Source organism: Pyxidicoccus sp. MSG2 (genome assembly GCF_026626705.1).
Lineage (GTDB): Bacteria > Myxococcota > Myxococcia > Myxococcales > Myxococcaceae > Myxococcus.
On the sequence record NZ_JAPNKC010000001.1, the window covers coordinates 8465450 to 8580792 of the forward strand.

Annotated in this window: 82 protein-coding genes and 1 pseudogene (2 of these 83 running past the window's edge); 37 read left to right on the plus strand and 46 right to left on the minus strand. The window is 70.7% G+C overall.

Annotation, left to right across the window (positions count from 1 at the left end; genetic code table 11):
* Positions 1-1329: the 5' portion of a glycogen/starch/alpha-glucan phosphorylase gene (locus OV427_RS33095; RefSeq protein ID WP_267863519.1), read on the minus strand. Its footprint begins 1176 nt before the window's first position; the window shows 1329 of its 2505 coding nt (coding positions 1-1329); it begins with the start codon at positions 1327-1329; its stop codon lies off the left edge, out of view.
* A 150-nt stretch (positions 1330-1479) separates the two neighbouring features.
* On the opposite strand from OV427_RS33095, the gene OV427_RS33100 reads away from it, so the two are divergent.
* Positions 1480-2067, plus strand: coding sequence for a TIGR02265 family protein (locus OV427_RS33100; protein ID WP_267860206.1), 588 nt, complete (start codon positions 1480-1482; stop codon positions 2065-2067).
* A 27-nt stretch (positions 2068-2094) separates the two neighbouring features.
* On the opposite strand, the gene OV427_RS33105 is transcribed toward OV427_RS33100, so the two are convergent.
* From OV427_RS33105 to OV427_RS33135, 7 genes are all read right to left on the minus strand, one after another.
* Positions 2095-3162, minus strand: a complete 1068-nt coding sequence (locus OV427_RS33105; protein WP_267860207.1) for a class I SAM-dependent methyltransferase — start codon at positions 3160-3162, stop codon at positions 2095-2097.
* A gap of 15 nt (positions 3163-3177) precedes the next feature.
* Entirely contained in the window at positions 3178-4374 is a 1197-nt protein-coding gene (locus OV427_RS33110; protein WP_267860208.1) for a M23 family metallopeptidase, read from the minus strand.
* Positions 4375-4536: 162 nt separating this feature from the next.
* Positions 4537-6030, minus strand: coding sequence for a SpoVR family protein (locus OV427_RS33115; RefSeq protein ID WP_267860209.1), 1494 nt, complete (start codon positions 6028-6030; stop codon positions 4537-4539).
* Positions 6031-6062: 32 nt separating this feature from the next.
* Positions 6063-7172, minus strand: coding sequence for a DUF444 family protein (locus OV427_RS33120; protein ID WP_267860210.1), 1110 nt, complete (start codon positions 7170-7172; stop codon positions 6063-6065).
* A 25-nt stretch (positions 7173-7197) separates the two neighbouring features.
* Positions 7198-9261, minus strand: a complete 2064-nt coding sequence (locus OV427_RS33125; RefSeq protein ID WP_267860211.1) for a PrkA family serine protein kinase — start codon at positions 9259-9261, stop codon at positions 7198-7200.
* Positions 9262-9600: 339 nt separating this feature from the next.
* Entirely contained in the window at positions 9601-10398 is a 798-nt protein-coding gene (locus tag OV427_RS33130; RefSeq protein WP_267860212.1) for an ABC transporter permease, read from the minus strand.
* Positions 10395-11165, minus strand: a complete 771-nt coding sequence (locus tag OV427_RS33135; RefSeq protein ID WP_267860213.1) for an ABC transporter ATP-binding protein — start codon at positions 11163-11165, stop codon at positions 10395-10397. Before OV427_RS33135 ends, OV427_RS33130 begins: the two co-directional genes overlap by 4 nt.
* A 592-nt stretch (positions 11166-11757) precedes the next feature.
* Between OV427_RS33135 and OV427_RS33140 the strand changes: the two genes are divergently transcribed.
* Positions 11758-12237, plus strand: coding sequence for a hypothetical protein (locus OV427_RS33140; protein WP_267860214.1), 480 nt, complete (start codon positions 11758-11760; stop codon positions 12235-12237).
* Between the two features lie 193 nt (positions 12238-12430).
* Positions 12431-14014: an ArnT family glycosyltransferase gene (locus tag OV427_RS33145; protein ID WP_267860215.1), complete on the plus strand. Its 1584-nt coding sequence runs from the start codon at positions 12431-12433 to the stop codon at positions 14012-14014.
* A 13-nt stretch (positions 14015-14027) separates the two neighbouring features.
* Here the strand turns inward: OV427_RS33145 and ruvX are convergent, their stop codons facing one another.
* Positions 14028-14486 (minus strand): Holliday junction resolvase RuvX, encoded by a 459-nt coding sequence (ruvX, locus tag OV427_RS33150; RefSeq protein WP_267860216.1) that lies wholly within the window; start codon positions 14484-14486, stop codon positions 14028-14030.
* 191 nt (positions 14487-14677) lie between these two features.
* Between ruvX and OV427_RS33155 the strand changes: the two genes are divergently transcribed.
* Together OV427_RS33155 and OV427_RS33160 are read left to right on the plus strand one after the other, a co-directional pair.
* Positions 14678-16141 carry a hypothetical protein gene (locus tag OV427_RS33155; protein ID WP_267860217.1) on the plus strand — a complete coding sequence of 488 codons (1464 nt, stop codon included), beginning with the start codon at positions 14678-14680 and terminating at the stop codon, positions 16139-16141.
* A gap of 6 nt (positions 16142-16147) precedes the next feature.
* Positions 16148-16669 carry a tetratricopeptide repeat protein gene (locus OV427_RS33160; RefSeq protein ID WP_267860218.1) on the plus strand — a complete coding sequence of 174 codons (522 nt, stop codon included), beginning with the start codon at positions 16148-16150 and terminating at the stop codon, positions 16667-16669.
* A gap of 135 nt (positions 16670-16804) precedes the next feature.
* On the opposite strand, the gene OV427_RS33165 is transcribed toward OV427_RS33160, so the two are convergent.
* The 4 genes from OV427_RS33165 to OV427_RS33180 form a co-directional block, all read right to left on the minus strand.
* Entirely contained in the window at positions 16805-18004 is a 1200-nt protein-coding gene (locus OV427_RS33165) for a M48 family metalloprotease (RefSeq protein WP_267860219.1), read from the minus strand.
* A gap of 55 nt (positions 18005-18059) precedes the next feature.
* Positions 18060-19202 carry a tetratricopeptide repeat protein gene (locus OV427_RS33170; protein ID WP_267860220.1) on the minus strand — a complete coding sequence of 381 codons (1143 nt, stop codon included), beginning with the start codon at positions 19200-19202 and terminating at the stop codon, positions 18060-18062.
* Positions 19203-19414: 212 nt separating this feature from the next.
* A complete protein-coding gene (locus tag OV427_RS33175) occupies positions 19415-20530 on the minus strand; it encodes an ArsA family ATPase (protein WP_267860221.1) in 1116 nt (371 codons plus the stop codon).
* Positions 20527-21441 (minus strand): ArsA family ATPase, encoded by a 915-nt coding sequence (locus tag OV427_RS33180; protein ID WP_267860222.1) that lies wholly within the window; start codon positions 21439-21441, stop codon positions 20527-20529. The genes OV427_RS33175 and OV427_RS33180 overlap by 4 nt, the downstream gene beginning before the upstream one ends.
* A 165-nt stretch (positions 21442-21606) precedes the next feature.
* On the opposite strand from OV427_RS33180, the gene OV427_RS33185 reads away from it, so the two are divergent.
* Together OV427_RS33185 and OV427_RS33190 are read left to right on the plus strand one after the other, a co-directional pair.
* Positions 21607-21915, plus strand: coding sequence for a hypothetical protein (locus OV427_RS33185; protein ID WP_163995415.1), 309 nt, complete (start codon positions 21607-21609; stop codon positions 21913-21915).
* 12 nt (positions 21916-21927) lie between these two features.
* Positions 21928-22731: a ParA family protein gene (locus OV427_RS33190; RefSeq protein WP_267860223.1), complete on the plus strand. Its 804-nt coding sequence runs from the start codon at positions 21928-21930 to the stop codon at positions 22729-22731.
* A gap of 37 nt (positions 22732-22768) precedes the next feature.
* On the opposite strand, the gene OV427_RS33195 is transcribed toward OV427_RS33190, so the two are convergent.
* Positions 22769-23431, minus strand: coding sequence for a polyhydroxyalkanoate synthesis regulator DNA-binding domain-containing protein (locus OV427_RS33195; protein ID WP_267860224.1), 663 nt, complete (start codon positions 23429-23431; stop codon positions 22769-22771).
* Between the two features lie 166 nt (positions 23432-23597).
* Here OV427_RS33195 and OV427_RS33200 point away from each other — a divergent pair, with 166 nt between their 5' ends.
* Positions 23598-26087 carry a zinc-ribbon domain-containing protein gene (locus OV427_RS33200; RefSeq protein ID WP_267860225.1) on the plus strand — a complete coding sequence of 830 codons (2490 nt, stop codon included), beginning with the start codon at positions 23598-23600 and terminating at the stop codon, positions 26085-26087.
* 6 nt (positions 26088-26093) lie between these two features.
* Entirely contained in the window at positions 26094-26900 is an 807-nt protein-coding gene (locus OV427_RS33205; RefSeq protein WP_267860226.1) for a hypothetical protein, read from the plus strand.
* Positions 26901-26944: 44 nt separating this feature from the next.
* Here the strand turns inward: OV427_RS33205 and OV427_RS33210 are convergent, their stop codons facing one another.
* Positions 26945-27295 (minus strand): twin-arginine translocase TatA/TatE family subunit, encoded by a 351-nt coding sequence (locus tag OV427_RS33210; RefSeq protein ID WP_267860227.1) that lies wholly within the window; start codon positions 27293-27295, stop codon positions 26945-26947.
* Here OV427_RS33210 and OV427_RS33215 point away from each other — a divergent pair.
* Positions 27294-28019, plus strand: coding sequence for a glycerophosphodiester phosphodiesterase (locus OV427_RS33215; RefSeq protein WP_267860228.1), 726 nt, complete (start codon positions 27294-27296; stop codon positions 28017-28019). The two genes, OV427_RS33210 and OV427_RS33215, sit on opposite strands and share 2 nt — an antisense overlap.
* A 6-nt stretch (positions 28020-28025) precedes the next feature.
* Here OV427_RS33215 and OV427_RS33220 read toward each other — a convergent pair whose 3' ends face one another.
* From OV427_RS33220 to OV427_RS33230, 3 genes are all read right to left on the minus strand, one after another.
* Entirely contained in the window at positions 28026-28925 is a 900-nt protein-coding gene (locus tag OV427_RS33220; protein ID WP_267860229.1) for a hypothetical protein, read from the minus strand.
* Between the two features lie 146 nt (positions 28926-29071).
* Positions 29072-32317, minus strand: coding sequence for an MXAN_5808 family serine peptidase (locus tag OV427_RS33225; protein WP_267860230.1), 3246 nt, complete (start codon positions 32315-32317; stop codon positions 29072-29074).
* A gap of 213 nt (positions 32318-32530) precedes the next feature.
* Positions 32531-33346, minus strand: coding sequence for an EI24 domain-containing protein (locus tag OV427_RS33230; RefSeq protein ID WP_267860231.1), 816 nt, complete (start codon positions 33344-33346; stop codon positions 32531-32533).
* A gap of 59 nt (positions 33347-33405) precedes the next feature.
* On the opposite strand from OV427_RS33230, the gene OV427_RS33235 reads away from it, so the two are divergent.
* Positions 33406-34743, plus strand: coding sequence for a glutamate--cysteine ligase (locus OV427_RS33235; protein ID WP_267860232.1), 1338 nt, complete (start codon positions 33406-33408; stop codon positions 34741-34743).
* A 6-nt stretch (positions 34744-34749) separates the two neighbouring features.
* On the opposite strand, the gene OV427_RS33240 is transcribed toward OV427_RS33235, so the two are convergent.
* From OV427_RS33240 to OV427_RS33330, 19 genes are all read right to left on the minus strand, one after another.
* Entirely contained in the window at positions 34750-35367 is a 618-nt protein-coding gene (locus OV427_RS33240; RefSeq protein ID WP_267860233.1) for an outer membrane beta-barrel protein, read from the minus strand.
* 113 nt (positions 35368-35480) lie between these two features.
* Entirely contained in the window at positions 35481-38063 is a 2583-nt protein-coding gene (locus tag OV427_RS33245; protein ID WP_267860234.1) for a TIGR02266 family protein, read from the minus strand.
* Positions 38060-38725, minus strand: coding sequence for a hypothetical protein (locus tag OV427_RS33250; protein ID WP_267860235.1), 666 nt, complete (start codon positions 38723-38725; stop codon positions 38060-38062). Before OV427_RS33250 ends, OV427_RS33245 begins: the two co-directional genes overlap by 4 nt.
* Positions 38722-41415 (minus strand): alanine--tRNA ligase, encoded by a 2694-nt coding sequence (gene alaS / locus OV427_RS33255; protein WP_267860236.1) that lies wholly within the window; start codon positions 41413-41415, stop codon positions 38722-38724. The genes OV427_RS33250 and alaS overlap by 4 nt, the downstream gene beginning before the upstream one ends.
* 182 nt (positions 41416-41597) lie before the next feature.
* Complete coding sequence (locus tag OV427_RS33260; RefSeq protein ID WP_267860237.1) at positions 41598-45062, minus strand: hypothetical protein; 3465 nt, start codon at positions 45060-45062, stop codon at positions 41598-41600.
* Positions 45056-45595 carry a DUF1318 domain-containing protein gene (locus OV427_RS33265; protein WP_267860238.1) on the minus strand — a complete coding sequence of 180 codons (540 nt, stop codon included), beginning with the start codon at positions 45593-45595 and terminating at the stop codon, positions 45056-45058. Before OV427_RS33265 ends, OV427_RS33260 begins: the two co-directional genes overlap by 7 nt.
* Complete coding sequence (locus OV427_RS33270) at positions 45592-49278, minus strand: hypothetical protein (protein WP_267860239.1); 3687 nt, start codon at positions 49276-49278, stop codon at positions 45592-45594. The genes OV427_RS33265 and OV427_RS33270 overlap by 4 nt, the downstream gene beginning before the upstream one ends.
* 95 nt (positions 49279-49373) lie before the next feature.
* The gene (locus OV427_RS33275) at positions 49374-49805 is read right to left on the minus strand and encodes a serine O-acetyltransferase (protein ID WP_267860240.1); all 432 of its coding nucleotides are present in this window, start codon (positions 49803-49805) and stop codon (positions 49374-49376) included.
* Positions 49787-51019 (minus strand): GNAT family N-acetyltransferase, encoded by a 1233-nt coding sequence (locus OV427_RS33280; RefSeq protein WP_267860241.1) that lies wholly within the window; start codon positions 51017-51019, stop codon positions 49787-49789. Before OV427_RS33280 ends, OV427_RS33275 begins: the two co-directional genes overlap by 19 nt.
* 36 nt (positions 51020-51055) lie before the next feature.
* Positions 51056-55651: a hypothetical protein gene (locus tag OV427_RS33285; protein WP_267860242.1), complete on the minus strand. Its 4596-nt coding sequence runs from the start codon at positions 55649-55651 to the stop codon at positions 51056-51058.
* Positions 55652-55724: 73 nt separating this feature from the next.
* Positions 55725-60749: a hypothetical protein gene (locus OV427_RS33290; RefSeq protein ID WP_267860243.1), complete on the minus strand. Its 5025-nt coding sequence runs from the start codon at positions 60747-60749 to the stop codon at positions 55725-55727.
* Between the two features lie 6 nt (positions 60750-60755).
* Positions 60756-61859 (minus strand): hypothetical protein, encoded by a 1104-nt coding sequence (locus OV427_RS33295; RefSeq protein ID WP_267860244.1) that lies wholly within the window; start codon positions 61857-61859, stop codon positions 60756-60758.
* Positions 61856-64492, minus strand: coding sequence for a hypothetical protein (locus OV427_RS33300; protein WP_267860245.1), 2637 nt, complete (start codon positions 64490-64492; stop codon positions 61856-61858). Before OV427_RS33300 ends, OV427_RS33295 begins: the two co-directional genes overlap by 4 nt.
* Positions 64489-67695: a poly-gamma-glutamate biosynthesis protein PgsC/CapC gene (locus tag OV427_RS33305; protein ID WP_267860246.1), complete on the minus strand. Its 3207-nt coding sequence runs from the start codon at positions 67693-67695 to the stop codon at positions 64489-64491. The genes OV427_RS33300 and OV427_RS33305 overlap by 4 nt, the downstream gene beginning before the upstream one ends.
* Positions 67696-67919: 224 nt before the next feature.
* Positions 67920-69176 (minus strand): hypothetical protein, encoded by a 1257-nt coding sequence (locus tag OV427_RS33310; RefSeq protein ID WP_267860247.1) that lies wholly within the window; start codon positions 69174-69176, stop codon positions 67920-67922.
* A gap of 108 nt (positions 69177-69284) precedes the next feature.
* Positions 69285-70607 carry a DcaP family trimeric outer membrane transporter gene (locus OV427_RS33315; protein ID WP_267860248.1) on the minus strand — a complete coding sequence of 441 codons (1323 nt, stop codon included), beginning with the start codon at positions 70605-70607 and terminating at the stop codon, positions 69285-69287.
* Positions 70608-70704: 97 nt separating this feature from the next.
* Positions 70705-71511: a hypothetical protein gene (locus OV427_RS33320; RefSeq protein WP_267860249.1), complete on the minus strand. Its 807-nt coding sequence runs from the start codon at positions 71509-71511 to the stop codon at positions 70705-70707.
* Positions 71508-72269: a hypothetical protein gene (locus tag OV427_RS33325; RefSeq protein WP_267860250.1), complete on the minus strand. Its 762-nt coding sequence runs from the start codon at positions 72267-72269 to the stop codon at positions 71508-71510. The genes OV427_RS33320 and OV427_RS33325 overlap by 4 nt, the downstream gene beginning before the upstream one ends.
* 143 nt (positions 72270-72412) lie before the next feature.
* Positions 72413-74191: a S53 family peptidase gene (locus OV427_RS33330; protein ID WP_267860251.1), complete on the minus strand. Its 1779-nt coding sequence runs from the start codon at positions 74189-74191 to the stop codon at positions 72413-72415.
* 174 nt (positions 74192-74365) lie between these two features.
* On the opposite strand from OV427_RS33330, the gene OV427_RS33335 reads away from it, so the two are divergent.
* Both OV427_RS33335 and OV427_RS33340 read left to right on the plus strand, forming a co-directional pair.
* Positions 74366-75115, plus strand: coding sequence for a HEAT repeat domain-containing protein (locus OV427_RS33335; protein WP_267860252.1), 750 nt, complete (start codon positions 74366-74368; stop codon positions 75113-75115).
* The gene (locus tag OV427_RS33340; RefSeq protein ID WP_267860253.1) at positions 75112-75849 is read left to right on the plus strand and encodes a signal protein; all 738 of its coding nucleotides are present in this window, start codon (positions 75112-75114) and stop codon (positions 75847-75849) included. Before OV427_RS33335 ends, OV427_RS33340 begins: the two co-directional genes overlap by 4 nt.
* Positions 75850-75884: 35 nt before the next feature.
* Here the strand turns inward: OV427_RS33340 and OV427_RS33345 are convergent, their stop codons facing one another.
* The 6 genes from OV427_RS33345 to trmB all read right to left on the minus strand — a co-directional run bounded on the left by OV427_RS33345 (position 75885) and on the right by trmB (position 82907).
* A complete protein-coding gene (locus OV427_RS33345) occupies positions 75885-78845 on the minus strand; it encodes a helicase C-terminal domain-containing protein (RefSeq protein WP_267860254.1) in 2961 nt (986 codons plus the stop codon).
* A gap of 57 nt (positions 78846-78902) precedes the next feature.
* Complete coding sequence (locus OV427_RS33350) at positions 78903-79334, minus strand: cupredoxin domain-containing protein (RefSeq protein ID WP_267860255.1); 432 nt, start codon at positions 79332-79334, stop codon at positions 78903-78905.
* 48 nt (positions 79335-79382) lie between these two features.
* Positions 79383-80252 carry a hypothetical protein gene (locus OV427_RS33355; protein ID WP_267860256.1) on the minus strand — a complete coding sequence of 290 codons (870 nt, stop codon included), beginning with the start codon at positions 80250-80252 and terminating at the stop codon, positions 79383-79385.
* Positions 80253-80661: 409 nt separating this feature from the next.
* The gene (locus OV427_RS33360) at positions 80662-81078 is read right to left on the minus strand and encodes a hypothetical protein (RefSeq protein WP_267860257.1); all 417 of its coding nucleotides are present in this window, start codon (positions 81076-81078) and stop codon (positions 80662-80664) included.
* A 56-nt stretch (positions 81079-81134) separates the two neighbouring features.
* Complete coding sequence (locus OV427_RS33365; protein WP_267860258.1) at positions 81135-82178, minus strand: diguanylate cyclase; 1044 nt, start codon at positions 82176-82178, stop codon at positions 81135-81137.
* A gap of 108 nt (positions 82179-82286) precedes the next feature.
* Positions 82287-82907 carry a tRNA (guanine(46)-N(7))-methyltransferase TrmB gene (trmB, locus tag OV427_RS33370; RefSeq protein ID WP_267860259.1) on the minus strand — a complete coding sequence of 207 codons (621 nt, stop codon included), beginning with the start codon at positions 82905-82907 and terminating at the stop codon, positions 82287-82289.
* 92 nt (positions 82908-82999) lie between these two features.
* Between trmB and OV427_RS33375 the strand changes: the two genes are divergently transcribed.
* The 6 genes and pseudogenes from OV427_RS33375 (at position 83000) to OV427_RS33400 (ending at position 91325) form a co-directional block, all read left to right on the plus strand.
* Complete coding sequence (locus tag OV427_RS33375; protein ID WP_267860260.1) at positions 83000-83926, plus strand: bifunctional riboflavin kinase/FAD synthetase; 927 nt, start codon at positions 83000-83002, stop codon at positions 83924-83926.
* A 209-nt stretch (positions 83927-84135) separates the two neighbouring features.
* A pseudogene (gene pilB, locus OV427_RS33380) lies at positions 84136-85835 on the plus strand (type IV-A pilus assembly ATPase PilB).
* Between the two features lie 39 nt (positions 85836-85874).
* Positions 85875-86987, plus strand: a complete 1113-nt coding sequence (locus OV427_RS33385) for a type IV pilus twitching motility protein PilT (RefSeq protein ID WP_267860261.1) — start codon at positions 85875-85877, stop codon at positions 86985-86987.
* Between the two features lie 57 nt (positions 86988-87044).
* The gene (locus tag OV427_RS33390; RefSeq protein WP_267860262.1) at positions 87045-88301 is read left to right on the plus strand and encodes a type II secretion system F family protein; all 1257 of its coding nucleotides are present in this window, start codon (positions 87045-87047) and stop codon (positions 88299-88301) included.
* 25 nt (positions 88302-88326) lie between these two features.
* Positions 88327-89895 carry a two-component system sensor histidine kinase NtrB gene (locus OV427_RS33395; RefSeq protein ID WP_267860263.1) on the plus strand — a complete coding sequence of 523 codons (1569 nt, stop codon included), beginning with the start codon at positions 88327-88329 and terminating at the stop codon, positions 89893-89895.
* A gap of 26 nt (positions 89896-89921) precedes the next feature.
* Complete coding sequence (locus OV427_RS33400; protein ID WP_267860264.1) at positions 89922-91325, plus strand: sigma-54-dependent transcriptional regulator; 1404 nt, start codon at positions 89922-89924, stop codon at positions 91323-91325.
* Positions 91326-91377: 52 nt separating this feature from the next.
* Here the strand turns inward: OV427_RS33400 and OV427_RS33405 are convergent, their stop codons facing one another.
* Genes OV427_RS33405 through OV427_RS33415 form a run of 3 tightly spaced genes read right to left on the minus strand, consistent with a single transcriptional unit; the run spans position 91378 to position 95425 of the window.
* On the minus strand, positions 91378-93291 hold the full coding sequence (locus OV427_RS33405; RefSeq protein WP_267860265.1) for a sulfatase: 1914 nt from the start codon (positions 93289-93291) through the stop codon (positions 91378-91380).
* Entirely contained in the window at positions 93282-94796 is a 1515-nt protein-coding gene (locus OV427_RS33410) for a fused MFS/spermidine synthase (protein ID WP_267860266.1), read from the minus strand. The genes OV427_RS33405 and OV427_RS33410 overlap by 10 nt, the downstream gene beginning before the upstream one ends.
* Positions 94793-95425, minus strand: a complete 633-nt coding sequence (locus OV427_RS33415) for a fused MFS/spermidine synthase (RefSeq protein ID WP_267860267.1) — start codon at positions 95423-95425, stop codon at positions 94793-94795. Before OV427_RS33415 ends, OV427_RS33410 begins: the two co-directional genes overlap by 4 nt.
* A 387-nt stretch (positions 95426-95812) precedes the next feature.
* On the opposite strand from OV427_RS33415, the gene pilA reads away from it, so the two are divergent.
* The 18 genes from pilA to OV427_RS33505 form a co-directional block, all read left to right on the plus strand.
* Positions 95813-96454 carry a type IV pilin protein PilA gene (gene pilA / locus OV427_RS33420; protein WP_267860268.1) on the plus strand — a complete coding sequence of 214 codons (642 nt, stop codon included), beginning with the start codon at positions 95813-95815 and terminating at the stop codon, positions 96452-96454.
* A gap of 84 nt (positions 96455-96538) precedes the next feature.
* Positions 96539-97456 (plus strand): ABC transporter, encoded by a 918-nt coding sequence (locus tag OV427_RS33425; RefSeq protein ID WP_267860269.1) that lies wholly within the window; start codon positions 96539-96541, stop codon positions 97454-97456.
* The gene (locus OV427_RS33430) at positions 97453-98460 is read left to right on the plus strand and encodes an ABC transporter ATP-binding protein (RefSeq protein WP_267860270.1); all 1008 of its coding nucleotides are present in this window, start codon (positions 97453-97455) and stop codon (positions 98458-98460) included. Before OV427_RS33425 ends, OV427_RS33430 begins: the two co-directional genes overlap by 4 nt.
* Positions 98460-99227: an ABC transporter permease gene (locus OV427_RS33435; RefSeq protein WP_267860271.1), complete on the plus strand. Its 768-nt coding sequence runs from the start codon at positions 98460-98462 to the stop codon at positions 99225-99227. The genes OV427_RS33430 and OV427_RS33435 overlap by 1 nt, the downstream gene beginning before the upstream one ends.
* Before the next feature lie 26 nt (positions 99228-99253).
* The gene (locus OV427_RS33440) at positions 99254-100288 is read left to right on the plus strand and encodes a prepilin peptidase (RefSeq protein WP_267860272.1); all 1035 of its coding nucleotides are present in this window, start codon (positions 99254-99256) and stop codon (positions 100286-100288) included.
* The gene (locus OV427_RS33445; RefSeq protein WP_267860273.1) at positions 100285-101406 is read left to right on the plus strand and encodes a sensor histidine kinase; all 1122 of its coding nucleotides are present in this window, start codon (positions 100285-100287) and stop codon (positions 101404-101406) included. The genes OV427_RS33440 and OV427_RS33445 overlap by 4 nt, the downstream gene beginning before the upstream one ends.
* Before the next feature lie 75 nt (positions 101407-101481).
* Positions 101482-102921: a sigma-54-dependent transcriptional regulator gene (locus OV427_RS33450; protein WP_267860274.1), complete on the plus strand. Its 1440-nt coding sequence runs from the start codon at positions 101482-101484 to the stop codon at positions 102919-102921.
* Between the two features lie 218 nt (positions 102922-103139).
* The gene (pilM, locus tag OV427_RS33455; protein ID WP_205519632.1) at positions 103140-104222 is read left to right on the plus strand and encodes a type IV pilus assembly protein PilM; all 1083 of its coding nucleotides are present in this window, start codon (positions 103140-103142) and stop codon (positions 104220-104222) included.
* A gap of 28 nt (positions 104223-104250) precedes the next feature.
* On the plus strand, positions 104251-104934 hold the full coding sequence (locus OV427_RS33460; protein ID WP_267860275.1) for a PilN domain-containing protein: 684 nt from the start codon (positions 104251-104253) through the stop codon (positions 104932-104934).
* A gap of 10 nt (positions 104935-104944) precedes the next feature.
* Positions 104945-105544 (plus strand): type 4a pilus biogenesis protein PilO, encoded by a 600-nt coding sequence (locus OV427_RS33465; RefSeq protein ID WP_267860276.1) that lies wholly within the window; start codon positions 104945-104947, stop codon positions 105542-105544.
* Positions 105545-105587: 43 nt separating this feature from the next.
* The gene (locus OV427_RS33470) at positions 105588-106151 is read left to right on the plus strand and encodes a pilus assembly protein PilP (protein ID WP_267860277.1); all 564 of its coding nucleotides are present in this window, start codon (positions 105588-105590) and stop codon (positions 106149-106151) included.
* A gap of 57 nt (positions 106152-106208) precedes the next feature.
* Positions 106209-109022 (plus strand): type IV pilus secretin PilQ, encoded by a 2814-nt coding sequence (pilQ, locus tag OV427_RS33475; RefSeq protein WP_267860278.1) that lies wholly within the window; start codon positions 106209-106211, stop codon positions 109020-109022.
* 36 nt (positions 109023-109058) lie between these two features.
* Positions 109059-109742: a hypothetical protein gene (locus OV427_RS33480; RefSeq protein ID WP_267860279.1), complete on the plus strand. Its 684-nt coding sequence runs from the start codon at positions 109059-109061 to the stop codon at positions 109740-109742.
* Positions 109743-109790: 48 nt separating this feature from the next.
* On the plus strand, positions 109791-110153 hold the full coding sequence (locus OV427_RS33485; RefSeq protein WP_163995358.1) for a roadblock/LC7 domain-containing protein: 363 nt from the start codon (positions 109791-109793) through the stop codon (positions 110151-110153).
* A 136-nt stretch (positions 110154-110289) separates the two neighbouring features.
* A complete protein-coding gene (efp, locus tag OV427_RS33490; RefSeq protein ID WP_163995357.1) occupies positions 110290-110868 on the plus strand; it encodes an elongation factor P in 579 nt (192 codons plus the stop codon).
* Positions 110869-110900: 32 nt separating this feature from the next.
* Positions 110901-111485, plus strand: a complete 585-nt coding sequence (accB, locus tag OV427_RS33495; RefSeq protein WP_267860280.1) for an acetyl-CoA carboxylase biotin carboxyl carrier protein — start codon at positions 110901-110903, stop codon at positions 111483-111485.
* A gap of 77 nt (positions 111486-111562) precedes the next feature.
* Complete coding sequence (gene accC, locus OV427_RS33500; RefSeq protein WP_267860281.1) at positions 111563-112948, plus strand: acetyl-CoA carboxylase biotin carboxylase subunit; 1386 nt, start codon at positions 111563-111565, stop codon at positions 112946-112948.
* Between the two features lie 189 nt (positions 112949-113137).
* Positions 113138-115343, plus strand: partial view of a tetratricopeptide repeat protein gene (locus tag OV427_RS33505; protein ID WP_267860282.1) — the 5' portion only. Its footprint extends 926 nt past the window's final position; 2206 of the gene's 3132 nt are visible here — the first part of the coding sequence; the start codon lies at positions 113138-113140; its stop codon lies beyond the right edge, outside the window.

Below are 115343 nucleotides of genomic sequence, written 5' to 3' on the forward strand. Positions count from 1 at the left end.
GGCCATGCGGATCTTCTTCTCCGGGCCCTCCTCCACCAGGCTCATCCGCCGCATCTTCTCCACGTCGTACGGGTAGCGGATCTGCACCTGGCGCAGGAAGCGCTGGTTGATTTCGTAGATGATTTCCAGGTGGCGCGGCAGCAGCCGCTCGAAGAGCGTGGCCGGCCACCGCTCCATCGCCTCGGCCAGCAGCGTGTGGTTGGTGTAGCCGAACACCGCCTGCGTAATCCCCCACGCCTCGTCCCAGAGCAGCCGCTTCTCGTCCACCAGCACGCGCATCAGCTCCGCCACGCCGATGGCCGGGTGCGTGTCATTGAGCTGGATGGCCGCCTTGCTGGGGAAGTCCTTGAAGTCCGTGTGGTTCTTCAGGTAGCGCCGGACGATGTCGGCGATGGAGCAGGCGACGAAGAAGTACTGCTGCTTGAGGCGCAGCTCCTTGCCGGCCTGGAAGGCGTCGTTGGGGTAGAGGACCTTGGAGATGACCTCCGAGTCGTTCTTCTCCACCACCGAGCGCTCGTAGTCGCCCGCGTTGAACAAGAGCAGGTCGAACTCTTCCGAGGCGCGCGCCTGCCACAGGCGCAGCGTGTTGACGGTGTTGTTGTGGTAGCCGGCGATGGGCGTGTCATAGGGGACACCCACCACCGTCTTGCCACCCACCCAGCGGGCGACGGGGCGGCCGTCCGGGCCCTGGTGGTGCTCCACGCGTCCGAAGAAGCGCACCGGCACCGCCTTCTCCGGCCGGACGATTTCCCACGGGTTGCCGAACTTGAGCCACTCGTCGGCGCGCTCCACCTGGTAGCCGTCGACGATGTCCTGCGTGAAGATGCCGAACTCGTAGCGGATGCCGTACCCCATGCCGGGGTAGGAGAGCGTGGCCAGCGAGTCCAGGAAGCACGCGGCGAGGCGCCCCAGGCCGCCGTTGCCCAGGCCGGCGTCGGGCTCCATCTCCAGCAGGTTGGTGAGGTCCACCCCTACCTCGCGCATGCACTCGGCGGCGGCGTCGTGCATGCCCAGGCTCAGCAGGTTGTTGCCCAGCGCTCGACCCAGCAGGTACTCGGCGGACAGGTAGTACGCCCGCTTCACGTCCTGCTCGTAGTAGGTGCGCGCCGTCTTCACCCACCGGTCCGCGAGCCTGTCCCGAACCGCGAGTGATAGCGCCATGAAGCGGTCATGCGCGGTGGAGGTCTCGTAGTTCTTGCCACGCGAGTAGCGGACGTGGTCCAGGAAGGAACGGCGCATGCTGGCCGCGTCGTCGCCGGTGCGGCCGCTGTCATCGTTCGTTCCCGCCGGTGCGGCGCGGGGCTGCGTGACAGGGGTCTGCGTCTTCATGGATTCGTCGGCCATCGGGTAGGGAGTCCTCCGGAAGACCTTCATTTATCTCGATTGGAGCCATGGGCTCCACTGCCGTCTCGCGACTCTGGTACAAGACGCCTGCAAGGTCAGCGGGCCTGCACTCCTCAGCATGGAGACCCCTCCTCGATGCCCAGCGACAAGAGTGAACTTGCCCAGCGGATCGCGCTGACGCGCCCCGACCACACCGTGCGGGGCTTCATCTTCAACTCCATCCTCATCCTCGTCTCACAGCGGGCGGGCAGCGAGGCCGTGGCCCGGCTGGCGGAGCTGGTGAAGATGAAGAGGCCCATCGACTTCTTCTCCTACCCGGCGGCGGACTTCCTCCAGCTGCTCTACGCCGCGGTGGACGTGCTGGAGCCGTACTACGACTCGGTGGATGACGCCTTTCGCGCCTGCGGGGCGGCCACCGTCAGCGGCTTCTTCGAGTCGCACGTGGGCAACACGCTGGCCAAGCTGGTGGGCCGGGGAGACCCGAAGCGCGCCTTCGCCAGCACGCCCACCGTGTACCGGACGCTGGTCAGCTATGGCTCCCATGACTGCGAGCCCATGGACGGCCGGCGGGTGAAGATTGTCTTTCGTGGGGACATGCAGCCCATGCTGTTCCACGAGGGCAGCCTGAGGGCCGCGCTGATGGCGGTGGGCGGCGGTGCGCAGAGCGCGGTGGAGGGCACCGCGTGCGCGCTGGACCACTCGGAGTTCCTGGTGCGGTGGTAGTCGTCCCGGCGGGCGCCGGCGGACGTTTCAGCCCCGCCGCCCGGCCCAGAAGAGGTTGGTGTCCGAGGCGTCGCTCGTCAGCTCGAGCGTGCCGAGGCGCCGCTCCGGGCGGCCCTCGCATAACGCCTGGAACTCCTGCCGTTCGCGGTGCAGCACGCGCCAGTCCCCCACGTACTCCATGAAGGCCTGCCACGGGTTGGGGTCGTGGAGGTTGGTCAGCAGCACCCGCCCGCCCGGCGCCACCAGGGGCGCGAGGAGGTCCAGGAAGCGCTCGGCGACGGGGGCCTTGAGGTAGTCCAGCAGTCCGGCCACCACGAGCACGTCGTGCCCCTCGGGGTGGCGGAGCTGCTCCAGCACGTCCTTCTGTTTCAGCAGTTGGTAGGTGGACAGTTGGACGAAGTCCACCGTGGGCGGGGGCGGCGCCGAGCGCCGGGTGAGCACCTGGAACTGGCGGCGGCAGTGCTCCAGCGGCGCCGGGTCGAAGTCGCAGAGGGTGAAGTGGCCCGAGGCCCCGGCGGTGGCGTACTCGCGCAGCGTGTGCTCCGGCCCGCAGGCGAAGGACAGCACGCGCAGCGGGCGGCCCAGCTCCTGCGCGTGCTGGCGCAGGTGTCCGAGCACCCAGGGCGGACGGGCGCGGTGCGCGCGGGCGGGGCCGCACTGGAGCGCGTAGCGCGATAGCAGGCGGGCGAAGGTGGAGACGCCCTCGTCCTGCTCGTTGAAGATCATCTCCACCATCAGGTAGTCCCCGGGGTAGCCCAGGGGCTTGTCCGCGGAGCGGCGGATGAAGGGGCACTGGAGGAAGAAGGGCTGCACGCGCGCGCGGTGGTGCTCCAGCGCGGCCTCCCGCTCCTCGTCGGACATGCCGGCGTCCAGCGCCGTCAGGCGCGCGTAGGCCGCGTCCAGGCGGGAGGTGAGCACCGGGAGGATGCGCCGCAGGGCCTCCGCCTGCTCGTGCTGGAGGGCGCGGCGCTGCTCCGGGTCCCTGGGGAAGCGCGACAGCCGGTCCGGCAGGCCGTGCGACAGCTCCTCGCTCAGGCCGAGCAGCTCGGTGTGGAGCTGCTCCGACAGCGCGATGAACTCAGCGACGGAGGACATACGCCTCCTACGGGGCTATGGCTGCGTGGGTGCGGCGGGAGCGCTGGCGGCCTGACCGGCCACCGCGGCCACGGACACGGCCTCCATCTGCGCGGTCAGCTCATGCGCCTTCGCCAGGAAGTCCGGCAGCAGCGTCTTGGGCAGCGGATCCGCGCGGGGGAACACCTGGTTGAGCGGGTTGGTGTACGCGCCGTTGCGCTTGAGGCCGAAGTGCAGGTGCGGCCCGGTGGAGCGGCCGGTGTTGCCGGAGTACGCAATCACCTGCTTCTGGCGGATGCGCGCGCCGGCGCGGATGCCGTCGCCGAAGCGCGACAGGTGCATGTACTGCGTCTCGAAGCCGTTGGCGTGGCGGATGACCACCATGTTGCCGGCGGCGCCCGCGTTGCCCGCCTGCGTCACCGTGCCGTCCGCCACCGCCCACACCGGGGTGCCAATGGGCGTGCCGTAGTCCACGCCGTTGTGCGCCTTCATGTACTGGAGCACCGGGTGGAAGCGGCTGCCGAACCTGCTGGTGACGTGGGCGTACTTGAGGGGCGTCTTGAGGAAGGTCTTCTTCGCGCTCGCGCCCTCCTCGTTGAAGTAGTTGGGCTGCCCGTCCGGCAGCAGGTAGCGGAACACCTTCTTGTCGCCGACGAGGCCGCCCGCGTAGGTGGCCGCCAGCACCTCGCCGTAGCGCAGCACGCGGCCCTTGGAGACGAACTTCTCCACCAGCGCGCGCGCCCGGTCGCCCTTGCGCACGTCACGGTAGAAGTCGATGTCCCAGGCGAACACGTCCGCCAGCACCATGCCGATGGCCGGGTCCTCACCCGCTTCCACCGCCGCCTCGTACAGCGAGGAGTTGATGTCCAGCGTGACGACGGACACCTGCTTCTCCACCTCGATGGCGCGCTTGCTGCCCACGTACTTCTCGCCGTCGCGGCGCACCTGCCACTCGTCCACCAGGCTCTGGCGGTAGTCGAAGAAGTCCAGCTCCCCGGCGCGGATGACGAGCCGGAACTGGTCGCCCACGCGGGACTTGCGGAAGTCGAACACGCCCTCCAGCGCGGAGATGACGGCCGTCACCTGCGCGTCCGGGAGCTGCGCGTCGTGCAGCGCCTGGGCGAGCGTCTGGCGCGGCTCGATGCGGCGATTCTTGATGACGTACCGGGTGCTGGCTTCCGAAGCAGAGGCCACCAGCAGGGCGAGCAGACAGAGCAGGGGGGCGATTCGCATGGGGGGCGGGGGCCGAGTGTAGTGGACACCCGCGCCCGCGCCCAACTGCCGTCCCGAGAATTCCCGCGCTCGCCTGCCGGGCAGCCCGGGAACCCGGCAGGTAGGGGTGCCCGGAGGTGCTCGATATGAAATTTCTACCGGGAGGCTGAACCGCCCGGAGGGTTAGAGCTCCACCTTCTTCTCCGAGTGCGTGGTGCCGTCGAAGCGCAGCATCATCCCCTTGTTGTCGTAGCGGGTGATGATGTTGACGGGGCGGCGCCAGAGGGACTGGAGGTTGCGGAGCGTCTCGCGGGCGTAGTCGCCCTTGAGGTCCTGCCCGTCGTGCTTGTGCGCGAGCAGCATCTCGCCACGGTTCTCGTGGTTGCCGTCCACCACCTCGATGATGGGCTGGCCGAAGTTGGTGAGGCCCTGGAGGAGCTTGCTCTTCACCTTGCGGAACTCGCGGTCCATGATTTCCCACGAGTTGCGCTTGTCATTGAAGCCATACACGAAGAGCTTCTGCTCCATCGCGAACTCGGCCGTGAGGAACGTGTCGATGAAGGTGATGTCGTTGTAGTGCTTGCGGACCTCGAAAATCTTCTCGCGGCCGGCGCCCAGCTTCTTGTCCCAGGAGCGGCGCGCGCGGAGGTCATCGCACTCGTCCCACTCCTTGCCGAAGCGGCCCTTGTTCCACCGGTCCTCGATGTCCCGCCACAGCTCGATGCCGAGCTTGTACGGGTTGATGGCCCCGGGCCGCGTCCCCATGGTGCCCGAGTGGTGGTCCGCGTAGTCGATGATTTCGTCGTCCCTGAGGGCCCGCCGCGTCATGATGGTGGAGTGCCAGTAGCTGGCCCACCCCTCGTTCATGATCTTCGTCTGTCCCTGGGGCGCGAAGTAGTAGGCCTCGTCGCGCAGGATCGCGAGGATGTCCGACTCCCACGGCTCCAGCGGCGCGTGCTCCAGGAGGAACAGCAGCACGTCTCGCTGCGGGCGCTCGGGGAACCGCTTCGCGCGCAGCTTCTCGTCCTCCACGCGCTTGCGCTGCGAGTCGAGGAACTCGGAGGGGTTGATGAAGCCGCGCATGTACTCGCGGTCCACCTTGAAGCCCTCCACGCGCTCGTTGGACTTGAGCTCGTCCTCGGCCTTCTTCGGGTCCGGGTTGCGGCGGATGTGGGGCGCGTGCTGGTCGATGAGGTTTTCGAGGCTCAGCGTCCGGTCGATGAAGTCCTCGACCTTCTCCACGCCAATCTTGTCCACCCACCTGCGCACCCGGGTGGCGTGGTTGGCCATGTCATCAATCATCCGGCGGTTGGTGTGCCGGAAGGAGAAGTTGTTCTTGAAGAAGTCGCAGTGTCCGTAGACGTGGGCCATGACGAGCTTCTGGTCCACCTCCGGGTTGCTCTCCATCAAGTAGGCGTAGCAGGGGTCATTGTTGATGACGAGCTCGTAGATCTTGCTCAGCCCGTACTCGTACCCCTTGGCCAGCTGCTCGTACTCCATGCCCCAGCGCCAGTGCGGGTAGCGCGTGGGGAAGCCGCCGTAGGCGGCCACCATGTTCATCTCGTCGTAGGACACCATCTCGAAGATGGTGTCGAAGAAGTCGAGGCCGAACTCCTTGGCGTAGCCGTGGATTTCGTCCCTGAGCGCGGCGAGGCGGGGTGTCAGGCTCTTGGGCATGGGGCAATCGCTCCGGTGGCTGTGAGTCCGCGTCAGCGGCCCTTGCCGAGGAAGTCCTTGATGGACGCGTAGATGGCGTCCTTGTCCGCAATCTCGCTCAGCGCGACGTTGGGCGTGTCCCCCACCGCCTCGCGCAAATCCTTGATGAACTGGCCGCTGCCGTAGGGCGACTCCACCTGGCCGTAGGCGAACTGGTTGACGTTGGGCAGCACGTCGTTGCGCAGCATGTCGATGCACTGGCGCGTGTCGTCCGCGCTCCAGTTGTCACCGTCGCTGAAGTGGAACGGGTAGATGTTCCACGCGCTCTTCGGGTAGTCCGCGAGGATGATGTCGCGGCAGAGCTTGTACGCGCTGGAAATCATCGTCCCGCCGGACTCGCGGGTGTGGAAGAAGGTGTCGCGGTCCACCTCGCGGGCCACGGCGTCGTGGATGATGTAGCGCGACTCCAGGCCCTTGTACTGGTGGCGCAGCCACGTATCGAGCCAGAAGCTCTCGATGCGGACGATCTCCTTCTGCTCGTCGCCCATGGAGCCGGACACGTCCATCATGTAGATGATGACCGCGTTGGTCTCCGGCAGGTTCTGCAGCTTGTAGCTGCGGTAGCGCCGGTCCTCGCGCATGGGGATGATGATGGGCCGGTGCGGGTCATACGTCCCCGCGGCAATCTGACGCCGCAGGGCCTGTTTGTAGGTGCGCTTGAAGTGGCGCAGCGACTCCGGGCCGGTGGTGTTGATGCCGGTGTAGCGGATCTTCTGCGTGACGATCTTCTCGTTCTGCCGCCGCTCGATGTTGGGCAGCTGCAGCTCCTCACCCAGAATCTGGGCGAGCTCGTCGAGGGTGACGTCCACCTCGAGGGCGTGGTCGCCCTCGCCTTGTCCTGCCTGCTGGCCCTCCCCGGGCTCCACCGCCCCGGGGCCGAGCTGTTGACCCACCTCTCCATCTCCCTGCCCGACACCGCCCTGCTCCTTGTGGCCGTACTTGAAGCGGGGGATGTCGATGAACGGAATGGGGATGGAGATGGCGTCCTTCCCCTTCTTCCCCAGCATCTCGCCCTTCTGCACGTACTTGCGCAGGTTGGCCTTTATCTTGCCGCGGACGATCTGTTTGAAGCGGGAGTGGTCCTGGTGGATCTTCAAGGTCACGACGGCTCGCCTCTCTCCTGGGGTGTTACTCCTTCGCGTCGCCTCGGGCGAAGATGCTGGCCACGAAGTTGAGGACGTCCGTGGAGCAGATCTCGCAGTAGCCGTAGTTCTTCATCATCCGGTCCTTCACCAGGTCGATCTTCTCCTGGGTCTCCTTGTCCACGACGGAGGAGACGAGGTTCTTGAGCTTGATGCTGTCCTTCTGGTCCTCGAACAGCTTCAGCTCCAGTGACTTGTGGAGCCGCTCATTGGTCCGGTAGTTGAAGGTCTTCCCTTCGACGGCCAGCGCGCCGATGTAGTTCATGATTTCGCGGCGGAAGTCGTCCTTGCGGCTGTCGGGGATGTCGATCTTCTCCTCGATGGAGCGCATGAGGCGCTCATCGGGCTCCTCGTACAGGCCGGTGTACTTGTTCTTCACCTTCTCCTTCTGGGTGTAGGCCTTGATGTTGTCGATGTAGTTGCCGCACAGCTTGCTGATGGCGTCTTCGTCCGCGGAGATGGCGCGTTGGACCTCGTTCTTGACGATGTCCTCGTACTCCTGCTTCACGGAGGTGAGCAGCTCCTTCATGCGCTTGCGGGCGTCCTCGCTGTTGATGAGCGAGTGCGTCTTGAGGCCGGCCTCCAGCTCGTTGAGGACCATGAAGGGGTTGATGCAGCCCTCGCCCTTGTCGCTGACCAGGGCGTTGGAGATCTTGTCCTGGATGTAGCGGGCGGAGATGCCCTCCAGGCCCTCGCGGTTGCTCTCCTTGCGCAGCTCCTTGATGTTGTCTTCGGTGAAGTTGGGGAGCGTCTTGCCGTTGTAGAGCTTGAGCTTCTGCAGGAGCGAGAGGTTGTGCTTCTTGGGCTCCTCCAGGCGCGTGAGGACGGCCCACATGGCGGCCATCTCCAGCGTGTGCGGAGCGATGTGCTTGCCCTTGATGGCCCGGGAGTTGAAGTCCTTCTCGTAGATCTTCACCTCTTCGGACAGCTTGGTGATGTACGGGATGTCAATCTTCACCGTACGGTCTCGCAAGGCCTCCATGAACTCGTTGTTCTCGAGCTTCTTGTACTCGGGCTCGTTGGTGTGGCCGAGGATGACCTCGTCGATGTCCGTCTGCGGGAACTTCTTCGGCTTGATCTTGTGCTCCTGCGACGCGCCGAGCAGGTCGTAGAGGAAGGCGACGTCGAGCTTCAGGACCTCGACGAACTCGATGATGCCGCGGTTGGCGATGTTGAACTCGCCGTCGAAGTTGAAGGCGCGCGGGTCGGAGTCGGAGCCGTACTCGGCGATCTTCCGGTAGTTGATGTCACCGGTGAGCTCGGTGGAGTCCTGGTTCTTCTCGTCCTTGGGCTGGAACGTGCCGATGCCGACGCGGTCCTTCTCGCTGAAGACGAGGCGGTTGACGCGGATGTGGCCCATGACCTTGGCGAAGTCGCCCTGGTAATGCGTCATCAGGTCCTTGAAGACGAAGCGGCAGGCGGGGCACAGCTCGGAGCCGTCGGGGATGGTGTAGCCGCTCTCCGGCGGGGAAATCTCTGCGTAGATTTTCGGGCGCCACTCACGAGGGATGAGGTTGAGCGGCTCCTCGTTCATCGGGCACTTCATCTTCTCCTTCACCGTGGTGCCGTCGGGCAGCTTGCGGTCGGTGGTCCAGGAGAAGGTGTAGGCGGCGCCGTCCGGCGTCTTGGAGTAGTCCTCCATGCCCTTCTTGAGGAGGCGGGCGATGGTGGACTTGGACGAGCCGACGGGGCCGTGGAGGAGGATGACGCGCTTCTCGGTGCCGTAGCCCTGGGCGGCGGACTTGAAGACGTTGACGAGCTTCATGAGCGGGACGTCGAGGCCGAAGATGGCGTCGCGGCCGCCGAACTTCTCGTCGCTGAAGAAGTGGTAGCGGATGAGCTTCTTCTTGTTGTCGATGTACTCCGTCTTCCCGTGGCTGAGGATCATGTCGTAGATCCTCTGGAAGGCGGTGCGGGTGACCTTGGGGTTCTTGCGGACGATTTCGAGGTAGTCCTCGAACGAGCCGTCCCAGGTGAGCTCAGCGTAGGTCTTCGCGTCCTGGAGCGCGGCGATTCTGGAGACCCACGAAACCTTCTCAGCGTCCTTCATGTCTCTCCCTCGGTGCCGCCCCGGGGCGCGGATGAGCCGCGCCGACAGGGGGCCATAGTGGTGAACCTGGAGGGCTGGACTGCCATTCCACAACCACCCCGCCGAGGTCCCAGGCACAAACAGCCCTGCTGCCCCTTCGGGACCCCGCCGCGGAGTGGGACCGCGCGTTACGCTCGTGTCGGGGATGGACGCCCTGAAGGCGCACCCCCTCCACGGGGTGAAAAGGCACTTTGATTATAAGGTGCCTCGCCCACGGGGGTAGGGTGCCCCCCTTCGCGCGGGGGGTATTGAACGCCCGGGCAGTGGATTTCCGTGCGCCCGCCGAGGCCGGACTGTTACCTAGCTGTGGGGCAGCGTGCCCGTACGTTCCACATGTCGTCGTGCGGCTTGCACCGCCCAGGCGGCGAGCGGCCAGAGTACCGCGCTGAAGGCCAGCAGGGCGCCCCAGGTGGGTAGGAGGCGCTCCATGCCGGCGCCCTCCAGTGCCGCGGCGCGCAGGCCATGCAGGGCATGCGTGGCGGGCAGCAGCCGGGCGGCCATGCGCAGCGCGTCGGGCAGCACGTCCACCGGATAGAGCACACCGGCGAACAGATAGCTGAGCATGTCGAGCGCGTAGGCGAACGGGTCTCCGCGCTTGAAGACGAGCACGAAGGCGGCGGACAGCAGGCCGAGCGCGCTGAAGGCGAGCACGCTCAACACCAGCGTCACGCCGAAGGTCAGTGGGTGGACGGAGAGGCGGGCGCCGAAGAGGAGCGAGCCGGCGACGAGCAGGCCGCACGCGCGCACGAGCGAGCCGGCGACGGTGCCGGCCGTCATCAGCGCGACGACGTGGAAGGTGGAGAGGGGTGCGGCGAGCAGGGGCTCCAGCGAGCCGTCGTTCTGCGCGGCGCGCACCGCGTTGCCGAAGCCGCGCTGCAGGCTGCGCAGCAGGGTGGCGGTGGCCAGGCCGACGAGCGCGAAGGAGTAGTAGTCCGCGCCGTAGCGGCCGCGCACGGCGGGGGACTCTCCCACGGTGCGGGCGAGGAAGTAGAAGAGCGTCAGGGTGAAGAGTCCGCCTGCCGCCAGGAGCAGCCCGTTGAGCCGGTAGGCGGTGGCGATTTCGAAGTCCCGCCGGAGGAAGGCGAGCAGGCGCCTCATGCGTCCTCCGGGGTGGCGGACGCGAAGATGCTTTCCGCGGCGGGCAACACGTCCGCGAAGGTGCCCGAGGCGGCGATGCGCCCTGCGTCGAGCAGGAGGACGCGATGGGCCACGGCCTGCACTTCCGCGAGGTCGTGGCTGGCGAAGAGGACGGCGGCGCCGCGCGAGGCCGCGTCCGTCAGCACGCGGTTGCGCACGCGGCGGGCCGCGCCGGGGTCCAGCGAGCGAGTCACCTCGTCGAGCAGCAGCACGCGCGGGCGGTGGAGCAGGGTGCGCATCAGCACCACGCGCGCCTTCTCTCCGCTGGAGAGGGTGCGCGTCTCGCGGTCCAGGAGGCGGCGGGCCTCCAGCGTGTGGGCGAGCTCGTCGATGCGGGCGTCCACCTCGCGGTGGGGGACGTCGTAGAGCGCGGCGTAGAAGCGCAGGTTCTGCCGGGAGGTGAGGCGCGGCGCGAGCCCCCGGTCATCGCTGAGCGCGGCGCCCACGTGACGGCGGACCTCGGGCCTGTCCTTCACCACGTCGCGCGAGGCCACCCGCGCGGTGCCCGCGTCCGGGAGCAGCAGGCCGCAGAGGATGCGCAGCAGTGTGGACTTGCCGGCGCCGTTGGGGCCGATGAGCGCGACGACCTCCCCGGCGTCCACGTGGAAGGAGACGCCGCGCAGGGCCGGTCGGGAGGGCGCCGCGCGGCCGCGCAGGCGCGCCCAGAGGCCGGGCGGCGGGTACGTCTTCTCCAGGGCAGCGACTTCGACCTCCGGCATTGGGGGCATTGGAGCCGAAATCCCGCACGGTGTCTCCCGTGCTGGACGGCTCGGATGCGCGGGTGCCCTCGGGAGGACGGTGAGCATGGGGCGTGCAATGGGCCCGGGCGTCACCCAACCCAGGGAGTCGAGTCGTGTCCGCCTTGCTTGCCGTGTCATGTCTGCTGGGCTCGTTGCTGCAGAGCCTTCCACCCGTGGCCGCCGAGGAGGTGGTGGCCATGGCGTTGCTCGACGAGGGCACGGAGCCACGCAGGGCGCTGGCCCTGGTGCATCGGCCGGGGTGGGCGCAGCGGGCGCGGTTGTCGATGGCGTCGGAGGTAGAGACCGCGTCGGGCGGGGAGCTGCGCACGGAGTATGGGCCCGAGGTGGTGGTGCCCCTCCGGCTCTCGCTGCCGGCGGCGGGGCTGGTGGAAGGGGGTGTCCGATTCAGGAGGAGCCCGGGCCGCCTGGAGCCACCAGACCCGTGGGCCACCGAGGGCGTGGCCCGGTATCGGCTGCGCGTGGGGCGCCCGGAGGTGCGCGCCGCGGACGAGGACGGGGTGGAGCACGCCTTGCGACTGGCGGAGGCGCTCCGGGGCCTGAGCGGGCGGAAGGGGAGGTGGTGCTGGCTTCGACGGGGGCGCTCGTCGAGGCACGGATGGACCTGCGAGGAGGCACGTCGCCAAGGCTGGCCGCGCTGCTGGGGGAGGGGATGTCCTCGGACTGGCTCGCGACGCCGCAATTCCCGGATGAGCCGGTAGGGCCCGGTGCGCGCTGGACGGTGGCCCGGGCGCATGGACCCGGGGTGCTGTCCGTCATCACCTACGAATTGGTGGACCTGCGCGGCCCGCACGGGCGGCTCCGGTTCCAGCTCCACTCGAGACGGGCGGGCGGCGCGCGGGAGCCGGTGGCGGAGGGGGAGCTGCGCTTCGACCTGCGCCGGCCCCTGCCCGAGCGGATGGAGGCCCTCTTCACCTCCCGTGCGACGCCGGGCCTACGGGAGGGGCGGAGGCTGGAGGTCGTGCGGCGCACCCGGGTGACACTGGAGGCGGGCGGGCTGCAGCCGCTGGCGCAGCAGGTGCGGGTCGCGGTGCCTCCGTGAGAGGGCACGGCACTGGCCCGGGCCAGGGGCGCGAAGGGCCGTCCCCTGGAAATCGATGGTTGCGGCTCCAGGGAAAGCAGGGTGCTGGGAGAGCGGAGCTTCGCGGAGGGTGAAGACGGGGAAGCCCTGCGAGCAGGGGAGCAGGGGCCTCTGGCTTGGCTTTGGCCCCTGCCTGCGTATCCTGCCGCGCGAAATGGCGACCGCCCCCTCCCCCCTGTCCGCTCCGCCGTCCCACACGCCGAATCTCTCGGCGGTGCCCGCCCCCGTGCCCGAGCCGAGCAACCGGCTCCTCATCGGGCTGATGCTGGTGGCGGCGCTGGTGCCGCGCCTGCTGGTGTTCGCCGTCAACGAGAACCTCTACGGCGACGCCGTCGTGCGCACGGAACTGGCGGAGCGCTGGTTGAGCGCCCCGCACGTGATTACCGCGTACGGCGACGGGGCCTACCAGTTCGGCCCGCTGCACATGTACCTGGTGGGCGCGGCGCTGTCGGTGATGGACCGCGAGGTGGCGGGCCGCGCGGTGAGCCTGCTGTTCGGCGTGCTGTCGGTGATTCCGATGTTCGCGCTGACACGGCGGCTCTTCGGCTGGCGCGCGGGCGTGGTGGCCGGGCTGGCCTTCTCCGCCTGGGGCATGCACATGCAGTTCGCCACCACCGCGGGCAGCGAGGCGGTGTCGCTCTTCTTCATGCTCGCCACCTTCGCCCTGTACGCGGAGGGCGTGGATGAGAATCGCTTCGCGCCGCTGTTCCAGGCGGCGCTGATGCTCAACCTCGCCTGTGCGCTGCGCTACGACGCGTGGATGTACATCCCGCTGCTGACGCTCGCGCTGTGCTTCAGCAGCGAGGACAAGGTGGCTGCGGTGACGCGGGCGGTGGGCTTCGGGCTGGTGTGCCTGCCGTTCCCCCTGCTGTGGATGCAGGGCAACGAGCTGATGCACGGGGACCCGTTCTTCCCGGTGAAGGCGGTGGAGGAGTTCCATCGCAGCTGGGTGCTGTCCTCGGCGGGCTCGGGCGCGGCCATCGGCTGGCGCCTGCAGCAGCTCGGGTTCTGGCCCGGGATTGCCTTGCTCACCCTGTCCCCTGGCGTGGCGCTGCTGGGCATGTGGGGCATGGTGAAGGCGTGGCGTGCGCGCCCGGACACGCGCTGGCTGGTGGCGGCGGCGGTGGTGCCGGCGGCGTACTTCACCTTCCGCGCGGTGGTGCTGCTGACCTTCGTGCCGCTGGGTCGCTTCACGGTGACGCAGGTGGCGGTGGTGCCCGTGTTCGTGGCGTTCGGCTTCGCCGCGCTGGTGGGCAGCCGTGGCGCCGGCGTGCGCAAGGCGCTGGCGGGCGTGACGGCGGTGCTCGCCGTGGCCGTGCCGGTGGCCATGGGCCTCTATACCTTCCGTGCGGAAGGCCGCCTCCAGGACTCGATGCGGCCGGTGAGCCCCACCTCCACCAACCCGGTGGCGGTGATGAAGGTGGCGGACTTCGTGAAGGCGGAGGTGGCCAGCAAGGGCGGGGCGGTGGCCCTCGACGACGACCCCAGCTACATGGACCTGCAGCTGGCCTTCTTCTCCGGGCTGCCCGAGGAGCGGCTGGCGCGCGTGCGCTGGGACACCTTCCGCAAGCGTCTGCAGGAGGCCCGGCCGGAGGTGCTCATCCGCTTCGACCAGGGCACGCTGTTGAAAGACCCCGGCGTGAAGCTGGAGGGCCGCTCCCTGGTGCTGGACGGCGTCGCCTACGAGGAGCAGGACGGCTTCTCGGCGCCGCTGCACGTGTACCGGCGCCGCCCGTAGTCCGCGCGGCGGCTCACGACTCCGAGTCGTAGTCGTCGTCCGCGTGGTAGCCGGAGTCGGGCGGGCGGTGGGCGTCCAGCCATCCCTGGAGGATGAACTGGGCGGCCACCTGGTCGATGACCTCGCGGCGGCGCGCACGGCTGACGTCCGCCTCCAGCAGGGTGCGCGTGGCGGCGACGGTGGACAGCCGCTCGTCCCAGAGCTCGACGGGGACGCCCAGCGCGGTGCCCAGCGTGTCCGCGAATTTGCGGGAGGCCTCCGCGCGGGGGCCCTCGCTGCCATCCATGTTCAACGGCAGGCCGAGCACCACCCGGCTCACCTCGTGCTCCTTCGCGAGGGTGGCGAGGGCGGCGAGGTCCGCCTTGAGTGAGGTGCGCCGCACGGTGGTGACGCCCTGGGCCGTCAGGCCCAGTCCGTCCGAGACGGCCACTCCAATGGTTTTGGTGCCCAGGTCCAGGCCCATGGTCCGCATGGCGGCGGGACTCTAGCCCCAATCCCCCGCCGTGGACCGCCCCGTCCGCGTGCGGGGACGCGCCCGCGGACGGTGACCGGGCCAACCCGTGGATTTCGCTGGAGGAAGGGCGGGATGGCGGGCGGCACCGGCGCTGCAAACAGGACGGTGACTGCGCGGCGTCCATCCAACCCCGCCGCGCCAGAGGGCTCATGCTCGACTTCCTCAAAGGTGCGGCCAACCTGCTGGCCGACCCCATGTCCGCCGTGGTGGACCTCGCGGGCAACGCGCTGGGACTGCCACCGCTCATCACCAACTCCATCAAGGCCGCCGCGGGGGTTGCGACAGGCAACGTCATGATGGTGGCCAGTGGCGCCATGGGCGTGGCGAAGGAGCTGTCCCAGAACCCTGCCGCGAAGACGGAGTACCGCCCGCCCTCGGGCGGGGACTCCAAGGTGGGGGAGGGCTATGCGTCCTCCTCGCCCGTGCTGCCCTCGGGCAAGAGCCCGCTGGACCCGAAGATGCTCGACTACGCGGACTCGCTGCGGGTGCTGGAGGCGAACTTCGAGCAGCTCGACTACCTGGATGGGAAGAAGAACGGCTCGCTGTCGAAGAAGGACCTGGAGCGCATCTCCAGCGACGCGAGCCTGTCGCCGCAGCTGCGCAACGCGGCCCGCTTCATGCTGGAGAACAAGGCGCTGTTCGAGCGGCTCGATAACGGGAACAAGCTGCTCAACATCGGTGTGATGGGCCTGCTGACCAATGACCGCTTCAACCTCAAGGACCTGAGCAGCGAGCTCAAGCGGGTGGAAGGTGAGTTCTCCCGGTACGGCCGCCCCGAGCGCCCGGGCAGTGGTACGCCCGGCAGCGGTGGTGTTCCCGGTAGTGGTGGTGTTCCCGGCACCGGGACGCCCACGCCGACGCCGGGCACCGGCAGGACGCCCTCGTGTGACAGTCCTTCGCCCACTCCTTCGACCCAGGGCTCTTCGGGGACCGCGCTGGACCCGGACTTCGCCGAGTACCGCGACGCGCTGTCGGTGCTGAACGCGAACTGGGACACGTTCGACGCGGCGGTGGGGACGAAGGACAACGTGCTGACGCGCGACAACCTGGCTGCCATCCTGAACAGCCCGGCGGCCTCGTCGACGCTGAAGCGGGCCGCGCAGTTCTTCAAGGACCACCCCGAGTACTACGACCGGCTGGAGATGGCGAATGGCGTGGGCGGGCGCGACGGAATCGTGGGGCGGCCGGACGTGACGGCGGCGCTGCGGCAGGCGGGCTCGGTGCAGGGCTCCTCGGGAACGCAGCCCTCCACGGGCGGAAGCAAGCCGGTGGGCAGCGGTGGCTCGAGCGTGAAGAGCATCCTCGACAATCCGAACATGAGCGTGGAGGACAAGATTCAAGCCATCCTCATGTCCATCGCGGAGAACACGGACGACGAGCTCCTCGGCGTGCTGAACGACATGGCGGACCAGCGCGACCAGCGGGCCACGCTCGGCACCAGCGACGCGGACAAGCAGAAGGCCGCGAAGATCGACAGCAGCATGCAGGAGCTGGAGCTGCGCCTTCAGAAGCTGATGGAGAAGCGCAAGGCCATGTTCGAGCTGATGAGCAACATGTCCTCGAAGTTCCACGAGATGGCGAAGACGGCCATCTCCAACCTGCGGAGCGCGTGAGCCGCCATGGGACGCGTCATCAAACACGAGGGAGCAACGGCCATGCGGATGGAGAGCGGAGCGGTGCAGCGGCTGAAGGCGTTTGCCCGCGGAGAGTCGACGTGGGCGGAGGTGGAGGGGATGACCTTCGAGGAGGCGAAGGCCATCGCGCAGGTGGGCTGTGACCTGGCGGCCGCCGGCCGGCTGGAGGAGGCGCGCATCCTCTTCGAGGGGCTGGTGGAGGGAAACCCCAAGGACACGGCGGCGCGGGCGGCGCTGGGCACCGTGTACCAGAAGCTGGGACGGCTGGAGGAGGCCATCGCCGAGTACAGCGCCGCGCTGGCGAGGGAGCCGGGCAACCCGGTGGCCCTGGCGAACCGCGGCGAGCTCTACCTGCGCAAGGGAGACCGGCAGGGATTCACGGACCTGGCCAACGCGGTGGATGCGGACCCGCACGGGGAGACGGCGGCGGGGCGCCGGGCGCGGGCGCTGGTGAAGGCCATCGCCCTGGTGGCGGTGGAGAAACTGAAGGAGGACTCGCAGCCGTAGGCGGGTGTGACGAGGGGCCGCCGGGACGTCGGGGAGCGGACCGGCGGCGGCTGTCGGCGGGTGGGCTCGCGAGGGGTGAGGGCGGGAGTCGCGGGGAGTCCACCTGCCGGCCGCTTTTTCGAGGGAAGCGCGGCGCTACTGTGTTGGCGGCGGGAGGGCGGCGAGCCGCTCGCCGATGGGCGGGTGGCTCATGCCCTTGAGGATGACCCAGCGGGGCGGCTCGGGGTCCATCTTGTTCACCCGGGCGGCCTTCACGAGCATGCGGCGGAAGGACTCCGCGTCACCGGTGAGGCGCAGGGCGTAGCGGTCCGCCTCGCGCTCACGCTCGCGCGAGAAGGCGGCCGAGATGGGGTTGCCCAGCAGGATGACGACGATGACGAGCAGCGAGATGAGCGGCAGGGTGCGGATGTCCGCGAAGCGGGTGGTGCCGAACCAGCCCCGGCGGGCGGAAAGCCGCAGGAGGCGGTCAATGGCGAAGAGCAGGCCAATCAGCGCGCACGAGGCGGTGATGCGGCCGGGCCACTTCGGCTCCTGGACATGGCCGGCCTCGTGGGCCACGGCGGCGAGGACCTCGTCCTCGGAGAGCTCCTTGAGGATGACGTCGTTGAGGACGATGGCGCGCGTGGGGCCCTGGCCGGCGAAGTACGCCTGGACGCGGCGCGAGGCGACCGAGGTCTCCGCCACCAGCACGTCGGAGAAGGGGATGTCGGCCCGCGCCATCAGCGCCGTCATGTGCTCACGCAGGGGGCCGGCGGGCAGCGGCTTCTGCTTGAAGTAGAGGAGGTCCCGGTACGGGTCCAGGGCCGACGACACGAGCATGAGCAGGGCCACGGGCACGCCCAGCACCAGCCACCAGTACCGCACGCGACGGGCGAGCCCATACATGCCGATGACGAGCGCGGCGAGGCAGAACGCCACCAGCAGGTTTCCCTTGAGCAGGTCCCACGCATAGGTGCCCGGCGTGTAGTTGGACAGGCCGTGGCGGTGCTCGAGCGTGTACGTGAACCAGACGTCCACCGGCAGGTAGACGAGCTTGACGAACAGGTCGATGAAGAGCGCGAAGAGCACCGCGGTGCCCCATCCGGCCTCCCCCCAGAGCCGGTCCATGGCGCGAAAGAAGGCACGGCTGACGGGGGCCGTGCGCAGCACGCCGAGCCGGCGCTCCAGCCCGGCGGTGGTCGAGGTGGCCGCGCGATACAGGGGCTGGACGAACACCCCGAGCAGCAGCGCCTGCAAGGCCAGACGCGCGAAGGGGTCCACCGCGGCCCGGATGTAGTGGGGCAGGTGGTACGCGTGAATCTCCGCGAGCTGCTCGGCGGTGAAGAGGGGCTCCATGGGGGGGCCCCAGGCTACGCCGCGCGGGCCCCGGCTGCCCAGCCGGGGCCGGGGCTCACGAGTGCGGCTCGGCGTCCGCGCCGGACGGCGTGGACGTGGAGTCGGGCTCGGCTTCCGCGTCCGCCAGCAGCAGGGCCTTCACCTTGGCGAGGCTCTCGCGGGTGCGGTCCACGAAGGCGCTCTGCGAGCCGATGCGCTCGGCCGTCTCCAGGGTGCGCTCGTAGATGTTGATGGACTTGGTGAGCAGCACGCGAATCTTCTTTCGCAGCTCCTGGCGGTAGACCTGGGCCTCGCTGGCGTCGAGCTCGGCCGGCGCGGGCGAGTTCACCATGTGCTCGTAGAGATTCTCGTAGAGGGCGCCAATCTGCGCGCCCGCGGCGGTGGCCCAGTAGCCGTTGCCCACGCGGATGGAGCGCAGGTAGTGGCCCTGCGCGGAGAGCAGCAGCTCCGCCTTGTAGTTGAGGTCCTCGGCGAGCTTGTCGCTGCCGCGGGTGGCGTCCAGCTTCACGTCGTCGTAGTGCAGCCGGTAGATTTCCCCGATGAAGAAGTGCGCCTGCGCGGGGAAGTAGTCGTCCACCTCGTCCTTGTCGGCCAGGCCGTCGTAGGTGGAGAGCGACTTGCGCAGCGTCTTCTCCGCCTCTTCGGAGCGGCCGGCCTCCAGCTGGCAGACGCCCTGCTGCACCTGGGCCTCCAGCCGGCGGTTGAGGGGGAGGTCCTGCCGCTCGGCGATGACGCCCAGCAGGGCGACGGCGTCGTCGAAGCGCTCCAGGTGGTACTGCGTCTCCGCCACGCGGAAGGCGGCGTCGAGCGCGTCGCCCGTGCCCTTCGCGGGGTCCGACAGCTCGGAGAAGCGGTGCCCGGCCTCCTCCCACTCCTTGAGGCGCTGGTGGGCGAGGCCCGCGTTGTAGAGGGCCGCGCGGCGGTGCTTGCTGTCCGGGTGGAAGTCCGCGAGCCGGCCGAAGTAGCGCGCCGCCTGCTTGAAGTCATTGGCCGCGAAGGCCGAGGTGCCGCCCGCGAAGAGCTCCTCGTCGTTGAGCTTGTCCAGCTCCAGGTCCGCCGTCACCGTCACCGCGTCGAACTGGAGCTCCTGCCTGGGCGGAGTCCCCTGCCCGTCGGCCCGTGCCGCCGAGCCCGTCGTCCGGCACCCGGACACCGCCAGCCCCAGCGCCGCGAGCCACCACCACCGATTGACCGACATGTGCGCCCGCTCTCTGCCAATCACGAAGTGCGTCCTCCTGGACCGGATGACCGGCCCTACTCCCCGACATCGCGGAGGCCCGGAGAGTTCCCAACCACGACGGTGGGCGCGCCCAGCTTAATGCGCCCTTGCCGCCCGCGCCTCCCCGGCCGCCTGCCCTCCGGACGGGAAGGGCACCGCGGACGACACGGGCTCCGGGAAGGCGGCTTCCGTCAGGAAACCGACTCGTCGCCCAGCAGGTAGCGACTGGTGCGCCACAGGGCGGTGATGTCGTGCACGTCCAGCTCGAAGCGGGGCACCTGGATGATGGGGACGCCCGGGCAGGCGGCCTCGAGCTGGGAGATGCCCTCCCGGTCCTGCTCGGCCAGTACCTGGAGCTCGCGCAGCGTCTCCTCCACCTTGGCGCGGCGGGTGGGCGTCAGCGTGGCCGCGTCCTCCCACAGCGCCTCCGGGGGCATGGGGTGCACGCGGTTGACCACCAGCGCCACCACGCCCATCCGGTGCTGCTTCAGCAGCGTGTGGAAGTGGATGGCCTCGTCCATGCGCTCGGGGTGGGGGCTCGTCACCAGCACGAAGCCGGTGCTCGGGTCCTCCAGCAACTCCCTCACACCGCGGGCCCTCTCACGGAAGCCCTCGTTCATGGAGGAGATGGCGAGCATGAAGTTGGACAGCTCCTGCAGCATCTCCGTGCCGGTGAACTTCGCCAGGGCCCGCATGACGTAGCCGCTGCGGTTGAACAGCGACATGCCCAGCCTGCCCGCCTTCAGCGCGGGGGCGAGCAGCCACTTCGCCGCCTCGTTGTCCAGGAAGTCCAACACCCGGTTGGGCGCGTCCAGGAAGTCCAGCGCGTGCGCGGTGGGGGGCGTGTCCAGGACGATGAGCTCGTGGGAGTTGCGGCGGCGCAGCTCCCACAGCTTCTCCATGGAGATGTACTCCTGGCTGCCCGCCAGGGCCGTGGAGAGCGACTGGTAGAAGCGGTTGGAGAGGATGCGCTCGCGCTGGTCCGGCGGGGCGACGCGGGCAATCAGGTCGTCCCACGTCTGCTTCATGTCCAGCATCATCGCGTAGAGCGGCGCGCGGGCATGGATGCCCAGGGGCTCCAGCGCGGTGGCGGGCACCTGCGTCTCGGTGTTGCCCAGCCCGGTGAGGCCCAGCGAGTTGGCCAGCCGCTTCGCCGGGTCGATGGTGCACACCAGGCTGGTGCGCCCATCCACCGCGGCGCGCAGGGCCAGCGCGGCCGCCGCCGTCGTCTTGCCCACGCCTCCCGAACCCACGCAGATGAGGACGCGCTTGCCCGCGAGCGCGGACGCCAGGGCCGTCGTGCTCACGTCTCCCCCGTCACCATCGGTTCGAGATGCCCCATGACCTGTTCAATCGCGTCTCTGCCGAATTCGGGTGTGAAGAGCCGGGGCACCGTGAAGAGCGGAGCGTGCAGGTTGCGCTCCAGCTTCGTCCCCGCCAGCACCGCCTGCGCCGCGCGGTCATGGTGGGCCTTGGCCGCCGCGTGCAGCTCCGGGTGGCCGAGCAGCGCCTCCAGGTCCGCCTCCGTGAAGCGCTCCGGGAAGGCCTGGTTGAGCACCGCCGCGTGCGTGCGGATGTTCACCTTGTCACGCAGCGCCGCGTGCAGCTCCAGCGCCTCGTTCACCGGCATCTCCTCCGGCAGCGCCACCAGCACCATCGCCGTCACCGCCGGGTCCACGAGCAAGTCGCGCATCTTCTGCGCCTCGCGGGACATGGGCCCCGGGGGCACCGTCTGCAGCAGCACCTGCGGCACGCTGAGGAAGGAGATGGCATGCCCGGTGGCCGGCGCGTCCATGACGATGGTGTCGAAGCGCGGGCGGCCGTCCGGCCCCTTCTCCTGCAGGTGGAACATGATCTTCCCCAGCAGCACGAGCTCCTGCAGGGATGGGATGAAGCGCAGGAAGTAGCGCACCAGCCGGTTCTCGAAGACGGTTTTGTAGAGGGCCTCGAAGCGCAGCACCATGAGGCCGTACTCGCGCATGGCCTCCTGGGGGCGCACGTCCACCGCCCAGAGGTTGTCCACCAGCAGCGTGACTTCCGGGCCGGCCGCCGGGCGCTCGAGGAAGCGGCTGACGCGCTCCTGCGTGTTCACCTCGCACACCAGCGTCTTGCGCCCCGCGCGCGCGGAGGCCAGGGCGAGGGCCGCGGCAATGGTGCTCTTGCCGACTCCGCCCTTGCCGGAGACGATCCACAGACGCTTGTCGAGTAGTCCGGCCATAAAAGAGAGCGGCGAACCGTAGGAATCGTGTCTCCAGGAGTCAACGCGTTTGGCCGCGTTCTGTTGCGCTGCTTGACACGTCGCGTTGGCAACTCGCAGAGTGCGGCGTCTTTTTCCTGACTTCCTGAAGGCCGTTCAGGCCTCGCGCGCGAGGACGCGCTTTCCATGCTCAAGAACAACCCGGTGATGAAGAAGCTGGTGGAGACGGGCGAGGAGCGGATTGGCAAGCTGGCGCAGCAGCTGCTGTCGAACGAGAAGTTCGTGGCGACGGTGCAGACGCTGGTGGCCCGCTCGCTGGCGGCGAAGGGCACGCTCGACAGCACGCTGCGCACGGCGCTGTCTGCCATGAACCTGCCGTCCACGGCGGACCTGGAGCAGCTGCGCTCGAAGGTGGACGACCTGGAGCGGATGCTGGCCTCGGTCGAGGGCAAGGTGGACACGCTGGTGGCGGCGAAGTCCTCCTCGAAGAAGTAGTCCGCTCCCGCCATGCGGCGCATCGCCTTCATCAACGAGAAGGGCGGCACCTGCAAGACGACGCTGGCGGTGAACACCGCCGCGTGGCTCGCGCGGGAGCAGGGCCTGCGCGTGCTGCTGGTGGACCTGGACACGCAGGGCCACGCGGGCAAGGTGCTGGGCGTGGACGTGCGCACGCTGCCGCGCAACGTCTTCCATCTGCTGACGGACGAGGCGGTGCGGCTCGAGGACGTGGTGCGGCGCTCGGCGGTGGAAGGCCTGGACGTGCTGCCCGCGTACAAGGAGATGGCGGACTTCCCGGTGGTGGTGGCGGGTGACGCGCGTCGGGCGCACCGGCTGGCGGACCGGCTGCGCGCCGCGGAGGACGCGGGCTACGACGCCATCGTCTTCGACGCGCCGCCGTCCATGGGGCTCACCACGCGCAACATCCTCGTGGCCTCCACGGAGGTGGTGGTGCCGGTGGCGCTGACGTACCTGGCGCTGGACGGCTGCGCGGAGGTGGCGGACACGGTGCGGCAGGTGGGCGAGGCGGAAGGGCGGCCGGAGCTGCGCGTCACCAAGGTGGTGCCCACGCTGTACCGGAAGACGGCGCTGGCCACGGCGATTCTGGAGCGGCTGAAGGCCTACTTCCCGGACGCGCTGGCGGCCACGCCGCTGGGCTATGACGTCAAGGTGGACGAGGCCCAGAGCCACGGGAAGACCATCTGGGAGTACGCGCCGAAGAGCCGGGGGGCCCGCATGCTGGCGGCCATCGCAGCCGAGCTCCACGGCGGGCCCGCCCCCCGGAAGAAGGGGCGGACGCCGAAGGTGGCGTAGGGCGCGGCCGCGAAGGCGACTCGCGCCGCTCGGGCGGCTACTGCTTCTTCTGCTGCTCGACCTGCTCGAGCTTCTTCTCCAGCTCCTCCAGACGCTGGGTGAGCGACGCCATGTCGCGGCCCAGGGCGGGGAGGTTGCCGGTGAGGTTCTCCACGACGTGCTTCACGCGCTCGTCGATCTTCCGCTGCCAGTCCTCGAAGGCGCGCTGGCTGGCCTTGAGCAGGTCGGCCGGGTTGAGGCCGGCGGCGGCGCCCGCGGTGTCCGGGGTGGCGGCGCTGGCGGCGGGCTCCTCGGCGGCGGGGGCGTCCGTCTTGCCGGTGGACTCGTCGCGGCGCAGGAGCTTGTCGAGGCGGGACTCGGCCTCCTCACGGATGGAGGCCACGCGGGGGGTGACCTCCTTCTGGATGAAGCCGGAGATGGACTCGCCGGGGTGGCGGATGATCTCCCGCAGCACCGACAGCGGCATCTGGTTCTTCTTCTTCTCCTCCTCGAAGATGATCTGCGCGAGCGTGACCGAGGTCAGGTCCTCCTTGGTACGATTGTCGACAATCCGTACCTCGGTGCCCTCCTTGATCATCGCGGCGATCTCATCCAGGGTGACGTACCGGCTCTCCACGGTGTCGTAGAGCTTCCGGTTCGTGTACCGCTTGATGATCTTGGGCTCCTTGCTCGGAGCGCCTGCTTGCTCGGCCTCGCTCATGTGTCTCTCCGCCCCTTTTGGGCTCGACTCCAAGCCACGTGCCCCGCCTGAGTCTCGCAGGGGCGAACCTCGTAGCAGAGGGGTTGATAGCGAGCAAGCAACGAGAACCCGGCTCGCCGTGTCCGCCTACTGCCCCTATACTCGCGCTCCCAGCCGGGCCTGCTGAATGATCGTCAAGTGCGAGCGGTGCCAGACGCGGTTCAAGATCCCCGATGAGAAGGTGACGGACAAGGGGGTCAAGGTCCGCTGTACCAAGTGTCAGAACACCTTCCGGGTGACCCGTGAGACCGCCACGGGCGGAACGGGTGCGCCGCCCGTGCCCCCTCCGACGGGGCAGGCGGACCCATTTGCGGAGTTCGGGGTCGCTCCTGACCCCCAGCATGTGGAGATAACGAAGCCGGGGTTCTTCGCGCAGGGCGTGGAGGCCACCCGGGGCCCGCCCGCCCGCCCGCCCGCGATGCCGTGGAACAGCGTGGATGGGGACATCGACACGGAGGCCGGCGTCTTCCAGGAGCCGACCCGTATCGGCCCCATGCCGCTGCCCCCGACCGCCCGTCCTACGGCGACTCCGTTCGACTTCTCCGAGCCCGAAGGGCAGGGGATGGCCGTGCCGCTGCCCGCCCCCGCGGGAGGACCGGGCCTGTCGGGCCGGCCGGCGACGGGGCTGTATGGGAGCGCGGTACCTCCGTCGGAGGCACTGCCGTACCTGTCGGATGGGGCCGTGCCGCTGCCCGGTGCGACGTCCGGGGCCGTGCCGCTGCCGGGCGTGGCCGGGGCGAGGAGCGCGCCGCCGCCTCCTCCTGGCCCGGGGCCGGGGCGTGTGGCGCCCGCCGCTGCCGCGGGTGGCTCCCCGGGCGCGGCCGTGCCTGCTCCGGTGACCATGTTCGGCTCGCCGAAGGGGGCCGCCCAGGCGCCCATGGCCGCTCGTGGGGGGCCAGGGGGCGCTGCTCCCGGTCCGGGGAGCCGGCCGCCTCCGGCGCCTGGAGCTCCTCCGGCGGCGCTTGGGCCTCCGGCGTCTGGCGCTCCTCCGGCGAATGCACGCAGGGGCACCGCACCCGCTCCGGGCGCCGCCGTGCCGCCGCCTCCCTTCCCTCTGGGGGGCGATGACCCGTTCGCGGACCTGCTCGGGGCTCCTGGCGATTCCGCTCCGCCCGTGCCCGCCGGGGCGTTCGACCTGTTGCCGGCCCCCAAGGCTCCGGCAGCCCCCGTCTCGACGGGCGCGTTCGGCCTGTCGCCTTCGCCCAGGGCTCCCGCGACGGCGGTTCCCGCCGCGGCTCCGAACCCGCTGCCTTCGCCCACGGCACCCTCCGCCGACGCGCTTCGTCGGGCCGCGGCCCCTCCGACCTCGGAGCCCACGGGAGCGGTGGCGCTGGGGCCGGTGCGCCCGGCTGCGAAGGGGGCTCCTCCTCCCGCCGCCTCCTTCCCGGGTGAGGACCCGTTCGGTTCCATCGACATCGATGACGCCACCGTCACCGATGTGCGGCCCTCTGCTCTTGCCCCCCTGCCGGCTCCGGCTGGCGAGGACCCGTTCGGTTCCATCGACGTCGATGACGTCACCGTCACCGCCGCGTACCCGGCGTCCGTGACTGCGCCCTCGGGCGAGGACCCGTTCGCGTCCATCGGCCTCGCTGGCTCCCAGGGGGCGCCTCCCGCCGCGTCGCCCGCGAGTGCCGCCGCTCCCGCCCCCGTGGCCGCGCAGCCGGGTAGGGCTCCTGCTCCGCCCCCACGGCCCGCCTCCAGCGCCAGCGACCTGTTCGACCTTTCCTCGGACGTGGACCCGTTCGGCGAGCACGCCGGCATGCAGCCCACCGACACCGGCCGCGCCGCGCTGCTCGGGGCGCCGCCTCCGCATGCTGACGGCCTGGAGGACCTCGCCTCCCTGTCCGAGTCCGGCGGGGGCTCGCTGCTGGGGGACGTGCCCCCGATGGCGGAGGCCCAGGAGTTCACCGTCACCCTCGGCAAGGTCGGTGCCCCTGGCACGGGCGCCGTCGAGGTGCTCGACGTGGGCACCCTGCCGTCCGCGCCCGCCGTCACCGTCGCCCGGCCCACCGCCCGGCCCGAGGACGTGGGCATTCCCCAGAGCCGGCCTCCGAGCCGCGCCCGCAAGGCCACTGCGCTGGTCGCCAACCTCGTCGTGGCCGCCGTGTTGGTCGTGGCCTTCGCCGCCGTGGGCGGCGTCTACCTGCGCGAGGGCCGCGTGGACCTGTCCGTGCTCTCCCCGGACCGCCTGCGCACGCTCGTCGTCCCCGCGCCCCGGCCGCTCGTGGCGCTGGATGTGACGAACGCCCTCTACGAGACGCGGTCTGGCCGGCCGCTCTTCTTCGTCCGGGGCGAGGCGGAGAACCGCACTGGCGCCGCCACCCGCGTCCGCGTGCGCGCCGCGCTGTATGACGGCAACCAGCGCGTGCGCTCCGCGGAGGCGCTCGCCGGCGCGGTGCCCACGCCCGAGGAACTCCACGCCGTGGGCAACTCGGAGGCGGCCACGGCGCTGAGCCAGCGCATGGACGCGGCGGCCACCCCCGTGGCGCCCGGCGCGAAGGTGCCCTTCCTCGTCATGTTCCAGGAGTACCCGACGGACCTCGGCAGCTTCAGGCTGGAGGTGACGCTGGAGCCGGTGCCGCCCGCGACGGCGGAGGCCGGTGGCCGCACGGAGTAGGTCACGATGAGCACGCTGGACGAGGCCCGCACCGTCGCCCGCTTCCTCCACGCCCTGAGCGGCGGCGCCGGGGTGCGCCGCAAGGCCGCCGCGCGCGAGCTGGCCCGGCGGGATCCGCTCGACGCCAACGAGCTGGTCGGCGAGCTCATCACCCTGGCTCGGGGAGGCTGGGCGCCCGCCTCCTGCGTCCTGTCCGACTTCATGGCCGCGCTGGCGCAGGAGGCCGAGCACATCCCCCACGTGGAGGCGCTGCGCCGGCTCGCGCACGTGCAGTCGCTCGACACGGTGGCGGACCTGTTCGCCCAGGGCCCCGCGAAGAAGGAGATGGACGCGGATGCCGCCGCTCGCGCGGACGCCACCGCCTTCTCCCAGTCGCTGGGCCACCTCAAGCAGCAGGCGCGCCTCACGAGGGATCCGGACACGCTCTCCCGCCTGGCCACCGTCAGCGACCCGTCCGTCCTGCGCAACGTGCTCATCAACCCGCGCCTCACCGAGGACCTGGTGGTGCGCATCGCCGCCCGCCGCCCGGCCCGTCCCGAGCCGCTCATCGAAATCTGGAAGTCACCGCGCTGGTCCGTGCGTCATGACGTGCGCCGGGCGCTCGTCTTCAACCCGTACCTGCCGCCGGAGATTGGCGCGAAAATCGTCCCGCTCCTGAGCAGCACGGACCTGCGCGAGGTCGTCTCGAGCACCACCCTGCACCCGGCCCTGCGGGAGCAGGCCCGCCGGCTGCTCACCAGCGCAGGAGACGAGCGTCAGGTGCCCGACAGCCCGGCCCCGGTGCGGCGCACCGGGCCTCACGGACTGGACTGAGCGTCAGGCCTGGCGGCGGCGCGGGAGACGGGACGGAGCCCGGCCTAGCGGCGGCGCGGCTGGTTCGGGTCGCTGAACTCGGCGTCCGTGCTGCCCCGGCGCGACGAGGTGAGCGACTTCGAGTTCGCGTCGACCAGGTCCTCGCCCTTGGAGGCCTTCTTGAACGAGTAGACGAACTTGCCCACGGCGTTGCCGAGCTGACCCATGCGGGCGGCCGAGAAGACCACCAACAGGATGAAGCCGAGGACGATGATTTCTCCGAGGCCGAGGCCCAGCATGGTGCGGGCACAGTGCAGCAAAGGGGCGGGGGAGGCAAGCCGCGCGTCCACCTCCGGACGCGCCCGCCCGCACCGTTGCTGCGCGGCGGGCCCGGACGTCGCAGACTGGCGGCCCATGCTCCTGCTTGCCCACCGCGGTGCCAGCGCCGATGCCCCGGAGAACACCCTCGACGCCTTCGCCGAGGCCGCCCGTCAGGGCGCCGACGGCGTGGAACTGGACGCCATGGTGTGCGGCTCCGGCGAGGTGGTCGTCTGCCACGACGAGCACCTGGACCGGCTCGCACGCCTGCCCTGGGAGGTGCGCGTCACGCCATGGTGGAAGCTCCAGCGCGCCGACGTGGGCTCGCCGCTGGGCTTCGCCCCCGCCCGCATCCCCCTGCTGGAGGAGGTGCTCGACGCGCTGCCCGCCCACTTCCTCGTCAACATCGAGCTGAAGTGCGAGCGCTTCGACGACGACGGCCTCGCGAAGAAGGTGGCCGACCTGGTCCGCCGACGCGGGCTGGCCGAGCGCGTGGTCATCTCCAGCTTCAACCCGCTGTGCCTCTTCCGCCTCGCCGCCGTCGCGCCCGAGCTGCGCCGGGGCTTCCTCATCGACCCGGACAAGCCCTGGGCCGTGCAGGCGTACGGGGTGAGCCCGCTGGTGTCCTCACACTCGGTCCACCCCTTCCACGAGGCGTGCACCCACGAGCGCGTGGCCGCGTGGCGCAATGCCGGCCTGCGCGTGGCCGCATGGACGGTGGATGACCCCGCGCGCGCCGCCTCGCTGGAGCGGATGGGCGTCAGCTACCTCATCACCAACCGCCCCGGCGCCGTGCGCGAGGCCCTCAGGGCCGCCGCGTAGGAGGGCTCAGAAGTCGAAGCCGAGCGTGGTGTTGAAGGCGAACACCGCCGGCACGCCGACGGTCTCCGAGGAGTCCGGATCCGGAGTGACGCTGCCCGTGCGCGTCAGCGACAGCTCCGCGCCCAGTTGCAGCACGCCGCCGATGAACCGCACGCCGCCGTACAGGCGCTGGTTCACGTTGTCGCCAAAGGAGACCTTCTTGTACTCGGCCGTGTCCTCCAGCGCCGCGCGCGAGTCGTTCGCCGTCGAGTCGTCGAAGGAGCGGCTCGGGTTGAAGTCGAGGAGGCTGGAGGTGGCCCCCACGAAGCCCAGGTCCAGACCGCCGTAGGGCGTCAGCGTCACCATGCCGCCCAGGGGGAACTGCTTGCCCACGCCGAAGTCCAGGCCCATCACCGTCAGGCTCAAGTCCCGCGCGCCGAACAGGTGCGTCACGTGCCCGCGCACGCTGAGGTCCGGCAGCCAGGTGAAGCCCTCGTTGACGGCCCACTTCAACTCGCCCGTGCCCACCACCTGCCGGCTCTTCTCAATCCAGCCTACGCGCCCACCCAGCTCCAGCGAGAAGGGCAGGCCCTTGCGCACGTGGAACGAGGGGATGAGCACCGTGGAGGGCTGCGCGGTCTCCGTGGGGATGAGGATGCTGTCCGGCAGCGACACCACGGACAGCTCGGCGTTGATGGCCCAGGCCGAGTGGCCCGTCGTCTCCGGCGGCATCAGGTTGACGGAGGTGATGGCCGCGCCCATGACGCGCGCGAAGGCCTGGAAGTCCGCGTTGGCGGACACCTTGAAGTTCAGCTCGTCCCGGTCCGGGTTGCCGAACTGGTAGACCTGCAGGTCGTTGTCGTCCGCGTACGCCGTCGCCCCTGAAGCACAGGCCGCAAGGACCAGCCACCGACTGAACGTCCGCATTCGAGTCACCGCCTCCGGGGGCGCGCGACCGGCCGGGGGGCGCCCAACGCGTCGGACGCTAACGCCTGCCCGCGAGGAGCGTCAACAAAACGGGCGGCCCCTCCCGAAGGAAGAGCCGCCCGGAAGAGGCGGAACGCCGTGGGTGCCTACTGCTGCTGCGGCTTCACCGTGGTGGCGCTGGTGCCCGGCGCGGAGACCTTCTGGGCAACCTCGGCCGGACGGCGGCGGATGACCAGCGTGCGGCGGCTGGCGAAGTCACTGTCCTCACGGGCCACCACCAGCACGTTGTTGTTGCCCTCCTTGAGCGCGAACTCGGTGGAGAACTTCAGCGTGTTGGGCTCGCCGCCCTTGGGGTCCACGCCCTTGAAGTAGACCTTCTGGTCATTCACCAGCACGTAGACGTCCAGCAGGCCGTTGGGGTCATTCACCGCGCCGGACAGGGTGAACTTGTCCCCGCTGGCGACGAGGCCACCGGCGGCCGGGTCCACGTCCAGGCGGATGTCCGGCGGACGGTGCTGCGTGGCCAGCGCCAGCTTGGGCGTCGTGGCGCGGCCCGCGGACTTCTGCTCGCGGGCGTCCTGGGTGCGCACGAAGGCGAAGCGGCCCTTCTCCATCTCCACGCGGTAGAAGCCCTTGGTGACGGCCTCGACGGGCAGCACCGTGACGCCGCCCACCTTCGCCACCGGACGGGCCTCCGCCGTCGGGGCGCCGAACAGCTCCGCCTTGTCGTTCACCCGGACGAAGGACTTCTTCGGCTCCAGCGCGGCCACCGCGGCGTCACGCACGGGCAGCTCCAGCTTCTCCATGACGAACTCCTCGAGGGGCTCGTCGATGATGGCCAGCTTCAGCGGGAAGCTGTCGCCCTTGAAGCCCTTCTTCACCTCGAGGTTGAAGCGCGCCGACTTCGTCTCGCCGGGCTTGAGCTCGCCCAGCTTGAAGCGGCCCTTCTCGATGAAGATGTTGGCGTCCCCGCCATTCTTGATCTGCGTGAAGGAGTCGAGCGCCGGGCCGGTGCCCGCGTTCGTCACGTCCAGCACCACCGCGACCGTCTCCCCGCGCTGCACGGTGCCGTCGCCGTTGCAGGTGGCGCAGTCGTCGATGACCTGCCAGTTGAAGGCGAAGGCGGGGCGGGGCAGCTCCACGAAGTTGAGCTCGGCCACGCGCGTCTCGGGCAGCGCACCCTGGTCGTCGAAGAAGCGCACCGTCACGTCGTCGCGGCGGCTGGTGAGGTCCTTGGGCAGGCGCACCTTCACCTTCCAGGACTTCTTCTCACCCGGGTTCAGCGCGCCGAAGAGGAACTCGCGGCGGTCCAGGAAGGCGTTGTCACTCTCCGTCCAGGCGCGCACGCGCTTGAGGGGCTCGGTGCCCTTGTTCTCCGCGGTGACGACCATCTCCAGCACCTCGCCGGCCGCAATCTTCGCGTCGGCGCCGGGGCTGAGGGTGGCGGCCAGCTGCACGTTCTTCGGCGTCGGGCCCGCGCTCCAGTCCACGCCCAGCGCGGCGATGGCGGAGTTGATGCGGCCCTCTTCATCCTTGCGCTTCTGGTCCACGAAGCCCTTGCCCTGCGCCAGCTGCTGCTTGCGGTTGGTGGCCGGGGCCTTCAGCACGTAGTCGCGCGCGAACTGGACCTCGAAGTCCTCCTTGATTTCGTCCTGGGACTCGGCGTCGAGCTGGTCGTCCAGGTCCTCGCCCTGGCCGGCCACGTCCACGTCCAGCAGCGGGTTCTCCTTGTCGCCGTGCTTCTTCTCGCCCGCGGCCTTCTCGTTGGCGGCCACCTTCGGATTCTTCGTCTCCTCCTTGGCGGCGCTGGCCTGCTGCTGCTTCTCGTCGACCTTCAGGTACTTGAGGGTGTCCAGCGGCTTCTCGCGGTCCAGCACGTCCTCGCGCTTCTTGGCGACGGTGGACGAGTCCGGGTTGCCGAAGTGCTGGTCCAGGTCCGCCTCACCCATGGAGCGGCGCGGGGCGAACACGTCCAGGCGCTCGTCGGTGACGCGCGTGGGGACGAGCTGGATGTCCGGGACGATGCCGACCTCCTGGATGGAGACGTCGCCCGGGGTGAGGTACTTGGCGATGGTCAGCTTCAGCGCGCTGTCATCCGGGAAGTCGTACAGCACCTGCACGCTGCCCTTGCCGAACGTCTGGCGGCCGATGATGACCGCGCGGTCCAGGTTCTTCAGCGCGCCGGCCACGATTTCAGACGCGGAGGCGCTGCCGGCGTTCACCAGCACCGCGATGGGGTACGCGTCCTCGCCCTCGGTGGGACGCGCGCGCTTCTCCTCGCGGAGCTTGTCGGACAGGCCCACCGTCGCGACGATGGTGCCGCTGGAGAGGAAGGTGTCGGAGACCTGGATGGCCTGCTCGAGCAGACCGCCCGGGTTGCCGCGCAAGTCGAGCACCAGGCCCTTGAAGCCGCCCTTCGCCGCCGCCTGCTTGCGCATCTCGGTGAGCGCGGACTCGAGGTCGCGGGTGGTGTTGCCCTGGAAGTTCTTCAGGCGGACATAGCCGACGTTGCCGGCGAGCAGCTTGTGCTGGACGCTCTCGATGGAAATCATCGCGCGCGCCAGCGTCATGGCGCGGGGCTTGTCCCAGCCGTCGCGCTCGACGGTAATCGTGATGCGGCTGTCCACCGGGCCGCGCAGCTTGGACACGGCCTCGTTGAGGTCCATGTTGACGGTGGACTCCTCGCCAATCTTCTTGATGCGGTCGTCCTTCTGGATGCCGGCGCGGTGCGCGGGCGTCTTGGGCAGCACCTTGACGACGGTGAGGTTGCCCTCGCGCATCTGGATGACGAAGCCCAGGCCGCCGAACTCACCCTTGGTGGAGAGCTTCATCTCCCGGTAGAGCTCCGGGCGCAGCAGCACCGAGTGCGGGTCCAGCGTGGACAGCATGCCGTTGACCGCGGCGTACTCGATGTCGCGCGTCTCCTCGATGGGGCGCATGTTCTTCGACAGGAAGTCGAAGACGTCCTTGAGGGCGAAGGACATCTTCCACAGCGAGTCCACGTGGGCGATGTCGAACTCGCGCTGCTTGCCGTTGACGTTGACGTTCAGCTTGCCCGTCTCGGCGTTGCCGTCCACGAGCACGTCGGGGACGCTCTTCTCCACGTACTCCAGCGCGGCGATCATCATCTCCTTGGGCCGCACGCGCTTCGGGTCGACGTAGTTCTCCTTCACGTACAGGATGACCTTCGTCAGGACGCGGAGGCTGTTGAGGTCGTGCTGGGCCTTCTCGCCCTTGGCGGCAGGCAGGCTGCCGTCCCAGGAGCCTTGCCCGGCCTCGGCTGCGCCCATGGTGAGCGGCAAGGGCGCCCGGTTGCTGCCCACCAGGGCCCAGGCGCCGAGAAGCACGGCAACGGCTGTGATGCGGCGGAAGAAACGCGGCATGTGATTCATCCAAGCTGGAGCGCCGAAACGCCCCTGGGTATTGCGAGAAATGCCCTGAGATTCCGTACGTTTGTGAAGCGAAAAACGAGCGCTGGAAGCGGCCGGGCAAGCCTAATCACGCCTGCCGGGTGCTTCAAGGCATCGCCTTGCTGCTGAGGATGCAGAACGTCCCTGACGGTCATTGCGTTCCCGCCACCTCGGGAGGACAGCCAGCGCGGACGTTTATTTCAGGGCAACCGGGGTACCGTCCGGAGGCGGCGGCAGGAGCCGGGCCTCGCGCAGGCCCCTGTACAGGAGCGTACCGGCGATGATGGCCAGGGGCAGGAAGAAGGTGTTGAGGATGGGCACCCAGAGCAGGACGTAGACGCCCGCGCCCAGGCCGAGGCAGAGGGCGCGCCGCTCGCGGAGCATGCGGCGCACCTCGGCGAAGGGGTAGAGGTGGCGGGTCATGGGGGCGGCCAGGAACTCGCCCGCCATCCACGTCATGGTCCACAGGCTGCCGAGCACCGTCCACAGCACGCTGCCCGCCCCGGGTATCAGGTGGAGGGGCATGAGGACGGCCAGTCCCACCACGAGGAAGAAGAGGCGCGCCAGCGTGTGCGCCACACCGGTGACGATGCCGCGGATGAAGCCCGCCAGGGTGAAGGGCGGGCCCTCGTCCCCTCCCACCACGGCCTCGGTCGTCTCGGAGAGCGGGTCCTGAAGGGGGGCGAGCAGGAGCGGCGGCACCACGTTGGCGCCCACCACCCAGACGACCAGGGAGGAGAGCACCAGCACCGTGTACCAGCCGAAGCGGCCGTACCAGGACTCCGGGAGGGGCCAGTACCCGCCGAGCAGGCCGGGGGCGTGGCGCCACAGCACCCAGCCCAGTCCCACCAGCGCCACGGCGGTGACGGCGGCGCAGAGGAGGGACAGGAGGAACAGGCGCCGGGAACGGAAGAGCAGCGAGAAGGCGCGCCCGAGCAGTCCCAGGCCCTGGAAGAAATCGGACAACTGGGGCCTGGACGCGATGGCGGGGACGGCGGAATGTGGGGTCATGAAGGGGCCGTGCGCAAATCAGGGCGGGTCCAACGTCCCACGTTATATAGGGCGCGCCCATGTCTCTCGACCTCAAGCGCGCGGCCTCTGAGCCCATCACCTCCGTCGACATGCTGGTGGCCGGATTCCGGACCGCCGAGAAGCCCCGGGGCGAGCACCGGCTCGGCCTGGAGCACGAGAAGTTCATCTATCCCGCCGGGTCCTCGAAGCCCCTGCCCTATGAGGGTGCGTCGGGCGTGGGCGCGCTGCTGGGCCGGCTGGCGCCGGGGGGCTACACGCCCTTCCGGGAGACGCCCGAGTCGCCCGTCATCGCCCTGCAGCGTGGCATGGCCACCATCTCCCTGGAACCGGGGGGACAGTTCGAGCTGTCCGGCAGCCCCTTCCACACGGCGCGCGAGGCGCACGAGGAGAACCTGGTCCACCTGCGCGAAGTGAAGACGGCGGCGGACGCGCTGGGCCTGCGCATCGTCTTCCTGGGCTACCGGCCCACCGTCACCCCGGCGGACATGCCGTGGATGCCGAAGACGCGCTACCTGGTCATGCGGCGCACGCTGCCGGAGCGCGGCCGGCTGGCGCTGAACATGATGCTGATGACGGCCACCGGACAGGTGTCGCTCGACTGGGCGGACGAGGCGGACTGTGTCCGCAAGACGGTGGTGGTGGCGCGGCTGGCGCCGCTGATGAACGCCATCTACGCCAACAGCCCGCTGGTGGAGGGCAGGCCGTCCGGCTACCTGTCCTTCCGCAACCGCGTCTGGGACGAGGTGGACCCGACGCGCTGTGGCTACCTGCCGGCGTTCTTCGACGGCTCGTTCTCCTACCGCGCCTACGTGGAGTGGGCGCTGGACGCGCCGCTGCTCTTCCTGCGCCGCAACGGGGAGTACCTGCACCCGAAGCTCACCTTCCGGCAGCTCCTGAAGGAGGGCTTCGAGGGCAAGCCGCCAGACCTGGACGACTGGACGGACCACCTGTCCACGCTCTTCCCCGAGGTGCGGCTGAAGAAGGTGCTGGAGGTGCGCGGCGCGGACTGCGTGAATCCGGCGATGACGGGCGCGCTGGGGGCGCTGTGGCGCGGCATCCTCTACGACGCCACCGCGCTGGACGAGGCGGAGCGCCTCCTGCCGAAGCTGAGCTTCGCCGAGCACCAGGCCTTCCACGACACCGCGCGCCGCGAGGGGCTGGGTGGGAAGCTGGGCTCGCAGGAGCTGAAGCGGCTGGCCGCGGAGATGGTGGCCATCTCCCGGCGCGGCCTGCAGCGGCTGGACGCGGCGGACGCGCCGCTGCTGGAGCCGCTGGCCGAGGTGGCCGCCTCGGGACGCTCGCCCGCGGTGGCCGTGCTCGAGGCGTGGGAGAAGGACCCCCGCCCCGAGTCGGTACTGGCCCGCTTCTCGCTGTGACGCGCGCTAGAAGCGTCCGCCAACGGTGATGTTGGCGTTGAACAGGCTGCCCTTCTCATCACCACCGCCGCCGGGCGCCTGGACCAGCTCCTCGTTGCCGACGAGGCTGTACGTGGCGCGCGCGCCGGCGACGATGTTGCCGAAGCGGTAGTCCAGGCCGGCCGTCAGCGGCAGCTCGGTCTGGACGTCGTTGTCGTAGACGTTCTCCGCGCCGTTCGAGGGGTTGAGGTAGCTCAGGCCGAGGCCTGCCCCCACGAAGGGCCGCCACTTCTCGTCGAGCAGCGGCCCCACCTTGCCGAGGACGGCCCCGTTGTGGCGCCAGATGCCCTCGCCGCTGTCCACCCGGCTGTCGTCGATGGCCAGGCGCTGGCCCTGGTAGCCGGCCTCGATGCCGATGAGCGACCAGGGCTGCGCGGTGGCGGCGATGCCCAGCAACGGGCCCGGGTTGGTGTTGTCGGCCAGGTCGCCGGTGAAGCCGCCCACGCCCAGGCTGACATCGAGCCCCACCACGGGGTTCTCCTTCACGTGCAGCCTCGGGCCCACCTCCTGGGCCTCAATCGCGAACGCTGGCGCTGCCAGGCATGCGGCCGCTACGGCGGCTCCTCCCCAAATCGAACGTCGCATCGCATTCCTCCCCGATGAATCGGTCAGCGGAAAGGTGGGCATGCGTCGAGAAGGCTACAGAGAGAGACGCTTCGGCGGGCGGTGGCTCGCAGGGTCGCGGCGGGGCCGTGCGCTCAGCGGCGGCCGAACAGCTTCTTCAGTCCGGACAGCAGACCGCCCGGACGTGCCTCGGGCTCGCCCTCCAGGGGGGAGCGGGCGATGAGCGTGTCGCGGGCCGCGTCGTCCAGGTCGTCGCCGGCCAGGGAGACGGGCTTTCGCTTCGCGCCGGGGAGCGTGGCCTCCAGCGAGAGGGCGCCGTCGGCGGTGAGGGCGAAGTGCAGCTCCGCCTCGCCCGGCCGCTCGACGAAGAGGGAGAGCTTGCCCAGGTACTCGTTCTCCGTCGCCAGGGGGGAGGGGCCCTGGAAGAGGGCGAGCTCCAGGGCGCCTGGCGCGGCGATGGGCAGCACCAGCGTCTTGCTGGTGGGCAGGCGGGTGTTGCGCTCCAGCACGCGGCGCAACGTGCCGCCGCGCTCGGCGACGCCGATGGGGGCGGAGAGCACCTCGGACACGGTGGCGGCGGGCTTGCCGGCCTCGGCGAGCAGCAGGCCCTGACCGAGCAGCGCCGCGCCGAGCGCCACCGCGCCGCGCGGGTCCACGTCGTCGCGCACGGGGACGCCCAGGCTCTCCTCCAGCCGGCGGCGCACCAGCGGCGCGCGGCTCTGCCCGCCCACGAGCAGCACCGCGTCCAGCCCCTGCGGGGAGAGGGCGTTGGACTCCAGCACCTCGCGGACGACGGCCGTCACGCGCTGGGCGAGGTCCGCGGTGAGGGCCTCCACGCGCTCGCGGGTGAAGGGGGGCACCGTGCCCGTGGAGAGCGAGACGTCCACCTGCTCGCGCTCGGAGAGGGCCACCTTGGTGGACTCGGCGGCGGTGCGCAGCGGGGCCCAGTCGAGCAGGTGCTGGGGGCGGGGGACGCCCTGCTCCGCGAGGTCGGCGGCGAGCGCCTCGGCGATGCGGGCGTCGAAGTCCATGCCGCCCACCGTCGGGTCGCCGCCGGTGGTGATGACCTCGAGGTCGTCGCCCGTCACCTGCACGACGCAGACTTCCAGGCCGCCACCGCCCAGGTCCACGACGAGCACGCGCTTGCGGGCAAGCCCCCGGCCCTGGCCATACGCGAGCGCGGCGGCGGCGGAAGCGGTGAGGATGCGCTGCGCGTCGAGCCCCGCGAGCGTCGCGGCCTCGCGCAGGGCGGCGCGCTGGCGGTCGGTGAAGTGCGTGGGGGCACAGATGACGGCGCGCGTGGCCTTGCGGCCGACGAAGGTCGCCGCGGCGTATTTCAGCTCGCGCAGCAGCAGGGCGGTGAAGAGCGTGGGAGCGATGAGCCGGCCGCCCAGCTCGACGGCCGCGTCACCGCCCGGGTCGGCCGCGACGGGGAAGGGGAGCTGAGGGGACAGCTCGCGCAGCCGGGGCGAGCGCGCGCGCAGGCCGAGCAGTCGCTTGAGTCCCGTGGCGGCGCGGCGTGGGGCCCGGTCTGCTTCCACCTGTGCGCCCGGGCCGACGAGCAGCTCACCGCTGCCGTCCACCGCGACGAGGGCAGGCAGTTCCGTGCCGTCCGTGCCGGGGAGGGGGACGAGCTTCGCGGTGCCCTCGTGGAAGACGGCGACGCGCGCGTGCGAGGTGCCCAGGTCGATGCCGAGGATGACTTCCGGTGTCGAGGGTACCGGCGTTGTCGTCGTGACGGGCACGTCGAGCCGCGCGCGGCGGCGGTTGCGCATCGCCTCTGCGTCCTGGGCGGCGGAGGACGGGGGCTCGGGCTCGGTGGTGGCGGTGGGCTGGGGCTGAAGCTCGGTGGTGGCCGGCGCGGTGGGCTGGGGCTGAAGCTCGGTGGTGGCCGGCGCGGTGGGCTGGGGCTGAAGCTCGGTGGTGGTCGGCGCGGTGGGCTGGGGCTCGACGTGGTCGACGGTGACGGCTCCCACAGGCTCGGCCAGGGGGCCTGTCGGGGCAGGTTGCTGGCCGGTAGACAGGCCGGCCTCGGGCGCTGGCGCGGCCGGCTCGCGAGACGTGGGCGCTTCTTCCGACTCCGGCTCCGTCAGGCTCGCGGTGATGTCGAAGCCGAGGTCCTCATCCTCTGGCGGGGTTGCCGGCTCGGACGAGGCGGCGGCCTCCGGGGGCGTCTCGGGCGGAGCGGCTTCAGCCGGCCCGGCCTCTTCGGTGGGCGCTGGCTCCCCGCGCGCGAAGTCCTCGGCTGCTCCAGCCTCCTCGGACGGCGCGGGCTCCCCCTGCTCGGCGGCCCCCGCCTCTTCACTCGTCGCGGCCTCGGCCGGTGGCGCGGCTTGCTCTTCGACGGGCACCGGAGCGGGCGCCGCTTCCGTCACCCGTCGCGCGGGCTCCGCCGCACCGCTGCGCCGGGACACCACGCGGTCGATGAGCGCCTTGCTCGCGGCGTCCAGCTTCACGAAGCGCACCGTCATTCCGGCGCGCCCGCCGCCCGCGTCCACCTGCGCCTTCACCACCACGCCCTCTCCGCGCAGCAGGCGCGTGCCGTCCGCCAGCACGAACTCGAAGGCGAGCCCGGTGCCCTCGGGCTTCAGCGCGCGCGTGGCCACGAACACGCCGCCGCGCGCCACGTTCGAGCCGTACTTCTCGATGAACTCGTCCTCCGTCGTGTACGGAAGGCGGATTCGCAGAGGAAGGAGCTTGGACGCGAGCCCGCTCATCGCAGGGGAATCCGTACGTCCCCTCCGGACCCCTGCATCACCAGGTGCAGGCCGTCTTCCCGCAGGACCGCCGGGGGGAGCTCGAACAGGAGGACCACGTCGGTGCGCTCCTGCGGCGCCCAGGTGCGCCGAAGGGGCCGCGTGCCCGCCACCACCTGCGCGTCACGGGCCAGCGGGTACGGCTGGCCTCCCGCGCCCATCACCTGCGCACCGTCCAATTCCAACGTCAGTGGCGCGGCGCCCACGTTCTGCGTGACGAGCCGCACGCGGAGGAACATCTCCTCCGTCGTCAGGCCCACCTTCCCAGAGCCCTTCACCGAGTGCGAGGACTCCAGCCCGGTGAGCTTCACCGCGAGGGTGTCCACGTGCACGGTGGCGTTGGGCTCGGGCAGCGCCAGCGGGCGGTCCGCGGACTCGTCGAGCCCCGCGGCCAGTCCCGCCAGCTGCGCGTTCGGGTCGCCCCGCGTCGACTCGGGCCCCCGGGTGGGATGGCCACCCTGGTTCACCCGGTCCACCTCGGCGCGGAGCTTCTGCAGCGTCCGGTCATCTCCCTCGCCCTCGGCCCCACGCGCGGACTCCTCCTTCGTGCAGCCCCCCAACAGGAGGGCCGCCGCGGTGAGGAGCGCCGCCGGCGCCAGGGAAGGGGAGGACCTTGGACTCACGCCGCGCCCGCGCCCTTCACCAGCTCGTACAGCTTCTCGAGCGCCGCGGGCAGCTTCGCGGCATCCGGACCGCCGGCCTGCGCCATGTCCGCCTTGCCGCCGCCCTTGCCGCCCACTTCCTTCGCCATCTCCCGCACCAGCGCGCCCGCGTTGATGCCCCGGGCCACGACGTCCTTCGTCGCCGCCACCAGGATGATGGCCCGGCCGTCCTTCTCGCCGCCGATGGCCACCACACCCGAGCGGATGCGGTCTCTGAGCTGGTCCGCCATGCCGCGCAGCACGCTGTCGTCCGCCGAGTCCACCTGCGTGGCCAGCACCTTCATGCCGTTGACTTCGCGCGCCTGCTCCAGGAGGTCCTTGCTGCCCGCCGTCTGGGCCTTCACGGCGACCTCTTCCACCTTGCGCTCCAGCTCCTTCACGCGCTTCTGGGTGGCCTCGACGCGCTTGGACAGCTCCTTCGGGGACGTCTTCAAGAGCTCGGCCGCGCGGCGCAGCTCGTGCTCCTGCTCGCGCACGTACTGGAGCGCGCCGATGCCGGTGAGCGCGACGATGCGGCGCACGCCGGAGGCCACGCCGCTCTCGCTGGTCACCTTGAACAGGCCGATGTCACCGCTGCGGCGCACGTGGGTGCCGCCGCACAGCTCGGTGGACTCCGGGTGCACGGTGACGACGCGCACCGTCTCGCCGTACTTCTCGCCGAACATGGCGACGGCGCCGGACTTCTTCGCGTCCTCCAGCTTCATGACGCGCGTCTCCGCCGCCGCGTTGTCGCGAATCCAGCCGTTGACCAGGTCCTCCACCTTCTCGAGCTGCTCCGGCGTGGCCTGGGAGAAGTGCGAAAAGTCGAAGCGCAGGTAGTCCGGCGCCACCACGGAGCCCGCCTGCTTCACGTGCTCGCCCAGCACCAGCTTGAGCGCCTTGTGCAACAGGTGCGTCGCGGAGTGGTTCGCACGGATGGACTTGCGGCGCTCGACGTTGACGCCCGCCTGCACCATGTCGCCGACCTTGAAGGTGCCCTCGGCGACCTTCACGGTGTGGACGACGAGGCCCGCCACCGGGCGCTGCGCGTCCTCCACCTGCGCCACCGCCTTGCCGCCGTGGCCGACGATGCGGCCGGTGTCACCCACCTGGCCGCCGGACTCGCCGTAGAAGGGCGTGCGGTCCAGCACCAGCTCCACCGTGTCGCCCTGGGAGGCCTGCGTCACCTCGGCGCCGCCCTTGAGCATGGCGCGGATGCTGCCCTCGCCCTCGTGGCCCTCGCCGTCGTAGCCGAGGAACTGGGTGGGCCCGAGCCGCTCCAAGAGCTTCAGGTACACGTCGCCGATGGCCTTCTCACCGGAGTTGACGAACTTGTTCTTGTCCGCCTCCTCCTTGAGGAGTTCCTCGAAGCGCTTCAGGTCCACGTCGAGGCCGCGCTCGCGGGCGATGATCTGCGTCAGGTCCCACGGGAAGCCGTAGGTGCCGTGCAGCAGGTAGACGACCTCACCCGAGAGCTGCTTGCCGCCGGACTTCTGCAGCTTCGCCAGCTCCTCCTCGATGAGCTTGAGGCCGCGGCTGAGCGTCTGGCGGAAGCTGGTCTCCTCGTGACGGCAGACCTCGAGGATGAAGGTGCGGCTCTCGCGCAGCTCGGGATAGGCGTCGCCCATCAGCTCGATGACGCGGTCGACGACCTTGAAGAAGAACACGTCCTCCAGGTCCAGCTGGGTCCCGTGCCGGATGGCGCGGCGCATGATGCGGCGCAGGACGTAGCCGCGGCCCTCGTTGGAGGGCTGCACGCCGTCCGCGATGAGGAACGCCGCCGCGCGGCTGTGGTCCGCGACCACGCGCATGGAGGCGCCGCCCTCCTGCGAGTACGTCTTGCCGCACAGCTCGCTGATGGTGGCGATGATGTGCTGGAAGAGGTCGGTCTCGTAGTTGGAGCGCTTGCCCTGGACGACGGAGGCGATGCGCTCCAGGCCCGCGCCCGTGTCGATGGACGGCTTGGGCAGCGGAATCAGCGGCGCGTCCTTCTCCTTGCGCTCGAACTGCATGAACACGAGGTTCCAGATTTCGAGCCAGCGGTCGCAGTCACACGCGACGCCCTGACACGTGTTGCCCTGGGCCTCCTCCACACAGGGGATGTCGTTGCCCTGGTGGTAGTGGATTTCGGAGCACGGGCCGCACGGGCCGGTGTCGCCCATGGCCCAGAAGTTGTCCTTGTAGCCGAGCTTGAGGATGCGCTCGCGGGGCACGCCCTGCTTCGCCCACAGCTCGAACGCCTCCTCGTCCCAGGGGATGCCGCGCTCGCCGTTGAACACGGTGACGGCGAGGCGCTCCTTGTCGAGGCCGAGCGTCTTGGTGACGAACTCCCAGCCATAGGCAATCGCCTCGGCCTTGAAGTAGTCGCCGAAGGAGAAGTTGCCGAGCATCTCGAAGAACGTGTGGTGACGGGCGGTGAAGCCCACGTTGTCGAGGTCGTTGTGCTTGCCACCGGCGCGCACGCACTTCTGGGAGGTGGTGGCGCGCTTGTAGTCGCGCTTCTCGCGGCCGGTGAAGACGTCCTTGAACTGGACCATGCCCGCGTTGGTGAACATCAACGTCGGGTCGTTGGCGGGGACCAGTGAGGAAGAGGCCACGCGGGAGTGGCCACGCTCCTCGAAGAACTTGAGGAACGCCTCGCGAATCTGGGAGGCGGTGAGGGCGGAAGGCATGGTGTGGGTATATGCCACAACGCGAGGCGGCGCAGGAGTTCTTGGAGGGTGCATGGGGTAGGAGGACGGCCCACGCGCCCCGTGGCTGACCCTGGCCGGTGGCGTGCCCGGGGAGAAGCCGACTGCGGGCCGGGACGGTTGGACGGTGCCCGGGCGGCCGGTGTCGGGTGGGGGACAGCCGACTACGGCTGCCCGGGTAGCAGCATCGCCTCCCGGAGCTCCGCCGGAGTGTCCGTGCTGAGTGCCAGGTAGACCTCGAACCACGCCCGGTAGGAGCGCCAGGTCGGATTGCGCTGGTCGATGAGGGTGCGCTGCGCCTGGCCCAGCCGCGCGGGTACGTCGAAGGGCAGCTGCGTCGTCCCATCCAGGTGCAGCTGCGCCGCGAACCAGAGCACGTCCAGTTGACCGACCTCGACCGGAGCGTGGGTGCGCTCGAGCATGGTGTCCGCGTGCGCCATCGTCTGGCCCAACCAGTGGGACGCCCGCGACGTGTCGCGGCGGTCCACGGCATTCTCGGCCAGTCGCAGCTCCGCCAGCATCACCGCTCGGAGGTCCTCATCGCGGTCCGAGTCGGCGAACTGCTCCAGGAAGAGCTCGCGCCGCTGTTCCAGTGCGTGGGCGGCGGCGTCCAGGTGCCCGAGCTTGCTCTGCGCATTCGCGCGCAGTCCCGCGGCGATGATGCGATAGGAGCGCTGGACGTGCTCGCGGGTGGCGTGTGCCTGGTTCAACGTGGCCTGCACGGCCGGGGTCGCCAGGTCGCGGTCCACCGTGTCCAGGTCCTCCAAAGCCCGCTGGGGATGACCCGCGCCCAGCGCCGCGGCGCAGCGGGCCAGCCGCACCACCAGCCGGTTGCGCAGTCCCTCCGCGTCGCGGGTGCCCGTCTCCACCGTGGGCAGCTCGCGGTCGTAGAGCGCCAACGCACGGTCGAAGCGGCCCGCGGCGAGGTTGTAGAGCGCCGCGCGGTCCAGCGTCAGGGGGGCGAACCCGGCCAGGTTCGGTGTGGCGTCCACCATGGCCAGGGCGTGGTCCGCTGCCTGCGCCGCCTCCGCCTCGCGGCCGACGTGCAGGAGCGCCCGGGCGCGGGCGAGCGACACCGCCAGCCCCGCCGCGTTGTCCACGTAGGGCAGCTTGTCCCGCTGCTCGAGATAGCCCAGGGCGATGTGGAAGTTGCCCACCTGCGTGTGCAGCAGCCCCAGCGCGCCGAGGAGCATCGCCTTGTAGCGGACGTTGTTGCGCACCAGGTCCAGGGCCACCAGGTAGTGCCGGTTGGCGCGCTCGGCGGAGGCGGGGTCATTGCCGCGGAGGAAGTCCTCGTGCTGGATGGCCCCGTAGAGGGCCTGCACCGCGCGCTGGTTCTTGAGCTCCTGCCATGATGCGCGCAGCTCCTCCACGGCCGCCTTCACCGCCTGGGCGTGGGCGCGGTCGTCCAGCTCGGGCAGCTTGCGCGCGGTGAGATAGGCCTTCACGAAGTGCCTGAGTGGCTCCTTCATCTTCGCGGAGGTGGTGGTGACTTCCTTCTCCACCACCTCCGGGCTGACGCCGGCCCGCAGGCGCAGGCTCATGGACTCGACCGCGCTCTCCAGCGAGCCGGTCCGTTGCGTCACCAGGTCGAAGTCCGCGCGGGCGTCGTCCAGGCGCTCCCTCCCCAACCGGCGGTAGGCGCGGCCCGTCATCGCACGGCGGAACAGCCGCTCGGCCCGGCGGCGCTCCTCGGTGCCGGGCGCGACGTCGTCGACGTAGGCCGTGGCGAAGGCCTCCAACACGCCGTCGGCGCCGAGGGCCGTCGCGCGCTCGACGGCGTCCTGCACCAGTGCGCGCCGGCGAATGGGGTCCTTCTGCTGATGGTAGAACGCAATCAGTGCATCCCGGACCGGGCGGGGTGGGCGCTCGTCGTGCAACGCATTGACGTGCCGGCCCGACTCCAGGGCGAACGCGTAGGCCGAGCCGGCGGGCTCCGAGGCGAGTGCCCGGGCCATGGCGGCATCCGCCTCTTCATAGGGGCGTCCCCGGTAGAGGGCGCGGACCGCGGCGCGAGCGAAGTCGAGCTGGTCGTCTTCCTTGAAGACCTTGTTCGTGGAGAGCCGGCGGGCGGCTTCGACCAGCGCCTCCCTGTCGTCGAGCGCGCGGTACAGCGCGTCCGCTCTGTCGTACCAGGCCTCCAGCACCCCGCGCGGCGTGGTGTCCGTCACTTCGGCCGACTCCAGCTCCTGACGCGCCAGCGTGAAGTCTCCGGCGGACTCCGCCAGCTCGCTGCGCACCACGTGTCGAAAGACGGCGGAGGGTGGGCTGGGCGCGGCGGCGGGGTCCAGCGCGGCCATGCGCTGCCGCTCGACTTCGCTCAGTTCCTCCATCATGCGGCCGCGCTCGCGCTCCTTCATGTCGCGGCGGTGGTCGATGAGGAGCTGCAGCGGCTCCGCCAGGCCCGCGGTGGCGGGGTCTTCCACCGAGCGCATGTGGCGGGCGTAGAACTCCGCCGCATCGAAGTCCTCGAAGGCCAGGTGGAGCCGGCTCAGGCGCATCATCAGCAGGCGGCGGGGCTTGGGCCGGGCTTCGAGCAGCAGGCGCTGGCGATACAGCAGGAGCAGGTCCGCGCGCCGGCCGGCCATGTTCAGCTCCTCGTTGAGTCGAGGCACATCCCAGTTGCTGGGAACCTGGCCATCCAGCGGCAGTTGATACACGTCCAGCGAGCCATCTCGCGAGCAGGTCGCGATGAGCGTCGCGGCCGCGGGCGCCGGGTACTCGCAGCTCCAGGTCTCGCTGGTGAGCTGGTCCGGACTGGAGGCGGCGGCCAGCGCGGGCGCGTCGTCTCGCTCGGTGGCGAAAGGCACCCGGAACAGCATCCCGCGGTCGCCAGCGTCAATCACCCCGTCCGCATTGGAGTCGGTGAAGAACTGCACCACGTACAGCGAGCGTCCATCGAGCGAGAACACCGGCTGCCCCGTCTGTCCCGGAAGCTCGAGCGCCAGCGGTACGGGGACCGCGCCGGGTTGATTCAGACGGATTGCCTCCAGGTGGCGCGAGGCGCGCGCGGCGAAGCCGGGTCCCACCTGCTTCACGGAGCGCTCCACCGGGACGTACACCAACCAGCGCCCATCGGGTGAGAGGGTGGGACTGGTCAGGTTGCGCTCGAGCAGGGGGCTCGCGCTCAGCTTCGGCCCCACCGTGACTCGCGACAGGTGCAGGTCGCCCTGGATGCTGGCCCGGCTCACCAGCGCGACATGCGAGGCGTCGATCCACTCCGCCTGCAGCGCACTGGTCTCCTCTTCGAGGCAGCGGCGGTCTTCCGCATCGGGCAGCGTCCGCACACAGAGCTGGCCGCTGGCCTGGTTCCGGAACGAGATGTAGAGCAGGTGTTTGCCGTCGGGACTGATGCGCGGCCAGGTCACGTCCGCACCTTCGTCGAAGAGGCGGCGCTCGCGGCCCGTGTCCACGTCCTGGCCGTAGATTTCGGTCGCGATGCTTCGGTTGGAGACGAAGATCAGCGTGTTCCCATCGGGCGCGAGCTGTCCCAGGAACTGATCTCCCATGCCCACGGTGAGCCGGAGGAGCGTGCGCAGGCCTCCGTCGTTCTCGTCGTCCTGGGCCCAGACGCCGCTGGCGAGGAGGACGGCCAGGACCGGGAGCCACCGGCCGCGGGGCGTCAGCACTTCTTTTCTCCCCAGAGGCCGTCCGCGGCTTCGACCCAGCCGCCGCAGATGACCCCCTGCGCGTGCGCCTGGTGCCAGCTCCGGCGCAGCGACTCCTCGGACACGGCGGGGCGGACCGTCCGCATCCACTTCCATAGCTGCTGCCGGGCCCGGTTCACCCGCTCCACCAGGGCGACGTCATCGGCCGTCAGTCGTCCGGCCAGGCAGCTGCGACGGGTGTCCACCAACAGCCCGTCCCGCCCTTCGCCCACGCAGTGGCGGAACAGCAGCTCGTCGACGCGGTCCGCCTGCGTCTTGCCGAGGTTCTCGACCAGCGGCGTGGGCCGGATGCCCAGGTCCTCCAGTTGGTTGGGCGTGAGCGGCACCGGCGTCGGGCTCATGCCCGCGCGAGCCAGCCGCTGCTCCACTTCCTTGAACGAGCCCGCGGCCTGTTCCTCGAGCGCCGTCGCACGGTCGACCATGACGATCTGCGGGGCGCGGATGCACCCGGAAGCGGCGAGGACGGCGAGGAGCAGCAACCCGCGGAGTTTCATGGCGCGGCCTCCGGAGGAGACATGGAGTTGATGGCACGGTCGACGATGGGGCCCATGGAGATGCCCCGGATTTCGTCGATGCTGACCAGCCTGGCCAGCCCGCCCATGGTGATGCGCAGGCTGCCGAAGCCGTTGTTGAAGCTCACCCGCACGTGCTCCGGATAGCCCAGGCTCAACGCGTAGCGGACGCGGTTGGTGGCGGCATCCGTGTGGTGCGGGTCCTCGAGGTCGAGCAGGTCGAGCAGGTGGCGGTTGCCGATGCGCACGATTTCCGCGCGGCCGTTGACGCTGCGGTCCCTGGCGGAGATGACCACGGCCGCATTGCCGTCGAAGGGCTCGCCCCGGGACGACTGCACGCCGGTGGCCCGCACGTGGGCCTCCAGGGTGGAGTTCTTCCCCTGGTAGTCCAGCACGCACTGTCCGGTGATGCGCCCCCCGCGCACGCCCATCTCCAGCTGACTGATGGAGACCACGCTCTGGTTGATGGACAGGTTGCCGGCCAGGGGCGCGATGGAGATTCGCGGGGTGACGATGCGGCCCACCGACATGAAGCCGCCGCGCGAGATCAGGGGGTGCTGGTCGGCGAAGCGAAGCATCGAGTACGGATTCACGTCGATGTCGCTCAGCAGCCGGACCTGGCCCTGGGTGAACTCCACGTTCTCGGTCAGCGGCACGTTGCCGTCGAGCGTGTCGATCTCGACTCCTGCTTCGGGCACCTGCAGGTTCACGTTCTGGAAGAGGAGGTTGGAGAGGGTGCGGAAGACCACGAGGTCGGGCGAAGCCACCCGGAAGTCGACCGTGACCTTGCCGCTGCTCTCGATGCGACCGGGCTGCGCGAGCTTGGACAGGTCCTGCGCCAGCTCACCCCGGACCGCGAGGAGGCGCCGGTCGTCGCTGAGGTCGAGCCGGCCCTGGGCCGTCAGCGAGGTGCTGGTGCTGGCAATGGACAGCTGCAGGTCGGGGACGTGGATGACGCCATTGGGCTTGCGCCGAACGGAGAACGACCCTTCCAGGTCCTGGACCGGATAGGGCAGCACTGGCTTCTGTTCGAGGGTGCGGACCTTCAGGCGTTGTTTCAGCTCGATTTCGTCCGCTTCCAGCTTCTCGGTGAAGGTGGCGGTGGTGGCGCTCGACACGTCGGTGAGTGACACCCGGCGGTCGCTCATGCCCACGCTGAGCCTCTCCAACGTCAGGTCGCTGTGGACGGTTCGCCGTGGCCCGTCGACGAGCGACTCGACCTGCCAACGCATCGCGGGGACGTTGACCGACAGGGCATCCTGCCGCCAGCGAAGGCCGTGCGCGCCCACCACCGCCTTTCCCTCGAAGCTGGCGGTCCTCAGTGGGGTGGGGACGAGGCTCGCGGTTCCGTCGGCGGCGATGTCCGTGAGCACGCCGCGCAGCGTGCCGTGCAGCTCCAGGTTCAGCGCGAGCTTCGAGGCCTCCAGCTCCTTGGGCACCCGCGCCCTGGCCAGGAGCGGTGACAGTGCTCCGATGGGCGGAAGGTCGCCCGTCACATCCAGGCGCAGCGCGCGGGTCTTCCGGTCGAACGCCAGTGCGGCATCGAGTGCCAGCTTCAGCCCCGCCTGGCTGGTGAGCCCCAGCCGGAGCGACGGCTTCCGGCGATCCAGTTCCAGCGTCAGCGTCTGGTGTTGGGGACCCGCGTCGAGCTCACCGGCGCGGAGCCCTTCGACTTGAAGGTCCAGGTCGCCCTTGTGCCGCCACGCATCTCCTTGCGAACGCACCACGACGGCGACACTGCTGGCCGACACGTCGTCCCAGGCCGGTCGCTGCAGGCGCAGCTCCGTCCGGTGCTCCAGCCGTGGCGAGGGAGAGAAGAGCGCCGCGAGGCTTCCCTTGGAGGCCACGCTCACGCCCAGCTGCTTCCAGGGAATGCGGGCGGCGACGGACTCGGGGATGAAGGGCCGGGCGGCCACGAGGTCCGGCGTCTGGGCGGCCAGGGTGTATGCCACCTCGTCGGTTCCCTTGGTGGCATCCAGCGACGCGTGCAGCGTGCCCGCGTCGAGCTCCAGCCGGACGCGGGCACGGCTGCGCCGAGGATCGTCCATCTGGGGGAACACCTCCGACGCGTTGAGCTTCACGTGCACGGGGCCCTTCAGCACCTCGCGTCCATCCGCCGTGACGACCTGGAGCGCCCGCACGGGCACGTCTGCCTTCAGCGCGAAGGGCGGCTCACTCGCGAGTTGGAGCTGGAGCTGCAGTCCCAGACGTTCCGCCGTCGCACGGAGCCCGGAGGCACGGACGTCCAGGGCATCCACCATTCCGGACAGCGCGACGTCTCCCGAGACCCTGATGGGCGAGGAGAGGTCTGGCCGCAGTTGGTGGGCCTTCAGCTCGAAGGAGGCCTTCGGGATACGAAGCGCGGTGGGCCCACCGACAGCGAGCCCCGTGAGCGCGACTGTGAGCTGAGCGGCGAACCCCTTCGGGGAGTCTGGGGTCGCCACCAGCGAGACGCTGCCACCGCCGAGTGCCACCCGGAGCTCGTCTTGAGCGAGCTGAAGCTCCGCGACGTCGACGTCCAGGCCGAGTCTGCCCTGGTCTCCCAGCTGCGGCATGTCGCTGAGCGTGACCTCCCGGGCGTCCAGGTGCACCTTGCCGCGCTCGACCGAGAACGGACGCCAATCGGCGGGGACCCATTGCAGCAGCTTCCCGAGGTCCACATCCGCCAGGGCCCGTGTCAGAACGGGCGGCACTTCCTCCGCATCCGGAAGCACCAGCTGCGCTTGCACCTCGGTGCTGTCGGCAAGCCGGGTGCGCTCCAGCTCGAGCGCGATGTGTTGCTTCTCACCGTCGAACTTCGCCGACGCCGCGCCGTGAAGCAGCTCGCGGAGCGTGAACCGCGAATCGAAGGTCTGTCGCGCGACATCGAGGTCCACCTGCGCGCGCGCGGCCGACGCCCCCACCTCCGCGGAGAGGACCAGCTCCAGCGCGGCCAGGGCCGGCGGAATGGCAGGGCCCTCGCGGCTCAGCTCCAGCGGAAGCGGCACGCCCGTCCTGCCCAGCTGCGCGAGGAGCTTCCAGCCATCGTCCTGATGCTTCGCTTCGACGTTGGCTGCGAGCCCACGCAGGGACCCGCGCTCGAGCACTTCACCGTTGCGAACGCGGACGTAGCTCAACGACACGCCCGACACTTCGATCTTGCCGACGGGAGGCGCGGAGGCCAGGAGCGCAGCGGCTTGCCGGGAGGCTCCGAGTGGCTCTTCCATGGACGGCGGCTCGGGGGGCTTTGCGCCCGTCAAACCCGTGAGTGACGTGGTTCCCTGTTCGTCGGTCACCAGGGTCATGGCCACGTCCTGGATGGCCACCCGCTCGAGAAGGGTGGGCCCGCTCAGCAGGGAGCCAGGCGACCACTGCGCCTCCAGCTTGCCGACGCGGAGCAGCTCGGGCGCGACGCTCTGGAACGGCGGCGGTGTCCGCACGACCAGCCCTTCCAGTCGCAGGCCCGAGAGCACGTCGACCCGGGCTGTCTGGTAGTCCAGCTGCAGCCCCGTGTCCGTTTCCACCCGGGAGACGATGCGCTGTTTCAGCCAGGGGCGGTCGAGGTTGTGGAGGACAGCCACCGTCGCGACCAGCACCAGCACGGGGGCCGCGACGAGCACCAGGAGCACGCCTGCGATGATTCGAGTCAACCGCCGGCGAGGTCGTCCGGATCCGGGGGATTCCATGGTGTGCGGCCGGGAGCGCGCGGCCCCACCGTCCTACCATGTGGCAGAAGCGGGTTTCAATCGACGGAGCAGCCGGGCGCCAGGTCCGTTCGCGCTCACCGTGACTTGCGCTTCAGCTCCCGCGCGGGAATCCCCGCAATCACTGCTCCGGGCTCCACGTCGGCCGTCACCACCGCGTTTGCCCCAATCACCGCCCCGTCACCCACCGTCACGGGACCGAGAATCTGTGCGCCCACGCCGACGTAGACGTTGCGTCCAATCCGCGGCGCACCCACCACGCCGGGCTTCGGCTCCACGCTGACGTTCTGCGACAGGAAGCTGCCCTCGCCAATCTCCACTCCGGGCGCCACCACCACGCCCATGCCGCCGTAGCCCAGTTCCACGCTCGCATGGAGCTCTGCCGCCAGGTCCACGTGACACTGGTGCATGCGCGTGCCCACCGCGGCCACCACGTCCGGCAGCACCGGCACATGCCATGTCTTCAGCCGCTTCGCGGCCCGGTAGAAGGTCAGCGCCGTCGGACCCATTTCCCCACCATTCTCCGGGCCACGGGGGCCCAGCGGAACTTCGCCCGGTACATCGCACGGCCCCTCAGCGAGTTCCGGTAGATGAACAGCCAGTGGTGCGGACGCACCGTGTCCGTCCACTCCCGCTTGAAGGGCGCGTCGTCCCCCAGCAAATCCAGCTCCGTCACCCCACGGCCGATGCAGTCCTGGATGAGCCCTTCCGTCAGCAATTGCCCCGGGCTCACCTCCGCGAAGCGCTCGTCGTAGCCCGGCTTCATCGCCAGGTACCGGCCGCCGTACTCCAGGCCGTACTGGAACGCGACGGCCTGCGTGCCCAGCCGCAGGTAGTACAGCCCCAGCCAGCCGGCCTTCGCCGCCACCTCCGCCAGGTCCGAGTAGAACGCCAGCCGCTTCCGGCTCTGCGCAATCGCCGTCCCGCGCTGCGCCTTCCAGCCGCTGCGCTCCAGCGCGAAGCCCTCCTCCAGTCGCTCCGCCAGGCGCTCTCCGCCCGTCACCCGCTCCAGCGTCACCCGACCGCGCTCCTCCAGTCGGCGGCGTCGACGGCGCAGCGGCTTGGACTGCCGTCCCCGCTCGCGCTGCCATGTGTCCACCGAGTCCGGCAGCAGCGCATACGGCGAGCGTGCGCTCTCCCACGTCCCGCAGGGCATTCCCACCCGGCGCGCCGCCGCGAGCACCGCGAAGGCCGCGCCGCCGTCGGGCACGTCCGCCAGCCGCAGCACGTCCCAGCTCGGGTCCTTCATCAGGTGCGCCAGGAACGCAGTCCCCGCGCGGCGCGGGTCCTCCGCCAGCAAGTCGAAGCGGCACGAGTGCTTGTTCGTCAGCGACAGCAACTGTCGCACGGGCATCCCGTACTGCTGCCCCCGCTGCGCGCGCAGCGGCAGCACCGCCACCAGCCGGCCCTCCGCGTCACGCCCCGTCAGGATGCGCAGCCATCCCTCCGGCGCGAAGTGCCGCAGCCAGCAGCGAAGGAACTCGTGCCGGTAGAAGACCTGGTCGTCCGTGCGCGACACCAGGTCATTCCACTCCGACTCCAGCGCGTCGAATCCGGAGAGGTCGCGCACCTCGCTCACGCGCATCGCCTGGCGCGCGTAGAACAGCGCGCGCCGCCGGGCACCCGGTGTGGTCTCGTTGTGCCCCGGTCCTCCGACTCCGACGCGTGTGCCCGGTGGCACACTCGCGACGCCGGGAGCATCCGGGGTGGGAAGCTCCTCCATGAAATTCCCTCCTCAGGTTGTCGCGACGCCGCCGGCTCAGTTCGCCGGATCCCCCGCGTCGTCCACCGGTGCACGTGGCACCGGTGCCTCCTGGCCCGCTGGCTCCCGCTCCTCGCGAGGCTTCGCGTGCCCCCCCTCCAACGACGGCCTCGGTGCCGTCACCACCTGGGTGTTCGCGCCGTGCGTGGGCCCTGGTACTGGCACCGCCACGTCGCCGCGATTCGCACCCAAGGCCTTGTCGAACACGTCCCGCAGCGGCTGCGGAGCCACCGGCTCCCGCACCTCGGGCAGTGTGGGCGCCGGCAGCGCGGGCGACTCTTCCGGCTTGCCCGAGCCGAAGCCCGAGAACAGCCAGCCGCCCTTCTGCCGCTCGTACAGCTTGCGAGTCTCCAGCGCCGCCCGCGCGTGCGACACGCGGCCGCTCACCAGGTCCTCCAGCAACATCTCGCTCAGCCGGCGCCGCTGCACGCTGTCCAGGTAGTCGAACACCTTCTCCACCTTGCGTGTGACGGACTGCATGAAGGTCGCCGTCCCCGTGTGCTTCAGCGCCGCGAGCTTCGCCTCGTGCGTGGCTCGCGCCTTCTCGGCCAGGCGCCGCAGCCGCTCCGCTTCCTCCGGAGTCTGGGCACTCAGCGCCAGCCGCGGTAGCGCCACCCGCGCCAGCCCCGCGTCCACCAGCCCGGAGTCCGCGAACGTCTCCAGTGATTCCAGGGCACGCCGCCGCGGCTCGGACGAGCCCTTCTGAAGGGCCTCCAGCGCCGAGCCCACCCTGTCCAGCGCCAGCCACCGGTACACCCAGTCCAGGCCCGTGCCCTTGATGTTCTGCGCGCCCATGATGCTCACGCCCAGGCCCGGCGGGACGGCCCGCGCGCACGCGTCGATGACCTGGTCGCCCGTCGCTCCCTCGTCGTTCACCGGGACGAGCTGCTCCAGGTACATGTCCCGGTACGCGTCGCGGAACTTCCGGTGGAAGGCCGCCACCTCGTCAGCGTCCGCGCCCGCGCGGGGCAGCGCCGCCTTGAGCCGCGCGTGCACCACCAGCCGTGCCAGCGTGTACAGCGCGTGCTCGCACACCTCGTCCTTCGTCGCCGGGGCCAGCACCTCCGGCATCGACGCGTCCTCGCGCACCGGCTCCACGCGCAGCGCCGCGTCCAGCAGCGGCCCCACCTCTCGCTCCAGCGCGGAGCGCACCTTCGCCACCGCGACGTGCTCGTCCGGCGTGCTCAGCGCCGACTCCACCGCGGCCACCAACTCCGGCGTGCGCACGGCGGTGAGCCCCGCGCCCTTCGCGTACAGCTTCAGGCGCTCGAAGAAGGCCTGGGGCGTGGGACGCGGAATCTTCAGTCGCGCCAGCTCGCGCGTGAGGCGCACCTCGGCACGGCTCGCGTCCCCGCCGTCGACGAGGTCCTCCGCGGCGACGACCTCCATGCGCTGGAGGTGTCGGTCCAGCGCGTCACGCACGTACTTCTGGAGGCCCTCCAGGTTGGTACCGATGAGGACGTGCCGGTCCGCCGCCGCGTCCTCCACCATGATGCGGGCGAACACTTCCGAGCGCGACACGCGGTCCCACCGGTTGTTGATGACGGTGATGACGGCACGGTCCGGCTGCGTCTCCGGCTCCACCGTGTCCAGCCCGGTGCGTCGCCAGTTGTTGAGGAAGCCCGTGCGCTCGTTGGCCGAGTGCCCGTTGATGAAGGTCAGCTTCCGCCCGCGCACATTCGCGCTCGGAAACACCTTGAGCACGCCAATCTCCGGCTGGACGTGCTCGGCCATCAGCGCCAGCGCGTACGAGCGCGGCACGCCGAGCTGCTCGCCCAGTGTGGCCACCAGCGCCATGTTGCGCGGGTGCTCGCGGTAGGGGAACAGCGCGAGCAGTTCCTCCGGAATCAGCTCCGCCTCCCACCACGCGCTGTGGTGCAGCGCCGTGCCGCCGTCCTTCGCGGCTCGCTGGAAGAGGGGCAGGAAGTGGTCCTCCGTCGTCACCACCTTGCCGTCCTTCGGCATGAACTTCGTGATGACGGTGGCCACGTCCATGCCGGCCGGGCCCTGGATGTCCTCGTGGTCCGGGTACGCGTTGGTCAGCGTGGCCACGTCGTCCTTCATCCAGTCGTTCTGGAGCAGTTCCACGAAGTTGGGCTGCAGCGCCATGCACTCCCAGAGGAAGACCTCGGTGCCCAGGCGCGCGCCCAGCTCCACCATGTCCTTCTGCTCCCAGATGGTGGCCTTGTCGTAGGGACGGAAGATGAAGAACTCCGTCGGAGTGCCGCCCGGCGCGGAGTGCACGAACATCGCCTCCGAGCCCGTCGTCTTCGCGAACACGTCGAAGCCCATGCCGGTGAAGAGCGCGGCCTTCAGGCGCTCGGTGCCGGACTTGCCGCGCGTGCCCCAGCCGCCGATGCACAGCGGTACCTGCGCGCGCGCCTTCCGCACCTGCTGCCGCTTGACGTACGTCTCCCCCAGGAAGACGGTGAACAGCGCCGCCGTGAAGATGCCGAGCGCGGCGATGCCGTTGCCGCCGCCGCCGAGGAAGTAGCCCTCGCTCTCCATGATGCGCTCGGTGAGCAGCGCAAGGATGCCGCCTTCCAGCCCCATCAGCGCGGGCGTGTGCAGCCGCGAGCCCTTGCCGTCGTCCGGGTCCCCGAAGAGGGTGGACAGCGGGCCGGGCACCTGCGCCTGTGATTCGTACGGAGAGAAGTGCACGAGGACGCCGAGGTCCTTCTCCACGTGCTCCACGAAGCGGCGGCGCTCGCGCGGCTCCTCGCCCTGGAGCGAGGTGAGCCGCAGCGCCGACAGCCGGCGGTAGTCCTTCGTCACGCGCAGGCGGTTGCGCAGCCGCCGCGCCAGTGAGGGCGGAGGCACCAGCACCGTGGTGCCGTGGCTGCTGAACAGGTGCACCTTGCCGTTGGCTCGCAGCGGCAAATCCAACAGGTCATCCACGGTGGGCAGGTGCCGGCCCCAGCCGCCCTGACTGGCCACGTGCACGCGCTCGCCGGGGACCACCGTCTCCGTGATTTCGTCCAGGTGTCCCGGGTGCGCGCGCAGCGTGCCCGGCATCACCCGGCCCAGGGTGTGCTGGAAGGCCTGGCGCTTGTTGGGCGCGGGCGTGCGCAGTTCGTGGAGGATGCGCCACAGCCTGCGCTTCTGCCGGTCTCCCTGCCACAGCGTCAGCGTGCGCTCCGAACGCTCCGCGTAGAGGCCATACCCGTCCCGCGACAGGTCCGCGAGGATGGCGCCCAGCCACGCCGGCTCCTCGGGTATCGGCGGCAGCCCGTCGGGCAATGGCTCCAGCGTCACCTTCGTGCGTCCACCGGGGCGCAGCTTCTCCACGCGTTGGGACAGGTACCGGGTCCACGCCAGCCGCGCCGGGTCCGCCGTGCGGCGGAGCACCTGCTCGGCATTGGCCGCCGTCTCCAGCACCAGGCCCGCCGTGTCCGGGCGCGTGCGCAGCGCGGCGACGGCGTCGGTGAGTCGGGTGTGGGCCTCACCGAGGCTCGGGCCGAGCGCCTCCGCCAGCGCGGCGGCCTGCTCGCACGCCACACGCAGCACGAGCGCGTCGGTGTCCTCGCGCAGGACGTCTACCAACAGGACGAGCGCGCGGTCCCGCACCGGCGCCTCGTGGTGCGTGGCCTCCACGGCGGCGAGCACCGCGGCCGTGCGCACGCGAGGCGTCTGCGTGGCTCCATCCAGTCCCGCGAGCTGGCGCAGGAGGGACTGGCCCTCCACGCGCGCCGCCAGCAGGCCGCACAGGCCCATGCGCACGAACTCGCTCGGGTCGTGTGAGGCCACCTCGGTCAGCAGCGGCAGCAGGTGCTCGGCGGGGAGCAGCGGCGCGGACAGCTCCAGCGCCTGTCTGCGGAAGAGGAAGTCCTTCGCGGAAGGGTAGGGACCGCGCAGGCGCTGGCGCAGCAGTGCGAGGCCCGCGAGCGTGTCCGTCACCAGCAGCGCCCGGAGCGCCTCCGCCTGGAAGAAGGGGCTCGCGTCCTCCTGGCCCACGAAGCCCGACAGCGTGGGGCCCGCCTCCAGCAGCATCGCCACCGACGCGGGCTCCTGACGGACCAGGGCGTGGAAACACTCCAGCGCGGCCAGGCGGTTCTGCGCGCGTGGGGCTCCCGCCACACGCTCCAGCAGCTCGCCCGCCAGGGACGTCAGGGCCTGCGCGTGCGTGACGCGGGTGTCGTCATCCAGCCGGCCCAGCGCTCCGGTGAGGCAGCGCAGCGCCGTCTCCTCCTCCTGGAGCAACTGGTGCCGCTGGCGCTCCAACCGCTCGCGCAGCGCATCCAGGCCCATCCACCGGTCCAGCGCGCGCAGGTCCTCGCGGCGGTCCTTCCGATTCTTCACCGTCTGGGTGAGGTGCTCGACGAGGACCTGGCGGCGTGCCTCCTCGCCCTGGGCCTCGTTGTAGCGGCGGGTGAGGGCGGCGGACTCGGCGTCCACCACGGCCACCTCGGCGACGAGGGACTGCACGGCCTCGCGCAGCCAGAGCGCGTGGCCGTCACCGCCCCCGTGCGGGCGCGGGCACGACTCCCGCAGCCGGTGCGCCAGCCGGGCCACGACGGCGCGGCGGATGCGCCGGTGCAGCGGGGGAAGCGCCTCGAGGAGCAGGTCTTCCAGCGGATCAGACGGCGGTTGCATGTCGCGGGGAGAGCTATGCACTCCCCCCGGTTGATGCTCCCGGGGGCCACGGTCGCGTTGGGACGAGGACACTTCAGTCGAGCGAACGTCCTGCATCGAGCAGCTCCTCGAACTCCTCCTCGGGAGGAGTGATGTCCCGCAGACCCCGGCCGCCCATCCAGTCCCAGCGGGCCCCCACGGAGAACACGTTCTGCAACCCGAAGGGGTCCGACAGCAGCGCCCGGTCTTCCGCGAAGAGCATCAGCCGGTTGCCGTTCCCCGCCCACACGTTCCAATCCAACCGGCCCGCCACCCGGTGCCGCAGATACGCCTGTGCGCGGTGCTCGTCCCGCATGCGGTACGTCAGCTCGTAGCCCAGCTCCGCCCGGGTGCCGCGCAGCGGCCCGCCCAGCAGGGCCGCCCACCTCGCGCCGCCGCCCGCGTGGTCCAGCGTGCCCAGGTCCGCGTTGGTGGTGGCGAACGCCCCCACCGAGCCCACGTGGTCCTGGAAGGGCTGCCAGCGCAGCGACAGCTTCGGTATCAGCCGGCGCGGGTGGTCCTCGCCGTAGCGCCAGAAGACGCTCTGGTCATACCGGTCCGGGTCCACCGCCGAGCCGCCGTGCGAAGTCTCCACCGCCAGCCCCAGCGAGGGCACCAACCCCAGGTCCGGGCTCAGTTGCACCCACCGGTCCACCGTGGCCCGGCCACGCGCGCTCCAGCGCAGCGTGTCCTCCACCGACTGGGTGAAGAACGCGCCGTGCAGGTTCAGCCGCAGGCGCAGCGGCAGCCGCGTCAGGTAGAGGTTCGTGTTGGCGCCGAACACCGTGGGCTGGCCCACCGGGTAGCGCGCCTCGGGCTCGAAGCGCAGCCACGCGCGGTCCTCCACCAACTCGCGGCGCAGGCCCAGGCGCACGTCCATGCCCGAGCGCAGCGGGCGCTCGAGGACTTCGCCCTCTTCGACCTCCTCGCGGCGGAAGGCCAGCTCCGCGGAAATCATCCCCAGGCCGTGCGGCGCCTCCGCGGGCGGCACCCCTTCGGGCAACAGCGACAGGCGCGGCGGCAGCGCGGGCCACGGCAGCGGCTCCAGCCCGGAGGACGCCTGCTCCCACCAGCGCCCCGGCGCCGCGTCCGGCGGCTCCGTCACGCCCAGTTCCACGCGCACCAGCGCCTCGCCCTCGGGCGACTCCAGGCGCACCTGGTGCGGGCCCTTGCCGGGCAGCAACAGCCACGTTTCGCCCGCGCGGCCCACCGGACCGGCGAGGCCCTTCACCGTGGCGTCCACGTCCTCCGGCAGACCCAGGCGCATCGGCGGGCCGTCCTCCGCGCCCGCGCCTCCCGTGCCGTCGCCAGCGGGCACCACCACGCTGGACAGCAGCACGTGCCGTCCGGCCTGGGGCGACAGGGCGCGCGCCTGGATGCGCAGCGCGCCCGGCCCGAGCACCGTCATCACCACCGGCGTGCCCGGCTTGCTGCGCAGCAGCGTCAGCGGCTGCTGCGAGGACAGCGGCGCGGCCTGACCGCCCGCCACGGACGGGTCCACGAAGCGCACCAGGCCGAGGGCCGGCGTCGCGTTTCGCCCGTGCAGCACCTCCACCTGGTGCCGGCCGCGCACGTCCAGCACGAAGGTCAGCAGCGCCGTCTTCCCGTCCTCCACCTGCTGCTCCATGACGGTGCGGCCGTCCACGCGCAGCGCGAAGGTGCACGGAGGCCGGGGGCCGTCCACGCCCACGCGCGGCGTGGAGCCGCACAGCACCTGGGCACCCACGGGGCGCGGCTCGCGCACGTCCATGCTCAGCACGCGCGAGCGGCCCGAGGGCAGGAGCCGGCCCTGCTCCAGCGGCCACGGCGGCGCCAGCAGCGCCTTGCGCACCGTGTCTCCCGTCTCCGGCTCCTCCGGGTCGCCGTCGGCGAGCGCGTCCAGCAGGCCCGCCGCCTGCTCCGCGTCGCGCAGCCGCTCCCAGTGCGTCCAGCGGCCGGCCAGCGCGCGCATGTGCCGCACGCGCGGGTGGTCCGCCCAGCCCTCGAGCTGCGCGGCCAGCGCGGCGCCCAGCGGTGCCCCGCCTTCACTCCACGCCTTGGAGGAGGACTCCAGGCGCTCCAGCAACCCCAGCGCCTCCAGGCCCACCTGCGGCAGGCCCGTCTCGCGGTACAGCGCCACCAGCGCGAGCGCCGCAGCCTCGTCCTGGCCCGACGCCGCCAGCCAGCGAGCGCGCAGGTAGCGCTTCGCCACCGTGCCCGTGCCGTCGGAGGTCAGCAGCTCCAGCGCGCGCTTCGTGCCCAGCTCGCGCGCCTTCGCCACCCGCGCCGTGAGGTCCTCCTGCTCCGCGCCCGGGAGCACGGAGTACGCGGGAGACATCAGCGTGGGCGCGGTGATGGCCTGGCTGAAGCGCACGCCCTCTCGCGAGTCGTCCTGCAGCCGGCCCAGTATCGCGAGCAGTCGCCGGGACTGCTCCGGCGACAGTCGCCGCTGGTCCTTCAGCAGGGGCACCAGGTCCGCGCGGGCGAAGCCGTCTTCCTGGAGCGACAGCAGCAGCTCCGCGCGGGCCAACCGAGGCTCCGCGTCGTCCGGCGTCTCGCGCAGCCGGCGCGACAGCGTCAGCAGCGTGTCCATGGCCGAGGCCCCCGCGAGCGCCACGGCGGGCGCCACCGCGTCCAGCGAGCCCGCCGCACCCCGGCGCACCGACAGCGAGGCGACGAGCGGCGTGGCCTGCTTGCCCTCCACCTCGAACCACACCTCGCGCGCCAGCGGCGGCAGCATCACCACCGCGGACACCGGCGCGGCGGACGTGCCCTCCGCGCCCTCCAACGCGTGGTGGCTGGAACCCGCGCGGCCCGGCATCAGCACCAGCTTCTGCGGCCGGCCCACGTCCGTGTGCAGGCGCAGCGTCACCGGCTTCGAGACGTCGCCGAGCCCGCGCAACTGGAGCCGCACCGGCGTGGGCAGCTTCGCGTCCGGCACGAAGAAGCGCACCGCCTTCGTTCCCACGCGCACCGGCCACTGCGTGCGGATGTAGCCGACCTCCGCCACCGCGCCCGGCGTCCCCGTCGGCGGCAGCGAGAGGAAGGCGCGCGCGTCGGCGCCGCCCTCCAGGCTCACGGTGTGGTCACCGGGCGGCAGGGCAATCTCCACGGGCTCCACTGCGGCCAGCGGCAGCAGCGGGAAGGCCTGCTCGCCCACGCGCAGCACCAGCGGTGTGCCCGCGCGCGACGGAGCGACCACGTACGCGCGCAGCAGCGTCGGCGCCTCGGCGGGGCCGGTGGCGTGCACGTGGGTGGTGGCTCCCGGTGTCAGTGGCCAGAGCGCGCCATTCGCGGGCGTGCCCTCTTCGTCATCCATGGCCTGCACGTCCAGCCAGCGCGTGGGCAGCAGGGTGGGGGCGTCCTCTTCCGGCGTGGGCGTCACGCGCGACCAGCGGCTCGCGCGCCACCATGCGGAGCGGTAGCGGCGGCGAATCTCGTCGGAGAGCGGCTCGGCGCGCCATGCCAGCTCCAGCGCGGCCAGCTCACGGCTGCGCAGCGGGTCTCCCAGCGGGAGCCGCGACACCAGCCCGGCGGCCTCGGCGGCGAGCCAGCCCGGCTCCGGGAAGGACGGCGCCGTGCCCAGCAGGGCGTGCGCCGCGTCCGTCTGCCGCATGTCCAGCAGCATCCGCGCCGCGCGCAGCCGAAGGTGCCAGGCCAGCGGCGTGGGAGCCGCCTTGCCTTCCAGTGCTCGAAGGGCTTCCACCGCCTCCGGCACGCGGTCTCCACTCGCCTCGTCCAGCGCCACCAGCGCGCGGAGCAGGGGAGACAGGTCCTTCACGTCGGTGACGACGGTGAGGCTGGCATCCCCCGAGGCCAGCTCCGGCGCGAGCACGACGAGCTGACGGCGCAGCAGCGCTGCGCGAGGCGAGCCGTCTGCCTTCACCGCGTCCCACGCCTTGCGCGCGTGGTCCACCCAGTTCGCCTCATGCGCCAGCGCCTCGCCCAGCTTCGGCCGGCGCGACACCACGCGGGCGCGGAGCAGCACGCCGCTGCCGTCCCAGTGCACGCGGTAGGCGTGCTTCCCCGGGCGCAACGCCACGCGCACTTCGTTCTCGATGCCCACGTGCTCCCCCGAGGGGAGCAGGCGCGGCCGACGGTCCTCGGGCAGCGCCACGTCGGACGCGCCCTCCACCCAGGCGGGTTCCGGCGCCACGTCGGCGAAGGCCAGCGTCGCGCCCTCACTGCGCACCTCCACCGCGACGGGCGGCGTCTCCGTGCCATGCAGCACCGGACGCACTTCCAGCGCGAGCACGCCGGGGCCTTCCAGCTCCACGGCCCAGCTTCCGGTGCCCTCCCCGGGACGCACCCAGGGCGCGTCCATGCCTTCCAGCGACACCTCCGCGCCGGGCGGGCGGGGACGGGCGACGCGCAGGCTCGCGCCGCGCAGCGGGGACACCTGGGTCCACTCGCGCAGCGCGGCGGCCTTGCGCCAGTCACGCAGGGCGGTGCGCAGCGGCGCGTTCTCCGGTACGCCTTCCGCGAGCGTGGCCTCCAGCTCCGCGTCCAGGTCGAGCCGCGTGCGCAGCGACGCCTGGAAGGGCAGGGGCGGGCGCGAGCCCTGGCCGTCCACCCAGCGCAGCAGCGCCTCGCGCATGGCCTCGTCGGTGTGCGTCGTCTCGAAGGGCGTGGGACGCTCCACCCAGACGCGGCCGGGCTTCGTGGCCGTCACCACCCAGATGCTGCCCGGGCCCATGGGCTCGGCGAGGTACCAGCGGCCGGGCTTCTCCGGCACGCCTTCCTCCTCCAGCCTCAGGTGCGAGCCCTGCGCGTCCGTCGCCACCGGCACGCGCACGAAGCGCAGCGTGCCGGGCGCGCCGGTGACGCGGGCCACGTCCAGCGGCCCCAGCCACAACGCGGCGCCACGCTCGGGCCCCACCTGCACGGCGCCCGTGACTTGCGGCACACCGTCCGGCACGTACGGCGCGGCGGCGCGCACGTCGGCGGTGGGCACGGGGGCGCGCACCGGGCGCGGCTCCCAGCTCAGTCCTTCCACCGAGCGGAGCGCCTCCGACGGCGAGGCGGCGAGCACTGCCACCGGTAGCATGGCGATGAGCCCTGCCAGCGAGACGAGACGGGTGCGGCGTCGAAGCGGAGACATCGGCGCTCAATCCTCCAAGGGTGCGAACAGCACGTGGCCCAGCCGCGCCAGCCGCTCTCCGGAGGAGAGGGACCCACGGGCCTGGGCCGACAACTCGAGATGGAGGAAGCGCGCGTGCTCGTACGCCTGCAGCAGCCGACCCTGGGCGTTCTGCGTCCCGCCCAGCACCTGTGTCCCTTCCGGGTACAGGCGCACTCCCTCACCCCACAGCTTCACCAGCTGCTTCGACACCCGCCGCGCCCAGGTCGTGGGCTCGCGCGTGCCGGAGCTGACCACTGCAATCAAAGACTTGTCCCGCAGCCCGCTCTCCGCCTTCGCGGTGCCGAAGCCGTGGAGCTGCACCACGCGCGGCGCGGACAGCGTGCGCGCCACCTGGTTCGTCACCTCCTGGAAGAGGTGGTCCGGGTTGTGCGCGACGTCCGCCGGGTGCTCCGGGTCCTCGGGTGTCTCGCCCGGGCTGCCGTGGTAGCGGTGCGCGGTGGCCGTCATGAAGACGCGGGGGCGCTCGCCCTTGAGCCCACAGGCGAAGAGGCCGACGCCGATGCCCTCGGTGCCCTTGTCGAACCAGGGATGCGGCACCTGCACCACGTCGTCCGTGGCGGGCCCGGTGCGGATGACGTAGGCGCCCGCGCCCCGCAGCCGCTCGGGCTTCTCGCGCAGCACCCAGAAGGTATCCTGCATCCCCTCCCAGACCTCCAGGCGGAAGCCCACGGAGGAGGCCAGCTTCTCCGCGCCTGCTGGAGGTGTCGTCGTCTCCGGCGCGGCCTCGAGCAGCGCGGGGAGCAGCTTCGCGAAGGCGGCCCGCTCCTCCAGCGTGGTGGGGTGGAACTTCACGTCGGCCAGCTTCGGCCACAGTCCGGCGAAGCGTGCGTCGGGAGCACAGCCCTTGATGGGGCGGACCCGCGCGGTGTCGTCGTCAGCCATGGTGAAGGAGGTGGCCTCCTCGTCCTGCTCCGAGGTGCCTCGCGGCGCGGTGCGCGTGGGCTCCTCGCGATTGGGGACGGGCCGGTCGACGGGCTCGGACGCCATGGCGAGCGGTGCCAGGCCGGGCGCCGCCAGGACGCCCGCCGCCAGCCAGCGCGCGGCCCCGCGGAACAGGCAGCGGCTCACAGCGAGTCCTCCAGCTCCCAGCCCGTGCGGTTCCACTCCTGCGTGGGCTGCTCGCTGCTCTCATGGCCGAACATGAAGAAGCGCGTCCACAGCGGCGAGTCCCCCAGTCCCTGCGGCACCACGCGCACGTGGTGCAGGCCCGGCGCCAGGTCCTCGCCCAGCGTCACCGACACGGTGCGCGCGTACCAGCGCGCCTGCGGGCGACCCGCGGGCGTGGCGGGTGCACGAGACGACGCCGGCAGTGGCAGCACCCGCGCCGCGCGGGTGACACGGGGCAGGAGCACGCCACTGCGGCGGTGGGGCTGGCCATTGTCCAGCGTCACCGCCAGGCGCTGCTGCGGCCCGCTTTCCGGCTGCTGCGTATAGACGACGATGTTGACGGTGACGGCGCCCGGGCCCGGCTTGCGCACCGGCACGCTGAGGCCCTCGCCGTTCATCCGGTACACGGTGCGGGCGCCCAGCCCGCTGCCCGCCACCGGCGGCCGGTTGAGCGTGGCCGTCAGCCCTTCGACGGTGGTGCGCAGCATCACCTCGTGCTCACCCGGCGGCATCGGCGGCAGCAGCTCGCTAGCGCGGGTCGCGCGCAGCGTCCAGCGGTGCACCGGCTCTCCGTCCAGCACCACCTCCACCTCGCTGCCCAATCCCTCGGCGCCTTCCAGTGACAGGCGCAGCTCCGGTCGCGACGGTGAGCGTGCATCGAAGTGCGTGCGCACCGCGCGCCCCGGCGTCAGCAGCGTGGACAGCGCGCGCGTCGCGTCCGCGGCACCCTGCACGGGCTCGAGCACCTCCTGCGTGTCGGGGCTGCCCAGCGGTTCGAGCACCACCGTGGTGCCCGAGGGCGCGGACACCGTCTCCAGCCCCTCCGGCTCCAGGCGCACCTGGCTGAGCAGCTCCATCCGCGCCCCGCGCCGGGTCAGCTCCGTCACGTTGGCCGGGCGCAGGGGGTACCAGGTCCGCCGGTCCAGCGGCGCGTTGCGCCAGCGCACCCCTTGAAGGCCTTCATCGAGGTACGGCGCCAGTCCCGCCAGCCCGCCCTGTGGCTCCAGGAAGGTGGAGAGGAACACCGCCGTCGGCTTCGAAGTATGTACGCGCACCTTGCGGGCTCCGGCCGGCAGGAACACGCGCGCGCTGGTGGGCACGGACACCGGCATCGGTCGGTCCGTCACCTCGCCCGTGCCCGCGTTGGCCGCGGCCGCGCGCGCCTCCGCGCAGGGCAGCAACTGGCCAGGAGTCCGCGGCAGGTCCGCGCTCTCGAAGGTGGCCGGCTGGGCCGCCACTTCCATGCGCGTCTGGTCCATCACCTTGCCGCGTGCGTCCAGCACGGTGAGCAGCATGTTCGAGGCCTTCTCGTCCGCGGCCCCGGTGACGCCGAGCCGCCGCGCGTCCAGCCGCAGCAGACGTCCGGCGGAGTCCATGTCGGCGTCCAGCTCCAGGTCCAGCGTGGCGCAGCCCGGGCCGGTGACGAACGCCTCGGTGCGGCGCGTGTCGGGCAGCCAGGCGATGCGCGCGTCGGGCTGCGCGGTGGGGCGCAGTTCCTCCGGCGCGAGCCAGGCACCGGCCGGCCCTTCCACCGTGTAGCGCAGGTCTTCCTTTCCCGCGTTGTGGATGGAGAGCGTGTGCAGGCCCTCCGGCACGTCGAGCACGTGCGACACCGGGGCACCGCTGCTCAGCGCGGGAAGGTCCCAGGTGCGCTCCGCGCCGGTGGAGCCCAGGGCGCGGACCGTCACGGGGCCGGCGGGCGTGGGCGTGCCGCCCTCGGTGTCCGGCGTGGTGCTCCACAGCCACAGCACCGCCTGCGCGGGGCCGGTGACGTTGAGGGCCACCGCGCTGCCGGCGCCCAGCCGCTCCTGCGCGGACTCGGCCACCTCCACCAGCGGCAGGCGGAACGGGGTGCGGTAGACGGGCTCGATGAAGTAGTCGGTGCCGGCCTCGCCTTCCGCGCTCAGCCGCTCCCATTTCTCCTCCGTCAGCTTGTGCCGCGTCTGCGCGGACAGCTTCTCGAAGGGGAGGAAGGTGGTGCGCTCCACGCGCTCCTCGGCGCGCAGGTCGGCCGCGCGCTGCGAGGACAGCAGTGGCAGCCTCCGCTGGGTTCGCACGTACACGCGCACCAGCAGCGTGCCGTGGATGCCAGCGGGCTTCAGGTAGATGACCGCCGGCTCCGGGCGGGGCGGCGGCGGCAGGCGCACGAGGAACTCGCGCTCGTCCGTCACCTGGACGTTGGGGTCCGTGGCGAAGGCGCTCTCCTGCAGCCAGGTGCCGTCCTCCTGGGGCTGGGCCTTGCTCTGCCGCGTGCGAGTGAAGAGGGGTTTGTCCAACAGCACCTGGTCCGGGCCGCGCAGGAGCACCTTGAGGCCGTACTGGTACTGGCGCTCGGGGCCGTAGGTGGTGCCCTCGGGCAGCATCAGGTGCGTGACGACGCGGAGCTCCTCGGCATCCGAGGGCACCTTCACACGCATCTCCTCGCCCGGCTTCAGCCGGTAGAAGACGAGCCGCTCGGCGCGGGCGAACTTGTCGTCGCGCAGCGCGGCGGTGGAGCCGGCGCTCTTCACCACGCTGGCGCTCGCGGCGTAGATGAGGCCCAGGGTGACGACCAGTCCCACCAGGGCCAGCAGGGCGCGAGACTTCGTGTTCATCGGCGTCCCTCCGAGGACGTCAGCTCGCCGGTGAGCACCACGGGCCTGCGGTGGCGCAGGGCCTCGTCCACGGCCTCCTCCAGTCCGTCGACTCCGGCCACCAGGTCCAACCGCTTCTGCGGCGCCGGGTGCTGCTGGAGGAAGTACACGCCGCGCAGCACGTGCCGCCCCTGGCGCGCCTCCACCACCAGCCAGGGCAGCCCGTGCGCCGCGCTGTAGCCCGAGCGCACCGACTGCGTCACCGCGCCGGCGCGGCCCGCCCGGGCCAGCATCCGCAGCTCATGCACGTTCTGCTGCAGGACGTAGCGCTCGGCGCTCGCGGTGAGCGCGGCGAAGCGCTCCTGCAGCGCCGCGGGCACGGGCCGTGTCGAGGTCTGGAGGCCGGGCTTCAGCAGCGCGTGCAGAGGGGGGGCCTCGGCCAGCGCCGGCTTCGTCAGGCCCGCCAGGGCCAGCTCCGAGGCGACGAGGCGGGGCCCGACGAAGGCGCCGCGCAGCGGCTCGGACAGCCACAGCGTGGCGACGCGCGCCCCGCCGAAGGTGCGGGAGAAGGCCGCCTGCGGGCTCGCGTCCGACAGGCCCGCCAGCTCCGGCGAGCCGTCGTGGTAGCGCACGCGCGTGGACAGCCAGCCCAGCGGGCCGCTCGTCGCCAGCAGCCGCTCCAGGTCCGCGGGGCGCTGCTCCGGTTGCAGCACCGGGCCGCCCACGTCCACCAGCACGTCGGCATTCACGGCGGGGCGCCCCGAGTAGCCGCGCACCTGGAGGACCAGGCCGCTCCCCTCCGGCAGCGAGCGGTGGACGGCCTGGTGGAAGGCCTGGAAGGTGGTGCGCAGCTGTCCCTGGGTGGCCGGGTGGAGCGCCCCTTCCGAAGCGCCCGGCATGGCTACCACCAGCGCGCGGCCGCGTGCCTCCTGCCACGCCTCCAGCGCCACGGCGAGCGTGCCCTGCTCGCGGTCCGGCGCGGGCACCCCGAAGGCGAGCGTCCCCGTGCCCGGGCGCACCAGCAGCGCCGCGCCGGCGCGGCCGGGCTGGCCCTCCGTGTCCGTCACCCACCAGCACGGGCCGGTGTCGGCGCAGCCGTCGATGGGGCGCACCTCCATGCCCATGAGGCCCGCCATGGCCGCGGCCCAGCGCGCGCGCAGCGGCTCTGGCACCGTCGCCCCGCCACCGCCCAAGAGCGGCGTGGCCACCTGCTGCTCCAGCACCAGCAATTCCGCGTCGGTGGGCCGCGGCGCGGCGCCTTCCGCGTACGGCGCGGACTCCGGGGGCGACAGCAGCGCGGCCCGGGCCTGCGCCTGCGTGAGGGGCGCGGGCAGCTCCGGCAGTCCCTCCAGCGCCAGCGTGGCCAGGTCATGGGGGTGCGCGCGCAGCACGCTCAGCCGCGCCTCGCCCCAGGACTGGCCGGGCTCCGGCGGGGCCACGTCCGTCATCTTCGTACCGGGCCACAGGCGCTCCAGCGCGGCGGGAACCTGGCCGCCCGGCACATGCAGCAGGGCCTTGCCGGGCGCGAGCGTCGCGTCGGCGCGCACCTGGACGCGCTCGCTCGAGGACAGCGCCACGTGCGCGTTGCGCAGGGGCGCGTCCGGCTCGATGAGGGCATCGCCCGTGCGCAGGCCGGCGCCCACCGTGTCCAGGCCGCTGGCGATGATGGCGCGGCAGCGCACGCGCTCGCAGAGGGCGGCGGCGGCCTCGGCGCTCGGGGCTTCCGTCAGCGGGCGGGGCACCTCCAGCACGGGCCCGGGCGCGCCCGGCACCAGCACCGCGGTGTCCCAGCCCAGCCTGCCTTCCACTCGCTCGCGCTCCACCAGCGCGAAGCGCTCGGGCATTCCAGCCGGCGTGTTGGGCAGCGCGCGCAGCTCCAGGCCCAGTGCCTGGGCGCGCTCGCGCACCGCGCGCTCTCCTTCGATGCCGCCCGACTCCAGCCACGTGCTCGCGGCGTGCCACAGCGCCACGTACTGGCGCAGCTCGCTGTTGCGGCGGCGCAGCGGCACACCGCTGGCGTCGTTCTCACGCGCGGTGGCGTGCGCGAGCGCCATGACGCCCAGGGGGCTCTGGTCCAGCCCCAGTCCCGGTGCGCGTGCGGTGAGCTGCTCCGAGGGCAGCGCGGTGGCGGGGCGCGGCTCCACCAGCGACAGGCCGAAGCCGACGAGGCTGCCCACGAGGAAGCCCGCCAGCGACGTGTGCACCGTGGCCAACATCACCCGCGCCACGGCCTTCTTCTGGAGAATCTTCACCGCCAGCAGCGTGGGCACCAGGTAGCCGAAGCCGAACAGGTCCGTCACCTTGAGCCCCGGCACGCGTCCGCCCAGCGCCCAGCCGATGCCCCACTTCACGACGAAGCCGAGACAGAAGACGAGCACCGTCTTCCGGGGTCCTTCCAGGTTGAGGGTGCGCAGGCCCGGCATGGCCAGCAGCGCGCGGGTGCCACCCACCAGCAGCAGCACCTCCAGCAGCGTGGCCACCAGCTTGGCGGGCTCCAGCCACGTGAGGGCCAGCAGCGCCGGCACGAGGATGCCGTTGAAGTCCCAGCCGTAGTTGAGATTGAAGCGCGCGGCCAGCAGCGCCGTGGTGAGCAGGATGATGTAGGCCTTGGGACTGGCCAGGAAGTCCTGCGCCACGTCCTCGTACATCAGCTCCAGGCTGGAGAAGGAGAGGTTGGTGGCGGGCAGCAGCACGAAGCGCAGCAGCGCGTAGGTGAGCAGCACCGGCACGCCCACCTGCCACAGCCCGCGCCGCAGCTTCAGCTTCCAGAAGGCGTTGGCCGTCAGCGGCACCAGCACCAGGCCGATGCTGTGCAGGCTGCGGTCCAGGGCGAACGACGTGCCCCACCGCGCGTCCAGCCAGCGGCCCAGGTGCGGCAGCAGCACCGCCTCGCTGAGTGCGCGCACCAGCACGCTGGAGAGGACGATGGCGAAGAAGCGGTCTCTACCGAAGAACTCGCTCCACGCTCCCGTCCGGCTCATCCCGGTGGAGAGCCCCAGTGCGAGCGCGTAGGTGAGCATCGCCTCCGCCACGACGGTGACGCCCGCCTCCGGGTGGATGACGAAGACGGAGGCCAGATAGCCAGGCACCACCAGTCCCACGAAGACCCACCCGAACATCTCGGTGAGCAGGGCGAGGATGAGCACGCCCACGAGCACCGCCGCCAGAATGGAGGTGTCGAGGGAGTAGGCCGGGAACAGGGTCAGTGTGGAGAAGAGCGCCATGACGTCGCTCCGCGCCAAGCTAAGGAGCCTCTTCTCACCGGCCAGTAAGGCACTCCCAGGGATGCGTGTACCGTCGGCCAGGGAACCGACGGGACACGTCCGACTGCTGGCCGGTGGACAGTGCCACCGCCCGAAGGTGCAGACGGGAGTCTTCGGGTGTGCGTGAGCGCGTGCGTCAGCGCCTCAGCGGCACACGGACTGCACGCACCACGTGCCCGGGAGGATCAGCGACAGGCGGTGGAGCTGGCGGCCACGGGGCAGCCCAGGCCATTGCCCGGAAGTGAGCACGGCACGGTGTCCGCCAGCGCCTGGATGACGGCGTCCGCCGCGGCGCCGGCGCCTCGCAGCGTCGCGGACTGCTCCAGGTGGAGGAAGCGGTCGCTGGCGGCGAGCGCGTCGGCGTAGCAGGCATCCCCGGCGCCATTGTCGATGCGGCCCTGGACGTTGGTGGTGCCGCACAGGGCGCGGTGCTTGCCAGAGTCGTCAGGCGCGTTGCACGAGAAGGCGCGGCGCGGGCTCGCGGGCAGGTGCTGGTTGAGGGCGTCGCGCAGGCGCACGGACAGCGAGCCGGCGCGGTCCTTCGAGGTGCCGTCGCTGACGACGGCGGCCTCGGGTCCGTCGCCCGCCACGTCCATGCCGTGGACGCTCACCGCGATGCCGGCGGGGTAGGTGTCGCGCAGGGCGCGGTGGGCGGAGGTGAAGAAGGTGTTGGCGTAGTGCGCGGCGTCGGACAGGCGCAGGCCGGTGGTGCCGCACACGCCAGTGGTGCCGCTGCACGGGCTGGCAGCAGCGCCGGCGCAGCGGTTGGCCCCGGTGATGAGCAGCGCGCGGGCACCGAGCGCCACGAGTTGCTCCGCGCCCTGGCGCAGGGTGCCCTCGTCGGAGTCGGCGTGCGGCGTCTCCAGCCACAAGTCCCGCGCGGGCGCGAGGTTGATGATGAATGTGCCGCCACCGCGGCCCTGGGTCGTGTCGGCGAGGACGAGCCACCCGTTGCCGCTGTCGTCGTCGCGGTAGGTGGAGAGCGAGTAGCCGAGCTGCGCGAAGTCCTGCACGCGCTCTGTGGAGGCGCCGGTGGCGAGCAGCTCGCGGAAGGCCCGCTCGAAGGCGGTGAGCTCGGTGCCGCCCGGCTCGCGGAAGCCCTCGCTCTTCGCCGCGGTGATGGGCACCGTGCCGAGCCACGTGCGCAGGCTTCCCTGCTGGAAGGGCAGGCCGGCGGGCAGCGCGCATTGGGTAAGCGGCGCGGGCGACGTGGACTCCGGCGTGGGTGTGGGCTCGTCGGAGGCCGTCTCTGGCAGCGAGGGCGCGGAGGTGTCGGGCGTCGTGCCCGAGACAGGCTGGGACGGCGTCGAGGGCGCGGGGGACTCCACCGCACCCGGCGCGTCGGTCGAACCCATACCGCCGCCAGCGCCGCCAGTGCAGCCGATGACGGCGAGGAGAACCAGCGAGAGGGCGAGCGAGCGCTTTGGGAAGGTCGTCGTCATTGACGAAGCCGAACAGCCGACCGGTAGCGACCATTCTTTCGACCGCGCCCGGCACGGGACGGGCCACGGGGCGGTCGCCCGTCCGCTCGCTCCATGAATGGCGGGCCGTCAGTAGAAGAAGCGCGTCGACAGGATGAGGCGCACCGCATTGGCCGCGCGTCCGTCCTGGTCCTGCCGCCGGCCGAAGAGCAGCTCGGCGCCCACCTCGAAGGAGCGCACGGGCCGCACCTTGAGGTTGCCGGAGAGGTAGTGCGTCGTCTCCAGCGTGGTGCTGGGGAGCGACGCGGGCGGGGACACGTCCAGGTAGCCGTAGGTGAAGGTGGAGGCGAGCCACTCCGTCCACTGCGGCTCGAGGCCGACGTAGAAGCCGAGCGACGTCACGGGCTCCAGCCGTCCCGGCGCCACGACGACCGCGTCCAGGCCCTGTCCCATCAGGTCGCCGATGTAGCTGCCCAGGCCGCTGCCGTAGTGGACCTGGGCGGACACGCGCCACTTCGAGGGCGCCCACGTCCACAGCGCGTTCAGCATGACACCGCGGCCCAGGGCATCGTCCCCGGTATCGCTTTCCAGCTCGTAATAGGAGAACCATCGCGCCAGTGCCGCCAGGCGGAGGATGCGCCCTTCGCCGAAGCTCCGCTCCAGCGCGGCGGCCACGTCCGGCAGGGGCATGCGGACCGCCTCCGCTTCGTCGTCGGCGAGCGTGAAGTCCGGCTCCGGCCGCTCCAGCGACACCTGCACGAGCAGCGGCCCCAGCGTGGGGCCATAGCGCAGCATCTCCCGTCGCGCGGCCAGCATGGAGCCCGGCCCCTGGAAGTCGAGCGTGTCGGGAATGGAATCCAGCCCCATGAAGGTGGACCACTTGCGTCCCGCCAGGAGCGGGCCGACGGAGGCGTACACCTCGTAGACGCGGAAGTCGCCGCCGCTCGAGCCCTCGCCGTAGAAGTCGCCGGACACATGTCCGATGAGCGGCCCCAGCCGGGACAGCTTGCCGCCCTCGAAGAAGAGGCGGCTCTGCTTCGCGTTGAAGTTGAGGTTGGGCCCGCGCAGCTGGGTGCCGATGGGGATGGAGGAGAGGACGAAGTCCTCCTCGTTGGCGATGGGCTTGAAGTCGTAGTTGAGGTCCACCTTGATGCGGCCGCGGAAGGTGACGTAGCCGCGCTTCAGGTCCTCCTCGGTGGCCGGCCCCGTCCTGACGACGATGCCGGTGAGGTCCGGGTCGATGAGGGCACCCGGGACTTCCTCCGGCTTCTCCTGGGTGGTGGGCGGCTCGGGCTGCTCGGACTCGGTGGCCTCCTCGGCGATGGAGACGCCGGCGTCCGGGGTCGTGCCCGCGTCGGAGGCCGCGTCCGTCGTGTCGGGAGCAGGGAAGGCGAGGGCGCCGGCCGCGACGAGCGACAGCGCGCACAGCACCACCTGGCTGACGCTCCGCATGGGGCCCGCTCCCGGCTTCCGAGGGGGAAGTGGAGGGAGAGGATGCGGAGTCACCGCCGGGGCAGCACCACGCCCCGGGGTGCCGCGACGCTGTCGATTAGTCCTCCCCGCACTCCATGCGCTGCTCGTTGCGGCGCAGCTCTTTGCTCGTCAGCGAGTCTCCGGACACGGTGAAGCGGGTGACCTCGTCCCTGCTCACCACCGAGTCGCACTCCGCCACCGTCGCCGAGCACGAGCGGACGAACTCCACGACGCCGCTCTCGTCGCGGTCGAACTCCGACACGTGGCAGGTGTAGCCCATGGGCCCCTGGCGCACGTCGCCCGAGAAGCGCTCCTCGCCCACGACGTCCCCGGTGTCGAGCAGCGCCCCTGACTTGTCCATGAGCGCGATGAGATAGTGGGTTCGCGTGTACGAGTCGCCGGGCTCGTCCCCTTCGGGCTCGCTGGACTCCTCGTAGGTGAGGACGCGGAGCATCCGGCCTTTCGACAGCTTGAACTCGTGGGAGTCGGCCTGGAGGGTCGCATCCTCCGTCTTCGGGCAGGCCAGCTTCTTCGCGGGGACCTTCACTTCGCGCGAGTAGGCGTCGGAAGCGACGAGCTTCAGCAATTCCAGGGCGCGCGCGCCCTCGTCCGCGGGACAGAAGCCGACGACCCACACCCAGAACCCGGGCTTGAGGCCGCGCACGGTGTTGCTCTGGACCAGCGTGGGGAAGCCCTCCGCAACGACGACGCCTCCGTCGGTGAGGAGCGTCTCGAGCTGCTTCCAGGTGGGCTCCAGGGACTCCACGTCCGCCTTTTTCTTGGCGCCCTTCCAGATGAGCGCCACGGTCTCCTCGGCCCGCGCCTGGGGCGCCCACGCCAGTGCCAGCGCGAAGGCCGTCACGATGAGCGCACGCGCAATCACGCCGACCCTCCCGCGCGCTTCAGGGCCTCCTCCACGTACTGTATGCCCCGGGGCGTAATCGCCTTGCCCTTCTTCGTGTCCTGGGCGTACCCGCTGTGCAGGCGCAGCGCCTTGGCGGCGTTGGGCGCGGCGTACGTGACGCCGAGCTCGCCCCAGAAGCGCGACATGGTCCCCGACGTCACCTCCACGTCCGCCTCCACGGCGCGCGCGAGGTAGAGGGGGATGAGCGAGCGCACGAGCTGGTCCTTCTGCCGGCCCGCGGACAGCAGCGCCTCGTGCCGGGGGTGCGCCTTGAGCGCCTCCACCAGACGGGCCACCACCACGGACGCGTCCTGCGGGGCTGCCGCCTCGCCTCCATTGCGCGCGGCCTTCTTCGGCTTCGCGCGGCTCCGGGACGCTGCACCCTTGCGCGCCTTCGGGGCCTCCGCGCCGTCGTGGGCGGGGGCCTTCGCGCTCTTCGCGGCACGGGCCTTCTTCGCCTTCGCGCGCCGGGCGGGCGCGGCCCTGGACGGAGCGGGAGCTTCCGCCTCTGGAGCCGCGGCCTCGGCGACGGGGCGCGGGCGCGGCGTGCGCTCGACCACGGTCTGCGCGGGCGCTGGAGCCGGCGCCGACGCGCGTGGCGGCGGTGCCTGCCTCACGGCCTCGTTCCTCGGCGAAGCCGGTTCGCGCGTATACCCCAGCAGCGCGCGCACCTCACCCACGACACCGCCCAACCCCACGTTCTGGAGCAGACCTTCCAACCGGGAAGTGAAAGACACCTGGCGAGCCCTCCTGGACCCGCGCACGTTACCCCAGGATGGGTCTGATCCGGATCAGGCCCCGAACGAAGGGCTCCCACCCCGGATCTCCCGGGGTGGGCGTGGGTCTTCCAGCGGGCGCCCCCAGAGGGGAGGCCCACGTCTCACGGCAGGGTGTTGAACAGGCCCAGCGCGTTGGGGGCGCCCCACCCGGTGGGGATGTCCCAGCCGGGGCCGGACACATACCCCCGGTCCGAGACACCCACGGTGATGTCCCGGAAGGTGCCCTGGACGGCGGGCGTCGTGTAGAGCGTCGAGTTGAGCCAGCCGGCCACCGGCCTGTTCTCCGCCACGCGCGCGCTGTTCACCACGGCCACCAGCCCCGCGAAGATGGGCGAGCCGAACGAGGTGCCCGTGTTGGGGCTGGTGGTGCCCAGCCACGTGTACCAGTAGCCGGTGTCCGCGTTGAGGGCCACGTCCGCCACGGCGCGGCGGCTCGGAGGCTTGGGCAGGCCCTGCTGCCACGAGGGCGTGGGGAACGTCGCGCTGATGCCCGAGCCCGAGTAGAGCCAGGTCACCTCGCTGGCCACCGTGTTCCCATTCATCTTCAGCTGGGTGCCGCCCACGGAGGTGACGTAGGGGCTGGAGGAAGGCACGTCCACGCCGGCCGAGTCACCGCCGGCCGCCACCACCGTGACGCCGAGCGCGGCGGCCATCATCGCGGAGGCGCTGTACTGCTCGTGCACCGCCTTCGGCTCCGAGTCCTCGCGGTGGGCGAACGAGTCGGTGATGACGGACACCTCGCCCCGGGCGATGGCCTCGTTGAAGGTGTAGATCATCGACGTGTTGCGGGCGTCGGGGCCCATGTAGACGAACACGTCCGCCTCGGGGGCCATGACGCTGGCCCACTCCACGTCGAGCTGTCCCTCGCGGTAGCGCGTCCCGGGCGCCTCCATGGTCTGCACCACGGTGGGGTCCGCGCGCTGCACGCCGAAGATCTTCCAGAAGGCGCGCAGGTCCTTCCACCGGAAGCCCGCGCCGATGACCACGCCCAGCTTCACGCCCTTGCCGCGGAAGCCGCGCTGGTACAGGGGCGCCATGCCATACGCGCTCGCCACCTGCTGCGGGGTGAGGCCGTCGGTGATGGGCTGTGGTTGATGGGTGGGCACCTCGCCGAACTCGCCGGGCAGCGGCCCGGGCTCGGTGGGCAGGTCCACGGCGACGATGGAGGTGATGCGGTCCTTCACGTACTGCGGCGCCTTGATTTCCACGTTGGGTGGCAGGCCGTAGACGTTGTGCGGGTCATTGCCGCCCTGAGGGGACTTGCGCTCCAGGATGATGAGCTGGACGCCGAAGGCCGCGTTGAACTGGGCCACGGTGCCGCTGAAGTGGATGAGCAACCGGTTGGTGGCGACGCGCTCCACCTTCAGACCCACCGACTCCAGGTGGTCCGTCACCAGCTTCACGTCCTGCTCCCAAGGCGCGTGTCGGGCGTTCCACTGCTGCGGCGTCAGGTAGTGACGGAAGCGGTCGCTCTTCGGGTCGTAGAGGTCCTTGATGGTGGCCTCCAGCTCCGTGCGGTTGCGGATGGGCAGCGCCACCAGGCCACGGATGAGGTCGGTGTTGGGCGCGGGGCCCAGGTCCGTGTAGACGCCGGGCATGGGCCCGGGCACGCCGTCCGGCGTGGGGGCGGGCGTCTCGTCCAGGTCGCCCACCGGCGGCGGGCCATCCGGGTCCGGCGGAGGTGGCTGCGGTGGCGGCGGCTCGGGAGGAGGAGGTGGCGGCGGTGGTTCCGGCTGTGGCGTGGGCGCGGGCTGCGGAACCGGCTCGTCGGGATTGGTGCCGCTCGGCCTGGCGACGGACACCAGCCGGTCCGCGTCACGGCAGCCCACGGCGCCAACCGCCGTCAGGGCCAGCAGGCCCGCAAGGATGCTTGCTCTCATGATGTGCTCCCCCACCCGTGCGGCGCGCCTCCACCGGCGTGCCGCCTCCCATCCCTCCCTCCGCTCGGAGGGCCCTCTGCATGACTGCCGGAGGGAAGGTGGGTGCGACGCGGAGGGTGTGCAACTGTTCGCCAGCGGGCAGACGCGGCTAGAGTGCGCGGACGCGTTCCCCCCATGCGGCTGCTGCCCACTCTCCTCCTTTTCCTCCTCCTCGCGCCCAGCGCGGCCCTGGCCCAGGGTGACACCCGTCTTGCGTTCCTGGGGCGTCAGCTCCAGCAGGGCAAGGACCCGCGCACGCGCTCGCAGGCGGCGTTGGTGCTGGGCGCCACGGAGGACCCGGAGGCGGTGCCCCTGTTGTGCGGGGCCCTGAAGGACGCGAGCGAGCTGGTGCGCGCGGCGGTGGCGAAGAGCCTGGCGAAGTTGCTGGAGCCATCCGCGCTGGCGTGCCTCCAGGCGCACAAGGGCGAGGCGGACGCGGCGGCGAAGGCCGCGGTGGACGACGCGGTGGCCGCGCTGAAGGAGTACCAGTCGCGCCCGCCGCGCTTCTACGTGGCCATGGACGCGCTGAAGGACCGCACGGGGAAGCTGCCGGCGGACCTGGTGAAGGCGACCGAGGCGCGGCTGCGCTCGCGGCTGGTGCGCAGCGGCGGGCTGGTGGCGCCGGCGAAGGAGTCGAAGGCGGCGGCGAAGGGCGCGCTGAAGAAGCTGGGCGTGCACGGTTACCGCATCACCCCGGAGATTCAGGCGACGGAGAGCGGTGGGCTGAAGGTGGCCATCGTCTGCCTGTCGTACCCGGACCTGTCGTTGATGGGGCAGGTGGAAGTGAATGCCGCGGGCGCGCAGCCCGGAGACCTCCTCAAGGCCCTGGTGCCGAAAGCAGTGGAGGAGGCGGCGGAAACCTTCGAGTGGAGCAGCGAGACATGACGACGACGACGGCTCCCCTGGCGACGCCGAAGCGGCGCTGGCGCAACTTCCTCCTGGACACGGGCTTCCAGCTCAAGCTGACGGCGTACATGGTCGGAGTGACGCTGGTGCTGTCGGGGCTCCTGGGCGTGTTCCTGGTGCGGGCGGCGCGGACGCTGATGCGGGAGACGGCGGCGGCGGTGGAGGCGCGCTCGCGCGCGGCGGAGGTGAGCCGAGAGCTGTCGGGCGCCACGCTCTCCAACGAGCTGCTGGCGCGGATGGATGACCCGGCCTTCGAGGCCACCTTCCGCGAGAAGGCGCGCTCCATCGATGCGGCGTACGAGGAGGAGCGCTCGGCCATCGTCACCCAGCGTGCGGAGCTGGAGCGGCAGCAGCAGCTCACGTGGTGGGTGTTGGGCGGGCTGTTGACGGGCTTCACGGTGGTGGTGGCGCTGGGCACGATTGTCGTGACGCACCGGTTGGCGGGGCCGCTCCTTCGCATCCGCCGCATGGTGAACGAGGTCCACGACGGCAAGCTGCGGCCTCCGCAGTACGGCCTGCGCGACGGTGACGAACTGCGGGAGCTCTTCGACGACACGCGGAAGATGGTGCAGCGGCTGCGCGAGCAGCACGAGGAGGACGCCAACGCGCTGGCGAAGGCGCTGAGCGCCGCGGAGGGCTCTGGCGCTTCTCCGGAGGCCCTGGCGGAGCTGCGCACGCTGGAGGCCCGCTACCGCGCGCGGCTGGCGCAGTAGCGAGCTCGCTGTCTCAAAGAGCGCGGAGCTTCGCGTCAGCCCCAGGAGCGCGCGGGGTCCAGCTCCACGGTGAGCCCCGTCTCCTTGAGCACCCCGTGGATGCGCAGGCGCGCCTGGGCCCAGGGGAGGGCCTCCACGCGGTAGCCGTCGAGCGCGTTCATCAGGTGCGCGCGGTAGCTGGGGTGGCCCGGGTCCGCGAGGATGACGACGCCCCGGTCCGTGGTGGAGCGGATGAGCCGGCCCACGCCCTGGCGCAGGAGCAGCAGCGCGCGCGGCAGCCGGTAGTGGAGGAAGCCCAGGTACTCGCCGCCGTTGCGCGACAGGGGCTCCTCGCGAGCGGCCACCAGCGGGCGCAGCGCGGGCTCCAGCGGCAGCTTGTCGATGAAGACGCAGCCCACGCCACGGCCGGGGATGTCCACGCCCTGCCAGAAGCTCTTGGTGCCCAGCAGCACCGTGCCCGTGTCGCGCTCCTGCCGCGCCGCCAGCGAGCGGCTGTGCCCGCGCGACTGCCGCATCACTTCAATCCCGAGCGGCTCCAGCCGCGAGCGCACCTCCGAGCCCACGCGCTCCATGCGCCGCGTGGACGCGAACAGCCCCAGCACGCGCCCGCCCATCGTCTGGGCCAGCCCCGAAATCCGGAGCGCGGCCCACTCCACGAAGGCCTCCTCGTGCGCGCGTGGAGCGTCCGTGACGAGCACCACCAGCGCCTGCTCCCGCAGCCGGAAGGGCGAGGGCGCGCGCACCAGGCGAGGCGCGGGTTGCTCACCACGGCCGTCCAGGCCCAGCCGCCGCAGCACGAAGGGCGCGCCGTCCCCGGTGCCCAGCGTGGCCGACGCCAGCACCAGCGCGCGCTTGCTCGCGGCGAAGTCGCGCGACACGTACGCGGACACGTCCACCGGCTGCGCGCCCACGCTCCAGCGTTGCCGCTTCGGCTCGGCCGTGGCCGCGTAGCACCGCCCCGGCGCGGGCTCGCCGGACAGCTCTCCCGAGAGCACCGCCAACTCGCCCAGCTCCGTGGTGGCGCCAGACAGCTCGCGCTCCAGCGCGGGGTTGCGCGCCGCCAGCTCCGGCAGGGCCGCCAGCACCCGCACCGCCAGCAGCGTGTGCAGCGCCTGGAGCGCGTCGCGCACCGCCACCAGCCCGTCGCTCACCGGCTCCCAGGCGGGCAGGGCGCGCACCGCCTCCGTCACCCGGAGCTCCGGCGCGTAGGTGCTCTCGTCCGGGTCCTCGCCCACGGCGGTGGCGCCCGGCTCGCACAGCGCCGTCACGCTCGCGCCCAGGCCGCGCGCCTCGTCCAGCAGCCGGCGCAGCCCGTCCTCCACCTCACCCATCAGCGCGCGCGACTCGACCCGTGCGCCCAGGGCCCGCCGCAGCTCCGCGAAGAGGCCCCTCCGTCCATCGCGCCCGTGCAGGCGCTCGGTGAGGCGCTGGAAGGCCAGGTCCGACAGCTCCACGGCCAGCGCGGTGGTGGCCACGTCCTCCACCTCGTGCGCCTCGTCCAGCACCAGGTGCTCCAGCTTCGGGTAGCGCGCGGGCCAGGCGAAGGCGAGGGACTGGTTGATGACCAGCACGTCCGCCTCGCGGGCCTGCGCCACCGCCGAGTGGTAGAAGCACTTGTGGAAGTGCGGGCACTTCTCGCCCAGCGTCGTCGCCGCCTCCGAGCGCACCGCCGGCACCAGGCCGAACATGGCCGGGAAGCGCTCTCGGAACCAGTGACTCAGCCGGTCCAAATCCCCTTCGCCGCTGCGACGCATGTACGCGCGCAGGTACGCCCGGGGCGCGCGCGCGGCGTGGCCCATGCCGGGCTCCACCCGCGTGGCCTCCAGCGTGCGGCGGCGGCACAGGTAGTTCGTCTGCCCCTTGAGAAGCGCGTAGCCGAAGGCCCCGTTCATGGCCCGATGGAGCCGGGGCAGGTCCTTCTCCAGCAACTGGTCCTGCAGCGTCTTCGTGTGCGGCGCCACGCCCACCTTGCGCCCGTTGCGCGCGGCGAAGAGGGCCGAGGGCGCCAGGTACGCCAGCGACTTTCCCGTGCCCGTCCCGGCCTCCACCGCCACCTGCCCGCCATCCGACAGCGCGCGCGCCACCGCCTGCGCCACGTCGAGCTGCGCGGCCCGGCTCACGAAGCCCTCGCCCACGCGCTCCAGTGCGCCTCCCGCGCCCAGCACCGCCGCCACCTCGTCCGGGCGCACCGGCAGCACCGGCGTGTCCGCGTCCGGCTCGGGCGGGGCCGCCATTCCCCCCGCGCGTCGCCGCTCCGGACGGCCGCGCAGGAAGCCCTGCGCTTCCAGCTTCAGCGGCGTGGACACCGCCCGGCACGCCGTGCGCAGCCGCGCCAGCAGGTCCACCAGCGGCCACTCCTCGTAGTCGAAGGCGCCATGCGCGTCCTCCTCGAGGCCCGCGTCCACCTGCGACAGCCGCAGCTCCGCGCCGGGGCGCGGGTCCAGCGTGGCCAGCAGGTCCGCCACGTCATCGCCGCGGCCGTCGCGGATGATGCGCTCCATGGCGTGCACCAGCACCGACTGCACCGCGTCGCAGTCCGACAGGGCCCGGTGCGGCTGGCGCAGGGCCAGCCCCGCCCAGCGCAACAGCGACTCCAGCGAGTGGCTGGGCAGCTCCGGGTGCAGGTAGTGCATCAGCTCGCACGAGTCGAGCACCGGGGCGCGGATGGCGCCCAGCACGTCCGGCAGGAAGCCTTTTTCGAAGGGCGCGTTGTGCGCCACCACCGTCCACCCGGTGAGCTTCTCGCGAAGCTCCGCGGCGTCGGTGCCGAAGCGGGGGCGGCCCGTGAGGTCCGCGTCCGTCAGGCCCGTCAGCCGGCGGATGGTGAGGGGCAGGGGCCGCGACGCCTCGTACAGGCGCGCGAAGCGGTCCACCTCGCGCCCGCCCTCGAAGAAGATGCAGCCCAGCTCGATGACCTCGTCCACACGCGGGTCCAGCCCCGTGGTCTCGAGGTCGAGGAAGACATGCCGGGTGAAGAGCTCCGCCGCGCCGCCCATGCAGGGCGCCGACAGTAAGGCCGACTCGCCGCGGAGGACAGAAAACGGCCGGCGGCTTCAGTCCACCATGAACACGCCGGAAATCATCTTCCCCATGGCGCAGCCGTACACGAGCTTGCCGGACTCCTTCGGGGTGAAGGCGATTTCCACCGGCTGGTTCAGCGGCAGCGGGGTGTTGATGTCGTAGCCGTCCATGACGACTTCGGTGGCGCACGTCTGGTCCGTCTTGCGCGTCACCACCAGCTTCACCGGCTCGCCCTTCTTGAGATTCACGGGGCTGGGCTCGTAGCCCTTCTCCGTGACGGTGAGCTCCACCACGCGCACGCCGCCCTCGCGCTTCTCCGGAGCCGAGGGCGCCGAGGGCGCGGTGGCCTCCGCCTTCGTGGCGCCCGTGTCCTTGGAGCACCCCTGCTGCGTGGCGCCCACCATGGCGGCCGTCGCGGCCAGGGCGAGCCAGGGCTTGATGATGCGGGAGAGGAAGGGGCGCATGGCGTGTCTCGCTAGCAGGGTAGAAGGGGGTCGGTGCCCGGGAGGCCTTCAGGCCTCGTCGGCCTCGCCCTCGGGAGCGCTCTCGGCCGGCGGCGGCTCGAAGCGGAGCAGGGCGTGCAGCGGCACGAACACCTCGTGCCCCGTCTCGCCGAGCAGCAGGTCGAAGCGGCCCACGTGCATCAGCGGCAGCTGCAACGTGATTCCGTTGCGCAGCACCAGCTTCACCGTCTGGCCCAGGTGGTCCAGGAACGCGCGCGGGTCCGAGTACGGGCGCTTGTCCGGCTGGCGCGCCACGGCCGCGGGCTTCTGCGTCAGCTTCGCGTCGCGCTCCAGTCCGGGCAGCAGCCGCTCCCAGTCCGCGCGGCGGGCCAGCAGCACCACCTGCAGCTTCTCCAGCCGCCCGGTGCGCTCCAGCGTGAAGGAGATGGGCTCCTCCACCAGCAGCGTGTCCAGCAGGGAGCGCTCCGCCAGCACCACGGAGACCTCCGCCTTCGCGCTGATGAGGTTGGCGAGGAACTCGGCGACGATGGCGTTCTCCACCTCGCCGCGGGCCTGCTTGATGGCGGCCTTGCGCTGGGTGCGCTCCTTGCGCGCCATGAACTCCGCCACCGTCATGCCGCTCTGGAGCACGCCGAAGGCGTCACCCAGGGACAGGCTGGGCGTCTGGCCCATCAGCTCGTAGACCTGGTCGAAGCGCTTCGCCTCCTCGGCGTGCAGCTTGCGCCAGATGCGGCACTTCATCTTCCCTTCCAGCTCGCCCTTGGCGATGCGCGCCGGGACGTGCTCGCGCACCGCCAGCGCCTGGATCTGCTCCGGCGTGGGGGGCGGGCGCGGCGTGGAGGGACGGAACCCGCCCGGGCGCCCTCCGAAGCCACCCGACCTGGGCGGACCGCCGGGGCCGCCGGGACGCGGACCCATGGGGCGCGCGCCCGCTCCCGGCGCAATGCCGGCCGGCCGGGGCGTGGGCGTGGGCGTGGCGCCCGGCGTGGGCGTGGGCCCGGGAGCCGGAGCCACGCCGGCGGTCGGCCGGGGCGTGGGGGTCGGCAGGGGAGCCGGAGTCGTCCCAGCGGGCCGGGGGGCGGGCGTGGGCGTGGGCGCCGCGACAGCGGGCCGGGGTGTGGGCGCCGCGGCGGGAGGCCGGGGCGTAGGGGTGGGGCGCGGCGTGGGCGCCGGGGTGGGGGATGCCGTGGGGGTCGGAGTCACCGGTGCGCTGCCAGGCGTCGAGGCCGGGCGCCGAATGACTTCAACCGCGGGTACCACCCGCCGTGTCTTCCTGTCGTTCACAGTCGTACGTTACCTGATGCGAGTTTTCCGGGCATGCCCGGCTTCACGGCTGGAGGGAGGCTGATAGGTCCACCTTCCATCCGGATGGCTCCCGTACCATCCGGACCTCGTGGTTGCTGCCGGGCGAGCGCACGAGCACGGTTGCCGTGTCGCCCTCCTCCCGGACCAGCGAGACCTCCGTAACATCCGGAGGGGGAGGCACATTCGCGAAGAAGAGGTCCTGGGGCTCCGGCTTCTCGGAGCCCGCGGACGCCTCTCCCACCACCCGGGCCCGCTCTGTGAGCGCGTCCTGGGTACTCTTGGAGAGTACCGCCCAGGCCGCGCGCTCATCGCCCTTGCGCACACCCTCGTGGAAGGCCCGGTAGGCGCCCTGCGGGGTGTCCTGGCGATTGCAGCCGCCCACGCCCAGGCCGAGCAGGACCAGGGCCACCAGCCAGGGCATCGTCACGGTCAGGCGCATGGAAACAGGGATTTAGGTCAAAGCGCCTCCGGGGGAAAGCCCGAGCTTCATTCCTGTCACGCCGCGTGCTGGTGGACGCGGTTGCGGCCCGCTCCCTTGGCCACGTAGAGGCTGGTGTCCGCCGCCATCAGCAGGGACTCCGCGCTCGCCAGGTCGGCCGAGGGCACCGTGGCCACGCCCAGCGACGCCGTCAGCCGCACCAGCTCCGCCTTCGCGTCCGCGCCCGGGGGCTCCAGCCCCAGCGACGCAATCGCCTCGCGCACGCGCTCGCACACCTTCATCGCGTCCACCGGCCCCGTCTCCGGCAGCAGGGCGATGAGCTCCTCGCCGCCATAGCGCGCCAGCAGGTCCACCTCCCGCAGCCGCGCGCGCGCCGTCTGCGCCACCGCCTTGAGCACCTGGTCCCCGAAGGGGTGCCCGAAGGTGTCGTTGATGCGCTTGAAGTGGTCGATGTCCAGCATCACCAGCGACAGCGGCGAGCCGTAGCGCCGCGAGCGGGCGAACTCCTCGTGCAGCCGCTCCTCGAAGTAGCGCCGATTGAACAGTCCGGTGAGCGCGTCCGTGCGGCTGAGCGCCAGCAGCTCCTCGCGCCGTCGCGCCAGCTCCTTGTTGGCCTTGTCCAGCTCCCGGTTCTTCTCCACCAGCGCGTCCTGCAGCACCTTCAGCCGCAGCATGGACTTCACCCGCGCCGACAGCTCCAGCATGTCGAACGGCTTCACCAGGTAGTCGTCCGCCCCCAGCTCCAGCCCCTCCACCTTCCCCGCCGCCTGCCGCGCCGTCATCAGAATCACCGGGATGAAGCCGAAGCCGTCCTCCCCCGAGTTCGCCTTGATGATGCGGCACACCTCCACCCCGCCCAGCCCCGGCATCTCCACATCCATCAGGATGAGGTCCGGCCGCGCCTGCCGGATGGCGGACAGCGCCTGCGTCCCGTCATTCGCTTCCGTGAAGAGGTAGCCCTGGGGCGTCAGCCCCTCGCGCACGTGCCGCACATGCGCCGGGTCGTCATCCACGATGAGCACCGTGCGGCCGCTGAGCTCGCCCCCAGGCGACGCACGACGCGCGACCTCCAGCGTCCTCTTCCGTTCGCCGTCCGCCATCGTGTTTCGCCCCCGGTGCAATCCTCCCGCGTCGCGGGAATCATCGCAATTCTCACCTGTCGAGGTGAGGAAGCCAAGAGGCGGGGCAAGTGCCCGTCTTCACGAGTGTCAGGCGGGCTTGCGCAGCCGGCCCCGGTACACGGGCTCCCCGCTTACCAGGTAGCGCCGCTCCCGCGTGGATGGCACCTCCTCCGGATCATGAGGATGGAAGACTCCTGAACCCAGGGGGTTCTGGAAACCCACGGATTCCAGGATGGAGAGCATGGACTCGCCCCTGTCCTTCACGTCCGTGCGCATGTCGAAGAGGCCGCCCGGTGCGAGCTTCGCGTACAGCACCTGGGCGAAGGCGGGCTGAATCACGGCGCGCTTGGCGTGGGCGCGCTTCCACCAGGGGTCGGGGAACTGGAGGTGGATGGCGGCCAGCGAGCCTTCGGCGAAGATGCGGGGCACGACGAAGGTGGCGTCGGCCTCGATGACGCGCAGGTTCTTCAGGCCGGCCTTGTCCGCGCGGGCCTGGGTGTCGCGCGCGTACTTCTTGCGCCACTCGAAGGCGACGAAGCGCACCCCGGGGTTGCGCCGGCAGTACTCCAGGGCGTGGCCCCCGGCGCCGGAGCCGATCTCCAGCTCGAGCGGGCCGGCGAAGCCGAACTCCGCGTCCCAGTCCGGGGGCGTTTCCAGGGTGACGAACTTGAGCCCGACGGGCTCGGGTAGCAGACGGGGACGGGCCATGGGAGGGCCGCCTCCAACCACGGCGGTGCCGGGTCTGGCCAGGGAAAAACGCTTGGGGCCTTTGCCCGCGGGCCTGCGGTATACGGAAGGGCATGAAGGTCTTCCACTCGGTGGCCGAGGCGGGCCGGGCACTGGCCGGCCAGGCGCTCGCGCTGGGCAACTTCGACGGCGTCCACGTGGGCCACCAGGCCCTCTTCTCCGAGGCCGGCCGCCACGCCGCCGCCGCCGCCTTCACCTTCCACCCCCACCCGGGCAAGGTGCTCCAGCCGGACCTGGCGCCGAAGCTGATTACGCTGCTGCCCCGCAAGCTGGAGCTGTTCGCCGGGTGTGGCCTGTCCGCCGCGGTGGTGCAGCCCTTCACCCGCGACTACGCGCGCACGCCCCCGTCCGACTTCGAGGCCGCCCTCTTCGACGCGCTCGGCGTGGCGCACGTGGTGGTGGGCAGCGACTTCACCTATGGCGCGGCCCGCGGCGGCACGGTGGCCAGCCTGCGCGAGGCGGCCGCCCGGCGCGGCGCGAAGGTGCACGTGGTGGCGCCCGTCACCGTGGACGGCGTGGTGGCCTCGTCCTCGCGCGTGCGCGAGTACATCCTCGAGGGCCGCGTGTCCGCCGCGCGGCGGCTGCTCGGGCGCCCCTTCGACCTGGACGGCACGGTGGTGGCCGGCGCGGGGCGGGGCAGGGGCATCGGCTTTCCCACCGCGAACGTGGACACGCAGAACGAGCTGCGCCCGGCGCCCGGCGTCTATGCCATCCGGGTGCACCTGCCCGGCGAGTCGGGGGGCACATGGCACGCGGGTGCCGCCAACATCGGTGTGAAGCCCACCTTCGGCGGCACCGAGGTCACCATCGAAGCGCACCTGCTGGACTTCTCCGGCGACCTCTATGGCAAGGAGCTCCGGGTGCAGTTCCTGGAGCGGCTGCGCCCCGAGCAGCGCTTCGGCTCGGTGGCGGAGCTCGTCGGGCAGATAAAGCGGGACGTGGAGGCCGCGCGCACCGTCATCGCCGGTGTGGGTGACTGAGCGTTTTTCCCGTGTCTCTTCAACGGGTTGACCTGCCAAGGGAGCAGGCGTGCCCGCCTTGACGCGAGCGCGCGCCTCCCCTCTAATTCGTATCAGGAACCGTGCCAGAGGCCCTCGTGGCCCCTGGCATCTCCCCCTGTCTCCTGAGTTCGGGGCGGGCCCTCAAGCCCGTCTCGTCCTTCTTTTCCTCAAGGAAGAGGCTTCAACGAATGTCCGGTCGACTCGGTGAACTGCTGGTTCGCGAGAACCTCATCTCCATCCAGCAGCTGCGCAAGGCCCAGGAAGAGCAGCAGAAGAATGGCACGCGCATCGGCACCGCCCTCATCAAGACGGGGGCCATCGAGGAGTCGAAGCTCACCGACTTCCTCTCCAAGCAGTACGGCGTGCCGGCCATCAACCTGAAGGACTTCGACATTGATCCGGAAATCATCAAGCTCGTGCCCAAGGAAGTGGCCGAGAAGCACCTGGTGATTCCCGTCAACCGCGCGGGTCCCTCGCTCATCGCCGCCATGTGCGACCCGTCCAACATCTTCGCGGTGGACGACCTGAAGTTCCTCACCGGCTACAACATCGAGACGGTGGTCGCCTCCGAGGTCTCCATCCGCGAGGCGATTGAACGCTACTACGCGGAGAAGGGCCCCTCCCTCGAGGACATCGTCGGTGACGTCACCGACGACATCGAGACCGTGAAGGAGGAGGCGGAGAACCTCGATGAGATGACCAAGGCCGCGGACGACGCGCCGGTGGTCAAGCTGGTGAATCTCATCCTCATGGACGCCATCAAGAAGCGCGCGTCCGATATCCACATCGAGCCGTACGAGAAGGACTTCCGGGTCCGCTTCCGCATCGACGGGTGATGTACGAGGTCATGCGTCCGCCCATGAAGCTTCGCAACGCGATTACGTCGCGTTTGAAGATCATGGCCTCGCTGGACATCTCCGAGCGGCGCCTGCCGCAGGACGGCCGCATCAAGATCAAGATTGGCGGCGGCAAGGAGATGGACTTCCGCGTGAGCGTGTGTCCCACGCTCTTCGGCGAGAAGGTCGTCATGCGTCTGCTCGACAAGAGCAACCTCCAGCTGGACATGACCAAGCTGGGGTTCGACGCGCAGCCGCTGGCCTGGTTCAAGGAGGCCATCGACCGGCCCTACGGCATGGTGCTGGTGACGGGCCCCACGGGCTCCGGCAAGACGACGACGCTCTACTCGGCGCTGGCCAGCCTCAACGGCATCGACACCAACATCTGCACCGCGGAAGACCCGGTCGAGTTCAACTTCGCCGGCATCAACCAGGTGCAGATGCACGAGGACATCGGCCTGAACTTCGCCGCGGGCCTGCGCTCCTTCCTCCGCCAGGACCCGGACATCATCATGATTGGTGAGATCCGCGACTTCGAGACGGCGGAAATCGGCGTCAAGGCGGCGCTCACCGGCCACCTCGTGCTCTCCACGCTGCACACCAACGACGCCCCGGGCACGGTCAGCCGTCTGCTCAACATGGGCATCGAGCCGTTCCTCGTGACGGCCTCGCTCAACCTCATCCTCGCCCAGCGTCTGGCGCGCCGCCTGTGCCCCGCCTGCAAGCAGCCGGCGGAGAAGGTGGACGAGCAGGCCCTCATCGACGCCGGTGTCCCGCCGGACAAGATTGGCACCTTCACCATGTACGAGAAGGTCGGCTGCCGCGACTGCAATGACCGCGGCTACCGTGGCCGCGTGGCCATCTACGAGGTCATGCCCTTCTGGGACGGCCTCAAGGAGCTGGTCATCAACGGTGGCTCCGCCGCCGAGCTCAAGCAGGAGGCCATCCGCCTGGGCATGAGCAGCCTGCGCATGTCGGGCCTGCGCAAGATGATGGACGGCGCCACCACCCTCGAAGAGGTCGTCGGCAACACCGCCCCGGACCGCTTCTAGTCACTCCCTCCCCCACGCCTCACCGAAGGACATCCCCCCGTGGCCAACCTGCACCAGCTCCTCAAGGCGATGGTCGAGAAGGGCGCTTCCGACCTCCACATCACCACTGGCTCACCGCCCCAGCTCCGCGTGGACGGCGAGCTCGTGCCCTTGAAGACGGCGCCGCTGACCCCCGTGGAGACCAAGCAGCTCTGCTACTCCATCCTCACGGACGCCCAGAAGCACAAGTTCGAGGAGGACAACGAGCTGGACCTGTCCTTCGGCGTGAAGGGGCTGTCGCGCTTCCGCGCCAACATCTTCATGCAGCGTGGCGCGGTGGCCGGGGCCTTCCGCACCATTCCCTTCAAGATTTTGACCTTCCAGGAGCTGGGCCTGCCCCCGGTGGTCGCGGAGCTGGTGAAGAAGCCCCGCGGCCTCATCCTGGTGACGGGCCCCACGGGCTCGGGCAAGTCCACCACGCTGGCCTCGATGATCGACAAGATCAACACCGAGCGTCATGAGCACATCATGACCATCGAGGACCCCATCGAGTATCTGCACCCGCACAAGAACTGCCTCGTCAACCAGCGAGAAGTCGGCGCGGACACGCGGAACTTCAAGACGGCCCTCAAGTACATCCTCCGCCAGGACCCGGACATCGTGCTCGTCGGCGAGCTCCGGGATCTGGAGACGATTGAGGCGGCGCTCACCATCGCCGAGACGGGCCACATCTGCTACGCCACGCTGCACACCAACAGCGCGGTGCAGACCATCAACCGCGTGCTGGACGTGTTCCCCCCGTACCAGCAGCCGCAGGTGCGCGCGCAGCTGTCCTTCGTGCTCGAGGGCGTGATGAGCCAGGCGCTGGTGTCCAAGGCGGGCGGCCCGGGCCGCATCCTCGCCCTGGAGGTGATGGTGCCCAACCCCGCCATCCGGAACCTCATCCGCGAGGACAAGGTCCATCAGATCTACTCCTCCATGCAGGTCGGCCAGGCCAAGTACGGCATGCAGACCTTCAACCAGGCCCTGGCGGCGCTCCTCATCCGCCGGCTCATCTCCCAGGACGAGGCCTTCGGCCGTTCCAGCGACCCGGAGGAGCTGCGCAACATCCTCGCCACCGGTGGCCAGGGCCTCCCGGGGCAGCGGCCAGCCGGGGGAGCGGGCGGTCGTTAGTTCCTGGAATTTGGAATCAGCGGTTAGACTCGCGCGGCGTCCGCGGAGGTCCAGCTCATGGCAGCACCAGCAGTGCAACAGAAGGCAGTCACCCCCAAGAAGAACACGTCCCAGTTCCTCTGGGAGGCGAAGACCAAGGGCGGAGAGACCAAGAAGGGCGAGATGGAGGCCTTGGACACCGAGGCCGTCAACGCGCGCCTCAAGTCCCTGGGCCTCAACCCGACCAAGGTGCGCAAGAAGAGCGCCCTGGACGGCGACATCGTCCTGCCTGGCATCGGTGGGGTGACGGGCAAGGACATCCTCATCTTCACCCGGCAGTTCGCCACGATGATCGACGCCGGCCTTCCGCTGGTGCAGTGCCTCGACATCCTGGCCAGCCAGATGGACAACCCCGCCTTCAAGAAGGTGTTGTTCGCCATCAAGGCCAAGGTGGAGCAGGGCAGCACCTTCGCTGACGCCCTGAAGGACCACCCCAAGGTCTTCGACGAGCTCTACACCCAGCTGTGCGCCGCGGGTGAGGTGGGCGGTATCCTCGACTCCATCCTCAACCGGCTCGCGTCCTACCGAGAGAAGAACGAGAAGCTCAAGGCCAAGGTCAAGGGCGCGATGACCTACCCGGCCATCGTCTTGGTGGTGGCCCTCGGCGTGGTGTCACTGCTGCTCATCAAGGTGACGCCCACGTTCGCGAAGATGTTCGCCGACTTCGGCTCGGAGCTGCCGGGGCCCACCCAGTTCGTGGTGGACATGTCCGAATGGGCCCAGACGTATTGGCTCCACGTCGCCGGCTCCATCACCGCGGTGGTGGTCTCCTTCACCTGGAGCTACCGGCAGCCCCGGGGGCGCGTGTTCTGGGACAAGGTGTTCCTGAAGATGCCGCTGTTCGGGCCGGTGCTCCGCAAGGTCGCGGTGGCGCGCTTCACCCGCACGCTGGGCACCATGCTCTCCTCGGGCGTGCCCATCCTCGACGCCCTGGACGTGACGGCGAAGACGGCCGGCAACCGCACCGTGGAAGCGGCCATCTTCTACGTGCGCGGCAAGATCTCCGAGGGCAAGAACATCGCGGGCCCGCTGGCGGACACCAAGGTGTTCCCCTCCATGGTGGTGCAGATGATTGGCGTCGGTGAGGCCACCGGCGCCATGGACACCATGCTCAACAAGATCGCCGACTTCTACGACGACGAGGTGGACTCCGCCATCAGTGCGCTCACCTCCATGATTGAGCCCATCATGATGGTGTTCCTCGGCGGCGTGGTCGGTGGCTTCCTCATCGCCATGTACCTGCCCATCTTCTCCATTGCCGGTGCCATCAAGTAGTTCTCCGGCTCCAGGCGCGCGCGGAGTGGACGCGGCAGGTGTCCGCTCGCGCCTGGTATGGCTGGTGCTGTTCCGCACCGTGGCGGCGAGCCTCTCGCTCGTCATCACGGTGGCGCGCCTGCTCTTGCAGCCCTACCAGGAGCCCAGCCGCACGGACACGCTGTCGCTCGCGGTCATCATCGCCGCGTACGTGTCCACGGTGGTGGTGGGCCTGCGGCTGCGGTGGGGGCGGGCGGGGAAGCTGGACGCCTGGGTGCAGGTGGTGGGTGACATCGTCATCGCCACCGGGCTGGTGTACCTCAGCGGCGGCGCGGACTCGCCCCTCACCTTCCTCTACAGCCTGGCCGTCATCGGCGCGGCGGTGGTGCTCGACTGGCGCGGCGCGCTCTGGGTGGCCGCGGCGTCCGCGCTGTGCTTCTCCGGCCTGGTGATGGCGCCGTTGTTCGCGGACGGCACGCCCGTGGCCCCGCTCCTGTCGAGCCGGGGGCTGTTCGTGCTGGGCAGCAACCTGCTGGCGCTCGCGCTCATCGCCGTGCTGGCCGGCTACCTGTCGCGCCAGCTCTCCGCCACCGGCGGGGCCCTGTCCGCCCGCGAGGCCGACCTGCGGCGGCTGGGGAGGCTGCAGCGGCAGATTGTCTCCTCCATGCCCTCGGGGCTGGTGACGTGCGACGCCCGGGGGCGCGTCACGTACGTCAACCCCGCGGGCTGCGCCATCCTCCAGGTGGAGGAGACGGGCAGCGTGGGCATGGAGCTGGAGACGCTGATGCCCGGCGTGTCCGGGCTGGCGCCCCGCTCGCCCCGCAGCGAGCTCGTCGTGGGGACGGGCAGTGGCCGGCGCATCCTCGGCCTGTCGGTGACGCCGCTGGAGGGCGAGCAGGGGGCGCTGCTCATGGTGTTCCAGGACCTCACCCGGCTGCGGCGCATGGAGGAGGACCTCAATCGCGCGGACCGGCTGGCGAGCCTGGGGGCACTGTCCGCGCAGCTGGCGCACGAGCTGCGAAACCCCCTGGCGGCCATGCGAGGCTCCGCGCAGCTGCTGGCGCAGGACGCGCGGGACGAGATGGGGCACAAGCTGACCGCCATCCTGCTGCGCGAGTCGGACCGGCTGGCGCGGCTGGTGGAGGAGTTCCTGCGCTTCGCCCGCCCTCCGGAGCCGGTGCGCCGCCCGGTGGCCCTGGACGCGCTCCTGGTGGAGACGGTGGACATGTTGCGGGTGGACCCGCTGGCGCGGGACGTGCGGATGGAGGTGGCCGCGCCGGAGCCGCTGACGCTGCCGGTGGACCCTGACCAGCTTCGTCAGGTGCTCATCAACCTGGTGCGCAACGGCTTCCAGGCCGCGGGCCCCCGGGGTGAGGTGAAGGTGGCGCTGGCGCGGACCGAGCAGGAGGCGCGCATTCGCGTCTGGGACTCGGGGGGAAGCATCACGGAGGAGATGATGGGGCACCTGTTCGAGCCGTTCTTCACCACCCGGGACGGGGGCACGGGCCTGGGCCTGTCCACCGCGCACTCCATCGTCCGGGCGCACGGCGGCGCCATCCGCGTGCGCTCCAGCCGGGACGAGGGGACGGAGTTCGTGGTGGAATTGCCGCTGTGACGATTCCGCATGCAGTGGAGGGCGGCGTGCGTGGGCACGTCCTGGTGGTGGACGACGAACTGTCCATGCGCGAGTACCTGGAGCTGCTGCTCCACCGCGACGGCTACGCGGTGACGAGCGTGCCCGGCGTGAAGCCCGCGTGCGAGTCGCTGGACGGGGTGGACCTCGTCATCTGTGACATGAAGCTGGGCACCGGCAGCGGCCTGGACGTGCTGCGCGCCGCCCGGGCGCGCTCCGAGCCCCCCGAGGTGGTGCTCATCACCGCCTATGGCTCGCCGGCCGCCGCGGTGGAGGCCATGCGCGAGGGCGCGTACGACTACATCTGCAAGCCCTTCGACAACGAGGAGCTGCGGCTGCTCGTGCAGAAGGCGCTGGAGAAGCGCCTGCTGCGCCAGGAGAACAGCGGCCTCCGGGCGCGGCTGTTGCCCGGCCTCGGCGTGGCGGTGGGGCAGAGCTCGCGCATGCAGGCGGTGTGGGCCCTGGTGGAGAAGGTGGCCCCCAGCCGGAGCACCGTGCTGGTGACGGGCGAGAGCGGCACCGGCAAGGAACTGGTGGCGCGCGCCATCCACATGCGGGGCAGCCGGGCCGCGCAGCCCTTCCTCCCGTTCAACTGCGCGGCCCTCAACGAGGGCACGCTGGAGAGCGAGCTGTTCGGCCACATGAAGGGCTCCTTCACCGGGGCCACGCACGAGCGCGCGGGGCTGCTGGTGTCCGCGGGCGAGGGCACCGTCATGCTGGACGAGGTGGGGGAGATGCCGCTGGCCACGCAGGTGAAGCTGTTGCGCGTGCTCCAGGAGCGGAAGGTGAAGCCGGTGGGCAGCGCGGCGGAGGTGCCCTTCAAGGCCCGCGTCATCGCCGCCACCAACCGGCGGCTGGAGGCGGAGGTGAAGGCGGGGCGCTTCCGCGAGGACCTCTTCTACCGCCTCAACGTGATTACGCTGGAGCTGCCCCCGCTGCGCGAGCGCGCCGGGGACATCTCCCTGCTGGCGAGCTACTTCCTGTCGCGCCTGGCCGAGGAGCTGGGGCGGCCGGCGCTGCGCTTCGCTCCGGAGACGCTGGTGCTGCTGGAGCGCTACTCCTTCCCTGGCAACGTGCGGCAGCTCCAGAACATGGTGGAGCGCGCGGCCACGCTGTCCGACACGGACCTGCTGGGCCCCTCCACGCTGCCCCCGGCGGTGCGCGGCGAGGCGGAGCCGGCCACGAGCCCCTCCGGTGAAGCGGGTGAGCCGCGGCTGGGCGCGGGCTTCAACCTGGAGCGCCACCTGGACGACAGCGAGCGGCGCTACCTGCTCGCCGCGCTGAAGCAGGCCGGCGGGGTGAAGACGCGCGCGGCGGAGCTGCTGGGACTGTCCTTCCGTTCCTTCCGCTATCGCCTGGCCAAGCACGGCCTGACCGACGACCTGGAGCCGGGTGGGGCCGCCGAGGCCTGAGCCCGGACACCGGACATCGAGGGAGAGGGTCGTGGCGCCCGGGGCGCGCGGCTCACGGGGCCGACGGCCACCAGCGGTTCGCATCCCGTAGCGCCGGCAGGAGCTGCGCGCCCGGTCCCGCCTCCATCGCCCGCTGGAGCTCCTCCGGCGTGCTCCGCCGCCCGTCGAGCCACTCCCCGCCGTCCCACCGCACGCTGCCGTGGCGGAGGCGGAAGCGCAGCAGGAGCGGAGGGCTGAGGAGGGCGTACTCACTCGGCTCCTCCCGGTCGTACTGCATGGACAGCGCGCGGGGGTTGCCCGGCTCGCGCAGGAGCGACACGCCGTCCGAGTACTGCGAGGGTGGAGGCGACATGCCCGCCGCGTCCAGGAGCGTGGGCATCACGTCCACGTGATGCGTGAGCTGCTCGAGCCTGCGCGGCGCCTGGCCGGGGATGGAGAGCACCAGCGGGACGTGGAGCTGGGCCCGGGACAGGAGCGAGGTGTGGCTGAAGCGCCCGTCCTCCCAGAACGACTCCCCGTGGTCTCCCGTCACCGCGATGATGGTGCGCTCCTCCAGCCCGCTCTCGCGCAACCGGGCGAGCAGCTCCCCCAGCAGTGCGTCCACCCGATGGAGGGCGTTGCGGTAGCGGTTGAGGAGCTCGGGCCGCCGCTCGACGAGCCCCGGGTCGGAGAGCGCCACGTCAGCGCCCGCGCTCGGCCGGAACACCTCCGCGTCCGCGGGCACCTCGTAGGGGAAGTGGGTGCCGTTGAAGAAGAGGAAGGCGAAGAAGGGCTCGGGCCGCGAGACGAGGAACTGCTTCGCCTCGTCCACCATGCCGCGGTCCTGATTCGGGAAGCCCCAGTGCCTCCCGAGCGCGAGCTCCCGCCGCAGCACGTGACGGTCCAGCCCGAACCAGGTGGGCGCGACCGAGCTGGTGGCCGTCACCCGGTAGCCCGCGCGCTCGAGCAGGGCGTAGGGGACGGGAGGCCGGCGCGCGTCGGTCATCGGCCCCCACGCGCGCGGCGACAGGCCGCTGAGCAGCGAGAAGAGTCCCAGGTGGGTGCAGTTCGAGGAGGAGTAGTGCTGCTCGGCCCACCAGGAGCGGCGCGCGAGCGCGGACAGGTGGGGCATGGTCTCCGGGTCCACCTGCTCCGGCCGCAGGCTCTCGATGCCCACCAGGAGGATGTTGTAGCGGGGTGCCCCCTCCGGCGGCCGCCACGCGTCGAGCTCCGGGGCCGGGTAGCGGAAGGCGCTGGGGCGGCGCTGCGCCTCCCGGTCCACCGCTGCGTCCCGGCCATAGGCTCCCTTCCACCCGAGCACGGCCTCCACCGCGTCCGCGGGAAACTGGAAGGTCACCCAGCTGGCGAGCGGAAAGAGCGTCGCCGGGTCCGAGCGCTCCGTGTACACCCCCACCGCCGCGGCGGCGGAGACCCCGCGCTCGGCGAGCGCCACCACCGTGGCCACGAGCGCGAGCCTCCGGGCCCAGGCGCTCAGCGCGGAGGCGTGCGCGGTGCGGGACAACCACCCGGCGGCGGCCGCGAGGGCACAGGCCGCCGCCAGGGCCCCCGCTCCGAGCAGCAGCGCCTGCATGCGGGCGGTGGGCGGCAGGCCAATCTGCGCGAGCGCGTCCGGCTGTCGCAGCGCCTGGAGCGTCTGGCCGTCGAGGTGCAGGCGGGTGAGATGGAAGAGCGGACGGTCCAGGAGCAGCAGCCACAGCTCGCCCCAGGAGAGCGCCGCGGACACCCCCAGCGCGCCCCACCCGGGCAGGAGCGGCCGCGCCACGAGCCCGACGAGCAGGACGCTGAGCCCCAGCAGCAGCCCCAGGGTGACGGGGACTGCCTTCACCGCGAGCGCCACCGGCCAGGGCAGTCCCGCGAGGTCCGCGTAGCCCAGGTAACCCCAGAGCAGGGCCCCGCCCGCCAGCGCGTGGAGCACGGCGAGCACGGCCAGCGCGGGCGCGCCGCCGCCGCGCCACCTCAGTCCCATTCATGCCCCATGTTGTCGTCCGTCACCGGCACCGCGCCGTCCGTCCGGCGCAACATCAGGGGACGTGCCTCCAACGACCGGGAGACCCGGGCCTCGAGCGCGTCGAGCGCCCGGGCGTCATCCTCGCGCCCGGTCTCGAACACCGGGACGCCATCGATGCGCATCCGCAGCATCGCCGCGCGCCACCGCTCCAGGTCCACCTGGATGGGTGCGTCCGAGACGGCGAGGAAGTGCGCCACCGCGACCGAGTGGGGGAACACGTCCGTCGCCGTGCGCTGGGCCCGGTGCGACGCCGTGGTGTTGAAGAAGTAGACGCCGCCGGGCGCGAGGTGGCCCTTCACCAGCTCGTTGAACTCGCGTGAGAGCACGTGCGCGGAGCCGCTGATCCAATGCACCATGGTGTTCGACACGATGAGGTCGAAGCGCGCGTCGGGATGGGTCGTCAGCCAGCGCCGCCCGTCGTCGAACTCCATGCGCACCTTGGGGTTGTGCGCCAGCGAGGCGACCTGCGGGTAGTGCGCCAGCAGGTCCCGGTACCCGGGATTGATTTCCACCACCGTGACTTCCTCGACTCCCGGCAGGTTCGCGACCACCTGCGCCCAGGAGCCGGAGCTCAGGCCAATCATCAGCACGCGGCGCGGCGCGGGGTGGAGCGCGGAGAGCGCGTACGCGCGGAAGATGAGGTTCTTGTCCGTGCCCCGGGGGTCGGTGTTGAACACGCCGTCGTAGGTGCCCCCACCGTAGATGGTGCCGTCGGGGGCCACGGTGATGACGCCGCTGCGGTTCTCCACCACGTGCGTGAAGCGGAAGCCCGGCTCCGTCTTCGCATGGAACTGCACCCGCTCGTAGAGCCGGTCGAAGAGGACCGGCCCCGCCGCGAGCAGCCCGCCGCCTCCCACCGCCACCGCGACCAGGGCCCCCGCCAGCTGGCGGCGTGTGAGGCCACAGCCCGCGAGCAGGAGCGCCGCCCCCACCAGGCTGCCGCCCAGCAGCACCGCGGAGATTCCCGCCGTGGAGAGCACGTCCATCAGCCAGAAGCCGGTCAGGAGGCTGCCGGCCGCCGAGCCCACGATGTTGGCCACGTAGAGGTACGAGACGCGCGCGCCCGCCCGGGTGTCCGCGGGGACGCCGAAGTGCGCCACCAGGGGGAAGAGCGCGCCGAGGAAGACGGTGAGCAGCCCCATCCACGGCGCGGGCGAGCCCTCGGAGAAGGTGCACGCGGCCGCGAACCCGGGGATGGACAGGTAGGCCACCCCGTTGGCGAAGACGAAGAAGGCCGTCACCAGTCGCAGCGGGCGGGTGCCGGTGGGGCCCGTGTCGCGGCAGAGCACCTGGCTCCACAGGGAGCCCAGCGCGAGCCCCAGCAGGTACGTCCCCAGAAGGAGCGGGAAGCTCGAGGCCAGCGCTCCGTTGGCCACGCCGTAGACGCGGAACCAGAGCAGCTCGTAGGAGAGCGAGACGAACCCGGAGAAGGCGGCCACCGCCAGGGCGACGAACAGTTTCATGCCCGCCCCCGCCGCAGGAGGAGCGAGACGAGCAGGGCCACGCCCAGGTTGAGCCCCGCGGCGAGTTGCACCGTGCCCGCCTGGCCCAGGTGGCTCATGACGAAGAAGGTCGCGGCGAAGGAGGCCGCGGCCGAGCCCAGCGTGTTGACGAAGTAGAGCGCCCCCACCGACCGCCCCACGTTGCCCCAGAGCCGCACCGCGAACGCCACCAGCACCGGCAGCGTCGCGCCCATCAGCGTCGTGGGCACCAGCACGAGCAGGAGCGACACCCCCCCCGTCCCCAGGGTGCCCATGCCCAGCGTGAGCGCCCCCACCTTCTCGATGAGGGACAGGGACACCAGCCCGAAGAGCCCGATGGCGGCCTCGACGAGGCAGAAGGCCAGGAGCGCCGGGCGCCGCGGGTCTCGCGAGTACACGCCCCCCAGCAGGCTCCCCGCGCCGAGTCCCACCATGAATGCGGTGACGATGACGGTGACCGACTCGACGTTGGTTCCGTAGTGCGTGAAGAGCGCCCGCTGCCACACCGTCTGGTAGAGCAGCGCGGAGAAGCCGGAGGCGAAGAAGACCGGCGCCACCCACCGGAGTGGGAGCACGCCGGCCGCGGACCGTGGCTCGGCGAGAGGGTCCATGGCGGGGGATTCTGGGACGAGCGGCTCGGGTGCGGACAAGGTGGCCCGCATCCTACGTCCTCTCTCCCTGCCCGATGCGTCCCGTGACAGGCCCGGGCCGCCTGTCGGCCCGCACCACCAGCAGGCGTGAAGCACCCGCACGGCCCCGGGCGCTTGCTGCCGCAGCTCGAGGAGACGTCACCGGGGACGACCGCCCCTCACGTGGCGAGCGACAGTTCTCGTCAGTCACGCTGACCAATTTTGTCAGCCCTGCATTCCCGATTCGTGAGCCCCGGCTCTCGTTCCACGGAAATCAGCCACTTGGGCATGTTGATCCTACTGGCATGGCGAGTGCTATTGTCCGCGGCGGGCGCAGTGCCCTTGCCAAAACCTCCCCGAGGACCCCCAATGCGCGTCTCCCGCTTCAACCCCCGCAACCGTGGCTTCACGCTCATCGAGCTCATGATCGTGGTCGCCATCATCGGCATCCTGGCCGCCATCGCCATCCCGAACTTCCTCAAGTTCCAGGCGCGCTCCAAGCAGTCCGAGGCGAAGACCAACCTCAAGGCCCTGTACACCGCGCAGAAGTCGTTCTTCTCCGAGAAGGACCGCTACTCGATGTTCGCCAACGAGCTCGGCTTCGCGCCCGAGCGCGGCAACCGCTACGGCTACATCGTCGGCACGGGCGGTGCGAACGAGGATCGCGCCACCGCCACCATCAACAACCCCGCTGGCCAGGGCGTGTCGAGCATCTCCTTCGACGTGTTCCGCTTCAAGGGCGCCACCGCGGTTCCGGCCCCCTCCGTGGCCAACTACATCCCGGACACCACGGGCCGCACCACGGCCTTCGGCGTGCAGCCGGACGTGGCGACCTGCCCCAACTGCAACTTCTTCGCGGGTGCCCAGGGCAACGCGGACAACGAGGCCACGTTCGATGACTGGGTCATCGCCGGCTTCGAGGGTCACGGCCAGGTGACGGGCTGCTCCGAAGAGGGCAACGTCTCCTCCGGCACCCCGTACAACACGCGCAACGACGTCGCCTGCGACTGATATGGAATGAACGGTGGCCCGACCACTGTTCTTCGGGCCGCTCTCCTTCCGGGGGGCGGCCCTTCGCCTTTTCAGAGTTCCAGGATGCTCATGCGGATTGTCGTGCTGTGCCTGGCTGTCTGTTCTGTCGCCCTCATGGCGGACAAGCCGGCCAAGCCCTTGAGAACGAAGGACGGCCCCATCCTGCCTCGGAGGGAGATGCTCGAGGTGCTGGGGGCCGCGCAGAAGCCGCTGCTGGCGGACTTCTATTGGCTGCAGGCCATCCAGCAGATGGGCCGCGCCAATACGGACACCGAGTACCGCGACATCTTCTTCTACGCGGACCTGGCGACCGACCTCGACCCGAAGTTCCGCTACGTCTACGAGTGGGGAGGCGTCGCCACGCCCTTCAACCTGGGGCGCGAGCAGTGGGTGAACACGGATTTGTCCTCCCGGCTGCTCAGCAAGGGGTTGTCCGTGTTCCCGGACGACCGCCGTTTCCTGTTCCAGCTCGCGTACAACAAGATGACGTACGAACGGGACTACAAGGGCGCGGCGGACCTGCTCACGAAACTCTCGAAGTTCCCGGACACGCCCCCCTATGTGGCCCATCTCGCCACGCGCCTGTACGCCCAGGCCGGCAGCTTCGACTCCGGCCTGCACATGGCGGAGATGCTGCGCGACAGCGCCGAGGACGAGGAGTCGCGGGCCTTCTATGAGCACCGCATCAAGGAAATCCTCCGTGAGCGGGTGCTCACGGAGATTGACCGGGCCATCGAGTCCTTCGAGAAGGACCGCGGCCAGCGCCCGCGCACCGTGCCGGAGTTGGTGCGCACCGGCTATCTGAAGGCCCCACCCGAAGACCCGCTGGAGGGCCAGTTCTTCATCGACCGGCGGGGGCGCGCGCGCTCCACGTCGGGCCTGTACAGGTTGGAGATGTACGACGACACCAAGAAGAAGGAACTGCAGGAAGACCTTGCCGCCGGTGGCATCGTGTTCGGCGAGTCGGAGGATGCGCGATGACGGCGGCTTCGATGATGACGGCTCCGGCGGAGCCCCTCGTGTCCGAGGGCAGCGCGCCGGTGCGCATCCGCGGCCTGTCCAAGACGTACCGGGTGGGCTTCTTCCTCAACAAGCAGGTGAAGGCACTGCAGGGCCTGGACCTGGACATCATGCCGGGGCAGGTCTATGGGTTGCTCGGTCCCAACGGGGCGGGCAAGTCCACCACCATCAAGCTCCTCATGGGCCTGGTGCGCGCGTCCCAGGGGCAGGCGCTGCTCTTCGGTGAGTCCCCGGACCGCCCGCACGTGCGGCGGCAGGTGGGCTTCCTGCCGGAGAACCCCTCGCTCTACGAGTACCTCACCGGGCGCGAGTTCGTGACGCTGGCGGGGCGCATCTTCGGCTTGAGCGGGCATGACCTGGACCAGCGCGTGGAGCGCGTGCTGGGCGAGGTGGGCATGGGGCGCGCGTCGGACCTGCAGATCCGCCGCTACTCCAAGGGCATGGTGCAGCGCACGGCGCTGGCCCAGGCCCTCATCAGCGGGCCCCGCCTGCTGGTGCTGGACGAGCCCACCTCCGGCCTGGACCCGCTGGGCCGCCGGCAGATGCGCGACATCATCCTCGCCGAGCGCGAGAAGGGGACGACCATCCTCTTCTGCACGCACATCATCTCGGACGTGGAGGCCCTGTGCGACCGGGTGGCGGTGCTGGTGGGAGGGCGGCGGGTGCAGGAGGGCAGCGTGCAGGAGCTCGTCTCGGCACGGGCGCCCTCGGTGGAGATGGTGGTGCAGGGACTGGCGCTGGAGCAGCTCCAGGCGCTGGGCTTCGTGTATGAGCAGGCCCAGCAACTGGACGGCCGGGTGATGCTGCGGGTGCCGGACGCGGATGCGCACCCCCTGCTCCAGGCCATCATCAACCGGGGCGGACGCATCAACCGGGTGCAGCCCGCGCGTTTCTCACTGGAGGACCTCTTCCTGGAAGCGATGAAGCAGGCGGGTGGACAGACCGTGGGTGGGGAGATTCAGTGATGGGTGCTTTTACCGCCATGGCGTGGAACGGCTTCCGCGAGGCGCGGCGCAACCGGGTGACGGTGCTCGTGGGCGCCTTCGCGCTGGTGCTGCTGTTCGCCACCACGTTGGTGACCGAGGTCACCGTCAGCACGTTCGACCGCGTGGTGACGGACTTCGGCCTGGGGGTGATGAGCCTGCTGCTCGTCTTCCTCTCCATCTACCTGTCGTCGGGGCTGCTCAGCCGCGAAATCGAGCGGCGCACCATCTTCCTGATGGTGTCCAAGCCCATGTCCCGCAGTCGCTTCCTGCTGGCGCGGCTGGCGGGCAACATGCTCACCCTGGGCGTGCTGCTGGTGGCCATGACGCTGCTGTTCTGGCTGCAGCTCGTGCTGAACATGGCGCCCATCACCCAGCCGCAGCTGGCCGCGTTGTGGGGGCTGTACCTGGAGCTGTTCGTGCTCACCAGTGCCGGCTTCCTGCTGTCCACCTTCGCCAGCCAGCTGGTGTCCGCGCTGGTGTCGACGGGCCTGTACTTCGCGGGCCACCTGAGCGCGGACATCTACAACCTGGGCACGAGGTCCAAGAGCGAGTTCGTCGCGTGGATCTGCAAGGCGACCTACTACGCCCTGCCCAACCTGGAGCGGTTGAACTTCCGGCCGCGCGCCACGTACGTGATTCCGGTGGTGGCGTCCGAGCTCGCCACGGCCACGCTCTATGCGCTGGGCTGGGGCGCGCTGTTCTGCGTGCTGGCCACGCTCGTGTTCGAGCGGCGCGACTTCCGCTGAGCGCGCTGTAGAATCGCGGCCACGCGATGCCGACCCTCCCATCAGGCTGGATTGAGCCCATCTTCACCCTCTTCCTCCTGGTTCTCGGGCTGTGCATCGGCAGCTTCCTCAACGTCGTCATCGCGCGAGTCCCGGAGGGCCTGAGCATCGTCCGGCCGGGCTCGCGCTGCCCGAAGTGTGGCCACGTCCTCGCCTGGTACGAAAACATCCCGCTGGTGTCCTGGCTGGCCTTGAGGGCGCGCTGCCGCGGGTGCGCCACCCCCATCTCCGCGCGCTACCCGCTGGTGGAGCTGCTCACGGGGCTGCTCTACTTCGCGTGCCTGCGCCGCTTCGGCTGGACGTATGAGCTGGTCCCCGCGCTGGTGCTCGTCACGCTGCTGGTGCCGCTCACCTTCATCGACCTGGACCACTGGATTCTCCCGCTGTCCATGACGGTGTCGGGCACCCTCGCGGGCGTGGCGCTCGCGGTGCCAGGGGGCATGGGGGCCTTCTGGGACGCGGTGATTGGCGCGGCGGCGGGCTTCCTGGCCTTCCGGCTGATGGAGTACGTGGGCTGGAAGGTCTTCAAGAAGGAGGCGCTCGGCGCGGGGGACAAGTACCTCGTCGCCATGCTGGGCGCGTTCCTGTCCTGGCGCGCGCTGCTCGGCATCCTCCTCTTCGCCTCGATGCAGGGCGCGGTGGTGGGCATCCTGATGCTGGCCCTGACGGGCCGGGCCGGGCCGCGCGGGGAGGAGACGCCGGCCACCAAGTCCCCTGGTGACGCGCCGTCCGCGGATGAGGCGTCCGCAGACGGGCCCCCGCTCACGATGACCTGGGACTTCACCCGGTCCGGACTTCCCCTGTGGAAGCGGCTGCTGCTGGTGCCGTTCTGCCTGCTGTTCCAGCCCATTCCCGACGCGCCGCTGGACGAGGAGGGACAGGAGGAGGACTGGGTGCCGGACCGCACCAGCATTCCCTTCGGCCCGTGGCTGGCGCTGGCGGGGCTGGAATTGCTGCTGCTGGGCCCCTGGCTGGCGCGGGTGCTGCCCCCGGACATCGCGATGATGCTGGGCGGCGGATGAAGTGGCGCATCGCCAGTGTGGCCTTCCTGCTGGGCTCGCTGTCCACGGGGCTCACCTGGCTGTCCGTGCAGCCGCTCCTGATCCGGTTGATGGACGCGGTGCGCCGGCTGGCGCCGCACGGCAGCGCGGATGCGGAGGCGCTGGGGCGGGTGAAGGCCCTCCTGCCGCTGGCGCTCGGGCTGGACCTGGTGGTGCTCACGGTGCTGGCGTACGTGGTGCTGGACCTGACGGTGGGCCGCCCGCTGCGCAGCACGGAGGCGGTGGTGGAGCAGTTCGGCCGGCTGGAGCTGGACCCGCACCTGGTGCCCACCCAGGGCGGCCCGCTGATGTCGCGCATCCAGCGGGCGTTGCAGCGCATGGCGGAGGCGCTGCGCACGGAGCAGTCCCTCACGCGCTCGCAGATGGCCTCCCTGCGCGAGGCCAATGCCCGGCTGGCGCGCGTGCAGACGGAGCTGGTGTCCTCGGAGCGGCTGGCCACGGTGGGCCGGCTGGCCGCGGGCGTGGCGCACGAGGTGGGCAACCCGCTGTCGGGCATCCTGGGCTACGTGGCGCTGGCCCGGATGAAGGCCACCACGCCGGAGCTGAAGGACTTCCTGGAGCGCATCGACCACGAGGTGCAGCGCATCGACCGCATCATCCGCGGGCTGCTGGACCTGGGACGTCCCGGGGCGGCTTCGATGGGGCCGGTGGAGCTGGGCCCGGTGGTGGAGACGTGCGTGAGGCTGGTGCGCGCCGCGCCGGAGCTGGTCGGCGTGCACGTGGAGCTGGGGCTGGAGCCGGGGCTGCTCGCCCGGGCGGACCCGGGGCCGCTGTCCCAGATCATCATCAACCTGCTGCTCAACGCCGCGCAGGCCATGGGAGGGCAGGGGAGGGTGCGCGTGCGCACGCACCGCGAGGGGGACGAGGCGCGGCTGGTGGTGGAGGACACGGGGCCGGGCATCCCCGAGGACGTCATGCCCCACCTGTTCGAGCCCTTCTTCACCACCAAGGGCCGGGAGGGCACCGGGCTGGGACTTGCGGTATCGCTGCGCCTCGCGCAGGTGATGGGCGGGCGGCTGCTGGCGGAGAATGCCGCGGGAGGCGGCGCCCGCTTCACCGTGTCCCTGCCCGCCCCGTGAGGAGAAAAGGGCCCCCCTACCGGCCAGGAGCTATCGGCCCCTGGCGCGCTGGGGGATGATGTTCCGGAGACGGCCATGTCCTTGTTCCGCACCATCCTCGTCGCCGACGACGAGCCCTCCATCCGCCACATCCTCACGCTGGTGCTCACCGACCGCGGCTATGACGTGCGCGCGGTGGCGGACGGCGACGAGGCCCTGCGCGAGCTGGCCGCGCGCGACTACGACGTGTTGCTGTGCGACGTGCGGATGCCGAAGAAGGACGGCCTCACCGTGCTGCGCGAGGCGCTCGCCCTGCATCCGGGCCTCACCGCCGTGGTGATGAGCGCCTACGGCTCGCAGGAGCAGGCGCTGGAGGCCGTCTCCGCCGGCGCGTTCGACTACGTCCAGAAGCCCTTCAAGCCGGAGGAAATCGTCTTCGTCCTCCGCAAGGCGGAGGAGCGCGAGCGGCTGGTGCGGGAGAACCGCCGTCTGAAGGAGGCCAGCCTCCCTTCCGCGCCGGACGGCCACATCCTCGGAGGGAGCGCCGCGCTGCATGCGGTGCTCCGGCAGGTGGCGCGCCTGGCCCCGGTGGACACCACGGTGCTCATCAGCGGGGAGAGCGGCACCGGCAAGGAGCTCATCGCCCGCGAGCTGCACTCGCGCAGCCGCCGCGCCGCCATGGCCTTCGTCGCCGTCAACTGCGGCGCCATCGCCTCCGGCCTCATCGAGAGCGAGCTGTTCGGCCACGCCAAGGGCGCCTTCACCGACGCGCGCTCCGCGAAGCGTGGCCTCTTCGCCGAGGCCGACGGCGGCACCCTCTTCCTGGACGAGGTGGGCGAGCTGCCGCTGTCCGCCCAGGTGAAGCTGCTGCGCGTGCTCCAGGAGGGGGAAATCCGTCCGGTGGGGGAGAGCCGGGTGGAGAAGGTGGACGTGCGCGTGGTGGCCGCCACGCTGAGGGACCTGGGCAAGCAGGTGGAGAAGGGCGAGTTCCGCGAGGACCTCTACTACCGCCTCAACGTCGTGAATCTCCGGATGCCGCCCTTGCGCGAGCGCCGCGAGGACGTGCCGCTGCTGGCGCGCGCGTTCATCTCCCGCTTCAACCGCGAGCTGAACCGCGAGCCGCCCGTCGAGGGGCTCTCCCCGGAGGCCGAGGCCCTCCTGGCCGCATACGCCTGGCCCGGCAACGTGCGCGAGCTGGAGAACGCCATGGAGCGCGCCGTGTTGCTGGCGGACACACCCCTCATCCTTCCGTCCAATCTGCCCGACAAGCTGTGGGCCGCGCCCCCACCCGGACCCACGGGAGTGGCGTCGGGGCCCGCGGGTGCGCCGGCGGGCGCCGCGCTACAGGCAGGTACGGACCTGTCGCTCAAGCGCGCCATCCGGGACCTGGAGGAGTCCTACATCCGGGCGGCCCTGCGCAAGACGAAGGGCAACCGCACCCGGGCCTCGGAGCTGCTGGACATCAGCCACCGCGCGCTGCTGTACAAAATCAAGGAGTACGGCATCGACCCGGATGCCGAGGCGGAGCGGGGCTGACGGGCCTGGCGCGGCCGCGCCCCGGACACCGCCTGCCTGCCTGCATTTGACGGAACACGCCCGGGGCCGGAAAATCGGGCCTTCGCGACGGTGTTGAGGGGCCCGACGCAGGACTGGTGCGCGGCTTCCGTCCGTCCGGAGGGCAGGCGGGCTCCAGGCACTTTTTAGGAGGGGTTGACGGCCAGTGTTACGCTGACCGCCTCTCGACGGAGTCAAGCATGGCGAAGGGCAAACTGGCACTCGGCCTGGACATCGGTTCGACGTCCATCAAGATGATTCTCCTCAAGGAGCAGCGCAAGCGCGGCGAGGTCGTCTTCGCGTTGCAGAGCTTCGGGATGAAGCCGCTGCCGCCGGAGGCCATCGTCGACGGGGCACTGATGAACTCCACGGCCATCGTCCAGGCCGTGCAGGAACTGATGTCCGAGCTGAAGGTGAAGGGCAAGGACGTCGCCATCGGCGTGTCCGGCCACTCGGTCATCATCAAGAAGATTCAAATGCCCCGCATGTCCCAGGACGAGCTCGAGGAGAGCATCCAGTGGGAGGCGGAGCAGTACATCCCGTTCGATGTGAAGGACGTGAACATCGACACGCAGATCCTCGACGGCGGCGGCAACGACGCCACCGGGCAGATGGACGTGCTGCTGGTGGCCGCCAAGAAGGACATGATCAACGACTACACCACCGTGGTCTCCGAGGCGGGCCTCGCGCCGGTGGTGGTGGACGTGGACGCCTTCGCCGTCCAGAACATGTTCTCCGTCAACTACGACCTCCCGGAGAAGGAGACCGTGGTGCTCATCAACGCGGGCGCCTCGGTGGTGAACATCAACATCATCGCCAACGGCGTGACGGTGTTCACCCGCGACGTCACCATCGGTGGCAACCAGTTCACCGAAGAAATCCAGAAGCAGCTCAACGTCTCCTACGAGGAGGCGGAAGCGCTGAAGATTGGCGGCAACAGCTCGGACGCGGACGCCGTGGTGCCCCAGGAAGTCGAGCGCGTGCTCTCCAGCGTCGCCGAGCAGGTGGCGGGTGAAATCCAGCGCTCGCTGGACTTCTACGCGGGCACCGCCGCCGACTCGAATTTCAGCAAGGTGTACCTGTCGGGCGGGACGGCGAAGATTCCCGCGCTGTTCAAGACCATCGAAGCGCGCACTGGCGTGCCGGTGGAGATCCTCAATCCCTTCCGCAAGATTGAAGTGGACAACCGCAAGTTCGACCCCGCGTTCATCATGGACGTGGCGCCCATGGCGGCGGTGGCCGTGGGATTGGCGCTGAGGCGCCCGGGCGACAAGATTGCCTGACCGGTCCACCCCTTAGGAGACGACGCACATGATGATTCGCATCAACCTGCTGCCCGTCCGGGCGGTGAAGAAGCGGGAGATGGGCCGGCAGGTGCTGGTCCTCTTCGCCCTCGTGCTGGTCGGCGCGGGCGTTGGCAATTACTTCTGGTACGCGGACCGCGACGACGAGCTCACGCGCCACCGCCAGGGCATCGCCCAGACGCGCGCGAAGATCGCCGAGCTGGAGAAGGTCATTGGCGAGGTGAAGAACATCAACGCCCGCAAGGCCGAGGTGGAGAAGAAGCTGGCCGTGCTGGACTCGCTGCGCAAGGGGCGCAACGGGCCGGTGCGCATGCTGGACGCGCTCGCGTCCGCCACCCCGAAGAAGGTCTGGCTGAGGACCTTCAACGAATCCAACAACTCGGTCGCCATCGACGGCGCCGCGGTGAGCCACGACGAGGTCGCCGAGTTCATGCGCGGCCTCAATGGCGTGGTGTGGACCCCGAAGGGCATGGGCCGCCTCGTCGACCAGCGCCGCGACAGCAAGACGGCGCGCGTCGAGCTGCTCACGGCCGAAGCCACCATCGAGGAGTTCCCGGCGACCCAGGTCACTCCCTTCTTCAAGAACATCGACCTGACCAGCGCGGTCCAGGCCAAGGCGGCGCAGACCCAGCCCGGCGCGCCCGCCCTGGTCGACTTCAAGATCACGCTGCAGGCCAACTACGCCATCTGAGGCCTACGCCATGGACAAGTACCTGGATCAATTCGCCAAGGCGCCCCCTGCCACCAAGTTCGGCGGCCTGGCTGTCGCAGTGATTCTGATGACCGTCGCCAACTTCTTCATGGCCGTCTCGCCCACCGAGGACGCCATCAAGATTGAAATCTCCCAGCGCCGCACGCTGGACCTGGAGCTGGCGGAGAAGAGCGAGATTGCCCAGAACCTCAACGACCGCCGGCGCGAGATGGACGTGCTGGAGCAGAAGCTCGCCGAGGCCCTGACGGAGCTGCCCGAGAAGAAGGACATCGAGGAGCTGCTCGCGCAGATCAACGACATCGGCAAGAAGAGCGGGCTGGAGATCTCCAGCGTGACGCCGGACAAGGAGTTCGTGGGCAGTGGTGAGTTCTTCGCCCGCATCCCCCTGAAGATGACGGTCAGCGGCAACTACCACGAGATCGCCCTCTTCCTTCAGGAGATGGCGAACATGCGCCGCATCGTCAACGTCAACAACATCAAGCTCGATTCGCCGGCGCTCAAGAACGAGAAGGTCGTCCTCCAGAGCAGCTTCCTGGCCACGACGTTCCGCTTCGTCGAGCAGCCCAAGAACGGGTCTCAGAAGAACTAGAAACTTGATCCGCCCGGAAAGTAGGGCGACAAGGGGATTGAGGATGAAGACGTTCAAGGCCACCATGACCACCGCGGCGCTGGCGCTTTCGCTGGCGGCATGCGACGACGCGCCGCCGCCGGCTCCGGCAGCGGCCAGTCCCGCTGCCGCGGCTGCTGCTCCGGCCAAGGCGGCACCCGTCGCGGTGGCGGAGCCCGCGGCGGTCCCGTACGTGTACACGTACAACCCGGTGGGCAAGCGAGACCCGTTCCGCAGCCCGGTGGATGAAATCGGGCCCATCACGCCCAGCCCGGTGACCTCGTGCAACGAGCCACTGTGCGCCTTCGACCTGGACCAGCTCAAGCTGGTGGCGGTCGTGACGGGTGACGCCAACCCCATCGCCATGGTCGAGGACCCGGTGGGTCGCGGCCACATCGTGCGGCGCAACACCCGCGTGGGGCGCCAGGGCGGGAAGGTGACGCAGATCCTCCGTGACTCGGTGACGGTGACCGAGGTGTTCTCGGGCAATGGCGAAATCATCAAGAATCCGGTGACGCTGCAGCTCAAGCCCGACGATAAGCAGGACCCCGCCTACAACATGATGACGGGCAAGAACTACGGGGAGTAGCGCCCCCAAAGGCGCTCCCGCGGGCGGTCGCCCGCTTCCAACTTGTTGAGGGGACGCATGCTCGAGAAGAGCGCTGTGACGAGGGGCAAGTGGATGTTGGCGGCCGCGTGGGCCGTCATTCTTGTGGGCGCCAGGGTACAGGGCGCCGAGCTCAATACGCTGCGCGACCTGGATGTGTCGCGCACGGGTTCCGGGGCCCAGGTCGTGGTCACCGGCACCCGTCCGCCGACCTTCACCGTGTTCCGCCTGAGCGGACCGGAGCGGTTGGTGGTGGACCTCTCGTCGGCTGACGCCACGGGCATCAAGGGCCACCACGAGGGCTCCGGCCCGGTGGCGGGCGTGGTGGCGTCGCAGTTCTCGGACGAGCGCGCGAGCGTCGGCCGGGTGCTGCTGGCGCTGGACAAGGCGTCCCAGTACGACGTCCGCGCCGACGGCAACCGCATCGTCATCTCCGTGGACGGTGTCGCCCAGCCGGCTCCCGCCGAGGCGAAGCGCGCCGGGCCCGAGGCCGTCAAGGCACCCGTGGCCGTCGCGGCCGCGCCCACTCAGGCGAAGCGCGCCGAGCCCGAGGCCGTCGCCGTCAAGGCCCCGGTGGCCGTGGCCATGGCGGCTCCCGCCGTCGTGAAGCCCCCCGAGCCCGCCGCCCAGGCGCCGGCCGCCGTGGTGGCCGAGGCCGTGAAGCCCGAGGCGCCCGCCGCGAAGCAGGCCCTGCCGGAGAACGTGGTGGCGGCCGAGGCCGATGAGCGCGAGGTCGCCCACCCGGCGCAGCGCATCACCGGCCTGACCTTCGCCGACGACACCCTGCGCATCCGCGCGGACGGCGACATCGCCCGCTACGAGGTGCTGGAGCTGGCGGATCCGGCGCGGCTCGCGGTGGACCTGTACGGTGTGGGCCTCGCGGCCCGTGCCCCCCGCGTGAGCGGCGGCGCCCTGAAGGACGTGCGCGTGGGTGCGCACTCGGACAAGGTGCGCCTGGTGCTGGACGTGCGCGGCGCCATGCCGGCCTACCGCGTGGACCGGGCCTCCCGGGGCCTCGAGGTGGTGCTGGGCGGTGCGGTGGCGCGCAAGGCGGCGCCCACGCCGGAGCCCACGGAGGTGATGGCCTCGGTGACCGAGGTGGAGCCCCTGCGCTCCACCCCCGAGCCGACGGCGGCGCCCGCCACGACGGCGGCGGTCGAGGTGAAGGACCTCTCCTTCGAGGAGAGCGGCGCGGGTGGCCGCGTGGTGATGAAGCTGTCCGGCACGGCGGCGTGGAAGGTGGACCGGCCGGACCCGCGCAGCGCGGTGCTGACGCTGGACAACGCGCGCCTGCCGAAGAAGCTCGAGCGCAGCCTGGACACCAGCGCGCTGGAGACGCCGGTGAAGATGGTCAGCGCCTTCAGCGTGCCGGGTGAGGGCCGCCGGGTGCGCGTGGTGGTGGCCGCGGACGGCGCCATCGAAGAGAAGGTGACGCAGAACGGCGGCACGCTGTCCTGGCGCCTGGACGTGCAGGGCGTGAAGACGGAGCAGGTGGCCGTGGCGCCGCGCACCGCGGGCTTCACCGCCGAGGCGCCCGCCTACGCCGCCGAGGGCGCGCCGCAGCAGGCCCGCTACCGCGGCAAGCGCGTCTCCTTCGAGTTCAAGGACATCGACATCCAGAACCTCCTGCGCGTCATCGCGGAGATCTCCAAGCGCAACGTGGTGCTCGCGGATGACGTGAGCGGCAAGGTCACCATCCGGCTGCGCAATGTGCCCTGGGACCAGGCGCTGGACCTCATCCTGCGCACGAAGCAGCTGGGCAAGGAGGAGTTCGGCAACATCATCCGCATCGCCCCGCTGAAGACGCTGGAGGAGGAGGCCCGGCTGCGCCAGGAGCGCAAGAAGTCGCTCCAGCAGTTGGAGGAGCTGCTGGTGAACCTCATCCCCGTCAACTACGCGGTTGCCAACGACATGGCCTCGCGCGTGAAGGACGTGCTCAGCGAGCGCGGCTCGGTGACGGTGGACCCGCGCACCAACGTGCTCATCGTCAAGGACGTCCGCTCGAACACGGAGAAGGCCCGCGCGCTGGTGCGCAGCCTGGACACGCAGACGCCGCAGGTGCTCATCGAGAGCCGCATCGTGGAGGCCAACACCACCTTCAGCCGTCAGCTGGGCGTGCAGTGGGGTGGCCAGGCGCTCGCGACCGCGGCGGCCGGCAACTCCACCGGCCTCATCTTCCCCAACTCGGTGGCCGTCACCGGTGGCTCGCCGGGCATCGGCGGAAACGGCCTGCCGGCGACGCCGAACTTCGCGGTCAACCTGCCGGCCTCGGTGGGTGAGGGTGCCGGTGGCGCGCTGGGCTTCGTGTTCGGCTCCGCGGGCGGTGCGCTGCAGCTCAACCTGCGCCTGTCCGCAGCGGAGAACGAGGGCACGGTGAAGACCATCTCCGCGCCCAAGGTGACGACGCTGGACAACAACACCGCGCGCATCAGCCAGGGTGTGTCCATCCCGTTCAGCCAGACGTCCGCCCAGGGTGTGAACACCACCTTCGTGGAGGCCCGCCTGTCGCTCGAGGTGACGCCGCACATCACCCAGGACGGCAGCATCCTGATGTCCATCAACGCCTCCAACAACCAGCCGGACCCGGGCAGCACCGGCGCCAACGGTCAGCCTTCCATCCAGCGCAAGGAGGCGAACACGCAGGTGCTGGTCAAGGACGGTGACACCACCGTCATTGGCGGCATCTATGTCCGCCGCGGCAGCACCGCCACCTCGCGGGTGCCGTTCCTGTCGAGCATCCCGGTGCTGGGCCTGCTGTTCAAGAACCACACGGAGCGGGATGACCGGCAGGAGCTGCTCATCTTCATCACGCCCCGCATCCTCAACCGGCAGACCATTGCGCAGAGCCTCTAAGGGCTTGTGCGACCTCTCCAGGAAAGCGTTCGCCCTATGAAGATGAAGCACTCGGTCATCTCGGCCCTGCTGGCGCTTGGCATGAGCGCCTGTGTCGAAAGCACGCCCTCCCTCCAGATTGGGAGCGCCTCCGCGCAGGCGGAGGATTGCACCATCTCGACGACGACTACCGGACCCGGGCTCCTCCGGGGCACCGTCAATCTGGGCTTCGAGGGTGTGGGGGGCTACCCGCTGGTGCTGGCCGTCACCTCCAATCTGCAGAGCATCCCCATTCAAGTGGGGGAGCAGCCGGTGGGCTCCGACGTGGACCTCAACACCATCTACATCACCGAGCTGGCGCTGAGCTATTCGTCGCCGACGGAGGGGCTGCGCTTCACCGAATCGAGCTCCAGCGTCCCCATCTACGGAACGCTGTCCGACAAGGGCAGCCTGCTGATCAACCTGTTCACGGCGGAGACCTTCCTGGACCTGGTGGGCTTCGTGGTGCCGGGTAAGTCCGCTGAAGTCCTCGTCACCGTGCAGCTCAAGGGTGAGCGCGCCTCGGGCGACGAGCTGGACTCCAACGAAATCGTCTTCCCCATCACCGTCTACAACATCCCCGAGGACGACCTCGCGACCTCCCTCTGCGGGACCGGCGGGAAGTTCGAGGCGCCGACCGAAGCGTGCGATCAGCGCGGGCTGAACGGCGTCGTGCCCGCGTGCCAACCGGCGGCCCCCTGAGTCGTCGCGCTTGACCGTCCGTCGCCCGCCTCCTAAGAGCCCAAGACCATGTCCTTCCGCACGCACCTCGAGTCGGTGGTCAACCAGGTGGATGGAGCCCTCGCCTGCAGCGTGATGGGCTTCGACGGCATCTCCGTCGACACCTTCCAGCGGGACGAGGCCGCGGAGCTGGACCTGGGCGGCGCCTGGGTGGAGTACGCCAACCTCCTCACCCAGCTCCGTCACGCCGCGGAAGTGTTGAAGACGGGCGCGGTGAGCGAGGTCAGCGTCAACAGCGAGAAGGTGCTGACCGTGATGCGGCTGGTGTCACCGGAGTACTTCCTGGTGCTCGCCCTGCGCGCGGACGGCAACTTCGGCAAGGGCCGCTACGTGCTGCGTGTGACGGCCCCCAAGGTGCGCGCCGAGCTCTAGCCGCGCGCCCTGTCAGGCAGTCGTCCGGACGACAGAACCGGTCGCTCCTTTCCCCTTCCCATGGAAGGGGGGCATGGGCTACACACCCCCGACTTTTCAAGCTTTCGAAGCTTTGAGTGTGAAGGAGTGGCTCCCCATGGCCGGGTTTGTCGATACGTCCGAGTTCCGCAATGGTCTGAAGATCGAAATTGACGGTGAGCCGTTCGTAATCGAGTACTTCCAGCACGTGAAGCCCGGCAAGGGCTCCGCCTTCGTGCGCACCAAGATTCGCAGCCTCCTCTCCGGGCGCGTCCTGGAGCCCACCCTCAAGTCCGGCGACAAGGTGGGCGTGCCGGACATCGAGGAGAAGGACATGCAGTTCCTGTATGTCCAGGGCGAGGACTTCTACTTCATGGACACGCGCAACTACGAGCAGACCTTCCTCGGTGAGAAGGTGCTCGGAGATGCCAAGAACTTCCTGAAGGAGAACATCACCGTCGGGGTGGTCTTCTGGAACGGCAAGGCCATCGCCGTGAACATGCCCAACTCGGTGGACCTGAAGGTCACCGAGTGCGACCCGGGCGTGCGGGGTGACACGGTGTCCGGCGCGCTCAAGCCCGCCAAGCTGGAGACGGGCTACACCGTCAGCGTCCCGCTCTTCATCAACGAGGGCGACGTGCTCAAGATCGACACGCGTGACGGCAAGTACCTGACGCGCGTGGCCACCGGCGGTTAGCACGGCGACTTCGGACGGAGGGGAACGCGAGAATGGCAACGAAGCGCAAGTCGACCCGGGCGGACGCGCCCGCGAGCGCGCCGGTCGGTGGCGCGCGCGATTCAGGCAACACGTCCCTGGACGTGGATGCCCTGCGGCAGATCGTCGAAATCCTCGAGGCCTCGGACGTGACGAGGCTGGTGTGGAAGCGCGGCGAGGAGAAGCTCTTCATCCGCCGCGGTCACGCGCCGGAGACCACCATCGTCCACCACGCGGCGCCGGCTCCGGCTCCCGCGGGGCCGGGCGTGGAGTACACCACCCCCACTGCCTCCCGGCCCACGGCGCCCGCGCCGGCTCCCGCCGCGGCGGCAGCTCCCGCGCCGGCCGCGGAGAAGCCCGGCCACCAGGTGACGAGCCCCTTCGTGGGCACGTTCTACCGGACGCCGGCGCCCGACCAGCCCGCCTTCGTCGACGTGGGCTCGGTGGTGAAGAAGGGCCAGGTGCTCTGCATCATCGAAGCGATGAAGCTGATGAACGAAATCGAGTCCGAGGTGTCCGGCCGCGTGGCGGAAATCCTCGTGGAGAACGGCCGCCCGGTGGAGTTCGGCCAGGCGCTGTTCCGTATCGAGCCGGCCTGAGCGCCTGGCGTGCCGCTCTCGCGTCCTGCGCGAGCGGCTCGCTCCCCAGGCCCGGCCCCTGACGGGGAGACACCCACGTGTTCAAGAAGGTGCTGATCGCCAACCGCGGGGAGATTGCCCTGCGGGTCATCCGCGCCTGCCGCGAGCTGGGCATTGCCACCGTGGCGGTGCACTCCACGGCGGACGCCAACGCGCTGCACGTGCGCTTCGCCGACGAGGCGGTGTGCATTGGCCCTCCGTCGTCCAAGGAGAGCTACCTCAACATCCCGCAGCTGCTCTCCGCGGCCGAAATCACGCGCGCGGACGCCATCCACCCGGGCTACGGCTTCCTGTCGGAGAATGCCGAGTTCGCGGAGGTGTGCGAGAACTGCAAGATTCGCTTCATCGGCCCGCGGCCGGAGATGCTGCGGCTGATGGGCAACAAGGTCCGTGCCCGCGCGGCGGCGCGCGAGGCGGGCCTGCCGCTCTTGCCCGGCAGCCCCAGCACGGTGAAGGACCCGCGTGAGGCGGAGGCCTTTGCCCGGGAGATTGGCTTCCCCGTCATCCTCAAGGCGGCCGCCGGTGGTGGCGGCAAGGGGATGAAGATCGTCCGCGAGCCGGGCGCGCTGGCCCAGGCATTCTCCACCGCGCAGGCGGAGGCCGTGGCGTCCTTCGCCAACGGCGACCTCTACATCGAGCGGTACGTGGAGAAGCCGCGCCACATCGAAATCCAGATTGTGGCGGACGAGCACGGCAACATCATCCACCTGAATGAGCGTGAGTGCTCGGTGCAGCGCCGGCACCAGAAGCTCATCGAGGAGAGCCCGTCGCCCGCGCTCACGCCGGAGCTGCGGCGGAAGATGGGCGAGGTGTCCGTGCAGGCGATGAAGAAGCTCGCCTACAACAACGTGGGCACCATCGAGTACCTCCTGGACGAGCGCGGCGACTTCTACTTCATGGAGATGAACACGCGCATCCAGGTGGAGCACCCGGTGACGGAGCTCGTCACGGGCATCGACCTGGTCCGTGAGCAGATCCGCATGGCCTACGGCCACCCCCTGCGCTTCAAGCAGGAGGACATCCAGATTCGCGGGCACGCCATCGAGTGCCGCGTGAACGCCGAGGACCCGATTACGTTCGCCCCATGGCCGGGGAAGATCACCGGCTACAGCGTTCCGGGTGGCTACGGCGTGCGGGTGGATTCGGCGGCCTACGAGAACTACACGGTGCTGCCGTACTACGACAGCCTGCTGGCCAAGCTCATCGTCCACGCCGAGGACCGCGAGACGGCCATCCGCCGCATGCAGCGCGCGCTGGGTGAGTACGTGGTGGAGGGCATCCGCACCAACATCCCGTTCCACCGGGCCGCACTGGCGGAAGAGTCCTTCCAGGAAGGCCAGTACGACACCCGCTTCGTGGAGCGCCTCCTGGCGAGCGAGACGGGCACGCGCCGGCTGAAGAAGGCCGTTGAAGAGACGCCGTAGCGCACGTCCACCTACCACGGCTTCCTGCCTGTCGGGGGGCCGCGCGAGCAGGTGATCTGGCACCGGGGGGAGCCGGGCTGTTTCTTGACCCGCGTCGGAGCTTTCCGTTAGCCTCCGACACTCCCCATCACTGAGGATGGAAACCCGCGAAGTTCAAGGGGTTTCGGCCTGTTGGAAGCCCACCGCTCGATGGACAAGAACAAGATCATCGAAGCCGCCGCGAAGCTGGTCGCGAAGGGCGCCTACGACAAGGCCATCAAGGAGTACCAGAAGGTCCTGGAGGTCGATCCGAAGGACATCCGGGTCCTCCAGAAGATGGGGGAGCTGTACCAGAAGAAGAACGACAACAACCAGGCGGCACACTTCTTCACCAAGGTCGCGGAGAGCTACTCCTCCGACGGCTTCTTCCTCAAGGCCGTCGCTCTCTACAAGCAGGTCCTCAAGCTCAACCCGAACCTGCTGGAGGTGAACCTCAAGCTGGCGGAGCTCCACCAGCAGCTCGGGCTGATGTCCGAGGCGATGGCGTACTTCCAGATCGTCGCCAACCACTACGACAAGTCCGGCGACACCAAGGCGTCGCTCGATACCTTGAAGAAGATGGTGGATCTCGACCCGGAGAACGTGGCGTCGAAGATCAAGCTGGCGGAGCTGTACGCGCGGGAGAACATGACGCGCGAGGCCGCGCAGGAGTTCAAGCGCGCCGCCGAGTACCTCAAGCGCAATGCCCGCGCGGACGACTGGCTCCGCGTGGCGGAGCGGCTGTCCACGCTGGAGCCGGAGAACCTCCCGCTGGCCAAGGAGCTGGCCGTCTCCTACCTGCAGCGCGGCGACCAGAAGCGCGCGCTGGCGAAGCTGCAGGTGTGCTTCAAGGCGGACGGCCGGGACGTGGAGACGCTCACGCTGCTCGCCCAGGCGTTCCAGGGGCTGGGGCAGACCTCCAAGACGGTGTCCGTCTACAAGGAGCTGGCCAAGATCCACCAGGAGCGCGGCCGCGCCACCGAGGCCGAGGCCGTCTGGACGCAGATTGAAGTGCTGGACCCCGAGGACCCGGACCTGCTCGCGCGCCGCGCGCCCGCTTCGGCGCCCGTGGAGCACCAGCCCGCCGCGGCGGCCCCGCAGCCCGCGCCTTCGCCGCGCGCCGCGCCACAGGCCGCCGCGCCCGCGCAGCCCGCGCCCACGCCTGCTCCGGTGGCGCCGCCGCCCGCGGCGGGCATGAACCGGGAGCAGCTGGCCAAGCTGCTCACCGAGACGGACGTCTACGTCAAGTACGGGCTCCACGACAAAGCGCTGGAGCACCTGCGCAAGGTCTTCACGGTCGACCCGGAGAACCTGGACGCGCACGAGAAGGCGTACCAGATCTACGTCGCCTCGGGGAACGCGGCCCAGGCGTCCGAGCAGCTGCTCAACGTGCTGCGGCTGTGCACGCGCGCGGCGGACGTGCAGCGCGCTCAGCCGTACCTCGCCACCATCCTCAACGAGAACCCGGCGCACCCGGAGGTGCCCGCGTTCCTGTCGGTGCTGCGCACGGACGGCCCGGTGGCGGCGGCGCCGTCGGTGGCGGTGGTGGAGTCGGTGGGCGAGGACGCCATCCTCGTCGACTCCAGCGATGACGAGATTCTCGTCGCCCCTCCGCCGGAAGACGCGCTGCTGCACCCGCCCGGGGACGAGCTGGCGCTGACCACGCTGCCCTCGAGCGACTCCGACGAGGTCATCGACGACGAAGGTGACTCCTCCGTCGTCAGCGAGGAGGCGCTCGTCGGTGAGGCCGTCTCCAGCGAGCACGACATGTACGGCACGCCCGCGCCGGAGGACCTGGCGGCGGCGGCGTACTCGGACGAGACGCTGGTGGCCGAGGACGACGGGCTGGTGCTGACGGACGAGCCCGGCATGTCGCTCGTGGACGACGAGCCGCTCGTTGCCCCGGACGACGACCTGGGCGCGACGTCGTCGTACTCGCTCGAGGACGAGTCGCTGGGGGGCGAGGCCACGGCCACGTCCATGGAGGCGCTGTCGCTCGGCGACGAGGACGACCCGCCGCCCACCATGATTCGCGCGCCCACGCGGGCGCTGCTCCAGGAGGCCGCGCCGCAGACCCGGCAGCTGCCCGCGCTGGAGGAGGACGAAGCGCTGGCGGATGAGGCCTTCTCGGAGCCGCCTCCGCTGGACGTGGAGGACATGCCCACGCGCGTGGGCATTGCCGCGCTGGACCCGTCCATGTTGGAGGAGGACGAGGCCGAAGTCACGGCGACGGCGCTGGGCGACCCGCTGGACTACGAGGAGCCCACCGCCTCGCACGCGATTCCCGCGCTCGCGGACGAGGAGCCTGTCCCGGAGGCGGAGGCCGACGTCGTCTCGGAGCCGGCGCTGGAGGATGCGCCCGAGGCGCAGGCCGAGG

Excerpts from the sequence above, each read along its gene's own strand:
- OV427_RS33100 (WP_267860206.1), top strand. The coding sequence starts at position 1,480 with ATGCCCAGCGACAAGAGTGAACTTGCCCAGCGGATCGCGCTGACGCGC.
- OV427_RS33105 (WP_267860207.1), bottom strand. The coding sequence starts at position 3,162 with ATGTCCTCCGTCGCTGAGTTCATCGCGCTGTCGGAGCAGCTCCACACC.
- OV427_RS33110 (WP_267860208.1), bottom strand. The coding sequence starts at position 4,374 with ATGCGAATCGCCCCCCTGCTCTGTCTGCTCGCCCTGCTGGTGGCCTCT.
- OV427_RS33115 (WP_267860209.1), bottom strand. The coding sequence starts at position 6,030 with ATGCCCAAGAGCCTGACACCCCGCCTCGCCGCGCTCAGGGACGAAATC.
- OV427_RS33125 (WP_267860211.1), bottom strand. The coding sequence starts at position 9,261 with ATGAAGGACGCTGAGAAGGTTTCGTGGGTCTCCAGAATCGCCGCGCTC.
- OV427_RS33130 (WP_267860212.1), bottom strand. The coding sequence starts at position 10,398 with ATGAGGCGCCTGCTCGCCTTCCTCCGGCGGGACTTCGAAATCGCCACC.
- OV427_RS33135 (WP_267860213.1), bottom strand. The coding sequence starts at position 11,165 with ATGCCCCCAATGCCGGAGGTCGAAGTCGCTGCCCTGGAGAAGACGTAC.
- OV427_RS33145 (WP_267860215.1), top strand. The coding sequence starts at position 12,431 with ATGGCGACCGCCCCCTCCCCCCTGTCCGCTCCGCCGTCCCACACGCCG.
- ruvX (WP_267860216.1), bottom strand. The coding sequence starts at position 14,486 with ATGCGGACCATGGGCCTGGACCTGGGCACCAAAACCATTGGAGTGGCC.
- OV427_RS33155 (WP_267860217.1), top strand. The coding sequence starts at position 14,678 with ATGCTCGACTTCCTCAAAGGTGCGGCCAACCTGCTGGCCGACCCCATG.
- OV427_RS33160 (WP_267860218.1), top strand. The coding sequence starts at position 16,148 with ATGGGACGCGTCATCAAACACGAGGGAGCAACGGCCATGCGGATGGAG.
- OV427_RS33165 (WP_267860219.1), bottom strand. The coding sequence starts at position 18,004 with ATGGAGCCCCTCTTCACCGCCGAGCAGCTCGCGGAGATTCACGCGTAC.
- OV427_RS33170 (WP_267860220.1), bottom strand. The coding sequence starts at position 19,202 with ATGTCGGTCAATCGGTGGTGGTGGCTCGCGGCGCTGGGGCTGGCGGTG.
- OV427_RS33180 (WP_267860222.1), bottom strand. The coding sequence starts at position 21,441 with ATGGCCGGACTACTCGACAAGCGTCTGTGGATCGTCTCCGGCAAGGGC.
- OV427_RS33185 (WP_163995415.1), top strand. The coding sequence starts at position 21,607 with ATGCTCAAGAACAACCCGGTGATGAAGAAGCTGGTGGAGACGGGCGAG.
- OV427_RS33190 (WP_267860223.1), top strand. The coding sequence starts at position 21,928 with ATGCGGCGCATCGCCTTCATCAACGAGAAGGGCGGCACCTGCAAGACG.
- OV427_RS33195 (WP_267860224.1), bottom strand. The coding sequence starts at position 23,431 with ATGAGCGAGGCCGAGCAAGCAGGCGCTCCGAGCAAGGAGCCCAAGATC.
- OV427_RS33200 (WP_267860225.1), top strand. The coding sequence starts at position 23,598 with ATGATCGTCAAGTGCGAGCGGTGCCAGACGCGGTTCAAGATCCCCGAT.
- OV427_RS33205 (WP_267860226.1), top strand. The coding sequence starts at position 26,094 with ATGAGCACGCTGGACGAGGCCCGCACCGTCGCCCGCTTCCTCCACGCC.
- OV427_RS33215 (WP_267860228.1), top strand. The coding sequence starts at position 27,294 with ATGCTCCTGCTTGCCCACCGCGGTGCCAGCGCCGATGCCCCGGAGAAC.
- OV427_RS33210 (WP_267860227.1), bottom strand. The coding sequence starts at position 27,295 with ATGGGCCGCCAGTCTGCGACGTCCGGGCCCGCCGCGCAGCAACGGTGC.
- OV427_RS33220 (WP_267860229.1), bottom strand. The coding sequence starts at position 28,925 with ATGCGGACGTTCAGTCGGTGGCTGGTCCTTGCGGCCTGTGCTTCAGGG.
- OV427_RS33225 (WP_267860230.1), bottom strand. The coding sequence starts at position 32,317 with ATGAATCACATGCCGCGTTTCTTCCGCCGCATCACAGCCGTTGCCGTG.
- OV427_RS33230 (WP_267860231.1), bottom strand. The coding sequence starts at position 33,346 with ATGACCCCACATTCCGCCGTCCCCGCCATCGCGTCCAGGCCCCAGTTG.
- OV427_RS33235 (WP_267860232.1), top strand. The coding sequence starts at position 33,406 with ATGTCTCTCGACCTCAAGCGCGCGGCCTCTGAGCCCATCACCTCCGTC.
- OV427_RS33240 (WP_267860233.1), bottom strand. The coding sequence starts at position 35,367 with ATGCGACGTTCGATTTGGGGAGGAGCCGCCGTAGCGGCCGCATGCCTG.
- OV427_RS33245 (WP_267860234.1), bottom strand. The coding sequence starts at position 38,063 with ATGAGCGGGCTCGCGTCCAAGCTCCTTCCTCTGCGAATCCGCCTTCCG.
- alaS (WP_267860236.1), bottom strand. The coding sequence starts at position 41,415 with ATGCCTTCCGCCCTCACCGCCTCCCAGATTCGCGAGGCGTTCCTCAAG.
- OV427_RS33265 (WP_267860238.1), bottom strand. The coding sequence starts at position 45,595 with ATGAAACTCCGCGGGTTGCTGCTCCTCGCCGTCCTCGCCGCTTCCGGG.
- OV427_RS33270 (WP_267860239.1), bottom strand. The coding sequence starts at position 49,278 with ATGGAATCCCCCGGATCCGGACGACCTCGCCGGCGGTTGACTCGAATC.
- OV427_RS33275 (WP_267860240.1), bottom strand. The coding sequence starts at position 49,805 with ATGGGTCCGACGGCGCTGACCTTCTACCGGGCCGCGAAGCGGCTGAAG.
- OV427_RS33280 (WP_267860241.1), bottom strand. The coding sequence starts at position 51,019 with ATGGAGGAGCTTCCCACCCCGGATGCTCCCGGCGTCGCGAGTGTGCCA.
- OV427_RS33285 (WP_267860242.1), bottom strand. The coding sequence starts at position 55,651 with ATGCAACCGCCGTCTGATCCGCTGGAAGACCTGCTCCTCGAGGCGCTT.
- OV427_RS33290 (WP_267860243.1), bottom strand. The coding sequence starts at position 60,749 with ATGTCTCCGCTTCGACGCCGCACCCGTCTCGTCTCGCTGGCAGGGCTC.
- OV427_RS33300 (WP_267860245.1), bottom strand. The coding sequence starts at position 64,492 with ATGAACACGAAGTCTCGCGCCCTGCTGGCCCTGGTGGGACTGGTCGTC.
- OV427_RS33305 (WP_267860246.1), bottom strand. The coding sequence starts at position 67,695 with ATGGCGCTCTTCTCCACACTGACCCTGTTCCCGGCCTACTCCCTCGAC.
- OV427_RS33310 (WP_267860247.1), bottom strand. The coding sequence starts at position 69,176 with ATGACGACGACCTTCCCAAAGCGCTCGCTCGCCCTCTCGCTGGTTCTC.
- OV427_RS33315 (WP_267860248.1), bottom strand. The coding sequence starts at position 70,607 with ATGCGGAGCGTCAGCCAGGTGGTGCTGTGCGCGCTGTCGCTCGTCGCG.
- OV427_RS33330 (WP_267860251.1), bottom strand. The coding sequence starts at position 74,191 with ATGAGAGCAAGCATCCTTGCGGGCCTGCTGGCCCTGACGGCGGTTGGC.
- OV427_RS33335 (WP_267860252.1), top strand. The coding sequence starts at position 74,366 with ATGCGGCTGCTGCCCACTCTCCTCCTTTTCCTCCTCCTCGCGCCCAGC.
- OV427_RS33340 (WP_267860253.1), top strand. The coding sequence starts at position 75,112 with ATGACGACGACGACGGCTCCCCTGGCGACGCCGAAGCGGCGCTGGCGC.
- OV427_RS33345 (WP_267860254.1), bottom strand. The coding sequence starts at position 78,845 with ATGGGCGGCGCGGCGGAGCTCTTCACCCGGCATGTCTTCCTCGACCTC.
- OV427_RS33350 (WP_267860255.1), bottom strand. The coding sequence starts at position 79,334 with ATGCGCCCCTTCCTCTCCCGCATCATCAAGCCCTGGCTCGCCCTGGCC.
- OV427_RS33355 (WP_267860256.1), bottom strand. The coding sequence starts at position 80,252 with ATGGGTCCGCGTCCCGGCGGCCCCGGCGGTCCGCCCAGGTCGGGTGGC.
- OV427_RS33360 (WP_267860257.1), bottom strand. The coding sequence starts at position 81,078 with ATGCGCCTGACCGTGACGATGCCCTGGCTGGTGGCCCTGGTCCTGCTC.
- OV427_RS33365 (WP_267860258.1), bottom strand. The coding sequence starts at position 82,178 with ATGGCGGACGGCGAACGGAAGAGGACGCTGGAGGTCGCGCGTCGTGCG.
- trmB (WP_267860259.1), bottom strand. The coding sequence starts at position 82,907 with ATGGCCCGTCCCCGTCTGCTACCCGAGCCCGTCGGGCTCAAGTTCGTC.
- OV427_RS33375 (WP_267860260.1), top strand. The coding sequence starts at position 83,000 with ATGAAGGTCTTCCACTCGGTGGCCGAGGCGGGCCGGGCACTGGCCGGC.
- OV427_RS33390 (WP_267860262.1), top strand. The coding sequence starts at position 87,045 with ATGGCAGCACCAGCAGTGCAACAGAAGGCAGTCACCCCCAAGAAGAAC.
- OV427_RS33405 (WP_267860265.1), bottom strand. The coding sequence starts at position 93,291 with ATGGGACTGAGGTGGCGCGGCGGCGGCGCGCCCGCGCTGGCCGTGCTC.
- OV427_RS33410 (WP_267860266.1), bottom strand. The coding sequence starts at position 94,796 with ATGAAACTGTTCGTCGCCCTGGCGGTGGCCGCCTTCTCCGGGTTCGTC.
- OV427_RS33415 (WP_267860267.1), bottom strand. The coding sequence starts at position 95,425 with ATGGACCCTCTCGCCGAGCCACGGTCCGCGGCCGGCGTGCTCCCACTC.
- pilA (WP_267860268.1), top strand. The coding sequence starts at position 95,813 with ATGCGCGTCTCCCGCTTCAACCCCCGCAACCGTGGCTTCACGCTCATC.
- OV427_RS33425 (WP_267860269.1), top strand. The coding sequence starts at position 96,539 with ATGCTCATGCGGATTGTCGTGCTGTGCCTGGCTGTCTGTTCTGTCGCC.
- OV427_RS33430 (WP_267860270.1), top strand. The coding sequence starts at position 97,453 with ATGACGGCGGCTTCGATGATGACGGCTCCGGCGGAGCCCCTCGTGTCC.
- OV427_RS33435 (WP_267860271.1), top strand. The coding sequence starts at position 98,460 with ATGGGTGCTTTTACCGCCATGGCGTGGAACGGCTTCCGCGAGGCGCGG.
- OV427_RS33440 (WP_267860272.1), top strand. The coding sequence starts at position 99,254 with ATGCCGACCCTCCCATCAGGCTGGATTGAGCCCATCTTCACCCTCTTC.
- OV427_RS33445 (WP_267860273.1), top strand. The coding sequence starts at position 100,285 with ATGAAGTGGCGCATCGCCAGTGTGGCCTTCCTGCTGGGCTCGCTGTCC.
- OV427_RS33450 (WP_267860274.1), top strand. The coding sequence starts at position 101,482 with ATGTCCTTGTTCCGCACCATCCTCGTCGCCGACGACGAGCCCTCCATC.
- pilM (WP_205519632.1), top strand. The coding sequence starts at position 103,140 with ATGGCGAAGGGCAAACTGGCACTCGGCCTGGACATCGGTTCGACGTCC.
- OV427_RS33460 (WP_267860275.1), top strand. The coding sequence starts at position 104,251 with ATGATGATTCGCATCAACCTGCTGCCCGTCCGGGCGGTGAAGAAGCGG.
- OV427_RS33465 (WP_267860276.1), top strand. The coding sequence starts at position 104,945 with ATGGACAAGTACCTGGATCAATTCGCCAAGGCGCCCCCTGCCACCAAG.
- OV427_RS33470 (WP_267860277.1), top strand. The coding sequence starts at position 105,588 with ATGAAGACGTTCAAGGCCACCATGACCACCGCGGCGCTGGCGCTTTCG.
- pilQ (WP_267860278.1), top strand. The coding sequence starts at position 106,209 with ATGCTCGAGAAGAGCGCTGTGACGAGGGGCAAGTGGATGTTGGCGGCC.
- OV427_RS33480 (WP_267860279.1), top strand. The coding sequence starts at position 109,059 with ATGAAGATGAAGCACTCGGTCATCTCGGCCCTGCTGGCGCTTGGCATG.
- OV427_RS33485 (WP_163995358.1), top strand. The coding sequence starts at position 109,791 with ATGTCCTTCCGCACGCACCTCGAGTCGGTGGTCAACCAGGTGGATGGA.
- efp (WP_163995357.1), top strand. The coding sequence starts at position 110,290 with ATGGCCGGGTTTGTCGATACGTCCGAGTTCCGCAATGGTCTGAAGATC.
- accB (WP_267860280.1), top strand. The coding sequence starts at position 110,901 with ATGGCAACGAAGCGCAAGTCGACCCGGGCGGACGCGCCCGCGAGCGCG.